Below are 88022 nucleotides of genomic sequence, written 5' to 3' on the forward strand. Positions count from 1 at the left end.
GGGCGGCTGCTGTTTCAGGCCGCGGATGTCCGTGTCGTCGCTGCCGACCACCAGCTGGACAGGAACCGCGCGAAGGGCGACGAGGTCTGGCGATTGCCCGAAGCGTTCGCGCAGGTCGCCGACACCGCCCCACCACGCCTGCTCGTCGTCCAGCAGGGTCACTGCGCCCGGGGCGCCGACGGCGGCCGCGCGCACGCGCTCGGGGTGCAGCATCAGGTAGCGATGGACGAACTGGCCGCCGCCCGAGTAGCCGTGCAGGAAGAAGCGGTCGGTTTCGCAGCCCGTGGCCTCGCCGACCTCTCGCACCATCGCATGCAGCACCTCGTCGTAGCGCAGGCCCTTCTCGGCCAGCAGCTTGTAGCCGTCCGGGTTGTCGTCGCCGAACAGGCCGGGCGGGAACAGGGGTGCCAGCACGACCAGGCCATGTCGCTGGCCGAAGTCACGGAAGGCCGCGAGGTTGCGGTCGTACCAGCGCACGCTGTTGTGCACCGTGACCACCAGGCCGGCAGGCGAAGCGCCGGCGGGCGGGTCGGCCACGGCCAGCGCGTAGCCGAAGCGCCGGTCGAAGCGGGCGGTGACGAAGGCGGCCTTCAATGCGGGGGGACCGACGCCTCCGCGCCACCAGCCTGTTTCAAGGCCTCGGGAGCGGGGTGCTCGTGCAGGCGGGTGTTGAGATCGTCGATGACCATTGCCCAGTCGCTGTCGTCCTTGAGCTTTTCCTTCAGGAAGGCGCGCTGGGCGTCCGACCAGAAGTCGGCCTCGGGCAGATGGGCTTCGCAAGGCAGCGGGCGATGCGACTGCACGAACGAGTCGATGGAGGCTTCGTCGTCCGGCAGGCCGAGCTGAGCGAACAACTCCTGCATGCTGTGGTGGGCTGCGGTGTCCATGGCGGCCTCAGGCGTCCAGCAGGTCGGAAAGCTCGTCGGCGTGCTCCTCCTCCTGCGCCAGCACCCCTTCGAGCAGGCGGCGGGTGGTCGGGTCCTTGTCGCCGATGAGGTTGATCATCTGGCGGTAGGCCTCCACCGCGATGCGCTCGGCCACCAGGTTGGCCCGCACCATGGCCTGGAGGTCGCGCGACTCGTCGTAATCGGCATGGCTTCGCCGCGCCAGGCTGTCGGGCGCGAAGTCCGGTTCGCCGCCGAGCTGCACGATGCGCTCGGCGATCAGGTCGGCATGCGCTTCTTCCTCGTGCGCATGCTCCAGGAATTCCTCGGCTACGCGCGGCGAAGACATGCCGCGGGCGGTGAAGTGGTGGCGCTTGTAGCGCAGGATGCAGACCAGCTCGGTGGCCAGGGCGTCGTTGAGCAGCTGGATGATGCTGTCGCGCCAGGGGCCGAAGCTGGGGGTGACCGCACCTTCGTCGATGTGCTCGCGCGCAGCCCGCAGGGCGGCCATGTCGAGTTGCAGGGACTGTCCATCGGCCCGCGCGGGGCTGCTCGTCTGTAGCATGGGGGGCTCCTTGGGTGGAATGGGCGGGGTGCGCGGCGGGCAACGCCGCCGGGCACCGTGCGTTTGACCTGAGGGGCAGGCTTCGTGCCCGCCAGCGGTCAAGGCGGCTTCACACGCAGGGCGATGTCGTGGCCGGCGTCGTCGACCAGCACGCCCTTTTCCAGGTGGATCACGCGGCGCGCCTTGGCAGCGGCCTTGGGGTCGTGGGTGACCATGACGATGGTCTTGCCGAGCTCCCGCACGAGACGGTCCATCAGCGCGAGCACCTCTTCGCCGGTGTGCCGGTCCAGGTCGCCGGTGGGCTCGTCGGCCACGATGAGGCGCGGGTCGGTCACCAGGGCCCGGGCGATGGCCACCCGCTGCTGCTGGCCGCCAGAGAGCTCGCTGGGCCGGTGGTCCGCCCGGTCGCCCAGGCCCACCAGCGACAGCAAGGCCTCGACCCGCGCGGCCCGCTCGCGCGAGGACAGGCCGGTGAGCAGCAAGGGCAGCTCGACGTTCTCGAAGGCCGTGAGCACCGGCAGCAGGTTGTAGAACTGAAAGATGAAGCCGACGTTCGCTGCCCGCCAGTCGGCCAGCTCGCCCTCGCCGAGGGTGGCGATGTCGACGCCGTCGATCTCGATCGTGCCATGGGTGGGATGGTCGATGCCGGCGATCAGGTTGAGCAGCGTGCTCTTGCCCGATCCGGAAGGGCCCATCAGCGCCACGAACTCGCCGGGCTGGACGTCGAGGTGGATGTCGAGCAGCACCGGGATGTCCTGCCCGCCACGGCGGTAGGCCTTGCTCAGGGAGCGGATGCGGATCAGTGGAGTCGAGTGGGTCACTGGCTCACTTGGCACTCACCGCGACCGCACGCCCGGCCTGCAGTTTGGGATCGGGGTCGACCACGATGCGGTCGCCGCGCTGCAGCGTGCCGGATGCGACCTCGACCACGTCGCCCAGCGTGCGGCCCGGCGTGACGGGCACGGCCTGCAGCTTGTCGTCGGCGTCTATCCGAAACACCAGCTTGCGTCCCTCACGCTCGGTGATGGTCCTGGCGCTGACGGCGAGCACGGCCTTCTGGTCGGCATCGGTCGCCGCCTGCGACAGGAAGCTGACCTTGGCGCTCATCTCCGGCAGCACCCGCGGGTCGAGCTTCTCGAAGCGCACCTTGGTCATCACCGTGGCCTTGGCACGGTCGACGGTCGGCACGATGCGCGAGACGCTGCCGCGAAAGCGCACGTCGGGCAGCGCATCGAGCGTGATCTCCACCGGCTGGTCGGCCCGAACCTTGCCGACGCTGGATTCGGACACGTCGGCCTCGACCTCCAGCGTGGACAGGTCGGCCATGGTGACCACTGCGCCAGAGGTGCCGACCGCATTCGAGAACGGCGTGATGAGGTCGCCCACGTTGGCGTTCTTGACCAGCACCACGCCGTCGAAGGGCGCCCGGATCTCGGTCGAGTCGCGGTTGACCTGCGCCAGGCGCACTTGGGCTCGGGCCTGGCCGACGCCCGCGCGCGCCGTGGCCAGCGCCGCCTGGGCTGCCGCGGTGCCGGCGGCGGCGCTGCGGGCGCGGGTCTGCGCCGCGTCCACCGATTGCGGCGAGACGAAACCTTGTCCAGACAAGCCGAGGACACGGCGCAGTTCGTCGTCGGCGTTGGCCTGCTGCGATTGCGCGAGCTTCAGGTTGGCCTCGGCCTGCTGGAGGGCAGCCTCGCTTTGCCGCAGGCCGGCTTCGCTGACGCCCAGGCTCGCGCTCACGTCGGCGGCGTCGAGCCGGGCCAGCAGCTCGCCCTTGCGCACCAGGCTGCCTTCGCGCACGTTGAGCTCGACGAGCCGGCCGGTGGCCTTGGACGAGACCGCGGCGCGGCGCTGCGCCACCACATAGCCCGAGGCCGCCAGCTGGGTGTATTGCTGCGAGGGGTAGGCCGTCTGCACGCTGGCGGCCTGGACCTCGGTCTTTCGCGGCACGAACGTGGCGGCGGCCGCAGCGATCACGAGGAGCACTGCGGCGACCCAGGGCCAACGCCGGCGCCGCCGGCCGCGGCCGGCGCGCTGGTCCGGGGCCAGGCCCGCCAGGGCCGGGGCGATCGGGTGAGGGTCCGGGGTGCTGCTCGTCGTGTCCGCCATGGCCATGAACGCTCCGCACCCCTGCGGTGCTCCGCGGCAAGGTGCGCAGCATGCCACGGGAGCCTCTTGGCCGCCCGCCCGTCTTGCCAGGCGGGCCGATGCTTGGCATCGTCGTGCCATGCCCACCGACGATCTCCGTTTCACCGTCCGGCCGATGACGCCTTCGCTGCAGGCGGCGTGGCTGGAGTTCTTCGACCACGTCGCGTTTGCCGACAACCCGCGCTGGTCCACCTGCTACTGCCAATTCCCGACAGCGGACCACGAAGCCATCGACTGGAAGACACGGCGTGGCGACGAGAACCGGGCCGGCGCCTGCGATCGCATCGCCTGCGGACGGCAGCAAGGCGTGGTGGCGGTCGACGATGCCGGCAGGGTCGTCGGCTGGTGCAACGCCGGCCCTCGCGCGGCCGTCACCGTGTGGGACGAAGAGCCCGCGAACGACGGACCTGCAGCCGAGCGCCTCGGGGCGATCACCTGCTTCGTCGTGGCCCCGGCCTGGCGCCAGCGCGGGGTCTCGCAAGCCCTGCTGCGCGGCGCCTGCGAGATGCTGGCGGCCCAGGGCTTCGATGCGGTGCAGGCCTGGGCGAAGCCCGGCGAAACCTCGCCCAAGGCCAACCACGCCGGCTCGCACACCCTGTATCAGCGCGCCGGATTCACCACGTGGCGCGAGGACGTCGATGGCGGCGTGCTGCTGCGCAAACCGTTGAACTGAGCCGCCCGCCATGAGATTTCGTTCCGTGAGATTGCCAACCGGCGTCCCTGGCCGCCTGTGGCTGGCCTCCATGCCCGGCCGATGGGAGCCCTGGCAGGACTTCGTCGAAGAGGCCCGGCGTGCCGACCTCGGGCTGATCGTCTGCCTGACCGAAGCCGAAGAGATCGCCTCCGGCTCGCCCCGCTACCGCGCCGCCATCGACCAGGGCGAGCTGCCAGGCCGCTGGCTGCACGTGCCGGTGCGCAATTTCGGCGTGCCGGAGGATGCGGCCGACTTCCGCGCCGTGGTGGACTCGGTGGCCGGGGCGCTGGGCGCCGGAGAGTCGGTGCTGCTGCATTGCGCTGCCGGCCAGGGCCGCACCGGCACCACGGCCGCGTGCGTGCTCAAGCGTCTCGGCTTGCCGGCGGGCGACGCACTGCACCGCGTGCGCGAGGCGGGCTCCAACCCCCAGGGGGCGCTGCAATCGGGCCTGGTCGACTGGTTCTAGTCGATGGCGGGAGGCGAGTGATAGCGATCACTACAATTCCTCCACTTTCCTGAAGCGAACCGCTCCTCATGTCCAAAGCTGCCGGCGCCGCAGCGCCCCGCGCAATGCCCAGACCCGCCTCCGAAGAGGGGCCCGACCTGCGGCCCAAGGCCTTGCCCCGGCAAGGTCGGGCGCTGGAGACCTACGAGCGCATCCTCAGCGTCGCCGCCGACCTGCTCGGCGAGGTCGGGATCGAGCGCCTGTCCACCAACCTCATCTGCGAACGTGCCGGGCTCACCCCGCCCGCGCTTTACCGCTACTTCCCGAACAAGTACGCCGTGCTGCACGCCCTGGGCGAGCGCCTGATGGCCGTGCAGAACGGGCTGCTGCGGGCCTGGGCCACGCCTGCGACCATGGCCCTGCCACGACCTCGCTTCGAGGCCACCGTGGTCGCGCTATTCGGCCAGACGCTGGACATGACGGTGGCCCAGCCGGCGGGCGTGTGGATCACCCGCGCCTTGCGCGCGGTGCCGGCGCTGCAGGAGGTGAGGATCGCCTCCCATCGCCATGTGACCGGCCTCATCGAGGCGGCTTTCATGGCAGCCCATCCGCAGGCCCATCGGCCCGACGTGATGGTGTTCGCCCGCCTGGCGATCGAGGCGGCCTACGCCGCGCAGGAAATGCTGTTCGACGACCCGGCGCTGGATTCGACTGCCGTGGGCCGCATGCTCGCCTCGATGGTGGGGGCCGAGGCCGTCAAGCTGCGCAAGCCCGTGGAGGACTGAGCTTCAGGCCGCGGCAGAGCGAAAGCCCTGGAAACCTTCGTTGCGGTCGGCTGCCTGCGGGCGCTGGCCGGGCGTTTCGCGCTGGCGCGGCGAGGTCGCGAAACTGGCGCCGACGAGCAGCGGCGCGCCGTCCTCGTCCAGCGCCCATTCCCAGACCTGGCCCCAGGCGAAGTCCGGCCGGGCGGCCTGCGCGGCGCGCCACTCGGCCTCGGTCGGAAGCCGCCTGCCGGCCCAGCGGCACCAGGCATCGGCTTCGTGGAAGCTCAGGTGCATGGCGGGTTCATTCAAGTCCAGCGGGATCCAGCGGCCGAAGCGGGCGTGGCGCAGCGGTTCGCCCTCGGGCTCGGCGGCTGCCAGGTGGCGCGGGCGCGTGAGGCTCTGGCGGCGCCGCCACTCCCAGCCCTCGGTGCTCCAGTGATCACGCTGCTCGTAGCCGCCGGCTTCGACAAAGGGCAGGAAGCGCGACCAGGTCAGCGGGGCGGTGTCGAGGCCCGCTTCGCTGCGGCCATCGCCGGCAGGGGCCGGAACATCGGCGAACTCGGCGAGGTCCAGGCCCAGCGTCTGGGCCAGGACCAGCCAGTCCTCGTGCAATTGCTCTTCGGCGTCCAGCGCGCGCACGAAAAGCGCCAGCGCTGGGGGGCGGCGGGCGGCGGCCGGCAGCAGGGCCAGCGAATGCTCGCGCGTCCGGCGGGCGTAGTCGGCCGTGGCGCGCGCGGACGGCAACGGCTGGTGCCAGCGTGCGGAATGACTGACGCGCCGGTCGTCGTACCAGGCATCGGCGTGGGGCAGCCAGGGGGAGGCGGCGCGGGCCGTCGAGACGTTGCGTCCATCGCCGGCCATCAGGCCAGGGTTGCGGCCTATCCAGAACGACTCGGCCCAGGCCAGGTGGCCCAGGTCCCACAGCGGCGGGCTCAGCTCGGGCAGGTATCGCGGCAGCGCGGTGGGACCGCCCAGGGCGGCTTGCAGGCGGTCGAACATGGCGAGGGTTCGTTCGCGGGCCGCGCCCAGCGAGTCGGACAGCCGGGCGGCCGTCGTGGGGGATTCGAGGTCGGTCGTCATGGCAGCAGGCGAAGGGCGCGCATTATCGGCGCCGCCCCGGGCGGCGCGGTTAACCTTGGCGGATGAACGATGTACAGCCGGCGCCCGCCCCGCGCCTGACCTCCTTGTCCCACGGTGGCGGCTGCGGCTGCAAGATCGCCCCGGGCGTCCTGTCCGAAATCCTGCGCGGCACCGCGCGCATGCCGGTGCCGCCGGAGTTGCTGGTCGGCATTGAGACCGCCGACGACGCGGCGGTATGGAAGCTCAACGACGAGCAGGCCCTGGTCGCGACGACCGACTTCTTCATGCCCATCGTCGACGACCCGTACGACTTCGGCCGCATCGCGGCGACCAACGCGATCTCCGACGTCTACGCCATGGGCGGCCGGCCCATCATGGCGCTGGCCATCGTCGGCATGCCGGTGGCGGTGCTCGGCACCGAGGTGATAGGCCGCATCCTGGCCGGCGGCGAGGCGGTGTGCCGCCAGGCCGGCATCCCGATCGCCGGCGGCCACACCATCGATTCGGTCGAGCCGATCTACGGGCTGGTGGCGCTCGGCCTGGTTCATCCTCAGCGGGTGCAGCGCAATGCCGGCGCGCGAGCCGGCGACCGCCTGATCCTCGGCAAGCCCCTCGGTGTAGGGATCTATTCGGCCGCGCTGAAGAAGGACAGGCTGGATGCCGAGGGCTACCGCCGCATGGTCGACACGACCACTCAACTCAACACTCCCGGACCACGACTGGCGGCGCTGCAAGGCGTGCACTCGATCACCGACGTGACGGGTTTCGGGCTCGCCGGCCATGCGCTGGAGATGGCGCGCGGTGCCGGCTGCCGCGTCGTGCTCGACTGGGCGCGCGTGCCCCTGCTGCCGGGGGTGCGGGAGCTGGCGGAGCAAGGCCTGGTCACCGGCGCGAGTGGGCGCAACTGGGCGGCCTACGGCGATCAGGTGACGCAGGCCCCGGCGCTGGCCGTCGCCGACCGGGCCTTGCTGACCGACCCCCAGACGAGCGGTGGCCTGCTGGTGGCCTGCGCGCCCGAAGCGGTGGACGAGGTGCGGGCGATCTTCGCCAGCGAGGGTTTCGCCGGAGCTGCCGAGATCGGCCACGTCGAGGCCGCCGAATCGCCGCGCCTGGAGGTCGTCGCGGGCCGATGATTTCAGCCGGCGGCATGCAGCAAGACCCCGTATCTCCTCCACCCCGGCGGCCGGCGTCATGAGGCGCTGGTGGGGCATCGTCGGCCTGGCCGGCACGATCGCCGTGAGCGCCATCGCCGCCTCTGCACCCGCGAAGGCGGGCGATGCCTGGCGCTCGGCCTTCCTGGTGGCCGAGCAGGATGCGCAAGCGTCGGCGACGAAGGCCGAGGCGGACCGGGCCGAGGCCGTCCGCGCGGGGCAAGCTGCCGCAGAGCTGCAGGCGCTGGTCGCCTTGACGCTGGACTACGATTACCTCGACGAGCTCGATCGCCACCCCGAGCTCGTGCAGCGCGGGGCAGAGCTGGCCGCGCAACTGCACGACGCCGAGGCGGCGTCCTGGTTCGGCGAGCTGCGGGCACGGGCCCTGGCGGACGATGGGCAGCAGGAGCAGGCGCTGGCCGCGTTCGCCCGCCTGGTCGGCGAGGCCGAGCGCGACCATCTGGCTCGGCTGCCCTGGGTCTACGTGGCGCAGGGCGATGCGCTGAGCCATCTCGGGCAGCGCTACCAGGCGCTGCGTTCGCATTCGCGAGCCTACGAGATCTTCGAGGCGGCCGGAGAGCGCCTGGGCATGGCGGCCGCCTTGACCGGCATCGCCGGATCGCATGCCGATGGGTCCGACGCGGCCTCGCAGGTCCTGGCGCACGAGTATGTTGGGCGGGCCCTGGCCCTGGTGGATCCCGAGCGGCACCGGCGCATGGCCACCATCCTGAACCTTCGCCTCGGCGTGACCTTGCAGCGGCGGGAGCGGCTGGACGAGGCGCGCTCGCAGCTCGAGCGAGCGCTGCAGATGGCCCAGGGGCTCGGCCTGTCGCGCTGGGCGGCAGAGGCGCGCTACTTCCTGGCCAAGCTGGAGCTGCAGCAACATCGCCCGGCCGAGGCATTGCAGCAGCTGGACCGTGCGCTGCCGGTGTTTCGCGGCCAGCGGGACAAGACTTTCAACGTCGCTTCGGCGGCCGTGCGCGCGCAGGCGCTTGCAGGGCTGTCTCGCAAGTCCGATGCCCTGGCCTCGCTGGACGAGGGCAGCGACCTGCTGCGCAGGGTCCACAACCCCAGGCTGGAGGCCTTCTTCCGCCTGGCTGCCGCGCAGGTCTATGGCAGCCAGGCAGAGGACCGCCAGGCACTCCAGCAACTGCTCGCATTGCGCGAGATCGAGCGCCAGTTGTCCGACGAGGCCAGCGCGCAGATGGCGCAGGAGCTGAAGGTGAAGTTCGGCGTCGAGCTGCAGCAGCGGGAGAACGCGCTGCTGCGCGCCGAGCAGCAGCAGGCGCAGATCCGTCGCTACGGCTTGCTCGGGGCCCTGGTCCTGAGCATCGCAGCCCTCGGCACGCTGGTGCTGCTGCTGCGCAAGCGCGCCGCGCTGGCCGGCGCCGAAGCGTCGCATCAGGCCGCGCTGGCACGTGCACAGGCCCAGGCCAACCAGGCCAAGAGCGCTTTCCTGGCCCGCATGAGCCACGAGCTGCGAACGCCGCTGAACGCGGTGCTCGGCTATGCGCAGCTGATGCAGTGGGACCGGACCGCCAGTCCCAAGACGCTGGAGGGGCTGCGCATCATCGAGCAAAGCGGGCGCCACTTGCTCAGCCTGATCGACGACACGCTGAACCTGGCTCGCATCGAGGCGGGCCGTCTGGAGCTGTCCCCGGCGCCGCTGGCCCTGGAGCCGTTCCTGCAGGGTGTGGCCGATCTGGTCCGGGTGCGCGCCGAGCACAAGGGCATCGGCTTCGAGCTGGTGCTGCGCGACTTGCCGCCGGCCGTGCAGGCCGACGAGAAGCAGCTGCGCCAGGTGCTCCTGAACCTGTTGGCCAACGCGGTCAAGTTCACCGACCACGGGCGCGTGCTCTTCGAAGTGAGAGCCATCGCCGCCGCCGGCGACGTGACGCCCGGGCAGGCACGGCTGCGATTCGCGGTGTCGGACACCGGTGTCGGCATTTCGCCCGCCGAGCTGCCCGCGCTGTTCCGGCCTTTCCAGCAGGTCGGCGACAGCGAACGGCGCGCCGCGGGCACCGGCCTGGGCCTGGCCATCAGCCAGCAGATCGTGCGGCTGATGGGCGGCGAGATCACGGTGACCAGCACGCCGGGACAGGGCAGTGAATTCAGCTTCGAGCTCGCGCTTGCGCCGGCCGAGGCGCCGGCCGGCGCGCCGGCAAACGTGCGTCACGTCTCGGGCTACGACGGGCCGCGCCGCCAGCTGCTCGTGATCGACGACGTGGCCGCCAATCGCAAGCTGCTGGCCGATGCCCTGCGGCCACTCGGCTTCATCGTGCACGAGGCGGCCGACGGGGACGAGGGCCTGGCCCGCGCCCGGGACCTGAAGCCGGACCTGATCCTCATCGACAACGCGATGCCCGTGATGGACGGGATCGAGGCGACGCGCCGGCTGCGCCAGCTGCCGGGCCTCGCTCAGGTGCCGGTGCTGGCGGTATCGGCCAGCGCCTCGGCGCAGGACCGCGCCGAGGCCTTGGCGGCCGGCGCCAACGACTTTCTTTCCAAGCCGGTCCAGATGGAACGCCTGCTGGCGCTGATCGAGAAACACCTCGGGCTGGTCTTCAGCCCGGCCTGATCCCGGCGGGGCGAGGGCGCTTCAGCGAGGTGTCGCGGCGGCCAGGCCGTTGGCGAAATGCGCTCGCATCAGGCGCGCGGCGGAATCGGGATCGCGCTTTTCCAGCGCCTGCATCACCGCGCGGTGCTCGGCCAGCGATTCGGCGATGCGCCCTTGCTTGAACAGCGAGTGGTGGCGGTTGAGCTTCATCACCTTGCGCAGGTCGCCCACGATCTGACTGCGCCAGCGGTTGCCGGCGACGGCCAGCAGGCGGAGATGGAACTGCTCGTTGGCGGCGAAGAAGGCATCGCGCTGGCGGGTCTGCTTCTCGAGCTTGTCGTGCAGCGTGCGCAGCTCGGCCAGTTCTTCATCGGTGGCTCGCTCGGCGACCTCGGCGGCGGCATCGGCCTCCAGCAGGCCCAGCAGGCGGTAGACCTGCTGCACGTCATCGGCCGACATCTCGGTGACGTAGGCGCCGCGGCGCACCTTCATCGTCACCAGGCCTTCGACGGCCAGCACCTTCAGCGCCTCGCGCAGGGGCGTGCGGCTGATGCCGTACTCGTGGGCGAGCTTGAGCTCGTCTATCCAGCTGCCGGGCTCGAGCTCGCGGCTGAAGATCTGCTCGCGCAGGCGCTCGGCGACCTGCTGGTACAGGGCTCGAGGGGAGAGAAGGGTGTCGGCGTCTGAGGGCATGTTGTATTCATAATTATGCATCATGTATCATGCCGATCAAGCATCTGCCGGCGGCGATCCGGCCCAGGAGTTACCCCGATGAGCACATCGAACGAGTTCAGTCCCGCCACGCTCGCCCAATGGGAGAAAGCGGCCGCCCGGTCGGCCCCGGCCGGCGACGTGGGCGCGCTGAACTGGGTGACGCCGGAGGGCATCAACGTCAAGCCGCTGTACACGGCCGAAGACACCGCGGGCCTGCCCTTCACCAACACGCTGCCCGGCTTCGAGCCCTTCATCCGCGGCCCGCAGGCCACGATGTATGCGGTGCGGCCGTGGACCATCCGCCAGTACGCGGGCTTCTCCACCGCCACCGAGTCGAACGCCTTCTATCGCAAGGCGCTCGCGGCCGGCGCGCAGGGCGTCAGCGTGGCCTTCGACCTGGCCACTCACCGAGGCTATGACTCCGACCATCCCCGGGTGACCGGCGACGTCGGCAAGGCGGGTGTGGCGATCGACTCGGTGGAGGACATGAAGATCCTGTTCGACGGCATCCCGCTCGACAAGGTCAGCGTCTCCATGACGATGAACGGCGCCGTGCTGCCGGTGCTGGCGGGCTACGTGGTGGCGGCGGAAGAGCAGGGCGTACCGCAGGAGAAGCTGAGCGGGACCATCCAGAACGACATCCTCAAGGAGTTCATGGTCCGCAACACCTACATCTTCCCGCCCGAGCCGAGCATGCGGATCATCGGCGACATCATCGAGTACACGGCGAAGAAGATGCCGAAGTTCAACTCGATCTCGATCTCCGGCTACCACATGCAGGAGGCCGGGGCGAACCAGGCGCTGGAGCTGGCCTTCACGCTGGCCGACGGCAAGGAGTACGTGAAGACGGCGATGGCCAAGGGCCTGGATGTGGATGACTTCGCCGGCCGCCTGAGCTTCTTCTGGGCGATCGGGATGAACTTCTACCTCGAGATCGCCAAGATGCGCGCCGCGCGCCTGCTGTGGTGCCGGATCATGAAGGGCTTCGGCGCGAAGAGCCCCAAGAGCCTGATGCTGCGCACCCACTGCCAGACCTCGGGCTGGTCGCTGACCGAGCAGGACCCGTACAACAACGTGGTGCGCACCGCGATCGAGGCGATGGCCGCGGTCTTCGGCGGCACGCAATCGCTGCACACCAATTCCTTCGACGAGGCGATCGCTCTGCCCACCGAGTTCTCTTCGCGCATCGCGCGCAACACGCAGCTGATCATCCAGGAAGAGACCCACATCACCCACGTGGTGGACCCGTGGGCCGGCAGCTACCTGATGGAATCGCTGACCCAGGAGATGGCCGACAAGGCCTGGGCGATCATCGAAGAGGTCGAGGCCATGGGCGGCATGACCAAGGCGGTCGACTCCGGCTGGGCCAAGTTGAAGATCGAGGCGAGTGCCGCCGAGAAGCAGGCTCGCATCGACTCCGGCAAGGACGTGATCGTCGGCGTCAACAAGTACCGCCTGGCCAAGGAGGATCCGGTCGACATCCTCGAGGTGGACAACGTCCGGGTGCGCGAGGAGCAGGTGGCCCGCCTGAAGAAGATCAAGGCGTCGCGCGACGGCGCCAAGGTCCAGGCTGCGCTGCTGGCGCTGACCGAAGCGGCGAAGTCCGGCCAGGGTAACCTGCTGGACCTGGCCATCCAGGCGATCCGCCTGAGGGCGACGGTGGGCGAGGTGAGCGATGCGCTGGAGCAGGTCTACGGCCGCCACCGCGCCGACATCCAGAAGGTGACCGGTGTGTACGCTGCTGCCTACGATTCGGCCGAAGGTTGGGAAAAGCTGCAAGGCGAGGTCGCGGCCTTCGCCGAAGAGGCGGGCCGCCGCCCGCGGGTGATGATCGCCAAGCTCGGCCAGGATGGCCACGACCGCGGCGCCAAGGTGGTGGCCACGGCGTTTGCCGACCTCGGCTTCGACGTCGACATGGGCCCGCTGTTCCAGACCCCCGAGGAATGCGCCCGCCAGGCGATCGAGAACGACGTGCACGCGGTGGGCATCTCCACCCTCGCCGCGGGCCACAAGACCTTGGTGCCGGCGATCATCAATGCACTGAAGCAGCAAGGCGCCGACGACATCATCGTCTTCGTCGGCGGCGTCATCCCGCAGCAGGACTACGGCTTTCTCTACGAAGCCGGCGTCAAGGGCATCTACGGGCCCGGCACGCCCATCCCGGTGAGTGCGAAGGATGTGCTGGAGCAGATCCGCGCCGCGCAGGCCTCGGCCTGAACCGTCACCCGGATCGCTCTTCGAGATGCCGCCATCCGCTTCTTCTTTCGACCGGCCCGACCTTCGCCTGGCGCCGGCCGGCGACGGTGACTTCGAGGCCCTGCTTTCCCTGCGCCTGGCCGCCATGCGCGAGAGCCTGGAGCGGGTCGGCCGTTTCGACCCGCAGCGTGCCCGGGAGCGCCTGTCCCGCGGCTACCAGCCGGCTCACACGCGGCATATCCTGCGCCGCGGCGAGCTGGTCGGCTTCGTGGTCGTGGTGCCGCGCGAGGACGGCTGGCTGATCGACCACCTCTACATCCATCCCAGCGCACAGGGCGAAGGCATAGGCTCGTGGGTCCTCTCGCAGGTGCTGGCCGATGCCGACGCGGCGCACAAGCCCGTCTCCGTGACGGCACTGAAGCACAGCGACGCCAACCGGTTCTACCAGCGCCACGGCTTCGAGCTGCAGGCCGAAGGTGAGTGGGACTGGTACTACCTGCGGGCGGCGCGGTGAAGCCCTTCGTCGTCTACCTGCTGCGGTGCGCTGATGGCACCTACTACGCCGGGCACACCGACGACGTGGATGCCCGCATGCGCCAGCACCAGGACGGGCAGCAGGGCTATACGGCCGAGCGGCGTCCGCTGGAACTGGTCTGGGTCGGAGAGTTCGAGACGCGAGAGCAGGCGCTGGCCTTCGAGCTCCGCGTGAAGGGGTGGTCGCGGGCCAAGAAGGAGGCCTTGATCCGGGGCGACTGGGAGGAGATCCAGCGCCTGGCGAAACCAGGGCTTCGACAGGCTCAGCCCGAACGGACCTCCACCACCGTTCGCCCTGAGCCTGTCGAAGGGCCCGGCGCCACGCCACCCCGGCTTCGACAAGCTCAGCCCGAACGGGGCGGGATGGATCTCGAACGGATCCCCACCACCGTTCGCCCTGAGCCTGTCGAAGGGCCCACGGCGCGACCTGGGCTTCGACAAGCTCAGCCCGAACGGACCTCCACCACCGTTCACCCTGAGCCTGTCGAAGGGCCCGGTGCCACGCCACCCCGGCTTCGACAAGCTCAGCCCGAACGGGGCGGGATGGATCTCGAACGGACCTCCACCACCGTTCACCCTGAGCCTGTCGAAGGGGCTGGTACCACGCCGCCACCCCGGCTTCGCCAAGCTCAGCCCGAACGGGAGGGAGTGGTGCCCGAGCGCAAACCCTTCCCCATTCACCCTGAACCCGCGCAAGACCCGCTTCTCGCCGACCTGCTCGAAGCCACCCCAGCCCGCCGCCGGCGCGCCATCGCCAAGACCATCACGCTGCTCGAATCCACGCGGGCCGACCACCGCGCTCGGGCCGACGACCTGCTCAACGCGCTGCTGCCCTACGCCGGCCGCTCCTTCCGCCTCGGCATCTCCGGCGTGCCGGGCGTCGGCAAGTCGACCTTCATCGAGGTGCTGGGCCTGCACCTGATCGAGCAAGGTCATCGAGTGGCCGTGCTGGCCGTGGACCCGTCGTCCAGCGTTTCCGGCGGCTCCATCCTCGGTGACAAGACGCGGATGGAGAAGCTGTCCGTCCATGAGGCGGCCTACATCCGCCCCAGCCCGTCGAGCGGCACGCTTGGCGGCGTGGCCGAGCGCACACGCGAGAGCCTGCTGGTGTGCGAGGCCGCTGGCTACGACATCGTGATCGTCGAGACGGTGGGGGTCGGCCAGAGCGAGACGGCCGTCGCCGGCATGACCGACATGTTCGTGCTGCTGCAGCTGCCCAACGCCGGCGACGACCTGCAGGCCATCAAGAAGGGCGTGATGGAGCTGGCCGACCTGGTGGTGATCAACAAGGCCGATCTCGATGAAGCGGCAGCCACCCGGGCACGCGCGCAGATCACCTCGGCCCTGCGACTGTTCGGGCCGCACGCCCACCCGGATCACCAGCCACACGACAACAACGCCTGGCACCCCAAGGTCCTGCAGCTGAGTGCGCTGAAGTCCACGGGGGTCGACACCTTCTGGCAGACCGTCGCCGAATACCGTGAACTGCAGACCCGCAGCGGACGCCTCGCGCGCCGTCGACACGCGCAGGACGAGGCCTGGATGTGGGAGCGCATCGATGCCGGCCTGAAGGAACGCTTTCGCGCCCATCCCGCCGTGCGGGAGCACCTGGCCGCCTTGCGCACCGAAGTGCGCGCGGGTGCCGTGGCCGCATCCGTCGCCGCGCGCCGCCTGCTCGACCTCTTTCACTGACTTGCACCGAACCGAACGAACCCGTACCGAGGAGAACGACACATGCACGACATCCTGCAGATGCTCGAGGACAAGCGGGCCAAGGCCAGGCTGGGCGGGGGCGAGAAGCGCATCGCCGCCCAGCATGCCAAGGGCAAGCTCAGCGCGCGCGAGCGGCTGGAGCTGCTGCTCGACGAGGGCACCTTCGAAGAGTGGGACATGTTCGTCGAGCACCGCTGCGCCGACTTCGGCATGGCCGACAACAAGATCCCGGGCGATGGCGTGGTGACCGGCTACGGCATGATCAACGGCCGCCTGGTCTTCGTCTTCAGCCAGGACTTCACCGTCTTCGGCGGCGCGCTCTCCGAAGCGCACGCCGAGAAGATCTGCAAGGTGATGGACCAGGCGATGAAGGTCGGCGCACCGGTCATCGGCCTGAACGATTCCGGCGGCGCGCGCATCCAGGAGGGTGTCGCATCACTCGGGGGTTATGCCGATGTCTTCCAGCGCAATGTGCTGGCCTCCGGCGTGATCCCGCAGATCAGCATGATCATGGGCCCCTGCGCCGGCGGCGCGGTGTATTCGCCGGCCATGACGGACTTCATCTTCATGGTGAAGGATTCGTCGTACATGTTCGTCACCGGCCCCGAGGTGGTGAAGACGGTGACGCACGAGGAAGTGACCGCCGAGGAACTGGGCGGCGCGTCCACCCACACCAGCCGCAGCGGCGTGGCCGACCAGGCTTTCGACAACGACGTCGAGGCGCTGCTGATGCTGCGGCGCTTCTTCAACTACCTGCCGCTCAACAACCGGGACAAGCCTCCGGTGAGGCCCAGCGGCGACCCGGCCACGCGGCTGGACGAGTCGCTCGACACGCTGGTGCCGGACAACCCGAACAAGCCCTACGACATGAAGGAGCTGATCCTGAAGGTCGTGGACGACGGCGACTTCTTCGAGCTGCAGCCGGAGTACGCGAAGAACATCGTCATCGGCTTCGCGCGCATGGAGGGCTCCACGGTCGGCATCGTGGCCAACAACCCGCAGGTGCTGGCCGGTTGCCTGGACATCCGCAGCTCGATCAAGGCCGCGCGCTTCGTCCGCTTCTGCGATGCCTTCAACATCCCGGTCGTCACCTTCGTCGACGTGCCCGGCTTCATGCCCGGCACCTCGCAGGAGTACGGCGGCATCATCAAGCACGGTGCCAAGCTGCTGTACGCCTATGCGGAATGCACGGTGCCCAAGATCACGGTGATCACCCGCAAGGCCTACGGCGGCGCCTACGACGTGATGGCCTCCAAGCACCTGCGCGGCGACGTCAACTTCGCCTGGCCCAACGCCGAGATCGCGGTCATGGGCGCCAAGGGCGCGGTGGAGATCATCTTCCGCGAGGACAAGGGCGACCCGGCCAAGCTGGCCGCCCGCGAGGCCGAGTACAAGGCCCGCTTCGCCAACCCCTTCGTCGCCGGCAGCCGCGGCTACATCGACGACGTGATCCAGCCGCACGAGACGCGCCGCCGCATCTGCCGCTCGCTGGTGATGCTCAAGGACAAGAAGCTCGACAACCCGTGGCGCAAGCACGGCAACATCCCGCTTTGATGCCGTGAAGTCCACCTCCGTCAACGTGGGCCGATGGCTCGGCGCGCTGCTGGGCCTGCTGCTGGTGGGCGACGCCCTGATGCTGATGGCCGACGGCCTGTTCAGCCTCGGCGTCACATTGCCCTTGGCAGCCGGCCTGTGTGCCATCGCCTTGAGCTTCGCCTGGCCGCGCATCCAGCGCTGGCTGGAAAGCCGGCCGCGCCGGCGCAGGCTCTGGCGCGCCGGTTGGACGGCCTTCGGCGCGTGGGCACTCAGCGTAGCGGTGTTCTGGGTCGTGCTGGCCCGAGCGACGGCCGATGTGGTGACCGCGGAAGCGCCTTCTGCCATCGTGGTGCTCGGCGCCGGCGCGCCGAACGGCGTCCCGTCACCGACCTTGCTGACCCGGCTGGACCTGGCCCTGGAGCAGGCCGCGCGCTATCCGCACGTGCCTGTGGTGGTCAGCGGCGGCACCGGCTTCGGCGGGCACCCTAGCGAGGCCCAGGTGATGGGCGACTACCTGCGCGCCCACGGCCTGGCCGCCGGTCGCATCGTGCAGGAAGGGCGCAGCACCAGCACGGACGAGAACCTGCGGTTCAGCCGGCCGCTGCTGGCTGCGCGGGGGATCGGTGTCAGCGCGCCCGTGCGTCTGGTGACCAGCGACTTCCACACCCTGCGCGCCCGCTGGATCGCCCGACATGCCGGCTACACCCGGGTGCAGGCAGTCGGAGCGCCCACGCCGCTTTACGTCCGCTACAACGCCTGGCTTCGCGAGTATTTCGCCTTCGTCAGCGGCTTCGTGTTGCGAGAGTTCTAGGAGAAGAGATGTTCAAGAAGATCCTGATTGCGAATCGCGGAGAGATTGCCTGCCGCGTCATCAAGACCGCAAGGAAGATGGGCATCGCCACGGTCGCGGTGTACTCCGAGGCGGACAAGGACGCGCGCCACGTCGAGCTGGCCGACGAATCCGTGCTGCTCGGGCCCGCGCCCAGCCGCGAAAGCTACCTCGTCGCCGACAAGATCATCGCGGCGGCGAAGCAGACCGGTGCCGAGGCCATCCACCCCGGCTACGGCTTCCTGTCCGAGAACGAGGCGTTCGCGCGCCGCGTGGAGGAAGAAGGCCTGGTCTTCATCGGCCCGAAGCACTACTCCATCGCCGCCATGGGCGACAAGATCGCCTCGAAGAAGCTGGCGAAGGAGGCGAACGTCAGCACCATCCCCGGCCACAACGACGCGATCGAGTCGCCCGAAGCCGCGGTGGAGATCGCCAGGGGCGTCGGCTACCCGGTGATGATCAAGGCCTCGGCCGGCGGCGGCGGCAAGGGCCTGCGGGTCGCCTACAACGACAAGGAGGCCTTCGAGGGCTTCAGCTCCTGCCGCAACGAGGCGCGCAACAGCTTCGGCGACGACCGGGTCTTCATCGAGAAGTTCGTCGAGGAGCCGCGCCACATCGAGATCCAGGTCCTGGGCGATTCGCACGGCAACGTGGTGTACCTCTGGGAGCGCGAGTGCTCCATCCAGCGCCGCCACCAGAAGGTCATCGAGGAGGCACCTTCGCCCTTCATCAGCGAGGCCACCCGCCAGGCCATGGGCGAGCAGGCGGTCGCCCTGGCCAAGGCGGTGAAGTACCAGAGCGCGGGCACGGTGGAGTTCGTGGTCGGCAAGGACCAGGGCTTCTACTTCCTCGAGATGAACACCCGGCTGCAGGTGGAGCATCCGGTCACCGAGTGCATCACCGGCCTGGACCTGGTCGAGCAGATGATCCGCGTGGCCGCGGGCGAGAAGCTGGGCTTCGACCAGGGCGGGATACGGCGCGAGGGCTGGGCCATCGAATGCCGCATCAATGCCGAGGACCCGTTCCGCAACTTCCTGCCTTCCACCGGCCGCCTGGTCAAGTACCGGCCGCCCGCGCAGAACCTGGAGCAGGGCACGCCGACGCTGCAGGGCCATGCGTACCAGGACGGTCGCTTCGGCGGCGTGCGGGTCGACACCGGCGTCTACGAGGGCGGCGAGATCCCGATGTTCTACGACTCGATGATCGCCAAGCTTGTCGTGCACGGCCGCGACCGGAACGACGCGATCGCGAAGATGCGCGAGGCGCTCAACGCCTTCGTCATCCGCGGCATCTCGAGCAACATCCCCTTCCAGGCGGCGCTGCTGGCCCATCCGGGCTTCGTGTCGGGCCAGTTCAACACCGGCTTCATCGCCGAGCACTACAGCCAGGGCTTCCGCGCCGAGGATGTGCCGCACGAAGATCCGCATTTCCTGATCGCGCTGGCGGCTTTCGTTCGGCGCAAGGCACGCGAGCGCGCGGCCGGCATCAGCGGCCAGCTGCCGGGCCATGGCGTGGCGCATGCCCCCGAGCTGGTGGTCGTCGTGATGGGCCCGGGAGGTCAGCACCAGCACCACGCCGTCCGGGTGGCTGGCTTCGATCCGGGCACTGGGCAGGCCGATGTGCACGTGGGCGGGCGCCACTACGCCATCCAGAGTCACACCAGACTCGGTGAGGTCCTGATGACCGGCCGTTGCAACGGGCTGCCCTTCGCGGCTCAGGTCGAGAGCGGGCCGGCGAAGAATCCGCTGGCCATGCGCTTGTCGCACAACGGTACCCAGATCCAGGCCCTGGTGCTGCTGCCGCGCGCGGCGCAGCTGTTGAAGCTCATGCCCTACAAGGCGCCGCCGGACTTGTCCAAGTTCCTGCTCTCGCCCATGCCGGGCCTGCTGGTCGACGTGGCCGTCACCCCGGGGCAGAAGGTGCTGGCCGGCGAGAAGCTGGCGGTGATCGAGGCGATGAAGATGGAGAACATCCTCGTCGCCACCCAGGATGGCGTGGTGGGCGAGCTGCTGGCGAACAAGGGCGAGAGCCTGGCCGTCGACCAGCCCATCATCGCGTTCGCGTGAAGGAGAAGGCCGTGACGAACCACAAGCCGTTCCGCGTGCTGGGCATCCAGCAGATCGCCATCGGCGGGCCGAGCAAGGACAAGCTCAAGGCGCTCTGGGTGGACATGCTCGGGCTGACGGTCAGGAGCAGCTTCGTCAGCGAGCGCGAAAACGTCGACGAGGACATCTGCTCGCTGGGGCGAGGGCCGCATGCGGTCGAGGTCGACCTGATGCAGCCGCTCGATCCTGAGAAGAAGCCGGCCGTGCACACGACGCCGCTGAACCACGTCGGCCTTTGGGTGGACGACCTGCCCCGCGCGGTCGAGTGGATGACCGCCCAGGGCGTTCGCTTTGCCCCCGGCGGCATCCGCAAGGGGGCGGCGGGACACGACATCTGCTTCATTCACCCGAAGGGGAACGAAGAGTTCCCGCTGGGCGGCGAGGGCGTGCTGATCGAGCTGGTGCAGGCGCCGCCGGAGGTGGTGGCAGCGCTCGGTTGAATTGGACTACTGGCTGGGTGGCGTGCCCATGTCCGGCGGGGTGGCGGCCAGCTTGCCGTTGACCGTGCGGCAGATGCCCTGCAGCGTCTTGCCGTCGCGCAGGGTGAAGCTGACGGTGGCGCCCTCGGCTTGCCCCTTGCAGGCCTTGACGGCTTCGGGCGGCGGGCCGGGAGGGTGACCGTGGCCCTTGGGCTGGCCAGCGGGCTGGCCGTTGGTGCCACTGGTGCCGCTGTCCTGGGCCTGGGCAGCGGTGACCATCGCCAGGGCGAGGACCGGCACGAGCCAGGAGCGAAGCGCGGAAGGTATCGACATGGGAAGCCTCGTTGTGGTGCAGGCTCCCATCGTCTTCGCCTGGCGTTGCCGGGCGATTGCAGCATGTTGCTGCGAGGTGCCGGCGCTGCAGGATGCGCCGCCGGCACCCGGGCGTCAGGCCTTGGCCTTGGCGGCTTTCTTCTCGGCCTTTTCGGCGGGCTTGCCCGGCGCGTCCTTCTCGGCCGGCTTGGGCGGCACGAAGACGATGCGGCGATGCGTGGTGGCTTCGGCGCCCTCGCCCTTGGTGACATCGGCCACCTTGAAGCGGCCCAGCATGCCGACGGCCACGTCACCCGGCTCGGACCCGACGACCGTCTCGCGGATCAGCGTCAAGGCGGCCTTCAGGATCTGTTCGGCCTTCTTCTCCGGGATATCGCCCAGCAGGGCGGGTTCCTTGGCCTTCAGTGCGGTGATGATTTCAGCGGGTTTCAAGTCGTGTGCTCCTGGGCATGATCGCCAGTGGATTGACGCCGCGCATGATAAGGGCCCGGCGGCGACAGTAGGCTGTCAGCGAGCAGCGCTGCAATGCCGATGCAGCACCTTTCGAGGAGACAAGCCCCCATGACGAGCTACGCCGACTTCCATCGCCGTTCCATCACCGACCGCGACGCGTTCTGGGCCGAGCAGGCGGCCCTGATCGACTGGCAGACGCCGTTCGAGACGGTCTGCGACTACGACAACCCGCCCTTCGCGAAGTGGTTCGCGGGTGGCCGCACGAACCTGTGCCACAACGCGGTGGACCGGCACCTGGCCGAGCGGGCAGGGCAGAACGCCCTGATCTTCGTCTCCACCGAGACCCAGCAGGAGCGGGTCTACAGCTTCGCCGAACTGCATGCCGAAGTGCAGTGCATGGCGGCGAGCCTGCAGGCGATGGGGGTGAAGAAGGGCGATCGCGTGCTGGTCTACATGCCGATGATCCCGGAGGCCGCCTTTGCCATGCTGGCCTGCGCGCGCATCGGCGCCATCCACTCGGTGGTCTTCGGCGGCTTCGCCAGCGTCAGCCTGGCCAGCCGCATCGACGATGCCGAGCCGACCCTGGTCGTGAGCGCCGACGCCGGCTCGCGCGGCGGCAAGGTGGTGGCCTACAAGCCGCTGCTGGACGAGGCGATCTCGCTGGCCGCGCACAAGCCGGCCAAGGTGCTGATGGTCGACCGCGGCCTGGCGCCTTTCAACCGCGTGCCGGGCCGTGACGAGGACTACACCGCCCTGCGCGAGCGGCATCGCCAGGCGGTGGTGCCCTGCGAATGGGTGGATGCCACCCACCCGAGCTATACCCTCTACACCTCGGGCACCACCGGCAAGCCCAAGGGCGTGCAGCGCGACACCGGCGGCTATGCGGTGGCGCTGGCGGCGAGCATGAAGCACATCTTCTGCGGACAGGCCGGCGAAACCTTCTTCTCCACCAGCGACATCGGCTGGGTCGTCGGCCACAGCTACATCATCTACGGCCCGCTGCTCGCCGGCATGGCCACCATCATGTACGAGGGCCTGCCCATCCGGCCCGATGCGGCCATCTGGTGGAGCCTGGTCGAGAAGTACAAGGTCACGGCCATGTTCAGCGCGCCCACCGCGGTGCGCGTGCTGAAGAAGCATGATCCGGCGGCGCTGTCACGGCACGATCTTTCGTCGCTGCGCGCGCTGTTCCTGGCCGGCGAGCCGCTGGACGAGCCGACCGCCCGCTGGATCGCCGAGAGCCTGGGCAAGCCCATCATCGACAACTACTGGCAGACGGAGACCGGCTGGCCCATCCTCAGCCTGTGCAACGGCATCGAGCAGGCGACCTCCAAGTTCGGCTCGCCCGGCAAGGCGGTGTACGGCTACGACGTCAAGCTTTTCGACGAGGCCACGGGGGAGGAGCTGACGGGCGCCCACCAGAAAGGCGTGGTGGCCATCGAGGGCCCGCTGCCTCCGGGCTGCATGCAGACGGTCTGGCGCGACGACGCCCGCTTCGTGAAGACCTACTGGTCGGGCATCCCGGGGCGGCAGGTGTACTCCACCTTCGACTGGGGCATCCGCGACGAGGACGGCTACTTCTTCATCCTCGGCCGCACGGACGACGTGATCAACGTCGCCGGTCACCGGCTGGGCACGCGGGAGATCGAGGAGAGCATCTCCAGCCACCCGGGCGTCGCGGAGGTGGCGGTGGTCGGGGTGGCCGACCAGCTCAAGGGCCAGGTGGCGATGGCGTTCGCGGTGCTGAAGGACCCGAGTCAGGCCGCCACCGAGGCCGACGCGCTCAAGCTCGAAGGCGCCATCATGAAGCTGGTGGACGAGCAGCTCGGTGCCGTGGCGCGCCCGGCGCGGGTGCGCTTCGTCAGCGTGCTGCCCAAGACCCGCTCCGGCAAGCTGCTGCGCCGCGCGATCCAGGCGGTGTGCGAGGGCCGCGACCCCGGCGACCTGACGACGATCGAGGATCCGACCGCGCTGCAGCAGGTCAAGGCTCTGGTCACGGGGTGATCACGCCGGCGGATCCTTCGCTCGCGTGCGCGACACGGCCATCATGATGCCGATGCCGAGCACGATCAGGCAGGTGATGCCGACGTAGATGGGTGCCAGGCCGAAAGTGCCCATGGCCCAGGCGATGCCGGCCACGAGCAGCAGCAGGCCGATCATGTAGAGCGCGAATGACATGGTGGGCTCCATCGCCCGGACCACCGGGCTCGTGGTCCCACTCTAGGCAATCGCGCCCGGTGGCCCGGCCGGAAGAGGGCGGAGCCCGCTGTAGGCGAGCTCCTACCGCTCGCGGCCGTTGGCGGCCAGCGCCTCGAGCACGCGGCCGATGAAATGGTCCAGCGAGTCCGTCGTGTCGATCCAGCGCACGACCGCGACGAGATCGTGCTCCCAGTCGATGTAGACGATGTTCTGGCCGTTGCCGCGGAAGGTGACGCTGGACTCCGGCGCATGGGGCAGGCTCTTGCGGCCGGTGTTGAGGAACCAGTTGCAGTAGCCGTACTCGGCATTGGCCGCGCCCGGCGTCCGGGCCTTGGCGATCCATTCCGGCGAGACGATCTGCCGGCCGGCCCACCGCCCGTTGCGCAGGAAGAGGTAGCCGAAGCGGGCCAGGTCCCAGGCGTCGATGAACATGCCGCCCCCCCAATGGCCGCCGCCCGAGACGGACTGCATCCGGCGGCCGTCGATGTCGACCCAGGAGTTCTCGTAGCCCGACCAGCGCCAGCGGCTGGAGGCGCCTATCGGGTCCATGACTTCGTCGCGGAGCACGTCCGGCAGCGGGCGCCGCCAGACGTGCAGGGCGGCCAGGGCCAGGACGTTGACGCGGACGTCGTTGTACTTGAAGTGCGTGCCCGGCTCATGCAGCGTGCGTCGCGGCCAGTCCTCGGGCTTCTCCCCCTCCGGTCGGTCGGCCCAGTCGGGCTTGCCCCACAGCGTGCCTTGCCAGTCGCTGGTCTGGCGCAGCAGATGCTCCCAGGTGATCGGGGCGTTGTGCGGCGATGCGAACAGGTCCGCCCCGGCCGGCATGTAGCGGGCCACCCGGTCCTCGGTGCTGCGGATGAGCCCTTTCTGCCACGCCAGGCCCACGACGGTGGACAGGAACGTCTTGGTGACGCTGTGCGCCATGTCGACCTGCTGCGTGTCGCCCCACTCGGCCACCACCCGGCCGCGGTGGATCACCAGGCCGTTGGCCGGCGCGCGCACGCTGGTCGGCCCGATCTGGCCGCCGAAGTACGGCTCGGATCTGCCGAAACTCCGGGCCCATGCCAGCGACTGGTCGCGCGGGGCCGGGTTGTCGTGGGCCAGGGCGAAGGCCACCGCATCGGCGAGTCGGGCGGCGTCGAGGCCAGCTTCCTTCGGTGTTGCGCGCTGCCACTCGTGACGAGGCGGGTAGTACTCGGCTGGCGGGGCTGGCGCCGCCGCAGCGAGTGGACCGGCGATGCAAAGGCAGGCGAGGACGGCTCGGCGGGACAGGGCGGGCACGTTCATCGGCGCATTGTGCGGGTCGTGTATCAGGCGCACTGCCCATGGCTCTGTCCGGGATCGTCCACCGCTTGCAGGAGTATCCCCATGGCCTTCACCAGGCGCGCCGTCGCTGCCACCCTTGCCGCCGCTGCATTCGCCACGCTGGCCCTGCCTTCCGCCCTGGCCGCCGGCAAGGCTTATGCGGTCCGCAACCTCGTCTCCAACGGCGTGGTCGACAGCGACTACATCGACCCCAACATGGTCAATACCTGGGGGGTTTCGTTCAACCCCAACGGCCTGGTCTGGGTGTCCAACAACCGCAGCGGCACGTCCACCCTGTACGACGGCCTCGGCGTGCCCAACGCCCTGGTCGTGAACGTGCCCGCGGCCAATGGCGGCGTCGGCGCCCCGACCGGCATCGTCTTCAGCGGCAGTGCCGATTTCGTCGTCAGCAAGGCCGGCGTCAACGGGCCGAGCCGCTTCATCTTCGCCAACGAGGACGGCCTCATCACCGGCTGGGCGCCGGGGGTGGACCTGCACAACGCCCTGCCCGCCGCGCTTCAGCCAAGCGCTATCTACATGGGCCTGGCGGTGGCGCAGAGCCCGGCCGGTGCGCGGCTGTACGCCACCGACTACCGCAACGCGCGGGTCGACATCTACGACAGCGCCTTCGCCCCGGTGAAGCTGGCGAAGGCCTTCGTCGATCCGAAGATGCCTTCGGGCATGTCGCCGTTTGGCATCCAGGCCATCGGGGAGGCGATCTACGTCACCTTCATCAAGGCGGGGGACTACAACGCCGGCACACGGACCGAAAGTGGTGGCGTCGATGCCGTGATCAGCGTCTTCGACACCAATGGCCGCTTCCTGCGCCGGGCCGTCGCCAACAGCGGCAAGCTGCGCCAGCCTTGGGGCATCGCGATGGCGCCGTCGAACTTCGGCGTCCATTCGAACCGCCTGCTGGTCAGTGATTTCCACGAGGGCACCATCAGCGCCTACGACCCGGTCAGCGGCGCCTCCCTGGGCTACCTGAAGGACCGCAACGGCCAACCGGTGCGCGTGCCCGGCATCTGGGGCATGCAGTTCGGCAACGGGCTGAATAACCAGCCGCTGAACACGCTGTTCTTCGCCGCCGGCCCGAACGGGCAGGGTGGCGGCGTGTACGGGAGCATCAGCGTGGCGCCGTAGCGCTTGGGGGAGCCTCGTGAGCGGCTTATCCTTCGCGTATCGCGAAGTGTCGCTTCACGACTCCCGAGTGCGCCTGGGTCAGCCTTCGTGCAGCATGTGGGCTGCGACCAGCTGCTGGCGGCCGGCTTACCGGTCGGTCCGCCAGTCCCGGCTGCCGGCCCCTACCTGGGCCGAGCGGAGTGGGGAATGCGGCTGTCGCATCCGATTGCCTCGCCCATGCGCTTCGACCTCGTCACCCTCAACCTCGTGCTCGCCATCGCCGAGTCCGGCAACATCACCCGGGCCGCGGAACGCGAGCACCTTGCATTGGCCGCGGCCAGCAAGCGCCTGAAAGACCTGGAAACCCGTCTGGGCGTGCAGCTGTTCGAGCGCCGCGCCCGGGGCGTCGAGCCCACCGAGGCCGGCCGCGCGCTGGTACGCCACATCCGCAGCCTGAACGCCTCGCTGCACGCGCTGGAGAGCGAGGTGGTCGAGTTCAGCCGCGGAATCAAGGGCCACCTGCGCATCGCGGCCAATGCTGCCGCCATCGCCGAGTGCCTGCCGGCGGACCTCGCGGCCTTCTCTCGCGAGCATCCGCAGATCCGCATCAGCCTGGAAGACATGACGAGCGCGGACGTTCAGCTGGCGGTCGCCGACGGCCGTGCCGACGTCGGTGTCTTCGTCCCGCCGTTGACGGACAAGCGCCTGGCCACCTGGCCCTACCGGGCGGGCGAGCTGTCCGTGGTGCTGCCGCAGGGCCATCCGCTCGCTGCGGGCCGTGGCGCACTGAATTTCGATGCCCTGCTGGACTACGACATGGTCGGCCTGCACATGGGCGCCTCGGTGCACGAGCTGATGCTGCAGCGAGCGCTGGAACGCGGCCGCACGCTCAATGCCCGGCTGCAGGTGCGCGGCTTCGACGCCATCGCGCAGCTGGTGAGCGAGGGCCTCGGCGTGGCGGTGCTCCCGGCGGTGGTGGCCGAGCGCTTCGCGCGCCTGTTCGCCCTCGCCGTGCGATCGCTGGACGAACCCTGGGCCCGCCGCCGCTACCTGCTGGCGGCCCAGTCGCAGGAGGTGCTGCCCACCGTCGTCCAGCGCTTCGTCGACACCCTCACCGGCCTGGCCGCGGCCGGTGCGGAGCCTGCCGCCGCGGCACCGAATCCCTGACAATCCCATCCTCGGGGTTCGCGCCCCGTTTGCCTTCGAGAGCGACCGCCATGACCGCACGCACCCTGTACGACAAGCTGTGGGACGAGCACGTCGTCCACACCGAGGAGGACGGCACCGCCACCCTCTACATCGACCGCCACCTGGTGCACGAGGTGACGAGCCCGCAGGCCTTCGAGGGGCTGGACATCGCCGGCCGCAAGGTCTGGCGCCTGTCGGCCAACCTGGCGGTGAGCGACCACAACGTGCCGACCACCGACCGCTCGCACGGCATCGCCGATCCGGTGTCGAAGCTGCAGGTCGACACCCTGGACGCCAACTGCGACCGCTTCGGCATCACCCAGTTCAAGATGACCGACCGCCGCCAGGGCATCGTGCACGTCATCGGGCCGGAGCAGGGGGCCACCCTGCCGGGCATGACGGTGGTCTGCGGCGACAGCCACACCAGCACCCACGGGGCCTTCGGCGCGCTCGCGCACGGCATCGGCACCAGCGAGGTCGAGCACGTGCTCGCCACGCAGACGCTGCTGGCCAAGAAGGCGAAGAACCTGCTCGTCAAGGTCGAGGGCCAGCTGCCCCCGGGCTGCGGCGCCAAGGACGTGGTGCTGGCCATCATCGGAAAGATCGGCACCGCCGGCGGCACCGGCTACACCATCGAGTTCGCCGGCTCCGCCATCCGCGCCCTCAGCATGGAAGGCCGCATGACGGTGTGCAACATGGCCATCGAGGCCGGGGCCCGCGCCGGTCTGGTGGCGGTGGACGACACCACCATCGACTACGTCAAGGGCCGTCCGTTCTCGCCCAAGGGCGTGGAATGGGAGCAGGCCGTGGCCTACTGGCGCACCTTGCAGTCGGATCCAGGCGCTCACTTCGACCACGTGGTCGAGATCGACGCCGCGCAACTGAAGCCGCAGGTCACCTGGGGCACCTCGCCCGAAATGGTGCTTTCCATCGACGACCGCGTGCCGGATCCCGACAAGGAGAAGGACAGCGTCAAGCGCGGCGCCATCGAGCGTGCGCTGCAGTACATGGCGCTGGAGCCGAACAAGGCGATCGGCGACATCCGCATCGACAAGGTCTTCATCGGCTCGTGCACCAACAGCCGGATAGAGGATCTGCGCGAAGCGGCCGCCGTCGTGCGGCGCGTGGGCGGCCGCATCGCCAGCAACGTCAAGCTGGCCCTCGTCGTGCCGGGCTCGGGCCTGGTCAAGGCCCAGGCCGAAGCCGAAGGCCTCGACAAGATCTTCGCCGCCGCCGGCTTCGAGTGGCGCGAGCCGGGCTGCTCGATGTGCCTGGCCATGAACGCCGACCGGCTGGAGCCGGGCGAGCGCTGCGCCTCCACCAGCAACCGCAACTTCGAGGGTCGCCAGGGCGCGGGTGGGCGGACCCACCTGGTCAGCCCCGCCATGGCCGCGGCCGCCGCGATGGCCGGCCATTTCGTAGACGTCCGTCGAGTCGCCTGATCCCTGCGAGCGAGAGCCTCATGCAAGCCTTCACCATCCACCAGGGCCTGGTCGCGCCCATGGACCGCGCCAACGTCGACACCGACGCGATCATCCCCAAGCAGTTCCTCAAGTCGATCAAGCGCAGCGGCTTCGGGCCCAATCTGTTCGACGAGTGGCGCTACCTGGACCACGGCGAGCCCGGCCAGGACCCGGCCAGCCGCCAGCCGAACCCGGATTTCGTGCTGAACCAGCCGCGCTACGCCGGCGCCTCCATCCTGCTGGCGCGCGACAACTTCGGCTGCGGCTCCAGCCGCGAGCACGCGCCCTGGGCGCTGGAGCAATTCGGCTTCCGCGCCCTGATCGCCCCCAGCTTCGCCGACATCTTCTTCAACAACTGCTTCAAGAACGGCGTGCTGCCCATCGTGCTGCCGGAGTCGCAGGTGTCGAAGCTGTTCGACGAGGTGGCCGCCTTCCCCGGCTACCGCCTGACCGTCGACCTACCGCGCCAGGTGGTGGTCAAGCCCGACGGCAGCGAGCTGGCCTTCGACGTCCAGCCCTTCCGCAAGTACTGCCTCGTCAACGGCTTCGACGACATCGGCCTGACGCTGCGCCACGCCGACAAGATCCGCGCCTTCGAGGCCGAGCGCCTGGCTCGCATGCCGTGGCTGAACCAGCGCGTGCTCTGAAACCGGCATCGGCACGGCGCGGCCTGTCCGTGCCGCGCTGGTTCCAGCAGCTGGTGCTCAGCCGGGTATGGCTCAGCTTCATCGTGCTGGGCCTGGCCTTCTTCGTCTTCGGCGCCGGCTCGCTGAACCTCTTCTACCTGCTGCGCGCCAACACCAACCTGGTCTTCGAACATGGCTGGATGGCCCTGATGGATGGCGCCGCCCAGCAGTTGGGAGAACTGCTCGTCACCGGCTACCTCTCCATGGCCGCCTACGTGGTCTTCAAGGCCTGCGAATACCGGCTCGCCCACTGGCTGGCCGATCCGACCGACAGCGACGACGCGATGCCCGATGAAGATTGAGCTGCACCTGGCTGGGCTGACGACCGCCGGCCGAAGATTCGATTCAAACCACTTGCAAGGACATTGACCATGAAGATCGCCATCCTGCCGGGCGACGGCATCGGCACCGAGATCGTCGCCGAGGCCGTTCGCGTGCTGAAGGTGCTCGACCTTTCCTTCGAGATGGAGGAGGCCAAGGTCGGCGGCGCCGCGTACGAAGCCCATGGCCACCCGCTGCCCGAAGCGACCCTGAAGCTGGCCCAGGCGGCCGACGCCGTGCTGTTCGGCGCGGTGGGCGACTGGAAGTTCGACACGCTGGAGCGCTCGCTGCGCCCCGAGCAGGCCATCCTGGGACTGCGCAAGCACCTGGGGCTGTTCGCCAACTTCCGCCCGGCGCTCTGCTATCCCGAGCTGACCCACGCCTCGAGCCTGAAGCCCGAGCTGGTCGCGGGGCTCGACATCCTGATCATCCGCGAGCTGACCGGCGACATCTACTTCGGCCAGCCGCGCGGCCGCCGCACGGCGGTGGACGGCCACTTCCCCGGCGCCGAGGAGGCCTTCGACACCATGCGCTACTCGCGGCCCGAGATCGAGCGCATCGCCCACGTCGCCTTCCAGGCGGCACGCCAGCGCAGCAAGCGGGTCACCAGCGTCGACAAGGCCAACGTGCTGGAGACCTTCCAGTTCTGGAAGGATGTGGTGACCGAGGTGTCGGCCCAGTACCCGGACGTCGCGCTGGACCACATGTACGTCGACAACGCCGCCATGCAGTTGGTCAAGGCGCCGAAGAAGTTCGACGTGGTGGTCACCGGCAACATGTTCGGCGACATCCTTTCGGACGAGGCGGCGATGCTCACCGGCTCCATCGGCATGCTGCCCTCGGCGTCGCTGAATGCCGACAAGCAGGGCCTGTACGAACCCAGCCACGGCAGCGCGCCGGACATCGCTGGTCAGGGAGTTGCAAACCCTCTGGCTACAATCCTGTCCGCTGCCATGATGCTTCGCTTCTCACTCCAACAGCCGCAGGCGGCCGACCGTATCGAGTCGGCCGTGCGTGCCGTGCTGGCAGCGGGTTACCGTACGCCCGACATCTGGAGCGAGGGCACCCACAAGGTGGGAACGCGCGAAATGGGTGATGCCGTGGTCGCGGCCATCACCGGCAAAACGATTACCAAGAGCTGACAGCTCGGTCTCGTCTCGCCCCATCTCTGGACCCCGGCGAACGAGCCGGGAGGCTCAAGGGGTCCAGGATCAACTTCAAAGGTATCTGGAAATGGCACTCGTAGGACTGGTCGGATGGCGCGGCATGGTGGGATCCGTGCTGATGGACCGCATGGTCGCCGAACGCGACTTCGACCTCATCGAACCCCTGTTCTTCTCCACCTCCAACAAGGGCGGCAAGGCCCCGGCGATGGCAAAGAACGAGACCACGCTGCAGGACGCCTTCGACATCGAGGCCCTCAAGCGCTGTGACATCGTCATCACCGCCCAGGGCGGCGACTACACGACCGAGGTCTTCCCCAAGCTTCGCGCAGCGGGCTGGAACGGCCACTGGATCGATGCCGCCTCGAGCCTGCGGATGAAGGACGACGCCGTCATCGTCCTGGACCCGGTCAATCTGCCGGTCATCAAGAACGCCCTGGCCAAGGGCGGCCGCAACTGGATCGGCGGCAACTGCACCGTCAGCTGCATGCTGATGGGCGTGGGGGCGCTCTACAAGGCCGGCCTGGTCGAATGGATGAGCACCCAGACCTACCAGGCGGCGTCCGGCGGCGGCGCGCAGCACATGCGCGAGTTGCTGGCCCAGTTCGGCACGCTCAACCACGAGGTGAAGGACCTGCTGGCCGACCCCATGAGCGCCATCCTCGACATCGACAGGCTCGTGATCGAGAAGCAGCGCACCCTGGAAGACGCCGAGAAGGCCAACTTCGGCGTGCCGCTGGGCGGCTCGCTCATTCCCTGGATCGACAAGGATCTGGGCAACGGGATGAGCCGCGAGGAGTGGAAGGGCATGGCCGAGACCAACAAGATCCTCGGCCAGGGCGAGGGCTTCGGCAGCGCCGCGGTGCCGGTGGATGGCTTCTGCGTGCGCATCGGCGCCATGCGCTGCCACAGCCAGGCCCTGACGTTCAAGCTGAAGAAGGACGTGCCGGTGGCCGACATCGAGGCCATGATCGCCGCCGACAACCAGTGGGTGAAGGTCGTGCCGAACAACCGTGAGGACACGATGCGCGACCTGACGCCGGTGGCCGTCACGGGCACGCTCACCATCCCCGTCGGCCGCATCCGCAAGATGGCGATGGGTCCGGAGTACCTCGGCGCGTTCACGATCGGCGACCAGTTGCTGTGGGGCGCGGCCGAACCGCTGCGCCGCATGTTGCGGATCCTCCTGGACGCCTGATCGGTGCCTAGCACGCGGAAACGCCTGCTTACGACTGCGTTGCCTTCGGGCAACGCGGTTTTTTTATGCAAATCGGTGAAAACGCGAAAACTTCCGAATGTCACGTTTTGGATGAGCATGTAAGCCTATATGCTTGATGCCGTGTTGTTTTCTCGTGTCGGAGCCGGTTGAACCGGGATCGCTTGGGAGAGAACGGTCGTCGACGGCGGGCCTGTGATGCGGGCTCGCCGATCGCGTTTTTGATGACGGCGTTTCGGGAGACGCTTTGAAGAACCCTCCATCCATGGCCAAGGGCGCAATGCTCACCACCGTGGCCACCGCGGCCCTGCTGATGTTGCACCTCGGCAGCGCCCACGCCCTGTCGCTCGGCCGGCTGACCGTCCAGTCCTCCCTTGGTGAGGCGCTGCGCGCCGAGATCGACATCACGAACATGACGCCCGAGGAGGCCGGGTCGTTGAAGACGGCGCTCGCCTCGCCCGACGCGTTCCGTGCCGCGGGTGTCGAGTTCAACCCGGTCCTCACCGGCGCGCAGCTGACGCTGGCCCGCAGGCCCGACGGCCGCGCCTACATCCGCGTGACGGGCGATCGCGCCGTGTCCGAGCCCTTCGTCGATGTCATCATCGATTTCACCTGGGCCAGCGGACGACTGCAGCGCGCGTACACGCTGCTGATCGATCCGCCGCAGACCCGGCCGGCCGCGCCACCGCCGGTCGCGGCGACCACGGCGCCGGCCATTTCCGGCTCTGCGCAGACGCCGCCGGTGGCTGCAGCGCCGCGTCCGGCGGCTTCTCCGCCGGCTTCCAGACCCGCGCCGGCGCCCACGTCGCGGCCCGCTGCCCCGCCGCCGGCGGCCGCGGCTGCCGAAGGCGCCGAGAGCTACCGCGTCCGCGGAGGCGACACGCTGTCGTCGATCGCGTCGTCCCACGGCCGCACCGGCGTGTCGCTGGACCAGATGCTGGTGTCGCTTTACCGCGGCAATCCGCAGGCGTTCATTGACAACAACATGAACCGCCTCAAGGCGGGCGTGGTGCTGAACCTGCCGGATGCGGCCAGCGCGAAGGAAGTCGCTCCCGACGAAGCGCGCCAGGTCATCCAGGCCCACAGCACAGACTTCGCGGCCTTCCGCCAGCGCCTGGCGGGCGCCGCGCCGACGGTCAAGGGCACCGAGCCCGAACGCCAGGCCACCGGCCAGGTCCAGGCCGCCGTCAAGGATCGCAAGGCGGACACGGGTCCGACCTCGCCCGACAAGCTCACGCTTTCCCAGGGCACCGCGAAGCCCGCCGCGCCGGAGGCCAAGCTGTCGAAGGAAAGCGAGCGCAAGGCCAACGAGACGCGCGTGGCCGAGCTGTCGCGCAACCTGCAGGAGCTCAAGCAGCTCAACGAAGCGACCAAGGCCGCGTCTGTTGCGGCCAAGCCGGCACCGGTGGCGCCCATCGCCAGCGCGCCGGCGCCGGCCAAGCCGGGTGTGACGGTGGCCACGGCGCCCACGCCACCGGCCGTCGCCCCGACCAAGCCGGCGGCGCCTCCGCCGGCCCCGGTCGCGCCGCCGCCCGCGCCGGTGGCACCGCCGCCGCCCGTGGCGCCTCCGCCCCCGGCTCCAGCGCCCATCCAGGCTCCCGTGGCCTCTGCGGCTGCGCCGGCGACGGTCGCATCGGCGCCGGCCGTCGAGGCGGCGGCCTCGACACCGGCTGCCGCGGCGCCTGCATCGGTGGCCGCCTCGCGGCCGAAGGCCAAGCGTCCCGCGTCTCCGCCGCCGGAGCCGAGCTTCTTCGAGTCCCTCACGTCCAACCCGTGGGTGCTGCCGGCCGCGGCCGGCCTGATCGCGCTGCTGGCCGGCCTGGGCGTCATGCGCCTGCGTCGTCGCCAACAGGACGGCGCGGCGGAAACCTCGTTCATCGAGAGCAAGCTGCAGCCTGATTCCTTCTTCGGCGTCAGCGGCGGCCAGCGCGTGGACACCCGCGACGGGGCGAGCTCCAGCTCTTCGCTGAGCTATTCCCTGAGCCAGCTGGATGCCATCGGCGATGTCGACCCGGTCGCCGAGGCGGATGTCTACCTGGCCTACGGTCGCGACCTCCAGGCCGAGGAGATCCTGAAGGAAGCGCTGCGCAGCGATGGAGGCCGTGTCGCCATCCGCAGCAAGCTGCTCGAGGTCTACGCCAAGCGCGCCGACACCAAGGCCTTCGAGGCCCAGGCCCGCCAGCTGCAGGAACAGACCGGTGGCGAAGGCGAGGACTGGGAAAAGGCCGTCGAGATGGGTCGCAGCATCGACCCGGCCAACCCGCTGTATGGCGGCGAAGGCCGGGTGATGGCAGTCGACCTCGACACCTCGTCGGATCCTCCGCCCGACATGCGCGAAGAGCCGCCGGCGCGTGTCGAGGACGAGCCCAGCGAAGAGAAGACCCAGCCGCTCGTGGGCGAGGTGCTGCTCGACACCGCGCCGGGCCCGCTGGACATCGACCTCGGGGCACCCACGTCGCTGCAAGGCGTCGAGCCAACCCGCCCGCTGGACACGGCGTCCGGCATGCTGGACCTGGGCACCACGCGGACCGCGCCGCCCCCGCCCGGCCCGCCGCCGGCGCCGATGATGTTCGACGAACTGCCGACGCTGGACCTGCCGACGATTCCGGCGGCACCGTCGCCAGATCCCGGTCCTCCGACGGCACCGTCCACCTTCGATTTCGGCGAGCTGTCGCTCGACCTCGGCGAAACGAAGAGCGACAACACGGTGCGCGGCGGCCTGCCCTCCGATGAGATCGACGACGCCGATCCGCTGGCCCGCAAGCTGGAGCTGGCGGACGAGTTCAGGCGCATTGGTGACATGGAAGGCGCCCGTGACCTTCTCGAAGAAGTGGTGAGCAAGGCCGACGGCGCACTGAAGACGCGCGCCCAGGCCATGCTCGACGACCTCGAGTGACGGGGTGACCGCGCGCGAAGGCCGGATCCGGCGCCTGGCGCTGGGCCTGGCCTACCGCGGCGATCACTACCACGGCTGGCAGAGCCAACCGAGCGGGCGCACCGTCCAGGACAAGGTCGAAGCTGCCCTGGGCGAGTTCGCCGCCATGCCGGTGTCCACGATCTGCGCCGGCCGCACCGACACGGGAGTGCACGGGCTGAACCAGGTGGTGCATGTCGACACCCCGCTGGACAGGCCTGAGTTTTCGTGGGTGCGCGGCACCAACCGCTATCTGCCGCGCGACATCGCGGTGCAATGGTGCCGGCCGGTCGCCGCCGACTTCCACGCCCGCAACAGCGCCCGCGGCCGACGCTATCGCTACCTGCTGCTTGAATCGCCCGTGCGTCCGGCGATCGAGTTCGGCGCCTGCGGCTGGGTCTTTCGCCCGCTCGACGGCGAAGCCATGCGCGAAGCCGCCCGCCGGCTCGTCGGCGAGCACGATTTCAGCTCCTTCCGCTCGTCCGACTGCCAGGCGCTGTCGCCGGTCAAGCACTTGCGCCGGATCGACATCCGTCGCCACGGCGCCTATTGGCGCTTCGACTTCGAGGCCAGCGCCTTCCTGCACCACATGGTCCGCAACATCATGGGCTGCCTGATCGCCGTGGGGCAGGGCAATCGCCCGCCGTCCTGGATGGACGAGGTGCTGGCGGCACGCAGCCGCGATGCAGCCGCGCCCACCTTCGCCCCCGACGGCCTGTACTTCGTCGGCCCGATCTACGATGCGGTCCACGGTCTGCCCGAGTCGACGGCGGCCATGGACTGGCTGCCCTGATGACCACTGCACACCGTACCCGGATCAAGATCTGCGGCCTCACCCGCGAGGGAGATGTCGACCAGGCCGTCGAGGCCGGCGCCGACGCCATCGGCCTGGTGCTGTATCCGAGGAGTCCGCGGTACGTGAGCGCCGAACGGGCCGGCGAACTGGCCCGGCGCCTGCCCCCCTTCGTGACGCCGGTGCTGCTGTTCGTCAACGCCTCGCCGGACGAGATCGCCGCCGGCCTGACGGCCGTGCCCGGTGCCTTGCTCCAGTTCCACGGCGACGAGCTGCCCGAGGCCTGCGCCGCGCCAGGCCGCCCCTACCTGCGCGCCGCCCGGATGACGCCAGGGATCGATTTGCTAGACTTGGCCTACCGCCACCCGGGGGCCGCCGGCCTCCTGCTCGACGCCCATGTCGAGGGCTATGGCGGTGGTGGAAAGGCGTTCGATTGGTCTCTCATTCCCGCCAACGTCCCCTGTCCGGTCGTTTTGTCTGGTGGGTTGAATCCTGCAAGCGTGACCGATGGGGTGCTTCGCGTCCGGCCCTGGGCCGTTGACGTCAGCTCCGGCGTGGAGAGCTCCAAGGGCATCAAGGATGCCGGGCTCATGCGCCGGTTCTGCGAGGCGGTGCGAGAGGCGGATGGCCGGCTGACGGCCTGACGCCGCGGATCGAACGATCCGGCCCGCCTCGCGAGCCATGCAAACGCGAGACATCCCCACATGCAAACGAACTACCAGCAGCCCGATCCCTCGGGCCACTTCGGACCTTACGGCGGCAGCTTCGTCGCCGAGACCCTCGTCCATGCGCTCGACGAGCTCAAGCAGGCCTATGTCCGCTACCGCAGCGATCCGGTCTTCGTTGCCGAGTTCAGGAAGGAACTCAAGCACTTCGTCGGCCGCCCGAGCCCGATCTACCACGCCGACCGCCTGAGCCGGGAGGTGGGCGGCGCCCAGATCTACCTGAAGCGCGAGGACCTCAACCACACCGGCGCCCACAAGATCAACAACGTGATCGGGCAGGCCCTGCTGGCCAAACGCATGGGCAAGCCGCGCGTGATCGCCGAGACGGGCGCCGGCCAGCACGGCGTGGCCACCGCCACCATCTGCGCCCGCTACGGGCTGGAGTGCGTCGTCTACATGGGCTCGGAGGACGTCAAGCGCCAGAGCCCGAACGTCTATCGCATGCACCTGCTGGGCGCGACGGTGGTGCCGGTCGAGTCCGGCAGCAAGACGCTGAAGGACGCGCTGAACGAGGCCCTGCGCGACTGGGTCACCAACGTGGAAAACACGTTCTACATCATCGGCACCGTGGCCGGTCCGGCACCGTATCCGGAGATGGTGCGCGACTTCCAGAGCGTGATCGGCGAGGAGTGCCTGTCGCAGATGCCCGAGATGGCCGGCGGCCAGCCCGACGCGGTGATCGCGTGCGTGGGCGGGGGCAGCAATGCGATGGGCATCTTCTACCCCTACATCCCGCACGAGAAGGTGCGCCTCATCGGCGTGGAGGCGGCGGGGCAGGGCCTCACCACTGGCAAGCACGCCGCCAGCCTGTCCGCGGGCTCCCCCGGCGTGCTGCACGGCAACCGGACCTACCTGCTGCAGGACGACAACGGCCAGATCACAGAGACCCATTCGATCTCCGCCGGCCTGGACTACCCCGGCGTGGGCCCGGAGCACGCGTACCTCAAGGACATCGGCCGGGCCGAGTACGTCGGCATCACCGACGACGAGGCGCTGGCCGCCTTCCACCGCCTGTGCCGCACCGAGGGCATCATCCCGGCCCTCGAATCGAGTCATGCGGTGGCCTACGCGATGAAGCTGGCCGCAACCATGCGACCGGATCAGCACCTGCTCGTGAACCTCTCCGGGCGGGGCGACAAGGACATAGGCACCGTCGCCGACCTGTCCGGTGCGGAGTTCTACTGTCGGCCTTCGTGCCGCGGCCAGACCGTGAAGGGGGCCCAGTCATGAGCACCGCACGGCCGTTCCGAAGGTGCTGGCTCCCCCTCGGGGGGGCCGGCGCGCAGCGCCGAAGGGGGTACCAATGAGCCGCATCGCCGCCACCTTCGCCGAGCTTCAGCGCGCCGGGCGCAAAGCGCTGATTCCCTACGTGACCGCCGGTGATCCGTACGCCGACACCACGGTCGACATCCTGCTGGCCCTCGCCGAAGCGGGCGCCGACGTGATCGAGCTCGGCGTGCCATTTTCCGATCCGATGGCCGACGGCCCGGTGATCCAGAAGGCGTCGGAGCGGGCGCTTGCCAAGGGCATCGGGATGGCCCAGGTGCTGCAGATGGTGCGCGACTTCCGCGCCCGCAACGGCACCACGCCCATCGTGCTGATGGGCTACGCCAACCCGGTGGAGCGCTACGACCAGCGGAACGGCGAACACGCCTTCATCAAGGCGGCATCCGAGGCGGGAGTGGACGGCGTGCTGATCGTCGATTACCCGCCCGAGGAGTGCGAAGCCTTCGCCACTGCACTGAAGGCGAATGGCCTGGACCTGATCTTCCTGCTGGCGCCGACCAGCACCGAGGCCCGCATGGCCCAGGTCGGCGCGCTGGCCAGCGGCTACGTCTACTACGTCTCGCTCAAGGGCGTGACGGGGGCCGGCCACCTGGATGCGTCCGCCGTGGCCGAGGCCGTGCCGCGCATCCGCCGCCATGTGAAGGTGCCGGTGGGCGTGGGCTTCGGCATCCGCGACGCGGGGTCCGCGCAGGCCGTCGGCCGGGTTTCCGACGGGGTGGTGATCGGCTCGCGGCTGATCCAGCTGCTGGAAAATGAAACGCGCGACAATGCGCCTTCGGCGGCGCGTCGCTTCATCGGCGAGATCCGCGCCGCGCTCGATGACCTGTGAGGCCCCCAGGGGCCGGGCTGGGCCAGCCCGCCCCCCGCGGGGATTCAATCAAAGTGGCGAAGCCACATTTGTTTGTGAGCGCTCCCTGCGGGCGCCTGCCAACCCAGAAGAAGGAGCCTTGATCCATGAGCTGGCTTGAAAAACTGCTGCCCCCGAAGATCCAGCAGACGGACCCGAGCGAGCGGCGCTCGGTGCCCGAGGGGCTGTGGATCAAGTGCCCGTCCTGCGAGTCGGTGCTGTACAAGACCGACCTGGAGCAGAACCTCAACGTCTGCCCCAAGTGCGACCACCATCACCGCATCGGCGCCCGCGACCGGCTCAACACCTTCCTCGACGCCGAGGGCCGCTACGAGATCGGGCATGAGGTGCTGCCGGTCGACCCCCTGAAGTTCAAGGACAGCAAGAAGTACCCCGAGCGCCTGAAGGGCGCGCTGGAGTCCACCGGCGAGACCGACGCGCTCGTGGTCATTGGCGGCTCGGTGATGAGCGTTCCCGCCGTCGCCGCCGCGTTCGAGTTCGATTTCATGGGTGGCTCGATGGGCTCGGTGGTCGGCGAACGCTTCGTGCGAGGCGTCGAGGCCGCGATCGAGCAGAAGGTGCCTTTCATCTGCTTCACCGCCACCGGTGGCGCTCGCATGCAGGAGGGTCTGTTCAGCCTGCTGCAGATGGCCAAGACGAATGCCGCCCTGACCCATCTGAGCAAGGCGGGCCTGCCCTACATCAGCGTCCTGACCGACCCGACCATGGGCGGCGTGTCCGCCAGCTTCGCCTTCGTCGGCGACGTGGTCATCGCCGAGCCCAAGGCCCTGATCGGCTTCGCCGGCCAGCGCGTGATCAAGAACACGGTGCGCGAGGACCTGCCCGAAGGGTTCCAGCGCGCCGAGTTCCTGATGCAGAAGGGCGCCCTCGACATGATCATCGACCGCCGCCAGATGCGGCAGACGATCGCCCGGCAACTGGCCATGCTCCAGCGCCAAAGCGCCGACGCCGTCGCCTGATTCCCCTGACCGTCCACGGCCAGGCCCGGCGCCTGGCCGTTTTTGTTTCAAGAGACCCCATGACCCGCACCCTCGAGCAGTGGCTGCAGCACAGCGAAAGCCTGCACCCCAAGACGATGGACTTGTCGCTCGAGCGCGTGCAGCAGGTGCGAGACGCCATGGGGCTGGCCTTCACCGTCCCGGTGATCACGGTGGCGGGCACCAACGGCAAGGGCTCGACCTGCTCGATGATCGAGGCGATCGCGCGCGCCGCGGGCTACCGCGTCGGCCTGTACATCAAGCCGCACCTGCTGCACTTCGAAGAACGCTGCCGCGTCGATGGCTCGCCAGTCGGCGCCGAATCCCTGTGCGAAGACTTCGAGGCGGTGGAGCAGGCGCGCGGAGACACCGCGCTCACCACCTTCGAGTTCAGCACGCTGGCCATCCTGCGCCGCCTTGCGCGCGAGCCGCTGGACCTGGTGATCCTCGAAGTCGGCCTGGGCGGCCGCTACGACGCGGTCAATGCCATCGACGCCGATTGCTCGGTCATCACCAGCATCGACCTGGATCACACCGAATTCCTCGGGCCTGACCGCGAGAGCATCGGCCGAGAGAAGGCCGGGATCCTTCGCACCGGCCGGCCGGGCATCGTGTCGGATCCGATGCCGCCGCAAAGCATCATCGACACTGGCCGCGAGATAGGCGCCGACCTGTGGCTGAACGGCCGTGACTTCAACCACCAGGGTGACCGCCAGCAATGGGGCTGGAGCGGCCGGGGCCGCCGCTATCACGGCCTGGCCTATCCGGCGCTGCGCGGCGCCAACCAGCTGCTCAACGCCTCGGGCGCGATCGCGGCGCTCGAGGCGCTCCGAGAGCGTCTGCCGGTCAACGCGCAGGCGGTGCGCCAGGGCCTCGCTGGCGTCGATCTGCCGGGCCGCTTCCAGATCGTGCCCGGGCAGCCTGCGCTGGTGCTGGATGTCGCCCACAACCCGCAGGCCGTGTCCGCGCTGGCGCTCAACCTGGACCAGATGGGCTTCTTCCCGCGCACCTTTGCCGTCTTCGGCGTGATGCGCGACAAGGACCTGGCGGGTGTGGTCGGGCGGATCGCGCCCTTGATCGACCGCTGGTTCGTGACGGACCTGCCGCTGCCCCGCGCCGCGACGGCAGATGAACTGGCTATCCTGCTGCGCGCACAGCGGCCCGACGGCGTGGCGGTCAGCACCCACTCCGACCCCTCGCAAGCCCTGGCCGCCGCCCTCGCTGCGGCAGACCCCACTGATAGAATCGTGGTCTTCGGCTCGTTCTACACCGTGGGCGGCGTGCTGAAGCAAGGCTTGCCCCGGCTGAACGCGCCGCACCAGGCCTGAAGGCGCCTTGCGCCGGGGTGAGCCCCACCCCTGAACGCCCGGTCGCCACTCGCCGCTCGCATGGGTCTGTTGTCCAAATCGAAGTCCGGCGCCTCGGACGCTCCCCAGCCCCGTTCGGGCGCAGCCAGCCTGGCCGATGCGAATGAGGTCGTCCGCGACGCGCGCTTGCGCGCTCGCCGCCGCCTGATCGGCGCTGCCTTGCTGCTGGGGGTCGGGATCATCGGATTCCCGCTCCTTTTCGAGACCCAGCCTCGCCCCATCGCCGTCGACATCCCGATCGAGATTCCTTCGCGAGAAGGCGCACCGCCGCTGCAGGCTCCCGCGCAGCGCCCGGCTCGCCCCGCGCCCGCTCAGGTGGCGCCGCCGCCCGTGGAGCCTGCCGTCAGGCCGGCCGAGGTCAAGCCCGCCGCCAGGCCGGCCGAGGTCAAGCCCGCCGCCAGGCCCGAGCCGAAGCCGGAAGCCAAGGTCGACAGCAAGCCGGCGGAGCCCCCCAGGCCGGTGGCAGAAGCGGCCAGGCCGGCCGAGTCGGCCAGCAAGGTGGAGGCGGCCAGGAACAGCGAGGCCGCCAAGGATGACGGCCGCTACGTGGTGCAGATCGGCGCCTTCGCCGAGGCGACCGGCGCGCGCGAGGCACGCATGAAGGTCGAGGCCCTCGGACTCAAGACCTACACCCAGGTCATCGAGTCGGCCACTGGCCGGCGCATCCGCGTGCGCGTCGGCCCGTACCCGACCAAGGCCGAAGCCGACAAGGCGGCCGCGCGCATCAAGTCTGGCGGCCTGCAGGCCGCGGTGCTGGTGCTGTGAGGCCGGCGCGATGATCGCTGGCTTCAGCTGGGTCGACTGGTCGCTCGCGGCGGTGCTGGTGGTGTCCACCATCATCGGCCTGTGGCGGGGCCTGGTGTACGAGTTGCTCGCGCTGGTCGGATGGGTCGTCGCCTTCATTGCAGCCCAGCTCTGGGGCGCGACGGTGGCCCATTGGCTGCCGTTCGGTGAGCCCGGTGGACTGATCCGCCTCGGCACGGCCTACGGCCTGGTCTTCGTCGGCACGCTCGTCGCGTGGACGCTGCTGGCCAAGCTGGTGCGGATGATGATTTCGGCCACGCCGCTGACCGTGCTCGACCGCGCGCTGGGCGTGGCCTTCGGATTCGCTCGCGGGCTGCTGATCCTGCTGGTGGTGGCGCTGGTCGTCACCCGCATCCCTCCGGCATCCCGCTCGACGGCCTGGCAGACGTCGCACGGCGCGGCCTGGCTCGGTGCCCTGCTGAACGGGCTCGATCCGCTGTGGCAACGGCACCATTCCACGCAGGCTGCAGGGCGCGCTTGAATCCGCCGCCGCGCCACCCGATATTCTCTTTTTGATCGAACGGACTCCTCCCCATGTGCGGCATCGTCGGCGTGATTTCCAAGCAGCCCGTCAACCAGCTGATCTATGACGCCCTGCTGCTGCTGCAGCACCGCGGCCAGGACGCCGCGGGCATCGTCACGATGCAGGGCACCAAGTGCTTCATGCACAAGGCGCGCGGCATGGTGAAGGATGTGTTCCGCACCCGCAACATGCGTGCCCTGCCGGGCACCGTGGGCCTGGGCCAGGTGCGCTATCCGACGGCCGGCAACGCCTACAGCGAGGAAGAGGCGCAGCCCTTCTACGTCAACGCGCCGTTCGGCATCGTGCTGGTCCACAACGGCAACCTGACCAACGCCCATGCGATGAAGGACGAGCTGTTCGAGATCGACCGCCGTCACATCAACACCGAGAGCGACACCGAGGTGCTGATCAACGTGCTGGCGCACGAACTCGAGCGCGCCGGCCGCGACCTGGCATTGACGCCGCAGCTGGTGTTCAAGGCGGTGAGCGCGGTGCACAAGCGCATCAAGGGCTCCTACGCAGTGGTGGCGCTGATCGCCGGCCACGGCCTGCTGGCCTTCCGCGATCCGTTCGGCATCCGGCCGCTGTGCTTCGGCACGCTGGAGACGCCCGAGGGCCCCGAAGTGATGGTGGCCAGCGAATCCGTGGCCCTCGAAGGCACCGGCCACCACTACGTGCGTGACATCGCGCCAGGCGAAGCGGTCTTCATCGACCTGGCCGGCAAGGTGCACGCGCAGCAATGCGCCGAATCGCCCACGCTCAATCCGTGCATGTTCGAGTTCGTCTACCTCGCCCGGCCGGATTCGGTGATGGACGGCATCTCGGTCTACCAGGCCCGGCTGAACATGGGCGAGACGCTGGCCCAGCGGGTCATCTCCACCATGCCGCCCTCGCAGATCGACGTGGTCATCCCCATCCCCGAATCCAGCCGGCCCAGCGCCATGCAGCTGGCCTCCAAGATCGGCAAGCCCTACCGCGAAGGCTTCGTGAAGAACCGCTACGTCGGCCGCACCTTCATCATGCCGGGGCAGTCGGTGCGCAAGAAGAGCGTGCGGCAGAAGCTCAATGCCATCGGCGTCGAGTTCAAGGGCCGCAACGTGCTGCTGGTCGACGACTCCATCGTGCGTGGCACGACCAGCAAGGAGATCGTGCAGATGGCCCGCGAGGCCGGCGCGAACAAGGTCTACATGGCCTCGGCCGCACCGCCCGTGCGCTATCCGAACGTGTACGGCATCGACATGCCCACGAAGGAAGAACTCATCGCGCACAACCGAAGCATCGAGGAGATCCGCGAGTTCATCGGGGCCGACGCATTGATCTACCAGGACGTGGATGCCATGAAGCGGGTCGTCGGCGCGCTCAACCCGCGTCTGGCCGGCTTCGAGGCCTCCTGCTTCGATGGCCACTACATCACGGGCGATGTCTCGGCGGCCGACTTCGATGCCATGCAGTCGCAGCGCGCCTCGCAGCCCGACGACGAGGATGCGCCCGAGCGCAGCCGGCTGGCGCTGCAAAGCGGCGAGAACGGGGCCTGAGCATGAGCAGTGACCGGCCTCTGCCACAGGGCCTGCGGCCCGAGACGCTGGCGGTGCGTACTGCGCTGCCGCCGAGCCAGCACGGCGAGAACAGCGAAGGCCTGTTCCTGACCACGGCCTTTCTCCAACCCGATGCCGAGACCTCGGCCCGCAAGTTCACCAACTCGGAGGACTTCACCTACGGGCGGACCAGCACGCCGACGGTGCGCAGCTTCGAGGCACGCCTGGCTGCGATGGAGGGCACCGAAGCCTGCGTGGCCACCGCCACCGGCATGAGCGCGATCCTGCTGATGATCATGGGCCTGCTGAAGGCCGGCGACCACGTGGTCTGCTCGCGCTCGGTGTTCGGCTCGACGATCAACCTCTTCGCCAAGGAGTTCGGCAAGTTCGGCGTCGAGACGACGTTTGTCTCCCAGACCGACCTCGGCGAGTGGCGCGCCGCGGTCAAGCCCCAGACCAAACTGTTCTTCGCCGAGACGCCGACCAATCCCCTGCTCGAGGTTTGCGACCTGCGCGCGCTGGCCGACATGGCGCACGAAGCGGGTGCCTTGCTGGCGGTCGACAACACCTTCTGCTCGCCCGCGCTGCAGCGGCCAGCGGAGTTCGGCGCCGACCTCGTCATGCACTCGGGCACCAAGTACCTCGACGGCCAGGGCCGGGTGATGTCCGGTGCGCTGTGTGGCCCGAGCCGCCTCATCAAGGATGTCTTCGGCCCGGTGATCCGCACGGCCGGCATGACGCTCGCGCCGTTCAACGCGTGGGTCGTGCTCAAGGGCATGGAGACGCTCGCGTTGCGCATGAAGGCGCAGAGCGAGAACGCGCTCGCGGTGGCCCGCTGGCTCGAGCAGCGGCCCGAGGTGGCGAAGGTCCACTACCCCAGCCTCGCGTCGCACCCGCAGCACGAGCTGGCCATGCGCCAGCAAGGCGGGCAGGGGGGGGCGGTGCTTTCGTTCGAAGTGAAGTCCGGCAGCAGCCCCGAAGCCGCGCGCCAGGCCGCCTTCCATGTGATCGACAGCACCCGCCTGCTCAGCATCGCGACCAACCTGGGCGACACCAAGTCCATCATCACCCACCCGGGCACCACCTCGCACGGCCGTCTGACCGAGGCGCAGCGCCAGGCCGCCGGCATCGGCCAGGGCCTGATCCGCCTCGCTGTCGGCCTCGAGCATGTCGACGACATCACCGACGACCTGCTGCGCGGCCTTTCCACCTTGAAACCGGCATGACCCAAGCCCCCGTCCGTACCCGCATCGCCCCATCGCCCACCGGCTTCCTCCACCTGGGGACCGCCCGCACCGCGCTGTACTCCTGGGCCTATGCACGGCACCACGGCGGCCAGTTCGTGCTCCGCATCGAGGACACCGACGTCGCCCGCTCGACGCAGGATTCGGTCGACCAGATCCTGCAGTCCATGCATTGGCTGGGGCTGGATTACGACGAAGGTCCGATCTACCAGATGCAGCGGCTGGATCGTTACCAGGACGTCATCGAGGGCATGCTCGCGGCCGGCACCGCCTACCGTTGCTACACGACGCCGGAGGAGCTCGACGCCATGCGCGAGCAGCAGAAGGCTCGCGGCGAGAAGACCGGCTACGACGGTCGCTGGCGCCCCGAGCCGGGCAAGGTGCTGCCGCCTGTTCCTGAAGGCGTGAAGCCGGTGATCCGCCTGAAGAACCCGCGCGAAGGCGAGGTGCGCTGGGCTGACCTGGTCAAGGGCGAGATCGTCATCGCGAACAAGGAGTTCGACGATCTCATCATCCAGCGTGCCGACGGCGTGCCGACATACAACTTCGCCGTGGTCGTCGACGACTGGGACATGGCGATCACACACGTCTTCCGTGGCGACGAGCACATCAACAACACGCCCTGGCAGATCAACATCTACCAGGCGCTGGGCGCGCCGCTGCCCTTGTTCGGCCACCTGCCGGTGATCCTGGGCGAGGACGGCCTGAAGCTCTCCAAGCGGCGCGGGGCGGTGGCAGTGTCCAACTACGAGGAGGGTGGCTACCTGCCCGAGGCGATGCTCAACTACCTCGCTCGCCTGGGCTGGAGCCACGGCGACCACGAGCTGTTCTCGAGCGAGCAGATGGTGTCGTGGTTCGATGGCTCGCACCTGAACAAGAGCCCGGCCCAGTGGGACCCGGCCAAGCTCGCGTGGGTGAATGCGCAGTACCTGAAGCAGGCCGGCGACGACCGCCTGGCCGCGCTGGTGCTGAAGCAGTTGCACAGCCGCGGCGTCCAGATCTCAGGCGACGTTCCGCTGGCCTCGATGTGTGCGCTGTACAAGGATCGCTGCACGACGGTCGTCGAGCTCGCCGACTGGATCGAGATGTACTTCGTGCGCGTGGCGCCGAAGGCCGAGGAAGTCGCTGCGCACGTGACCGATGCGGTGAGGCCTGCGCTGGAAGTCCTTCGCGAGCGATTCGCCGAGATCGAGTGGAACGCCGGCGCAATCCAGCAAGCCATCAAGGAAACGATAGGCGTGCACAAGCTGAAGATGCCGCAGGTCGCGATCCCGCTGCGCCTGCTGGTCTGCGGCCGTGCGCAGACGCCTTCCATCGATGCAGTGCTGTCGCTGTTTTCACGCGACGAAGTTCTCGCCCGCTTGCGAAGCGTCTAAAAGTCGGTATATACTCATGGTCTTCGCTCAACGGCGTACCCGAACAGAGATCGACAAGATATCTGTGACCCGAACGGGGCAAACGGGGGTATAGCTCAGCTGGGAGAGCGCTTGCATGGCATGCAAGAGGTCAGCGGTTCGATCCCGCTTACCTCCACCAAAAAGGTGGCGTCGGTGAGTGAATGGAAAGGACTTGGTCCCCTTCGTCTAGAGGCCTAGGACACGACCCTTTCACGGTTGTAACAGGGGTTCGAATCCCCTAGGGGACGCCAAATACCTTCGGGCGACTGAAGGTCGATGGCACGGGTGGTTGAAACCCGGGGCAGCAGTGCCCAAACTTCAGCACCACGCGGAGTGGTAGTTCAGTTGGTTAGAATACCGGCCTGTCACGCCGGGGGTCGCGGGTTCGAGCCCCGTCCACTCCGCCAAAACATCAACGGCCACAAGCATTGAGCTTGTGGCCGTTTTTCTTTGCGTCGCCGCTGGCGCGATGGGAACGCGGATTGCTGGTTTTTGCGACGCGACCGGCTTTCCCTCTGGGCATACTGCCGGCCCTCCGCTCCGTCGGCCCCCAAACTCCCCATCCGTCATGCCAGCGTTGACCGGCCCTGCTCGTCTCCCCCAGCCGAATCGCCGCGGGCCGGCGCTGGGGGCTGGCTGGTGGGCGGCCGTGGGACTGCTGGTGCTTTCGGGGTGCGCCAGCGAGAGCGGGCTGCAGCGCCGTGGCGCATCAGGGGCTGCAGGCGCCGAAGCGGTGACCGCAAACCCCTCGCCGATGCTCAGGCCGGTGGGTGCCATGGCGCCTCCGGACAGCACATGCCGCGCCCACGATCCCACGCCGCGAGAGCTGGCCAAGCAGCGCGGAGCGATCGATCCGCTGAGAGTGCCTGGGCTGTACACCGAGTTGTTCTACGGCCAGCGCACCGACTCACAGGCCGCCATCGAGGCGGGCGGCATGAGCTTTCGCCGGTTCAGACAATTCGACCATCCCGCCAGCGGCTTGTCGGGGTTCGTCCTGCTGGACGATGCCAGCGGACATGCGCTGATCCTGTTCAAGGGCATGGACCGTCCCTTCTCGGAAAGTGGCGGCTGGAGCGGCGTGTTCACCGACATGGGCGGCGTGCTCGCGGCCAAGTTCGGGACGGGCAACAGCCAGTTTCCCCACGCCGACGACGCCTACACCGAGGCGCTGTGCGAGGACGCCATCCAGTCGATCGAACTGGTGGGCTATTCGATGGGTTCGCAGATCGCCAACTACCTCGCCGTGAAGTACGGTGCGTACGCGGTGGTGTTCGGCGACATGGGTCTGGACGCGACGCTGCTCAAGCGCCACGCCCAGGGCGATCTGAAGGCCGCGCGCGCACGGGCCCGCGAACACGTCGTCTCCTTGTCGCTGGGGGGCGACGTGGTGGTCAGGATGTTTGGCGTGGGCGAGGTGGTGGGCACCGTGGTGCAGTTGCCCGGGACCCTGAGCGGTGTGCTTCACCAGCCTGAGGTTTATGCGCACGCGGCGAACGCAGCCCTCCGCGATCGGGATGGCGAGCGCAACAACGCGCATGCCCCGCTGCTCCCCCGTGCCGGCGTATCGCACCGCGACGCAGACCAGACGCGTCGACAGCACTGAGTGGCCTGCGTGCCTTGCGCGCGTCGGCCAGGTGCACGCCACCTGTTCATTCTGGCAGCCGGCTGTCCGCCGCTATCCAGTTGACCTCCCAGGTGGCGCCGCCATCGGCAGAAAAGGCCTGTTCGAAACGGCAATGGTCCGCATCCACGACATCGATGGTGAATCGCACCAGGATCGGCTTTCCCTGAAACGTGTCCGAGCTGTAGAAGACGCCGTGCGGGCCGCCTTCGAACCCACCGCTCATGGGCACCTCCAGCGTCCCGCTGTTCACGTTGGAATAGTTCAAGGTCCAGCGTTGGCGCTGCGTGTCGAACAGGCGCAGCGAAACCCCTTCGATGCGGCCGTGCGGGCCGGCGACCTCGAGCTCCACCAGATTGGCCCGACCGCCGAGCAAGGGACGGACGGTGCTGGTGCCCGAGTAGTCTGCCCACTGCGACGAACCGCTCAGGGGCTGGAGCAGCCGACGCAACGACGTGCGCCATCGGCCCGTCTCGAAATCGAAATCCCGCGGGGTTCCGGCCGGCGTCGGGCCGAACGTGGGATCCTTCTCCTGGCCCGGGAGCGATGGCACGGCAGTCACTGCGCAGGAAGCGACGCCTGCCATGGCCATCATGACGAAGGCGATGCGCAAAGTGAACGCAGCGAGGTTCGACGACATGCCAGCCAATGTAGCGAGCGTGATCTCCACCACCAAGAAGGCACCCGGAGGTAACCGTCCGGCCGTCGCCCGCGTCAATGCGGTGTCCGGCTGCGCGCTCACATCGGCCCTGGCCGCGATGGGTGGGCGATGGAAGTTGTTCATCGTCTACCGGCTCAGCGACGGTGCCCTGCATTTCGCCGCGCTGCGGCGCAGCCTTCCGGACATGAGTGCCAAGGTGCTGGCGCAGCAACTGCGTGAAATGCAGGCCGACGGACTGGTCGAGCGAAACGCGCGCGGCGCCGTGCCCGCACCGGTGATGTACACGCTGACCCCGCACGGCCGTTCGCTGTTGCCGGTGGCCGAAGCGATCCGTCGCTGGGGAATGGCTCACCAGGAGCTTCATGCCCGATCGGGCAGGCCGGACGTGGCGACGGATGAGCGCGCCGTCTGCGGCCTCGGCCTGGCCGGAGCGTAGCGGCGCCGCGCGAGGCGGCGCAGTCAGGTCCCGGGCAAGTCGGCGGTGTTGATCGCGAGTTGCGCCGCGAAAGCGCGCAGGTAGCCGGGCCGCGCTTCGCCACGAGCCACGTAGGCGGCCAGGCGAGGAAACTCGTCCAGCAGGCCCGAGGGTCTCAGCCGAAGCAGCACCGACACCATCAGCAGGTCGCCTGCGCTGAAGCCGCCGTCCAGCCAGTCGGCGTCGCCGAGCCGGGCTGCGAGCTGGTTCAGCCGGACGCGCAACCGGTCCTCGACGAGAGGCAGGCGCTCCCAGGCAGTCGAGTCAGTGCATTAAAAGGGTTAGCTGCTTCGAGTGCGCGCAGCCGCCTTCCCTGCGTTCATCCCCACGACGATCCTGGGCGGCTGGAATCGACAACCCGTGAAAACGTCTTGGCTGGCCAGGCCGAAGCGCGTATTCGGCGCCACTTCTCGTTCGGATCCAGGCGGGCGGCTGGCAGCGGCAGCCCGAGATGCATCGCATTGACGCAGCCAATGCTGCTGGCTAATATCGCGCCCCTTCACTGCCCAGAGCACGACGACCATGCGGATGTAAGCCTTTCCCGGATGCCGTTCCACGCCCCTTTCCTCGTGGCGTGGCATGTCTTCGTTCGAACGGAAAGCTTGCAATGTCATCGTCCTCGACGGGCCCCATCGCGCCCGGGGCGCCTGCCCCGGCTTCCTCGGATCCTCCCTGCTTCCAGCTGCACGGCGTCCAGTGGCATCTGCCCGACGGAAGGCCGCTGTGGCAAGTGCCGCTGCACCTGTCCATAGGCCGCGAACGGCTCGGACTGGTCGGCCGCAACGGCGTGGGCAAGAGCCTGCTCGCGCAGATCCTGGCGGGCCGAAAGCCCTCGGCCGGCACCGCCTGTCGCAGCGGACGCGTGCACTTCGTGGCGCTGCCGCCGCTGCCGCTGGACCAGCGCACCGTCGCGGAGACGATGGGCCTCGGCCCGGTGCTGGCGGCCATGCAGCGGCTGGCCGCCGGCAGGGCGTCACCGGACGACCTGCTCGTGGCGGACCGCCATTGGGACCTCCCGGCACGAGTGGCCCTGGCCCTGGCCGATGCGGGCCTGCCCGGCCTGGCGCTGGACGACGCAGTGGCCGGCCTGAGCGGCGGCCAGAGGATGCGAGTCGCCCTGGCGGGGGCCATGGTGGCCGACGCCCACAGTGTCATCCTCGACGAGCCCAGCAACCACCTCGATGGCGAGGCCCGCGACTGGCTGCTCGCGTGGTTGCGGGCCTCGAAGCACACCGTCGTGGTGGTGAGCCACGATCGGCAGCTGTTGTGCTGCGTGGACCGCATCGCCGAATTGAGCCCGCGCGGGCTGGCCCTATATGGCGGCGACTATGCGCTGTATCGCGCCCAGCGGGACGGCCACCTGGCTGCCGCCGAGACGGCCCTGCAGCGCGCCCGGTCGGCGCGCGAGGCGGCCCTGGACAGGCAGAAGCGCGACCAGCATGCGCGTGAGCTGCGCCGCGCCCGTGGCCGTCACATGGCTCGCACGGCCAACCTGCCGGCGGTGGCGATCAACCGCCTTCGCGAAACCGCGCAAGCCACTGCTGCGCGCGAGGCACGGCACGATGCGGTCCAGCGACATTCGCTGGACATCGCCGTGCGCGCTGCAGCCCACCGGGCGGAACAGCCACCGCCCCTGTTCCTGGCGCTGCCCTCCAGTCGCGTGCCCGCGGACAAGCCGGTGTTGCAACTGCAGGGGGTGCGCCTGCCGTACGTCGGTGGCCCGCTCATCGACGCGACGCTCGTCGGGCCGGTGCGTGTGGCCGTGAGCGGACCGAACGGCTGCGGCAAGAGCACGCTGCTGCGCGTCCTTGCCGGGACGCTGGCGCCGCAGCAAGGCAGCGCGACCGTGGGCGTCCGGATGGCCGTGCTGGACCAGGATGGGGCGGACGCGCTGCCGCCCCACAGCTCGCTGCTCGAATGCCTGCGCGCCTTCGATCGCCCGCTGCCCGCCAGCGAGCTGAGAAGCCGCCTGGCCCAGCTGCGTCTCGATGCGGCGCGCGTGTCGCTGCCAATGGGACGGCTCAGCGCGGGCGAGCGCCTGAAGGCCGCGCTGGCCTGTGCCCTCTGGCGCCAGGAACCGGCGCGGATGCTGTTGCTCGATGAGCCGACCAATCACCTCGACCTCGACACGACCGAGGTGCTGCTCGAGGCGCTGCAGGGTTTCGATGGGGCGCTCATCGTCGCGACCCACGACGAGGAGTTCATCGACGCGCTGCGGCCGACGCACCGCTGGGAATGGCGGGACGGCCGGCTGGTGATGCGGCAATCCTCGATGGCGCGGGTGGGGCGGTCCGTTCCGGTTCAAGGCGAGGGCTTGGGCTCGAGCCGGAAGTAGCCTCCGCCATCGAACTGCCCGCCACGCCGCACCATGCCGTAGAGGCTGCCGTCCGGCAGCTGCGCCAGCTGGCCGTGGCCGCGGTCCCCTTGCGCGGGATCGGGCAGGCGAGCAGGTTGCCTTGCGAGCCACGCTGCCGGCTGCCAGCGAACAAACCGCACCCGCGCCGGTCATGGCGTGGCCTCGACAAGGCCGAGCTGCGCCGCCGTGGATTCGCGCCCAATGCGGAACCAGGCGGCGTAGAGCGCCGGCACGAAGACGAGGGTGAGCGCCGTGGCCACGACGAGCCCGCCCATGATGGAGATGGCCATCGGTCCCCAGAAGACGCTGCGGGTGAGCGGGATCATCGCCAGCACCGCGGCGGCGGCCGTCAGCACCACCGGGCGCGATCGGCGCACCGTGGCATCGACGATGGCGGCCCAGGGGGCGACGCCGCGTGCAATGTCCTGGTCGATCTGGTCGACCAGGATGATCGAGTTGCGCATGATCATGCCGCCCAGCGCGATGACGCCGAGCAGCGCGACGAAGCCGAACGGCGCCTGGAACAGCAGCAGCGCCGGCACCACGCCTATCAGCGCCAGCGGGCCGGTCATGAACACCATGAACAGCCGCGAGAAGCTCTGCAGCTGGATCATGAGCAGCGTGAGCATCACGGCGAACATGATGGGGAACACCGCGAACAGCGCCTTGTTGGCCTTGTCGCTCTCCTCGATCGCGCCGCCCTCTTCGATGCGGTAGCCCGGGGGCAGGCCGTCGACGATGGGTTGAAGTGAAGGACGGATCTGCGCCGTGGCGTACGGGCCTTGAACGCCATCGACAAGGTCGCTGCGCACCGTGAGGGCCATGTCGCGATTGCGCCGCCACAGCACCGGCTCCTCGAAGCCCGGCTCGACGCGCGCCACCTGGGAAAGCGGCACGGTCACGCCGCTGCGGGTGGACAGCTGCAGGTCGTCCAGCTGGCCGATGCGCTTGCGCTCTTCGGGGCTGGCCCGCACGACGACGTCCACCAGCTCCTCGCCGCGGCGGATCTGCGTCACGGTGGCGCCGTCGAGCGTGGTCTGCACCAGGCCCTGGATGTCGGCGGTGGACAGGCCCAGCAACCGTGCCTTGTCCTGGTCGACGTGGACCTGCAGGGCGCGGACCTGCTCGTTCCAGTCCAGCTGGGTGTCGCGCACCAGGGGGCTTTGGCGCACCACGTCGCGCACCTGGTAGGTGATCTCGCGGACCTTGGCCTTGTCGGGCCCCATGACGCGGAACTGGACCGGGAAGCCCACGGGAGGGCCGAATTCCAGACGCAGCACGCGCGCCTTCACGTCGGGGAAGGCCTCGTCCTTGTCGAAGAGCTCCATCAGGCGGGCGCGCACGCGCTCGCGCTGTTCGATGCCTGCGGTCTTGACGACGAACTGCGCGAAGCCGGGGTTGGGCAGCTCGGGCTGGATCGAAAGGTAGAAGCGCGGCGTGCCGGCGCCGGTGTAGGCGGTGAAGAACTCGATGTCCGGGTCCTTCGCCAACCTGGCCTCGAGCCGCTTCACCTGGCGCTCGGTGGCGGCGAACGACGAGCCCTCGCGCAGCCGCAGCTCGACCAGAAGTTCGGGCCGGGAGGCGGTGGGAAAGAACTGCTGCTGAACCTTGAGCATGCCGGCACCCGCGATGGCGAAGGCCAGCACCGTGAGCGCCAGGACCCACGCCCGGTGCTGCACCGCCCAGTCGACGACGCTTCGCAGCCGGTGGTAGACGGGCCGGTCGTAGACGTCGTGGTGCGCGCCGGCCGCCAGGTTCTTCGGCAGCAGGATCACGCCGAGGTATGGCGTGAAGACGACGGCCACGACCCAGGACAGGATGAGCGCGAGGCCCACCACCCAGAAGATGCCGCCCGCGTACTGGCCGGCGATGGACTTCGCGAAGCCCACCGGCATGAAGCCCGCGGCCGTCACCAGCGTGCCGGTCAGCATGGGAAAAGCGGTGGTCGTGTAGGCGTAGGTGGCGGCACGCAGCCGGTCCCAGCCTTGCTCCAGCTTCACCACCATCATCTCCACCGCGATGATGGCGTCGTCGACGAGCAGGCCCAGCGCGATGATGAGCGCGCCGAGCGAAATGCGGTCGAGGTTCCAGCCTGCCGCATACATGACGGCCGCCACCAGCCCGAGCACCAGCGGCACGGAAGCGGCGACCACGATGCCGGTGCGCCAGCCGAGGAACAGGAAGGACACGGCCAGCACGATGGCCAGCGCTTCCAGGAAGGAGCGCTCGAATTCCCAGACGGATTCCCCCACCACGCGGGGCTGGTCGGCGTACTGCTGGATCTGCACGCCCATCGGCACTTCCTGCCGGACCTGGGCCAGGCGCTCCTCCAGCGCGTGGCCGAAGTCGAGGACGTTGCCATTGGCCTGCATCGTCACGCCCATGGCCAGCACCGGCACCCCGTTGTGCCGGATGGTCAGGCTGGGCGGATCCTCGTAGCCGGCGTGCACGGTGGCGATGTCCGACAGCCGCAGCAAGCGGCCGCCCACTTCGAGCGTCACGTTCGCGACGTCCGCAGCGCTGCGCAAGCCGCCGTCCACCCGAACCTGCACGCGGTCGTGCGTTGCATCGGTCGAACCCGCGGGGGCGACCAGGTTCTGGCGCGCCAGCGCCTCGAACACCACCGTGGGCGGGATGCCGAGCGCGGCCAGCCGCTGCGTCGAAAGTTCGACGTACACCCGCTCGGCCTGCTTGCCCAGCACATCCACCTTCGCGACCCCGGCAACGCCCTGGATGCGCCGCTTCACGTCTTCTGTCACGGCCAGCAGCTCGGCCATCGAGAGCTCGGGTGCGCTCAGGGCGTAGAGCACGCTGTATCGGTCGTTGTACTCGTCGTTGAAGAAGGGGCCGCGCACACCCTCGGGGAACTCCTGCCTGACGTCGCCTATCTTCTTGCGCACCTGGTACCAGGCGTTCTCCAGCTCCTCCTTGGTGCTGCCGCCCTTCATCCAAAGCGTGATCCCGCCGTAGCCCTGGCGGGCGAAGCTGCGCACGGATTCGAAGTGGTCCAGCTCCTGCAGCCGGCGCTCGATCCGGTTGAGCACCTGGTCCTGCACGTCCTGTGCAGTGGCGCCGGGCCACACGACGATGGCCGTCATCTGCGGCACGTCGAAGTTCGGGTCCTCGAGGCGGCCCAGCCGGGCGAAGGACAGGCCGCCGACGATGAGCGTCACGATGATCAGGAACAGCACCATCGGGCGGTGCGTGACCGCCCATTGCGAAAGATTGAAGCGCTTCATGAGGCGGCCCCGGTTTCGGCGGCGCGTTCGATGGCGCGCACCGTGATGCCGGCATCGAGCTTCTGTGCGCCGACGCTCACCACGCGGCTGCCCGCCGCCAGGCCGGTCACGCGCACCGAGGCCTCGTCCATGCCCAGCACCTGGACGGGTTGGAAGACGAGGTGCGAGCCCTTGCTGTCGACCACCCAGACGCCGGCCGATCCGCTGGCCTTGACCAGTGCGGTGACGGGCACCACCGCCGCAGCGGGCCCGTCTGCTTGTCTAGACAGGTTCAGCTGCATGGTGCTGCCCAGAGGCAGGGCGGCCACCTGGGCACGCGATGCCGGGGCCGCGGCATAGCGCACGCGGAAGGTTCGTCCCTGCGCGCTGGCCAGCGGCGAGAGCTCGCGCAGGACCAGCGGCATCGCCGACTTGTCGTCGTGCCAGGGCGTCGCCGTGGCGGCCAGCGTGCGCACGCGGCCCACCCACTCTTCCGGCAGCTCGGCGACGATCTCGCGTTCGCCCTCACGGGCCAGCGAAAGCACCGCCTGCCCCTCGGCCACCACCTGGCCGCGCTCGAAGCGCAGCGCGGTGACGACGCCGGCGTAGGGCGCCACGAGCGTGGTGTAGTCCTGCTTGTTGCGCGCCAGGTCGAGCTGGCGGCGCGCCTGGTCCAGCCGGGCCGCTGCGGCGTCGGCACGCGCCTTCTGGCGTTCATGGTCGGCACTGCCTACCGAGCCGTCGGCGAGCAGGCGGCCGAAGCGCGCCTCGTCCGACGCGGCCTGCTGTGCGTCCACCGACGCTGCCTGCACCTGGTCCGCGGCGGCGCTCACGGCCAGCTGGTAGTCGGCCGGGTCGAGTCGAGCCAGCGCCTGGCCGGCCTTCACGACGTCGCCCACCTCGACGAGCCGTTCCACCACCTTGCCGCCGGTCCGAAAGCCCATGTCCGTCTCGACACGGGCGCGGACCACGGCGTTGAACGAGCGCGTTTGCGAAGAAGTGGACGGCGTCACCGTGGTCACGAAGACCGGCTTGGCGACCGCGGCAGGAGCCGTCGGGTCGCTGCAGGCCGACAGCAGGACGCTGGCCATGGCCAGGGCGGACAGGGTGGGGAGCTTGGTGTTCATCGGGATGTCCTCTCGGCGATCAGAGGGTTGGAAGTGCCGGCCTGGGCGGGCGCAAAGCCGCCGCCGAGGGCCTTGTAGAGCTGCACGTCGGCCAGCACTTGCTGCAGGCGGCTGTCCGACAGGGCGAGTTCGCTGGAGAGCACCGAGCGCTGCACGTCGAGCAGCACCAGCATGTCGATCTGACCTTCGCGCTGCAGGGACTGGGCGCGCTGCAGGGAACGGCGGCGGTGGTCCACGGTGCTGGCCAAGGCGGTGACCCGCTCGGTCTCCTGCGTGCGCACGAGCAGGCTGTCCTCGACCTCCTGCACGGCGACCAGCACGGCCTTCTGCCATGCCAGCAAGGCCTCGTCAGCCCGCGCCGATTGCGCCCGGATGCCGGCGTCGATGCGGCCGGCGTTGAAGACCGGCGCGGCAAAGGCCAGCGCCACGTTGGAGAAGTGGACCGGCGCCAGGTCCAGCGCGTTCAGCCTCAGGTCCTCGCGGCCGACCAGGGCGCTCAGGAAGAGCTTGGGCCACCACTGGGCCCGGGCCTCGGCGGTGCGCAGCGTTTCGGCCGCCACCTGCCCCTCGGCCGCGATCAGGTCAGGACGGCGCCTGAGCAGTTCGCTCGGCTGGCCGGTGCCGATGGCTCGCGAGGCAGGCCATGCAAAGCCCGGGTTCTCGCCGACGACGAGGGCCGACGGGTTGCGGCCCAGCAGCACGGCCAGCCGGGTCTGCGAGACGCCGGCCAGCACCCGCAGCGGAGGCACTTGCGCGGCGAAAGAATCGGCCTCGGCATTCGCCCGGTCCAGGTCGAAGGCGCTGGCTTCGCCTTCGCGCTGGCGGCTGGCCACGCGCCTGGCCGTCTCGCGCTGGGCCGCGGCCAGGGCTTGCACGATGCGCAACCGCTCTTCGGCGCCACGTAGCACGAAGTACTGCCGCGCCACTTCGCTGGCCACCAGCAGCCGGGCGCCTTCGACACCGGCCGCTGAAAAGGCGGCATCCGCTTGAGCTGCGTCGCGCGCCGCATGCACGCCACCGGCGACGTCGATCTCCCAGGCCACGTCGACGCCCGCGCGCAGTGCGCGGGTGTCGGGCATGCCTTGCTTGACCGGTGCGGGCACCCCGCTTTCGCTGCGCGAGGCGGACGCCTGGACCCCGATCGTGGGCCACAGGCGCGAGCCTTGCGCATCGCGGCCGGCACGGGCCTGGGCGACGCGTTGCAGGGCGATCGCCACGTCCTGGTTGGCGCCCAGGGCCTCGTCGATCAGCGCCGTCAGCGTCGTGTCGCCGTAGCCGGCCCACCAGGCGCCGTCCAGGACCTGGCCTTCGGTGGCGGCCGGCGCGGCCTGCGCGAATGCGGCGGACAGCGGAACCGAAGTCGCCGGGGGCTGGACGGGTGGGACCGAGCAGGCTGACAGGATGGCCAGCGCCAGCGCGGCCGGCACCAGCCGGAGGCGATCGGGTCCGCGGCGTGGGGTGCGCGTCATGGATGGCTTCATATACTGTACCTGTAAGTCCAGTAAGTGTAATGGAACATAATGGACTGTCAAGTACAGGAACTAGCCGATGCCCCAGACAGAGGACGAAGCCGCGACGCCGCCGCGTCGCGGACGGCCGCGCGACCCCGAGCGCCTGCGGCGCATCATGGAAGCCGCGCGCAGCCACTTCTATGCGCACGGCCTGGAGCGGGCCAGCGTCGACGCCATCGCGGCCGACGCCGGCGTCTCCAAGATGACCATCTACAGCCACTTCACTTCGAAGGAAGGGCTGTTCGAGGCCGTGGTCCGCGATCGCACGGATCGCGTGGTGGGTGGGCTGGCCGGCGTAGAAGCGCTGGACCCGAATCAGCCCCAGAAGGCGCTGATGACCATCGGCGAACACTTCCTCACCCTGGCGCGAGAGGAGGACACGCTGGGCCACTTTCGCTCTCTCTACGGCGCGGCAGGGACGCAGCGCGAGGCGTGCGAAGCCTTCTACAGGCAGGGGCCCGAGAGGTTGATCGGCGACCTGGCCGCCTATTTGCGCCGGGCCGATGCCGCGGGGTCGCTGAACGTGCGGCACCCGCGCCAGGCCGCCGACCTCTTCCTCGCAATGTTCCTCGGCGATGGCCACATCCGCGGGTTGATGATGCTCGAGCCTCCCGATGCGCGCGAGAACAAGGCGCTGCTGAGAGAAGCCGTGCGGGTCTTCATCGCGGCCTACTCGAAGGCGCCGTGAGGGCCGCCGGCCCTCGCCGCGTGAGGGCGGCTTCGCATTCGCGGCGAGCGTTTCGCACGTGTGCAGCAGAGCCGTCCACGGGCCGTAGATTGCAGGCTGCTGCATGCATCGCCCCACAGAAAGACGCCCGTGCCAAAGATCCATCACATCTCCATGCGGGCTGCCGAGCCGAGGGTGGTCGACCAGACGGGCGTCGGCGCGGGAAGCTCCGCCGCCGGCACGCGTTCGCTCGCGACGCTCGGCGGCTCGGCTGGGCTGACGCCTCTGCGCTCGAAGCGGTCCTCCGTGGCGATGGCCCAGGCGATGTCCGGTCCCGTGCGAAAGAGCATCCTCGTGGCGTCGCCCAAGCCTTCGCCCGGAGTCGATCGACAACGCTCGGTGGCTGCCCACAGCTGGCTCGACCGGGCGGGGCCCGACTTCGATCCGCGCGAGTACGAGCTCAAGATGAAGATGCAGCGCGGCTGGGATTTCAAGTTTCGCTCCGACGAGTACCTGAGCGACAGTGACGCGTCCGACTTCGAGGACTTGCCGGAGGTGGGAGCGGCCGAGCTCGAACCCGCGGCACGAAGCCAGAGATTCCAGGAAGACACGCAAGACCTTCTTGGCCGCAGCGAGGAGATCCTCTCTGCCTCCAGGGAGGTGCCCTTCTTTCAAGGCAACTTCATCGATCAGCTCGGCATTCGAGACCACCCGGGCGTCTGCGTCGGGCTCAGCATCCAATGGCTGCAGTCGGCGCATGCCGATCCGCAGATGGCGTCATCTCAACGGATCGAGTTCCTGACATCTCGCGAGCAGGCCGTCCGAATCCTCAGGATGCAGAGCGACAGCAACAGGCTCCACGAGCAGCTTGCCTTCCACAGCTATCGCCCCCTGCAGGAGCTCAGCCAGATCTCCGAGGAAGTGCGGGGCGTCGAATTCGGCAAGTACCAGTTGTGCAAGGGTGGGCCGGGCGTCAGCGTTTCGGACCTGAGCGAGCAGGTGGCCGCGCGCCTGTTGCACGACAAGGCCTCCACGCACAACCTGATCACGATCACGCCCCGAGGCCACGCCATGACCTGCGAGAGGCTGGACGGTCGTTTGCGGCTGTTCGAACCCAACAGCGGTGTCTACGACGTGGGCGCGGATCAGCTGAGTGGACTTCTCGCGGCCGTGACGATGAGCCATACCGACATGACCCATCGGCTCCACCCGGACCTCTCGATCCACGGACTCGTCGAGCGGACGGAAATTCGCGTCATTCCCGTCCACATCTCGCCCACCTGATTCGGTCACCCGCCCGGGTCAGCTGGCGCAAGCGGTGGCCGCCCTGGCGCGAGCGCACCGCGCGCTCGGCGGCCCCTCATCCCATGAACGCACAGATCGCGTCATGCACCGGCGCCGGGTCCTCGTGGAAGCCGTGCTCCGCACCCGGCACGACGACGAAGCGGGTGCTCGTGAGCGGGCAGCGCTCGCGCGCGAAGCGCTGGGCCGAGGCCAGGCTGATCACCGTGTCGGCGTCGCCGTGAAGGATCAGCACGTGCATGTCCGTGTGCAGTGACACCGCTTGAGGGGCGAGCAGGGCGAGCTCGCTGATCAGGTGCCGGCCGAGGCGGCGTGCCGTGCCATGGACGGCGTGCGAGGGCATGGACCAGAAGGCCGGATCGGTCAGTTGCGGCGCGAAGCCGCGGCCCCAGGCGGTGTCCGCCTCGATGAAGTTGCTGCGGTAGTCGGTGACCGGATTCAGCAGCACCACTCGCTGCGGCCGGGGCAGGCCGGCGGCCTGGCCCAGCAGGAAGACGCTGGCCGAGAAGCTCATGCACACCGGCACGATCTCGGCATGGCGCGCCTGCAGCCAGGCCCAGGCGGCGGCGAGGTCCTGCACCATCGCGGCCACGTTCGTCTGCTCGAAGGGCAGGGGGCTGTCGCCGTGGCCGGGCAGGTCGATGCCGAGCACCGAAACGCCTTGCGCGAGCAGCCTGTCCGCCAGCTGCGTGTACAGGCCAGTCTCCGTCTTCTCGGCGGTGATGCCGTGCATCAGCAAGGCGGCGCGCGGGCCGGCGGCTGGGCTGGCGGAATACAGCGCAGGGATGGCTCGTCCGTCCGCCGAGGTCAAGGTCAAGGCATTCCACACGGTCCGGTCCTCTCGCGGTGTCGACGATGCGCCGCTACGGCGATCGCCGCCAGCTGCCCACGCGCTGCAGCAGGCAGAAGGCGAACAGCAGCGCACCGATGAAGATGCGCGTCCACCACGAACTCAGCGTGCCATCGAAGGAGATGAGCGTCTGCACGAGGCCGAGGGTGAGCACCCCGAACAGCGTGCCGGCGAGGTGGCCCACGCCGCCGCTCAGCGGCGTGCCGCCGATGACCACCGCGGCGATCGCGTCGAGCTCAAGCCCGGTCGCGTGTTGGCCATAGCCCGAGAGCATGTAGAGCGTGAAGATGACCCCGGCAATGGCCGAGCAAAGGCCTGACAACGCATACACGCCGACCAGGGTCCGGCGTACAGGCAAGCCCATCAGGCGCGCGGACTGCTCGCTTCCGCCGATGGCGTAGACCGCGCGGCCGAACGGGGTGCAATGCGCCACGAAGATGCCGGCCAGCAGCACGCCTATGGCGACCACGGCGCCCAGGGACAACGACGAGTCGGCGATCAGGGGCAGACGCCAGCCCGCCATGTCGGAATAGGTTTCATTGGTGATGCTGATCGAGTCGATGCTGATCAGGTAGCACAGGCCGCGGGCGAGGAACATGCCGGCCAGGGTCACGATGAAGGGCTGCAGGCGGAAGCGCTCTATCAGCAGGCCCATGAACGCGCCGAAGCAGGCGCCCAGCGTCAGCACCAGCGGGATCACCGCGCCCGGGCTCCAGCCATGGTGCTCGACGAGCGTCGCCGACACCATCGTCGTCAGGGCGACCACCGACCCCACCGAGAGGTCGATGCCGCCGGTCAGCACGACGAAGCTCATGCCCACCGCGACGACGAGCAGGAAGGCGTTGTCGATCAGCAGGTTCAGCGCGACCTGCGTCGAGAGGAAGCCTTCGTAGCGCAAGGCGCCGAACGTGACCAGCGCGGCGAACAGCGCCAGGGTGGTCAACAGGGCCGCGTGCCGCCGGGCCTGCTGCAGCAGGGGCGAAACGCGAGGAGGCGCCACCTGGGCTCCGGGGAGCGATTGGACACTCATGCGGGACGCCCTCCGCGATCGCCCGTCGGCGCCGGCCGGCGGGCCAGGGCGAGCACGTTCGAACGGAATTCCGGCGACTGCAGCAGCATCACGCCGAACACGACGACGGCCTTGACGACGAGGTTGGTCTCGGGCGGCACGCCGAGCGAATAGATGGCGTAGGTCAGGGTCTGCAGGCTCAGGGCGCCTATCGCGCTGCCGATGAGGCTGAAGCGGCCGCCGGTCAGCGCGTTGCCGCCGAGCGTGACGGCCAGGATCGCGTCGAGCTCGAGCAGCTGGCCCGCGTTGTTGCCATCGGCGCTCCGAACGTTGGAGCTGATCACCAGGCCCGCCAGGCCGGCGAGCAGGCCGCAGGCCGCATAGGCGCCGATGACCAGGCGCCGGGCGTTGATGCCCGCCAGGCGCGCGGCCGCCGGGTTGATGCCAGCCGCCTCGATGAACAGGCCGAGGGCCGTGCGTGTCGTGCCGAAGTGGAGGATGGCCAGCACCGCCAGCACGATGAAGATCGGGAAGGGCAGGCCCAGCAGGTGGCCCGCGCCGATGAAGAAGAAGGGCGGGTGGTAAACGGTCAGGACCTGCCCGTCGGTGATGAGCTGCGCGACGCCGCGGCCCGCCACCATGAGGACCAGCGTCGCGATGACGGGCTGCATGCCCGCGCCGGCGACGAGCACTCCGTTCCAGAGCCCGCAGGCCAGGGCGGCCGCGAGCGCGCCGGCGAGGGCCACCGGCAGCGGGAAGCGCGTCACCGCCGGATCCGACGAGCCTCCGATCATCCAGGCCGCCACGGCGGCCGACAGGGCGACGACCGCGCCGACCGAGATGTCGATGCCGCGAGTGGCCACCACCAGCGTCATGCCCAACGACACGAGGATCAGCGGCGCGGCACGGTTGAGGATGTCGATGAGGCTGCCGTACAGGTGGCCGTCACGCCATTCGATCGCCAGGAAGCCGGGATTCAGCGCGGCCTGCACGCCGAGCAGCAGGGCCAGCGTGAACAGCGGCCAGGCCAGGCGATGCTCGGCCAGGCGTGCCACGCGAGAGCGTTGGGAAGTCATCTCAGTTTCCTTGGCTGGGGCCTCCACATACCAGGGCGTGCGCGGATCCGGCTCTGCCGGTCCGCTGCGCGAGCCCCCTTGGGGGGCAGCCCCCGGCAGGGGGCGTGGGGGCTTCACTTTCATTCGGCCATCAGGTGGCAGACGGCGTCCTCGGTGCTGCCTGCCGGCAGCTCCCCCGCCTTGCGGCGATCGCGCAGGACGACGATGCGGTGCGACACGCGCACCAGCTCGCTGATCTCGGACGAGATGAAGATCACTGCCATGCCGGCTCGTGCGAGGGCCAGGATCTGGTCCATGATTTCCTGCTTGGCGGCGACGTCGATGCCGCGCGTGGGCTCGTCGAGGATGAGAAGGCGTGGCTCCACGGCGAGCCAGCGGGCGATGAGGGCCTTCTGCTGGTTGCCGCCCGACAGCAGCCCGATGGGGGTCTCGGCGCTGTCCGTCTTGATGCCCAGCAGGGCGATGAAGCGCTCGGCCAGGGCGAGCTGCTCGGCACGCGACAGCACGCGCCAGGCGCCCTGGCGCGCCTGCAGCGCCAGCGCGATGTTCTCGCGCACCGACAGCTCGGCCACGATGCCGTCGAGCTTGCGTTCCTCGGGGCACAGCGCGATGCCGCAGGCGATCGCGTCGGCCGGATTCGAGAAGGTCGCCGCCCGGCCCTGCACGAGCAGCGTGCCGCGATCCGGCGTCTCCAGGCCGCAGAGCAGCTTCGCCAGCTCGGTGCGGCCGGCGCCGAGCAGCCCGGCCAGGCCGACGACCTCGCCGGAGCGGATCTGCAGGTCGATGGGCTGCAGGCGCGTCGCCTGCGCCAGGCCACGGGCCTCCAGCAGCGCAGATCCCGACGCGGCGTCCGCAGCGCGGGCGTCTGGTCTGGAAGACTCCGCCGCCATCTCGCGCCCGAGCATGGCCGCGATCAGGGCCTGCTGCGGCAACTCGGCCGCTCGCCACTCGCCGACCCAGCGGCCATTGCGCAGCACGGTGATGCGATCGGACACCGCATAGACCTGGCTCATGAAATGGGTGACGAAGACGATCGCCAGCCCTTCGGATCGCAACTGGCGCAGCACCTCGAAGAGTTTCTGAACCTCGTCGTCGTCCAGGCTCGACGTGGGCTCATCGAGGATGAGCACGCGCGATTGGACGCCGAGGGCCCTCGCGATCGCGACCATCTGCTGGATGGCGACCGGATAGCTCGACAGCAGCCGAGTGACGTCGATCGACAGGCCGATGCGCGCCAGCAGCGCCCGTGCACGGTCGTGGACGGCGGCCCAGTCGATGCGCCACCCCTGGGCCGGCCCGCGGCGCGGGTAGCGCCCGGCGAAGAGGTTCTCCGCCACCGTCAGGTTGGGGCAGAGGTTGACCTCCTGGTAGACCGTGCTGATGCCCGATCGCTGCGCGTCCAGCGGCGTGGCCGGAGCGATCGCCTGGCCGGCCAGCCGCATGTCGCCCGCGTCGGCCGGGAACACCCCGGTGAGCACCTTGATCAGCGTGGATTTGCCCGCGCCGTTCTGGCCCATCAGGGCGTGGATCTCGCCGGGGTAGAGGTTCAGGCGGACATCGCGCAGCACCTCGATGCCCGAGAAGCTCTTGTCTATGCCCGCCAGCGCCAGGACCGGCGAAGCAGCTGTGGTGTCGGTCATGGCCTCGAGGCCCCGGCTTGGTCAGTCCTGGCGGATCAGTACTTGCGCTTGGGCGCCTCGGCGGCGGCCGTCTCCATCGGGAAGATGCCCTCCTCGGTGACGATGCGCTTGGCCACCGGCTTGCCCGCCAGGATGTCCTTCACGGCGGACATCAGCTGCGGGCCGAGCAGCGGGCTGCATTCGACCGAGACGTTCAGCTTGCCGGCCTTCATGGCCTCGAACGCGCCCTTCACCGCATCGATCGAGATGATGATGATGTCAATGCCCGGCTTCATGCCGGCCTCCTCGATCGCCTGGATGGCGCCTATGGCCATGTCGTCGTTGTGCGCGTAGAGCACGTCGATCTTGCGGCCCTCGGCCTTGAGGAAGGCTTCCATCACCTCCTTGCCCTTGGCGCGAGTGAAGTCGCCGGTCTGCGAGCGCACGACCTTGAAACGCGGATCGGCCTGGATGATCTCCTCGAAGCCCTTCTTGCGGTCGATCGCCGGCGCCGAGCCCACGGTGCCCTGCAGCTCGACGATGCGCACCTCGCCGGTCTTGCCCTTCATCTTGTCCGTGAGCCAGCGGCCGGCCTTGCGGCCTTCCTCGACGAAGTCCGAGCCCATGAAGGTGACGTACAGCGAGTCATCCTTGACCTTGACCGCGCGGTCCGTCAGCACCACCGGGATCTTGGCGGCCTTGGCTTCGCGCAGCACCGTCTCCCAGCCCGTCTCGACCACCGGCGAGAAGGCGATCACGTCGACCTTCTGCGCGATGAACGAGCGGATCGCCTTGATCTGGTTTTCCTGCTTCTGCTGGGCGTCGGAGAACTTCAGCTCTATGCCCGCCTGCGCGGCCGCCGACTTGATCGACTCGGTGTTGGCGGTACGCCATTCGCTCTCGGCGCCCACCTGGCTGAAGCCGAGCACGATCTTCTTCTGCGCGAAGGCCGAAGAGGGGCTGAGCACGACGGCAGTGGCCGCGAGGGCGAGGGTGGCAAGGAACCTGCGATGGATCGGCACGTGTGTCTCCTGGTGAATTCGGGCCCGCCCTGAGGCTCAGGCCCAGCCTGCGTCGACGATGAAGTCTTGTCCGGTGCACATGGCGCTGTCGTCCGCGGCGAGGAACAGCGCCATGGCGGCGATGTGGTCCGGCATCAGCGGCTCGGGGATGCACTGGCCGCGTGCGATCTCCTCGCGCGTCTGCTCGGTGACTCGCAGGCGCAGCTGCTTGTCCGTCATGACCCAGCCGGGCGCCAGGGTGTTGACGCGGATGCCGTAGGGGCCGAGGTCGCGCGCCAGCGAGCGGGTCAGGCCCTGCACCGCGGCCTTGGAGGTGGTGTAGGCCGGCATGCCGCCTTGCTTGAGGTACCAGCTGATGGAACCGAAGTTGACGATGCTTCCGGCCTTGGCGCTCTTCATGTCCGGCGTCACCGCCTGGGCGGCGAAGAACTGGTGGCGCAGGTTGACGGCGATGCCCGCATCCCAGCTCTCGGGCGTGACGCTCTCTATCGAATGGCGCTCGTCGTTGGCCGCGTTGTTCAGCAGCACTTGCACCGGGCCGATGAACTCGCGCAGCGAGGCGATCGCGGTGCGCAGTTCGGGGATGTCCGTGAGGTCGGCCGCCGCGAAATGCGGGCCCGTGCCCTCGGTTCCTGCGAGCCGAGCCGCCAGGGCCTGCCCGGCGGTCGCGTCGATGTCGATGAAGCCGACCTTCGCCCCTTGCTCGACGAAGCGCTGGACCAGCGTGGCGCCTATGCCGGTGGCTCCGCCGGTGATGAGCACAGAGCGGCCGGCGAGGCTGGGATAGCGGGCGGACAGGGACATGAGGGGGGAACTCCGGGGCACGGGTGGAGCACCGGTGCCACTAATAAGTATGACTATAAGTTCATGGAAGCCACGGAGTCTTGAGGGTAAGCCCCCATGACCAGGCTATAAAGTCATACTTTAATAAGTGCCTGCCTTCACGCCCACTTCATGACCAAACCGCCCCGCAAGCTCCGATCGGCCGCCTGGTTCGGCACGGCCGACAAGAACGGCTTCATGTACCGCAGCTGGATGAAGAACCAGGGTCTGCCCGACCATGTCTTCGATGGCCGCCCCATCATCGGCATCTGCAACACCTGGTCGGAGCTGACGCCCTGCAACGCCCACTTCCGCGAGCTGGCCGAGCACGTCAAGCGCGGCGTGCTGGAGGCGGGGGGCTTCCCGGTCGAGTTCCCGGTGTTCTCCAACGGCGAGAGCAATCTTCGGCCCACGGCGATGCTGACGCGCAACCTCGCCAGCATGGATGTGGAGGAGTCGATCCGCGGCAACCCGATAGACGGCGTGGTGCTGATGGTGGGCTGCGACAAGACCACGCCCGCCTTGCTGATGGGCGCGGCCAGTGTCGACGTGCCGGCCATCGTGGTCACCGGCGGCCCCATGCTCAACGGCAAGCACGAGGGGCGAGACATAGGCTCCGGCACCGTCGTGTGGAAGCTCCACGAGGAGGTGAAGGCGGGCACGCTGTCGCTCGATGGCTTTCTCGCCGCCGAGGCCGGCATGTCGCGCTCGGCCGGCACCTGCAACACCATGGGCACGGCCTCGACCATGGCCTGCATGGCCGAGGCGCTGGGCACCAGCCTGCCGCACAACGCGGCCATCCCGGCGGTCGATTCACGCCGCCGCGTGCTGGCTCATCTTTCCGGCGCGCGCATCGTCGACATGGTGAAGGAAGACCTCACGCTGTCGAAGGTGCTCACGCGCGCGGCCTTCGAGAACGCGATCCGGGTGAATGCCGCGATCGGCGGCTCCACCAACGCCGTGATCCACCTGAAGGCGATCGCCGGCCGCATCGGCGTCGACCTCGCGCTGGATGACTGGACGCGCCTGGGCGCCGGCACCCCGACGCTGGTGGACCTGCAGCCCTCGGGCCGCTTCCTGATGGAGGAGTTCTACTACGCCGGCGGCCTGCCGGCGGTGCTGCGCCGCCTCGGCGATGCCGGGCTGCTGCCGCACCCCGAGGCGCTGACGGTGAACGGCCGATCGCTGTGGGACAACGTGAAGGACGCGGCCTGCCACAACGCCGAAGTGATCCGCCCGCTGGACCGCCCGCTGGTGGCCGACGGCGGCATCCGCGTGCTGCGCGGCAACCTCGCGCCGCGCGGCGCGGTGCTCAAGCCTTCGGCGGCGAGCGCGCACCTGCTCAAGCACCGCGGCCGCGCCGTCGTGTTCGAGAACCTCGAACACTACAAGGCCCGCATCGACGACCCCGAGCTGGAGGTCGACGCCTCGTCCATCCTGGTCATGAAGAACTGCGGTCCGCGGGGCTACCCCGGCATGGCCGAGGTGGGCAACATGGGCCTGCCGCCAAAACTGCTGGCGCAGGGCGTGAAGGACATGGTGCGCATCTCGGACGCGCGCATGAGCGGCACCGCCTACGGCACGGTCGTGCTGCACGTGGCGCCCGAGGCACGGGCCGGCGGCCCGCTGGCGGTGGTGCGCGACGGTGACTGGATAGAGCTCGACTGCGAGAACAACCGCCTGCACCTGGAGATCTCGGACCAGGAGCTGTCGTCGCGCCTGGCGGCGTGGGCCGCGCAAGCGCAGCACGATCCGGCCGATGACAGCGGCTACCGGCACCTGTATGTGAAGCACGTGCTGCAGGCCGACGAGGGTTGCGACTTCGATTTCCTGCGCGGCTGCCGCGGCTCGGCCGTCCCGCGTCACTCCCATTGACCGCCGCGCAAAGCGGCACGAGCCCATGAATTCCGCTGTCCCACGCCGCTACCGGGGCGTCTTCCCGGTCGTCCCGACCACCTTCCGCGAAGACGGGTCGCTGGATCTCGAAAGCCAGCGCCGCTGCGTCGATTTCATGATCGACGCCGGCTCCAACGGGCTGTGCATCCTGGCCAACTTCTCGGAGCAGTTCGTGCTGTCCGACGAAGAGCGAGAGACGCTCGCCCGGACGATCATCGAGCACGTGGACGGCCGGGTGCCCGTCATCGTCACGACGACCCACTTCAGCACCGACCTCTGCATCGCCCGCAGCCAGCGCGCCCAGGCGCTGGGCGCTGCCATGGTGATGGTGATGCCGCCTTATCACGGTGCCACGATGCGCGTTTCGGAGGCGCAGGTGTTCTCGTTCTTCGAGCGCCTCGGCAGCGCCCTGGCCATCCCCGTGATGATCCAGGACGCGCCCATGGCCGGCACGCCGCTGCCCGTCCCGCTGCTCGTGCGCATGGCGCGCGAGATCGAGGCCATCCGCTACTTCAAGGTCGAGGTGCCCGGGGCGGCCTCGAAGCTGCGCGAGCTGATCGCGCAGGGCGGCGATCTCATCGAGGGGCCGTGGGACGGGGAGGAGGCGATCACGCTGCTGGCCGACCTGGATGCCGGGGCGACGGGTGCCATGACGGGTGGCGCCTATCCCGACGGCATCCGCACCATCGTCGATGCCTACGCGGCGGGCCGGCGCGAGGAGGCCGTCGCGGCCTACGGGCGCTGGCTGCCGCTGATCAACGCCGAGAACCGCCAGGGCGGCTTCCTCAGCGCCAAGGCCCTGATGAAGGAGGGCGGCGTGATCGCCTGCGATGCACCGCGCCATCCCTGGCCCGCCATGCATCCGGCCGTGCGCGAGGGCCTGCTGGACGCGGCCCGGCGGCTGGATCCGCTCGTGCTGCGCTGGGGCCGCTGAGCACAGGGCTGTGGCAGAGTCATCTCGCCGCGATCTGCCGTACGCGCCCATGACCTCGCGCCCCAACACGCTGGCCTACCGCGTCGACCAGGACAGCAAGGGCGGGCTGCACGGCCGGATCGTGCGAGACCTCGGCCTGCGCATCGTCTCCGGCGAGTTGCCACCCGGCGCCAAGCTGCCGCACGAGACCGAGCTGATCGAGAAGTACGAGGTCAGCCGGCCGGTGCTGCGCGAGGCGATTCGCGTGCTGACGGCCAAGGGCCTCGTCGTGTCGCGCCAGCGGGCCGGCGCGACCGTGCGCCCGCGCAACGAGTGGCATCTGCTCGACCCCGACGTGCTGTACTGGCTGATCCAGGCGAAGCCGGCGCCCGAGTTCGTCGGCATGCTCATGGCGGTGCGCCGGGTCTTCGAGCCGGGCGTCGCCGCACTGGCCGCGCGCGTGGCCACGCCCGAGCAACTGCAGGCGATCGAATCGGCCTATGAAGGGATGGCGGCCGCCCGCACGGTCGACGAGCTGCTGGAGCCCGATCTCGCCTTCCATCGGCGGATAGCCGAGGCCACGGGCAACGACCTGCTGGCCTACATCGGCAACATGCTCTCGCTCGCGCTGCGTGAATCGATCCAGCTCAGCAGCCAGCTGCCCAACACGCATGCGCTGTCCCTGCCCCGGCACAAGGCCATCCTCACGGCCCTGCAGAACCGGGATGCGTTCGCCGCCCAGCAGGCCACGCTGGTGCAGCTGGAGGAGACGGTGCAGGACATCTCGGCGGTGATCGAGCCCGGCATCCCGATGAACTGAAGGCCTTCGCGCCGACCAAGGGCCTGACCTTCGAGTTACATGCGCTCACGATGGGATGCGCATTGGCTACAAGCCCAAGCATCGCGCGTCAGCTTCGCATCAAGTTGGGCCGGGACCATGCGGTCGCCGGCATGGCATGCCTCGAAGACAGACCCCATGGCTTTCTCGTCCTCCATTTCCCTCCGGTCCCTGGCCCTGCTCGGCGTGATGGCCGGCGCGCTGACGCTCTGCGCCTGCGGTGGCGGCGGTGACGATTCCGCCGATTCGACCCCGGCCGAAGAGCCGGCGGACGGCCTCACCCAGGCGCAGGCCGCGACAGCGTGGGTGCCGCACGTCACCGACACCTGGCAATGGCAGCTGAGCGGAACGATCAACACCAGCTACGACGTCAAGGTCTACGACATCGACCTGTTCGATGCGCCGGATTCGGTGCTGGCGACGCTGCGCAGCCAGGGCAAGCACATCGTGTGCTACTTCTCTGCCGGCAGCGCCGAGAACTGGCGGCCCGACTACAGCAGGTTCAAGGCCTCGGACAAGGGCAATGCGCTGGACGGCTGGGCGGGCGAACGCTGGGTCGACACGCGGTCCGCCAACGTGCGCAGCATCATGAAAGCGCGGCTGGACAAGGCCAAGGCGCGCGGCTGCGATGGCGTCGAGCCGGACAACGTCGATGCCTACCAGAACAACCCGGGCTTCCCGCTCACCGCCCAGACGCAGCTCTCCTACAACCGCTTCCTTGCCAACGAGGCCCACGCGCGGGGCCTGAAGGTGGGGCTCAAGAACGATGTCGACCAGCTTTCGGCCTTGGCGCCGAGCTTCGACTTCGCCGTCAACGAGCAGTGCAACCAGTACGGCGAGTGCGGCGGCTACACGGTGTTCACCCGCGCCGGCAAGCCGGTGTTCAACGCCGAGTACAAGGCCCAGTGGCGCACCGACGCCAACGCGCGCGCCCAGATGTGCGCCAAGGCTCGCGCCATGAACCTGCGCACCATGGTGCTGCCGCTCAACCTGGACGACGCGTTCCGCTACAGCTGCGACTGACGGCGGCCGGGCACGCCGCCGCGCTCAGGCTGGCGCGGTTTGCGCCAGCCGCCCGATCTCTGCCAGCAGCGCATCGAGGCCGGTTCGCAGCAGCTGCTGTGTCGTCTCGTCGGCGATCCGGCCATCGGCCAGTTTCTTGTCGACGGCCGGGATGGCGAGATGAGGCAGCGACAGCGGGCGCGCCAGTGTGGCGGCGAGCGCCTCGCGGATCTGCGCCTGGGCGCGAGCGCCGCCGAAGAGCCCCGGCGAAGCGGTGATGACCAGCGCCGGCTTGCCTTTGAGAGGCGACTGGAACCCTGGCCGCGAAGCCCAGTCGATGGCGTTCTTCAGCACGCCCGGGATGCCGTAGTTGTATTCGGGCGAGCAGAACACGAGGCCATCCGTGGCCGCGATGGCCTCTTTCAGCAGGCGCACGCTTTCGGGCGGCGCCGCACCGTCGAGGTCGGCGTCGTAGGGCGGGATCTCGTTCAGCGTCATCACGTCGAGCGTGGCGCGGCCGGCGAGCAGGGGCTCGAGTGCGCGCAAGACGGCCGTGCAGTTCGAGCCGCGGCGCAGGCTGCCGGAGATGCCGAGCAGGTGGACTGTCATTGCCTAACCCTCCAGTGATGCTGCATGGAAGCGCGCAGCCCATTGCGGCTGCGGCTCGAAACCAGGGTCGGCACGGCAGGCCGCTTCGGTCTCGGCCCAGATCTCGGCGTCGGCCTTGTCGAGGTCGAGCGGGTCGCCGTGCGGCTGCGGGATGTACCACGGCGTGTCGAGGTAGACCTCGATGGTGTTGCCTTCGGGGTCGCTGAAGTAGATCGACAAGGCATTGCCATGGTTCATGCCGCGCATCTCGCTCGCGCCCTCCTGCAACGCCAGCCGGCGAACACGCCGCAGGTCCTCGATCTCGCCCACCTTGAACGACATCTGCATCACGGTGCTGGGCGCGTCGGCGGCGCGGCCGCCGGCCAGGACCAGCTGGTGGTGTTGCGTGGGCGTGCCGCTCAGAAAGTTCAGCGGGATGCGGAAGTTGCGGCCCACGCCGCGGTCGGTCAGCCTCAGGCCGAAGACCTGGGTGTAGAAGCGTGTCATCGCCTCCATGTCGCGCACGAAGATGCCGAAGTGCGAGAGCTGCGGGATGGTTTCGGTACTCAAGGGGATCTCCTCAGGGATGCAGGACGAGCTTGCCGACGGTGCCCGCGGCATCGAGCAGCTCGTGCGCTCGGCGGGCCTCGGCCAGCGGCAGCACGGTGGCCTCGGGCGCGCGGACGGCACCGCTGGCCATGGCGTCGATGGCGGCGAACATGAGGGCGCGGCGCTTGGCCGGTTGCTCGTCGAAGGTGTGCATCGAAAAGGTCCGCACGCCCAGGCTGCGGCCGAGCAGCGACCTCAACTCGGCGAACACGTCGGCTGCCGGTGGGCCGCTCACGACGTTGTAAGAGACGGCGAGCCCGAGCGGCGCCAGCGAGCGCAGGCAGGCGATGAACAGGGCGCCGCCGATCGGATCGATCGCCAGGTCGACGCCACGGCCGCCGGTCAGCGCCATCACCTGGGCCGGCAGGTCGGCGGCGGCCGGATCGAGCGCTGCCGAGGCGCCGTTGCGCAGCACGAACTCGCGCTTGTCCGGTGTGCTCGCGGTGGCTACCACCTGCAGGCCACGAGCTCGCGCGAGTTGCACCATGGCCGAGGCCACGCCGCCCGCAGCGCCAGTGAGCAGCACCGAGCGAGCTGGGGTGGCGCCGCCACATTCGAACAGCAGCGCCTGGGCGAGCTGGAAGTTCGGCAGGTTGACCGCTGCGTCGAAGCTGATGGCCTCGGGCAGCGGATACAGCGCGTCGGCCGGTGCGCAGACGAACTCCGCATAGCCGCCGCCCCGTTGCGGCAACTCCCGCGAGCTCAGCAGCACGCGATCGCCGAGCGAGACGCCCTGCGCACCCGGGCCCAGCGCATCGACCACGCCGGCCACTTCGTTGCCCGGCACCGCCGGCAGCGGCGGCATCCACTTGTAGCGGCCGGTGCGGATCAGCGCATCCGGCCGGCCCACGCCTATCGCCAGGGCCTTCACGCGGGCCTGGCCCGGGCCCGGCTCCGGCCGGGGCAGGTCGACGAGCTCGAGCGCCTCCGGCCCGCCGGGGGTGTGGACGACGATGGCTTTCATGGCGCTTGAGTCGCTCCACCGCGCCTCACGCGTCCCGCGACGCAGTACACCGACCAAGCCAAGGGATTTGCGCGGATCCGGCTTTGCCGGTCCGCTGCAAAAGCCCCCTCGGGGGGCAGCGACCGGAAGGGAGCGTGGGGGTTCATTTCAGCGCTGGCCATCGTGGACCTTCACCTGGTCCTTGGTCAGCCCGCCGAGCCGCGCGTGGACGCGCCCGCCGTCCGCCATCGCCAGGGCGAAGAAGATCTCGTTCGGCCGCGGGCCATCCTGCACGCCCACCTCCATCGCATTGAAGTGGCTGCGCACATAGGCCGCATGGATGTAGTGCAGCGGCACCATCAGCCGATAGCCGGCCGAGGCCACCGCCTTGGCGGCCGGCACGATGGCCTTGGGCTCGCCCAGCACGGCGCGCATCGCCCAGCCTCCGGCCTCGTGCCAGACCGCGCCGTGTTCCAGCTCGCCGTTGACGCCGACGATCGCCGCCTTGCCATAGGCCTCGACGCGATCCTTGCCGAGCACCCCGGCCGCCTCCTCGGCCAGCTCGCGGCCCAGCTCGCGCAGCTGGGCCATGAAGGGCAGCAGGTCGGCTTCGTAGCGCCCCGCGTAGGGGTTGCGGACGATGGCCCCGGCAGCGGCCATGCGCAGGGGTGTGGCGGCCGGCGGGCCGCCTTCGTGGTGGATGGTCTCGACCTGCAGCACACGCTTGCGGACCTGGATCAGCGACAGCGACATCATGGTTCTCCTGTTCGAAGGGCGGGCGACGGGTTCACAGACGAGGGATCCTGGCGTCGGCGACCACCTGTGTCCAGCGCTGCAGCTCCGCGCTCACCATCGCGGTCATCTCCTGCGGGGTGCTGCCTCGCACTTCGCCGCCCATCTCCTCCAGCCGCGTGCGGACCTGCGGCAGGAGCAGGGCCTTCTGCGTCTCGTCATGCAGCCGGTCCACGATGGCCGGCGGCACGCCGGCCGGCAGCATCCAGCCGGCCCAGGAGCGGACGTCGTAGCCGGCGACTCCGCGCTCGGCGACGGTGGGCACCTCCGGCATCGCCGGCCAGCGCCTGGCGCCGGTGACGGCCAGCACGCGCAGCTTGCCGGCCTTCAACTGGCCCAGCACCGCGGTGGGCGGCACGATGATCACCGGGATTTCGCCGCTCAGCAGGGCGGTCACTGACGCAGCGTCGCCACGGAAGGGCACGTGCAGCAGGTCCAGCCCGGCCATCTTGGCGAACAGCTCGCCGGCCAGATGGTGGGTCGAGCCTATGCCGGCCGTTCCGTAGGCCACGCCGCCCGGGGCGGCCTTGGCCGCGGCGATGAGGTCGGCCAGGTCACGGTACTTGGACGGCTGGGTGGTGACGATCAGGAAGGGGAAGAAGGTGATGGTCGAGACCATCTGGAAGCTGCCGACGGTCTGGTAGGGCAGCTTCTCGTACAGCGCCCCGGCCACCGCGTGGCCGCCGGTGGCCAGCAGCAGCGTGTAGCCGTCGGGCGCGGCGCGGGCCACGGTGGCGGAGGCGAGCGTGCCGCCCGCGCCAGCCACCGCCTCGATCACCAGGGCCGGGCCCAGGCCCTTGCCCACCTCGGTGCCCACGACGCGCGCGATGGTGTCTGCATTGCCGCCTGGGGCGAAGCCCTGGACGACCCGGATCGGCCTGGCCGGCCAGGCCTCGGCCCGAACCTGCGGCAGGCAGGCGGCGGCCAGGGCGCCGGCCGTGAAATGGCGACGTCGCATCCTTTGTCTCCTTGATGTTGTGTCGGGGCGGCGTTCAGGCCTGCATGACCACGGGATTGCGCAGCGTGCCTATGCCCTCGATCTCGACCTCGATCAGGTCGCCCGGCTTCATGAAGCGCTGCGGCTTGCGGCTCCAGCCGACGCCGGCGGGGGTGCCGGTGGCGATCACATCGCCCGGCACGAGGGTGAAGATGGTCGAGGCGTAGGCGATCAGGCGCGGGATCGGGAAGATCATGTGGCCGGTGTGGCTGTCCTGCACCGTCTCGCCGTTCAGGCGCGTGGTCAGGCGCAGCTGCCGTTCGGGGGCGATCTCGTCGGCGGTCACCATCCAGGGGCCGAAGGGCCCGGTGCCCTCGAAGTTCTTGCCCGAGGCGATCTGCTTGGCGTGGAACTGCCACTCGCGAACGCTCACGTCGTTGTAGATCGAGTAGCCGGCCACATGCTCCCAGGCCCGTTCGGCCGGGATGTCGCGGCCCGGCTTGCCGATGATCACGGCGAGCTCGCCCTCCCAGTCCAGCGTCTCGGAGACGCGAGGACGCACGATGGGCTGCTCATGGCCCACCTGCGAGCGCCACACGCGCAGGAAGATCGGCGGCTCCTCCGACAGCTCGCGCTGCATGCCGGCCGCCAGCACTTCCTGGTGGTGGTCCATGTAGTTGCGCACCGCGCAGACGATCTTCTCGGGCCGCGGGATCACCGGCAGGTAGTGCAAGCCGTCGAGCGGCAACTCGGGCCGCAGGCCATGGACGATGTCTTCGCGCCTGGCAAAGCCTTCGCTGCCGAGGAAGTCGGCCAATGATTCGCAGCCGGTGCGCTGCGCGAGCGGCAGCACGCCGTTGTCGACGACGGCGCCCCAGCCTTCGCGGCCGGCATGGAGGTAGGACAGGAGTTTCATGGCATTCCGGACTCGTCGTTTCGTTGTGCACAAGAATACGTTTTGTGCACAAAACATGATTTGGTACAAACCCTGAGGAGAGTCATGGTGGCGGCTGGCGCGCCAGACCTGACAATCGGCCTGCCATGAACACCGACGTGCTGGACTCCAACCTCCCGCTGGCCGAGCGCGCCTATCGCGAGTTGCGCCAGGCCATCGTGCGGGGCGAATTCGAGGCTGGTGCGAGGCTGAGGCTGGAGGAGCTGGCGCAACGCTTCGCGGTCAGCTCGAGCCCGCTGCGCGAGGCCTTGAACCGCCTGTCGCAGCAGGGGCTGGTGCGGGCGCTGGAGAACCGCGGCTTCCGCGTCGCACCCCTCACGGCCGAAGGCGTGAACGATCTGGTCCGGGTGCGCACGCTCATCGAGTGCGAGGCCTTGCGCGACGCGATGGCCCATGGCGGGGACGCGTGGGAGTCCGGCATCGTCGCGGCGGCCCATGCGCTCGCCCTGGTCGAGCGCCGGCTGGGCGACGAGGCGCGCGTGCTCGACGACGACTGGTCGGCGCGCCACCGCGCCTTCCACCTGAGCCTCTACGCGGCCTGCACTTCGCCGCTGCTGCTCGAACTGGCGGATGTGTTGTTCGACAACGCCGAGCGCTACAGGCGCTGGGCCGCGCGCAACCGCCAGGCCCCGCGCCGCAAGCATGACGAGCACCAGCAGCTGATGAAGGTGGTCCTCGCCCGGGACGCCGACGCCGCCACCGCGCTGCTGCGCCAGCATGTCGGCCACACCGGCCAGTTGGTGGCCGCGGCCCTCAAGCTGGCGTCATAGATCCCACGGCGGCACTTCGCCGCCGAAGCGATCGACCAGGTGCTGCACCAGCAGCCTCACCGCCAGGGGCTGGTGCTGGCGCGAGAGGAAGATCGCGTGGATGCCCAGGGGCTCAGGCTCCAGCGCCGGCAGCACGCGCACGAGCTGGCCTTGCTTCAGCAGGTCGCCCACGAAGTAGGTCGGCAGGATTCCTATCCCGCCCCCGTCCAGCACGGCGCGCCTGAGCACGGCCGTGTCGTTGGTCGAGAAGCAATCCTCCAGCGGTACTTCGACCGCTTCCTGGCCCTGCCTGAAGCGGAACTGCGCGGCGTTGACGATGGAGTGGGTCAGGCAGCGGTGCGACTGCAGTTGCTCGGCCGTCTTCGGCTCGCCGTGTTCAGCGAGATAGCTGCGCGCCGCACAGAGCACCGAGCGGCAGGTCGTCAAACGCCGCGCGATCAGCGCGGGCTCCAGCGAGTTCGTGATGCGCACGGCCAGGTCGATCCGCTCGGCCGTCAGGTCCACGCTGCGGTCGGCGGCCAGCAGCGAGATGCTCACCTGCGGGTGCTGGCGCTGGAACTCGACCAGGGCTGGTGCCAACTGGGCCTCGGCGAAGGAGGCGGAGCTGGTGATGCGCAGCTTGCCCGAAGGGATGCGGCTGCTAGCGCCGGCCTGGTGGCTGAGGTCCTCGGCCAGCTCCAGCAGCTGGCGGCACGGCTCGAGCGCGGACTGCCCGGCCTCCGTCAGGCTGATGCGCCTCGTCGTCCGGTGCAGGAGCCTGGCACCGACCCACTCCTCCATCGCCGCCAGGTAGCGGCTCACCATGGCGGTGGACATGTCCAGCCGCTCCGACGCCTGCGTCAGGCTGCCGTGCTCCACGACGGTCACGAACACCTTGGTGGCGGTCAACCGGTCCATGCATCCCTCAACTCGTATTGCGACGAATGATGCAATGGAAATTCAATCGAAGCGCTGTTTCTCAAAGGAAGTGGTGTCAATACAGTCACGTCCATTCCACAACCCCTTCCCAAGGAAACCGGCATGTCGCTCTCTTTCAAGTTCACGCGCCTGGTGCTGCCCACGCTGCTGTTCGGCGTCGTGGCTGCCGACCAGGCCGCTGCGCAGACCGCTGCCGCCCCGCTGTCGGTCAAGGTCTACAACGCCGATGCCGGCAGCTTCCACGTCAATGCGGTGGTCGTCAGCGGCAAGACCGAAGCGGTCGTGATCGACTCCGGCTTCACCCGCGCCGACGCCCTGCGCGTGGCCGCCAACGTGCTCGACAGCGGCAAGACGCTCAAGACCATCTTCATCAGCAACGCCGACCCGGACTTCTACTTCGGCGCCGAGGTGCTGCACGAGATGTTCCCCCAGGCCAAGGTGCTGACGACGCCGGCCGTGCGCGAGAAGATCCAGGCCAAGCTGGCCGGCAAGCTCGCGTTCTGGGGGCCCAAGATGGGCGCCAATGCGCCCAAGCAGCCGGTCGTCCCCGAGGCCCTCGGCGGCAACACGCTGACCGTCGACGGCGAAACCGTCGAGATCCGCGGGACGACCGGCGAGCTGGCGGCGCGTCCGTACGTGTGGATCCCTTCGATCAAGGCCATCGTGGGCAACATCGCGGTCTTCGGCAACCTGCATGTCTGGACCGCCGACACGCAGAAGCCCAGCGAGCGCCAGGCCTGGCTGGCCCAGCTCGACGAGATGCAGGCGCTCAAGCCCGCGCTGGTGGTGCCCGGCCACATGACCGCCGGTACGGTGCTGGACGAAAGCGCCATCGCCTACACCCGCGATTACCTGAAGCGCTTCGAGGCCGAACTGCCCAAGGCCCAGAACGGCGCCGAGCTGATCGCCAACATGCAGAAGGCCTATCCGAAGGCCGGTCTCGGGATGGCGCTCGACATCGGCGCCAAGGTCAACAAGGGCGAGATGAAGTGGTGAGCGCCATGCACGAGCCCGTCCTGCACTACCTCTACGACCCGCTGTGCGGCTGGTGCTACGGTGCGGCACCGCTCGTGCAGGCCGCGCGCCGCGTGATGCCCGTCCAGGCCCACGCCGGCGGCATGATGGCCGGCTCGCGCCGGCAGCGGGTCAGCCCGCAACTGCGCGACTACGTCATGCCGCACGACAGGCGGATCGGCCAGCTCACGGGCCAGCCCTTCGGCGCCGGCTACACCGATGGCCTGCTGCGTGACACGTCTGCCGTCTTCGACTCCGAGCCGCCGATCGCCGCGGTGCTGGCGGCCGAGCGGATCGCCGGCCGAGGGCTGGACATGCTGTCGCGCCTGCAGGCAGCGCACTACGTCGAGGGGCGCCGCATCGCCGACAAAGGGGTGCTGGTGGAGCAGGCCGCAGCCATCGGCCTGGATCCCGAGGCCTTCGCGGCCACCTTCGCCGAGACCGAAGGGCAGACCGTGCAGGGCCACATCGCGCAATCGCGATCGCTGATGCAACGCGTGGGGGCGTCCGGCTTCCCGAGCTTCGTCCTCGAGCAGGGCGGCCGGTTCACGCCGGTGGATGCGGGCTCGTTCTTCGGGCGGCCCGAGGAGTTCGCCGATGAGCTGCGCCGACAGGCGCCAGCCTCGGCGGCTGCCCGCCCGGCAGGCGGGGCGGGGTGCGACGAGGGCCTCTGCGCGCTCTGAACGCCGGTCGCTGCCTCGCGATTCAGGCGGTGCAGCCGAAAGTGTGCACCGTGGTGCTGGCGTAGGTATCGCCCGGCATCAGCACGGTCGACGGCCACTGCGGCCGGTTCGGCGAATCGGGCGCGTGCTGCGTCTCCAGGCACAGGCCGTCGCCCTGGCGCAGCATGCGGCCCGACGCCTCCTCGAGCGAGCCATCGAGGAAGTTGCCGGAGTAGAACTGCAAGCCCGGCTCGGTGGTGTGGATCTCCATCACGCGGCCGCTGGCAGGGTCCTCGAGCCGGGCCGCCAACGCCAGGCCGGCCGCCGGGCGATCGATGTCGAAGTGGTGGTCATAGCCCAGGCCGTGGCGGATCTGTTCATGAGGGGTGCGAATGCCTTCGTCGATGCAGGCGCCGGACCGGAAGTCGAAAGGCGTGCCCTCCACGGCCGCCAGCCCCAGCGGTATCAGGCCTTCGTCGACCGCGGCGTAGCGGCTGCAGGGCAGGGTGAGACGGTGGCCGAGCGCACTTCCTCGGCCTGCGAGGTTCCAGTAGGCGTGGTGGGTGAGGTTGACCACCGTCGGCCTGTCGGTCGTCGCGCGGTAGTCGATGCGCCAATCGCCGCGCGGCGTGAGCGTGTAGCGCACTGTCGCCGTGAGCCGGCCCGGGAAGCCCTGGTCGCCGTGCTCGCTCACCAGGCTGAGCTCGATCGCCACGCTGCCATCGGCCTGCACAGGCAGCGGCGTGACGTTCCACACGCGGCTGCAGAAGCCGTCCACGCCGCCGTGCAGGCAGTGGCGCTGACCCGGCTCGCGGCTGATCTCGACGCGCTCGCCCGCCAGCGTGAACCGGCCTTCTGCGATGCGGTTCCCGTAGCGTCCGATGAGGCCGCCGAAGTTCCTGTTGCGGGTCAGGTGATCTTCGACCGAGGCCAGCGCGAGCACGACGTTGCCGACCTGGCCATGACGATCCGGGCACCGCAGCGCCGTGACGATGCCGCCCAGGTTGAGGAAGCTCAAGGTGACCGGGCCGCCGGCGTCGAGCGTGTACTCGACGAGCTCGCGCCCATCGGAAAGTCGGCCCAGCGGGCGAGAAAGGAGGCGGGTTTCGGCAGGATTCATGGGGTCCGGTCTCGATCAGGTGCGGGCCTGGAAGGGCGTCCGCCGACGAACGTGCAGTTCAGGCGCAGCGTACCAACCGCGCTCCGTGCGCCGGCACGAGCAACTGGCGCGTGCGCGCCGGCAGATCGGCCTGCGCCCAGCAATCGCGCCGCGCGTCGGGCATCCAGCCGGGCAGCTCTGCAGCCCATGGCGCCTCGGAGGTGTTGAGCCACGCGACCCAGGTGCCTTCGGGGCCGGTGCAGGCGAAACGATGGCCTTGCGCGCCCGAGTGCCACTCGCGCAAGCCAGGCACCCGCTGCAGGGCGAGCACTTCGCGGTTGGTGACCAGGCGGTAGGTCCAGTCGTCGAGCCGGCGCAGGTCGTTGCCGAGGATCAGCGGCGAGCGCGCGCACGTCCAGGCGGTGAGCATCAGGATCTGCTCGTCGCGGCTCAAGCCGCAATCCCTCTCGGCATCGCCGCTGCGCAGCCCGATCTTGCCGACCGGCAGCATGTCGGCATCCGGCCACGCGCCCGAACGGGCATGCGGTGCCCACCTGACGAGATTGACCAGGTTGTCGCGCAAGTTCGGCCAGTTGTCCCAGAAGTCGTCGCACACCCGCCATTGGTTGGCATGGGCCTGCAGGTGCGGCGCCTGGTCGAGGTGGGAGGGCCCGGGCGACAGGCTGAGCACGATGGGGCGGCCGGTGGCATCGATGGCGCGGCGGATCAGCTCCACCTCGCGGGCGTGGTAGGTCGGCGCCGCTATGTCGTCGACCTTCAGGAAATCGACGCCCCAGCCGGCCAGCTGGCCTATCCAGGCGCGGTACCAGTCGAAGGCGCCGGGATGGTCGGCATTGACGCCGCACATGTCGGTGTTCCAGGCGCAGACGGAATCGATCTTCGCCACCTCGTCGCAACGCCAGCGGCTGCCCTCGATCGGCAGGGCCTGGCCGACCGCCTGGCGCGGGATGCCGCGCATGATGTGAACGCCGAAGCGCAAGCCCATGCCATGCACCTGCTCCGCCAGAGCAGCGAAGCCCCGGCCGCCGGCCGCACTGGGGAAGCGGTTCGGCGCCGGCTGCGGCCGGCCGTGGGCATCCAGGCACAAGGTGGCGAACGGCCGGTATTGCGCCGACCGGGCTCCGGGCTCGTACCACTGGATGTCGACGGTGGACAGGTCGTAGCCGAAGGGCTTGAACCGCTCGGCGAGGATGCGGGAGTTGTCGAGGTACTCGGCTTCGGTGACGCTCGCGCCGAAGCTGTCCCAGCTGTTCCAGCCCATGGGCGGCGTCGCGGCCCAGGCATGGAAGGGCTTCGACGGGGTCGATGCGTCCGCACCAGGAGTTTCGGGTCCCGAGCGACGTGCAGGCGTCGCGGCAGCCGCGACCCCGGATGCCGCCGCCAGGCTCCCTCCGATGGCGGCGCGGACGAAATGCCGGCGGTCCACGCCCAGGCTCTTGGTGCTCACGAATGCAATCCTCTGTCGGCCGGGCGCAGGTGCCCGCATCGGTCACCTAGTTTGTACGGCGACCGAACAAATGCAAACGGTGCAAGCCCCTATTGCCTGGCAGGCGGAGTGCTTCCGGCAGCGGGTGGATCGGGCGCGTACTTGTCGCCGACCTGTTCGCGCAGCGGATGGGTGTCGTAGACGATGCGCATGTCCAGGATGCGCGAGCTGCCCGGGCGGAAGCTGAAGACGTCGACGCAGGTGAAGTCCACCATGCGTCCATCGTTCAGCGTCCAGTCATAGCGAAAGTAGGCCGCCACGCGCACCACCTCGGTCCTTGGTTCCACCGAGGCGAAGAGGTCGATCAGCGTGATCACGCTGCCGCTGGAGGCCTGCGCAAGCTTCGTGAAGAACGCCCGCGCGTCCATGGTGCCGAGGAACGGGGAGTGGACCACTCCGTCGGCCTCGAAGGTGGAGATCAATCCGGCGGTATCGCCGGCGTGCAGGGCCCGCAGGTAGGCGCGGACGGTGTCGATGGGCGTGGGCGTCATGGAGCGGCAGCTTCACAGAAGACGCACGGCCCGACAAGCCACAATGCCGCCAAAAACATCAACGCTGTTTATGTATCTGCGCCACCTGGAGTACCTGCGGCTCGTCGTCGAACACGGCTCCTTTGCCGCGGCGGCGCAGGCTGCGGGGGTGACACAGCCGGCCATCAGCCACGGCATGAAGCAGTTGCAGTCGCAATTCGGCACCGCGTTGTTCGTTCGGTCCGGCCGTCGCCTGCTGCCCACCGAGCTCGCCCTGCAGGTCGCCAGGCAAGGGGCATCGCTGGCCGAGCAGGTCGGTGCCTGGGCGGGAACTTCGTCGCGCCGATCCGACCCCGCGCTGCTACGCGTGGGGCTCACGCCTTCTGCTGCGCTGGTCTGCGGGCCGGTGTTGCTCGAAAGCTGGAGCCAGGGACATGCGCGCCGCAGGCTGCAGCTCGTCAGCGCGGACGAGGGACGGCTGCTGGCAGGCCTGCAACGGCGGGAGTTCGACCTCGTCATCTCGCCGCGCCCGCGCGGCTTCCAGGGCAAGGGCCTGGCGTGCGAGGCGCTCTACCAGCTGCAGCCGCAGGTCTATGCGCGGCGGCTTCATCCCCTGGCCCGTGCACAGGCCCTGGAGCAGTTGCAGGACGCGGCCTGGGCATCGGTCGGCCCCAGCGTCCGCGGACCGGTGGACGTGCTGACGGAGGCGTTCGAGGTCCGCCGGATGCCCCCTGCACGCGTGGTCGTGAGTTGCCCCGACTACGCGAGCATGCTGAACCTGATGGCCCATGAGGACCTACTCGCCGTGATCCCGCATCCGGCCTTGCTGGCCGGTGAATCGATCAGGGGGCTCGTGCCATTGCGCCTTCGCGAGACCCTGCCTCTGTACGAGATGTGGCTCTTCCACCCGGCGGTTTCCCGCCGGGCGGTGCGGTCGCTCATCCCGCGGCTGCTGCAGCGCCTGAAGGATGGCTCCTGACCCAGCCGCCCCATTCGAGCCGCCGGCCTTCTCGATTGGCCTGCCGAGCCGTGGACACCAGCTGGATCAACGGCGGCGCCGGTGGCCGGCAAGCCATCGTCATCCGTTGACGTTCACCGACCCGGGCCGACCCACCGGCCTGGCCAGGCGCCGGAGTCGACCATCCGGCGAAGCTCCTCGGTGACCAGCGCATGCACCGCAGCGCTGGCGGTGGTAGCCGGCCGGGTGACGCTGGTGGCGAGGACGACTCGCCGCAGCATGCTCGCCTCGGTGAAGGGCGCGGCGGCGAGCCGCCCGTCGGCGACCTCCTGGGCCACCGAAGCCAGCGGCAGGATGGTGCTGCCTACGCCCGACTCGACCGCACGCTTGACGTTGGGCAGGGATTCGATCTCGGCGATCACGTCGAGCTCGATGCCGGCTCCTTCGCAGGCTTCGTCGACGATGCGCCGCAGGCCGTGCTCCCGGCCTGGCAGCACGAACTGCTGCCCCGCGGCCCGGGCCAGGCGAACGCGCGACGGCAGCCGCACCTCCGGCCCTGCCACCCACGCCAGCTGCTCGTCGAGCAAGGGCCGCTTCACCAGCGCGGCATCGGCGTTGTCGCCGTAGAGGATGGCCAGGTCCAGGCGGCCGGCCTGCAGCCATTCGCGCAGGAAGCCGCTGTAGGCTTCGACGACGCGCAGGCGCACCTGGGGCAGGCGCGCCCGGCAGGCCTGCACGATGGGCACGGTGGCGGCCAGCGCCACGGTCGTGGTGAGCCCCAGGGTCACCTCGCCTCGTGGCACCGAAGCCAGGTCGCGCACGGCGCCCTTGGCCCGCTCCACGTCCGCCAGCACCACTCTCGCATGCTCCAGGAACGTGCGGCCCGCCTCGGTGAGCGCCATGCCGCGCGAGCTGCGCTCGAACAGGCGCGCGCCCAGCTCGTCCTCCAGCGAGGCGATCTGCTGGCCCAGCGCAGGCTGGGCCACGTGCAGGCTGGCGGAAGCCTTGAGCAGGCTGCCAGCTTCGGCCACGCCGATGAAGTAGCGCAGTTGCCTCAGTTCCATGGCTAGCTGTTTGAGATATAGCGCATAGCCCGATTAAGTATTTCACAAATAGCGTCTCGGTCACCAGAATGACCGCCATGGACATCGACATCGGGCACCTGCAAACCTGGATCGGCCAGACGGAAGTGGCGCACGACACGGTCACGCCCGTCCCTCTGCGGGCCCTGACGGCCACCTTGGACCGTGACGACGCGCCCATCGCGCCGGGCGCGCCCATCCCGCCGTGCTGGCACTGGCTGTACTTCCTGCCGCTGCACCGGCAATCCGCGATCGGCGCCGACGGCCACCCGCCCCGCGGCGGCTTCCTGCCTCCGGTGCCGCTGCCGCGCCGCATGTGGGCCGGCAGCCGCATCGACTTCCTCGCGCCGGTCACGGCAGGCCAGGCCCTGGCGCGCACCTCGCGCATCGAAGACGTTCGCCTGAAGGACGGCCGCACCGGCCCGCTCGTGTTCGTCAAGGTGCGACACGAGATCCAGGCCGACGGGCGGCTCGCCATCGTCGACCGGCACGACATCGTCTACCGCGGCATGCCGGCGGCCGGCGAGCCCGTGCCCGCCGGCGTGATGCCGCCGGCGGATGCCCAGTGGACGCGCCGCATCGTGCCCGACGACGTGCTGCTCTTTCGCTACTCGGCGCTCACCTTCAACGGCCACCGCATCCACTACGACCGCCGCTACGTCACGACCGTGGAGGGCTACCCCGGCCTGGTGGTGCACGGCCCGCTGATCGCCACCCTGCTGCTGGACCTGTTGCGCCGCGAGCGGCCGGACGCGCGGGTGACCCGCTTCGCCTTCAAGGCCGTCAAGCCCATCTTCGACATCGCGCCCTTCGAGGTCTGCGGCCGTGCCATCGGCCACAGCGAAGCGCAACTCTGGGCCCGCACGCCCGAAGGCCACCTGGCCATGGAAGCCAGCGCCACGCTGGCCTGAAAGAGGACGACACGACCATGTTCCACCAGACCGACCAGCACCAGGAGATCCGCGATGCCGTGCGGCAACTGTGCAAGCAGTTCCCGGACGAGTACTTCCGCAAGATCGACGAGGAGCGCGGCTACCCCGTGGCCTTCGTCGACGCGCTCACCCAGGCGGGCTGGCTCGCCGCGCTGATCCCGCAGGAGTACGGCGGCCCGGGCCTGTCGATGGCCGAGGCCTCGGTCATCATGGAAGAGATCAACCGCAGCGGCGGCAACGCCGGCGCCTGCCACGGGCAGATGTACGTGATGAACGCCATCACCCGCCGCGGCACGCGGGAGCAGAAGGACAAGTACCTGCCCAAGATCGCCGCCGGCGAGTTGCGCGTGCAGTCCATGGGCGTGACCGAGCCGACCACCGGCAGCGATACCACCCAGCTCAAGACCACCGCCGTGAAGAAGGACGGACGCTGGGTCGTCAACGGCCAGAAGGTGTGGATCTCGCGCGTGCAGCACAGCGACCTGATGATCGTGCTGGCCCGCACGACGCCGCTGGCGCAGGTGCAGAAAAAGAGCGCCGGGCTGTCGTGCTTCATCGTCGACCTGCACCAGGCCGTGGGCCACGGGCTGACCGTGCGGCCCATCCCGAACATGGTCAACCACGAGACGAACGAGCTGTTCTTCGACAACCTCGAGATCCCCGACGAGAACCTGCTCGGGCCCGAAGGCGAGGGCTTCAAGGTCATCTTCGAGGGGCTGAATGCCGAGCGCACGCTGATCGCGGCCGAGTGCATCGGCGACGGTTACTGGTTCCTGGACCGCGCCACGCGCTATGCCAACGAGCGCAGCGTCTTCGGCCGCAAGATCGGCCAGAACCAGGGCATCCAGTTCCCCTTGGCCGAGGCGCTGATCGAGATCGAGGCCGCGAGCCTCATGCGCTGGCGCGCCTGCGAGAAGATCGATGCACATCAGAACGCCGGCACCGAGGCCAACATGGCCAAGTACCTGGCCGCCAAGGCCTCGTGGGAGGCGGCCAACGCCTGCCTGCAGACGCACGGTGGCTTCGGCTTCGCCTGCGAATACGACGTGGAGCGCAAGTTCCGCGAGACGCGGCTGTACCAGGTGGCGCCCATTTCCACCAACATGATCCTGTCGTACATGGCCGAGCACGTGCTGGGCCTGCCGCGCTCGTTCTGACGCTCCTCCCGAAAGGCACTCCCATGGTTCGCCCCCTGGACGGCGTCACCGTCGTCACGCTCGAACACGCCATCGCCGCACCGTTCTGCACCCGCCAGCTCGCCGACCTTGGTGCCCGCGTCATCAAGGTCGAGCGCCCCGGCACCGGCGACTTCGCCCGTGACTACGACGAGCGGGTCAAGGGCATGGCTTCGCACTTCGTGTGGAGCAACCGCTCGAAGGAGAGCCTGACGCTGGACGTGAAGCACGCGGCCGCGAAGGCGGTGCTGGCGAAGCTGCTCGAAGGCGCGGACGTGCTGGTGCAGAACCTCGCTCCCGGCGCCGCGGCCCGGCTGGGCTTGTCATGGGAGGCGCTGCACGAGCGCCACCCCGGCCTCATCGTCTGCGACATCTCGGGCTACGGCGACGACGGCCCCTACCGCGACAAGAAGGCCTACGACCTGCTGATCCAGAGCGAATCAGGCTTCCTCTCGGTGACCGGCACGGCGGACGAGCCGGCGAAGGCGGGCAACTCGATCGCCGACATCGCCGCCGGCATGTACGCCTACTCCAGCATCCTGGCCGCCCTGCTGCAACGCGGGAAGACGGGGCAGGGCAGCCGCATCGACGTCTCCATGCTCGAAAGCATGGTCGAGTGGATGAGCTATCCGCTGTACTACGCCTTCGATGGCGCGACGCCGCCGCCCCGGGCGGGCGCGGCTCACGCCACCATCTACCCCTACGGGCCGTTCCCGGCAGGCGATGGCCACACGGTGATGCTGGGCCTGCAGAACGAGCGTGAGTGGGGGGCCTTCTGCCAGCGCGTGCTATGCCAGCCGCAGCTCGCCAGCGACGAACGCTTCTCGTCGAACTCGCGGCGGGCGGCGAACCGCGACGCCCTGCGCCAGCTGATCGTCGAGAGCTTCTCGGCCTTGAGCGTCGACCAGGTTGTCGAGCGGCTGGAGCAGGCGCAGATCGCCAACGCCCGGGTCAACGACATGCACGACGTGTGGCGGCATCCGCAGCTGCGGGCCCGTGGGCGCTGGACCGAGGTGAGCACGCCGGGCGGCCCCATCCCCGCGCTGTTGCCGCCTGGCCGCACTGACGCCTACGCCCCGCGCATGGACGCCGTGCCCGGCCTCGGCCAGCACACCGAGGCGATTCTTCGCGAACTGGGCTGGACCGGAGGCGATATCGCCCGGCTTCACGCCGAGCACGCCATCTGACAACGACTCCCGGAGACAAGACCATGAAGTCATTCAAGCGCCTTCGCATCGCGGCGCCTGCCGCCCTGGGGGCCGCCGTGCTCTCGCTGGCGCTGAGCGCGCCGGCCTGGGCCCAGGGCTACCCGGCCCGGCCGGTGACGCTGGTGGTGCCCTTCGCGGCCGGCGGGCCGACCGACGTGGTCGCGCGACTGCTGGGCGCGGCCATGATGAAGCCGCTGGGCCAGACGGTCGTCATCGAGAACAAGACCGGCGCCGGCGGCACCATCGCCGCCGCCGCGGTGGCGCGGGCGGCACCGGATGGCTACACCTTCCTCATCCACCACAACGGCATGGGCACGGCGCCCGCGCTGTACCGCAAGCTCAGCTACAACCCGCTGGCGGATTTCGAGTACGTGAGCCAGGTCGTGGACGTGCCGATGACGCTGGTGGGCCGCAAGGATCTGCCGGCCAAGGATTTCCGCGAGCTGCAGGCCTACGTCAAGGCCAACGGCGACAAGGTCAACCTCGCCCATGCCGGCCTGGGCGCTGTCTCGCACCTGTGCGGCATGCTGTTGCGCCAGGCGATAGGTGCCGAGGTGACGACCGTGCCGTACCAGGGCACCGGCCCCGCGATGAACGCGCTGCTGGGCGGGCAGGTCGACCTGCTGTGCGACCAGACCACGTCCACCACGCCCTTCATCAAGGCCGGCTCGGTCAAGCTCTACGGCGTGACCACGTCGCAGCGCCTGAAGACGCTGCCCGACACGCCGACGCTGGCCGAGCAGGGCTTGGCCGGCTTCCAGGTGGTGGTGTGGCACGGCATCTACGCGCCCAAGGGGACGCCCAAGGAGGCCATCGACAAGTTCGGCGCCGCCTTGCGCACGGCACTGAAGGATCCGGCGGTGGTGGCTCGCCTGGCCGAGCTGGGCGCCATCATCCCGCCGGACGACAAGCTCACGCCAGCGGGCCTGCAGGGCTGGCTGCAGCAGGAGACGCAGCGCTATGCGCCCGTCATCAAGGCCGCCGGCCAGTTTGCGGATTGAGGGGCACGGCATGAAGGTCCTGGTCGCGGTGAAGCGCGTGGTCGACTACAACGTGAAGGTGCGCGTGAAGAGCGATAGCACGGGGGTGGACATTGCGAACGTCAAGATGAGCATGAACCCCTTCGACGAGATCGCCATCGAAGAGGCGGTGCGGTTGAAAGAGAAGGGTGCTGTCACCGAGGTGATCGCGGTGTCCTGCG

The 88022-nt window shown here is 69.3% G+C and carries 81 protein-coding genes, 3 tRNA genes and 3 pseudogenes (1 of these 87 only partly in view); 54 read left to right on the top strand and 33 right to left on the bottom strand.

Annotated features, from left to right (window positions below; all coding sequences use genetic code 11):
• From ACS5PM_RS29270 to ACS5PM_RS29290, 5 genes are all read right to left on the bottom strand, one after another.
• Positions 1-594, bottom strand: the 5' portion of a protein-coding gene (locus ACS5PM_RS29270; protein ID WP_439391510.1) for an alpha/beta hydrolase family protein. Its footprint begins 198 nt before the window's first position; only the first 594 of its 792 coding nucleotides appear in the window; it begins with the start codon at positions 592-594; its stop codon lies off the left edge, out of view.
• Positions 591-887: a DUF2789 domain-containing protein gene (locus ACS5PM_RS29275; RefSeq protein ID WP_439391512.1), complete on the bottom strand. Its 297-nt coding sequence runs from the start codon at positions 885-887 to the stop codon at positions 591-593. Before ACS5PM_RS29275 ends, ACS5PM_RS29270 begins: the two co-directional genes overlap by 4 nt.
• 7 nt (positions 888-894) lie before the next feature.
• Entirely contained in the window at positions 895-1449 is a 555-nt protein-coding gene (locus tag ACS5PM_RS29280; RefSeq protein ID WP_439391513.1) for a ferritin-like domain-containing protein, read from the bottom strand.
• 98 nt (positions 1450-1547) lie between these two features.
• Positions 1548-2270 carry an ABC transporter ATP-binding protein gene (locus ACS5PM_RS29285; protein WP_439391514.1) on the bottom strand — a complete coding sequence of 241 codons (723 nt, stop codon included), beginning with the start codon at positions 2268-2270 and terminating at the stop codon, positions 1548-1550.
• Between the two features lie 4 nt (positions 2271-2274).
• Positions 2275-3564: an efflux RND transporter periplasmic adaptor subunit gene (locus ACS5PM_RS29290; protein ID WP_439391515.1), complete on the bottom strand. Its 1290-nt coding sequence runs from the start codon at positions 3562-3564 to the stop codon at positions 2275-2277.
• Between the two features lie 112 nt (positions 3565-3676).
• Between ACS5PM_RS29290 and ACS5PM_RS29295 the strand changes: the two genes are divergently transcribed.
• From ACS5PM_RS29295 to ACS5PM_RS29305, 3 genes are all read left to right on the top strand, one after another.
• Positions 3677-4270: a GNAT family N-acetyltransferase gene (locus tag ACS5PM_RS29295; RefSeq protein WP_439391516.1), complete on the top strand. Its 594-nt coding sequence runs from the start codon at positions 3677-3679 to the stop codon at positions 4268-4270.
• 25 nt (positions 4271-4295) lie between these two features.
• Positions 4296-4757, top strand: coding sequence for a protein-tyrosine phosphatase family protein (locus ACS5PM_RS29300; protein WP_439391518.1), 462 nt, complete (start codon positions 4296-4298; stop codon positions 4755-4757).
• 104 nt (positions 4758-4861) lie between these two features.
• Positions 4862-5521: a TetR/AcrR family transcriptional regulator gene (locus ACS5PM_RS29305; RefSeq protein WP_439391519.1), complete on the top strand. Its 660-nt coding sequence runs from the start codon at positions 4862-4864 to the stop codon at positions 5519-5521.
• Positions 5522-5524: 3 nt separating this feature from the next.
• Here the strand turns inward: ACS5PM_RS29305 and ACS5PM_RS29310 are convergent, their stop codons facing one another.
• Complete coding sequence (locus ACS5PM_RS29310; RefSeq protein ID WP_439391520.1) at positions 5525-6580, bottom strand: SUMF1/EgtB/PvdO family nonheme iron enzyme; 1056 nt, start codon at positions 6578-6580, stop codon at positions 5525-5527.
• A 62-nt stretch (positions 6581-6642) separates the two neighbouring features.
• Here ACS5PM_RS29310 and selD point away from each other — a divergent pair, with 62 nt between their 5' ends.
• Both selD and ACS5PM_RS29320 read left to right on the top strand, forming a co-directional pair.
• Positions 6643-7713, top strand: a complete 1071-nt coding sequence (gene selD, locus ACS5PM_RS29315; RefSeq protein ID WP_439391522.1) for a selenide, water dikinase SelD — start codon at positions 6643-6645, stop codon at positions 7711-7713.
• Positions 7714-7771: 58 nt separating this feature from the next.
• The gene (locus tag ACS5PM_RS29320; RefSeq protein WP_439391524.1) at positions 7772-10309 is read left to right on the top strand and encodes an ATP-binding response regulator; all 2538 of its coding nucleotides are present in this window, start codon (positions 7772-7774) and stop codon (positions 10307-10309) included.
• A gap of 21 nt (positions 10310-10330) precedes the next feature.
• On the opposite strand, the gene ACS5PM_RS29325 is transcribed toward ACS5PM_RS29320, so the two are convergent.
• Entirely contained in the window at positions 10331-10981 is a 651-nt protein-coding gene (locus ACS5PM_RS29325) for a GntR family transcriptional regulator (protein WP_439391526.1), read from the bottom strand.
• Positions 10982-11059: 78 nt separating this feature from the next.
• On the opposite strand from ACS5PM_RS29325, the gene scpA reads away from it, so the two are divergent.
• The 8 genes and pseudogenes from scpA to ACS5PM_RS29365 all read left to right on the top strand — a co-directional run bounded on the left by scpA (position 11060) and on the right by ACS5PM_RS29365 (position 20355).
• Positions 11060-13219, top strand: coding sequence for a methylmalonyl-CoA mutase (scpA, locus tag ACS5PM_RS29330; protein WP_439391527.1), 2160 nt, complete (start codon positions 11060-11062; stop codon positions 13217-13219).
• Between the two features lie 25 nt (positions 13220-13244).
• Positions 13245-13712 (top strand): GNAT family N-acetyltransferase, encoded by a 468-nt coding sequence (locus tag ACS5PM_RS29335; protein ID WP_439391528.1) that lies wholly within the window; start codon positions 13245-13247, stop codon positions 13710-13712.
• Positions 13709-13918: pseudogene (locus ACS5PM_RS29340) on the top strand (GIY-YIG nuclease family protein); the annotation flags it as partial. The gene ACS5PM_RS29335 and the pseudogene ACS5PM_RS29340, both read left to right, overlap by 4 nt.
• A gap of 528 nt (positions 13919-14446) precedes the next feature.
• Positions 14447-15424 (top strand): methylmalonyl Co-A mutase-associated GTPase MeaB, encoded by a 978-nt coding sequence (gene meaB, locus ACS5PM_RS29345; RefSeq protein WP_439391609.1) that lies wholly within the window; start codon positions 14447-14449, stop codon positions 15422-15424.
• 42 nt (positions 15425-15466) lie between these two features.
• Positions 15467-16999 (top strand): acyl-CoA carboxylase subunit beta, encoded by a 1533-nt coding sequence (locus ACS5PM_RS29350; RefSeq protein WP_439391529.1) that lies wholly within the window; start codon positions 15467-15469, stop codon positions 16997-16999.
• A gap of 4 nt (positions 17000-17003) precedes the next feature.
• Positions 17004-17792 (top strand): YdcF family protein, encoded by a 789-nt coding sequence (locus tag ACS5PM_RS29355; protein WP_439391530.1) that lies wholly within the window; start codon positions 17004-17006, stop codon positions 17790-17792.
• A gap of 8 nt (positions 17793-17800) precedes the next feature.
• Complete coding sequence (locus ACS5PM_RS29360; protein WP_439391531.1) at positions 17801-19876, top strand: acetyl-CoA carboxylase biotin carboxylase subunit; 2076 nt, start codon at positions 17801-17803, stop codon at positions 19874-19876.
• 11 nt (positions 19877-19887) lie between these two features.
• Positions 19888-20355 carry a VOC family protein gene (locus ACS5PM_RS29365; protein ID WP_439391532.1) on the top strand — a complete coding sequence of 156 codons (468 nt, stop codon included), beginning with the start codon at positions 19888-19890 and terminating at the stop codon, positions 20353-20355.
• Between the two features lie 6 nt (positions 20356-20361).
• Here the strand turns inward: ACS5PM_RS29365 and ACS5PM_RS29370 are convergent, their stop codons facing one another.
• The gene (locus tag ACS5PM_RS29370) at positions 20362-20667 is read right to left on the bottom strand and encodes a hypothetical protein (RefSeq protein WP_439391533.1); all 306 of its coding nucleotides are present in this window, start codon (positions 20665-20667) and stop codon (positions 20362-20364) included.
• A 114-nt stretch (positions 20668-20781) separates the two neighbouring features.
• On the bottom strand, positions 20782-21099 hold the full coding sequence (locus ACS5PM_RS29375; RefSeq protein ID WP_439391534.1) for a hypothetical protein: 318 nt from the start codon (positions 21097-21099) through the stop codon (positions 20782-20784).
• A 99-nt stretch (positions 21100-21198) separates the two neighbouring features.
• On the opposite strand from ACS5PM_RS29375, the gene ACS5PM_RS29380 reads away from it, so the two are divergent.
• Positions 21199-23124, top strand: a complete 1926-nt coding sequence (locus ACS5PM_RS29380; RefSeq protein WP_439391535.1) for a propionate--CoA ligase — start codon at positions 21199-21201, stop codon at positions 23122-23124.
• Here the strand turns inward: ACS5PM_RS29380 and ACS5PM_RS29385 are convergent, their stop codons facing one another.
• On the bottom strand, positions 23125-23298 hold the full coding sequence (locus ACS5PM_RS29385) for a hypothetical protein (RefSeq protein WP_439391536.1): 174 nt from the start codon (positions 23296-23298) through the stop codon (positions 23125-23127).
• A gap of 102 nt (positions 23299-23400) precedes the next feature.
• The gene (locus ACS5PM_RS29390; RefSeq protein ID WP_439391537.1) at positions 23401-24606 is read right to left on the bottom strand and encodes a serine hydrolase domain-containing protein; all 1206 of its coding nucleotides are present in this window, start codon (positions 24604-24606) and stop codon (positions 23401-23403) included.
• Between the two features lie 81 nt (positions 24607-24687).
• On the opposite strand from ACS5PM_RS29390, the gene ACS5PM_RS29395 reads away from it, so the two are divergent.
• The 23 genes from ACS5PM_RS29395 to ACS5PM_RS29505 all read left to right on the top strand — a co-directional run bounded on the left by ACS5PM_RS29395 (position 24688) and on the right by ACS5PM_RS29505 (position 47820).
• Positions 24688-25767 carry a TIGR03118 family protein gene (locus ACS5PM_RS29395; protein ID WP_439391538.1) on the top strand — a complete coding sequence of 360 codons (1080 nt, stop codon included), beginning with the start codon at positions 24688-24690 and terminating at the stop codon, positions 25765-25767.
• A gap of 186 nt (positions 25768-25953) precedes the next feature.
• Complete coding sequence (locus ACS5PM_RS29400) at positions 25954-26913, top strand: LysR family transcriptional regulator (RefSeq protein WP_439391539.1); 960 nt, start codon at positions 25954-25956, stop codon at positions 26911-26913.
• A 50-nt stretch (positions 26914-26963) separates the two neighbouring features.
• The gene (gene leuC / locus ACS5PM_RS29405) at positions 26964-28376 is read left to right on the top strand and encodes a 3-isopropylmalate dehydratase large subunit (protein WP_439391540.1); all 1413 of its coding nucleotides are present in this window, start codon (positions 26964-26966) and stop codon (positions 28374-28376) included.
• Positions 28377-28396: 20 nt separating this feature from the next.
• Positions 28397-29044, top strand: a complete 648-nt coding sequence (leuD, locus tag ACS5PM_RS29410; RefSeq protein WP_439391542.1) for a 3-isopropylmalate dehydratase small subunit — start codon at positions 28397-28399, stop codon at positions 29042-29044.
• 29 nt (positions 29045-29073) lie between these two features.
• On the top strand, positions 29074-29385 hold the full coding sequence (locus ACS5PM_RS29415; RefSeq protein ID WP_439391543.1) for a hypothetical protein: 312 nt from the start codon (positions 29074-29076) through the stop codon (positions 29383-29385).
• A gap of 69 nt (positions 29386-29454) precedes the next feature.
• Entirely contained in the window at positions 29455-30546 is a 1092-nt protein-coding gene (leuB, locus tag ACS5PM_RS29420; protein WP_439391544.1) for a 3-isopropylmalate dehydrogenase, read from the top strand.
• A 91-nt stretch (positions 30547-30637) separates the two neighbouring features.
• Positions 30638-31765: an aspartate-semialdehyde dehydrogenase gene (gene asd / locus ACS5PM_RS29425; protein ID WP_439391545.1), complete on the top strand. Its 1128-nt coding sequence runs from the start codon at positions 30638-30640 to the stop codon at positions 31763-31765.
• Positions 31766-32048: 283 nt separating this feature from the next.
• Positions 32049-34679, top strand: coding sequence for a motility hub landmark protein FimV (locus ACS5PM_RS29430; protein ID WP_439391546.1), 2631 nt, complete (start codon positions 32049-32051; stop codon positions 34677-34679).
• A 25-nt stretch (positions 34680-34704) separates the two neighbouring features.
• Positions 34705-35490, top strand: coding sequence for a tRNA pseudouridine(38-40) synthase TruA (truA, locus tag ACS5PM_RS29435; RefSeq protein ID WP_439391610.1), 786 nt, complete (start codon positions 34705-34707; stop codon positions 35488-35490).
• Complete coding sequence (locus tag ACS5PM_RS29440) at positions 35490-36134, top strand: phosphoribosylanthranilate isomerase (RefSeq protein WP_439391547.1); 645 nt, start codon at positions 35490-35492, stop codon at positions 36132-36134. Before truA ends, ACS5PM_RS29440 begins: the two co-directional genes overlap by 1 nt.
• A gap of 60 nt (positions 36135-36194) precedes the next feature.
• Positions 36195-37445, top strand: coding sequence for a tryptophan synthase subunit beta (gene trpB, locus ACS5PM_RS29445; protein ID WP_439391548.1), 1251 nt, complete (start codon positions 36195-36197; stop codon positions 37443-37445).
• A gap of 73 nt (positions 37446-37518) precedes the next feature.
• Complete coding sequence (gene trpA / locus ACS5PM_RS29450; protein WP_439391550.1) at positions 37519-38331, top strand: tryptophan synthase subunit alpha; 813 nt, start codon at positions 37519-37521, stop codon at positions 38329-38331.
• 125 nt (positions 38332-38456) lie between these two features.
• On the top strand, positions 38457-39329 hold the full coding sequence (gene accD, locus ACS5PM_RS29455; protein ID WP_439391551.1) for an acetyl-CoA carboxylase, carboxyltransferase subunit beta: 873 nt from the start codon (positions 38457-38459) through the stop codon (positions 39327-39329).
• 59 nt (positions 39330-39388) lie between these two features.
• Positions 39389-40675: a bifunctional tetrahydrofolate synthase/dihydrofolate synthase gene (gene folC, locus ACS5PM_RS29460; RefSeq protein ID WP_439391552.1), complete on the top strand. Its 1287-nt coding sequence runs from the start codon at positions 39389-39391 to the stop codon at positions 40673-40675.
• 69 nt (positions 40676-40744) lie between these two features.
• Positions 40745-41479, top strand: coding sequence for an SPOR domain-containing protein (locus ACS5PM_RS29465; protein ID WP_439391553.1), 735 nt, complete (start codon positions 40745-40747; stop codon positions 41477-41479).
• 10 nt (positions 41480-41489) lie between these two features.
• Positions 41490-41999 carry a CvpA family protein gene (locus ACS5PM_RS29470; protein WP_439391554.1) on the top strand — a complete coding sequence of 170 codons (510 nt, stop codon included), beginning with the start codon at positions 41490-41492 and terminating at the stop codon, positions 41997-41999.
• A 53-nt stretch (positions 42000-42052) separates the two neighbouring features.
• Positions 42053-43576 (top strand): amidophosphoribosyltransferase, encoded by a 1524-nt coding sequence (gene purF / locus ACS5PM_RS29475; protein WP_439391555.1) that lies wholly within the window; start codon positions 42053-42055, stop codon positions 43574-43576.
• Between the two features lie 2 nt (positions 43577-43578).
• Positions 43579-44802 (top strand): O-succinylhomoserine sulfhydrylase, encoded by a 1224-nt coding sequence (locus ACS5PM_RS29480; protein WP_439391556.1) that lies wholly within the window; start codon positions 43579-43581, stop codon positions 44800-44802.
• Positions 44799-46196, top strand: a complete 1398-nt coding sequence (gltX, locus tag ACS5PM_RS29485; RefSeq protein WP_439391558.1) for a glutamate--tRNA ligase — start codon at positions 44799-44801, stop codon at positions 46194-46196. The genes ACS5PM_RS29480 and gltX overlap by 4 nt, the downstream gene beginning before the upstream one ends.
• 84 nt (positions 46197-46280) lie before the next feature.
• Positions 46281-46356, top strand: a tRNA-Ala gene (locus tag ACS5PM_RS29490).
• 36 nt (positions 46357-46392) lie between these two features.
• Positions 46393-46468, top strand: a tRNA-Glu gene (locus ACS5PM_RS29495).
• A 79-nt stretch (positions 46469-46547) separates the two neighbouring features.
• A tRNA-Asp gene (locus ACS5PM_RS29500) sits at positions 46548-46624 on the top strand.
• Between the two features lie 326 nt (positions 46625-46950).
• Complete coding sequence (locus ACS5PM_RS29505; RefSeq protein WP_439391559.1) at positions 46951-47820, top strand: hypothetical protein; 870 nt, start codon at positions 46951-46953, stop codon at positions 47818-47820.
• A 46-nt stretch (positions 47821-47866) separates the two neighbouring features.
• Here the strand turns inward: ACS5PM_RS29505 and ACS5PM_RS29510 are convergent, their stop codons facing one another.
• A complete protein-coding gene (locus ACS5PM_RS29510) occupies positions 47867-48451 on the bottom strand; it encodes a DUF1579 domain-containing protein (protein WP_439391560.1) in 585 nt (194 codons plus the stop codon).
• On the opposite strand from ACS5PM_RS29510, the gene ACS5PM_RS29515 reads away from it, so the two are divergent.
• Positions 48423-48935, top strand: coding sequence for a winged helix-turn-helix transcriptional regulator (locus ACS5PM_RS29515; RefSeq protein ID WP_439391561.1), 513 nt, complete (start codon positions 48423-48425; stop codon positions 48933-48935). The two genes, ACS5PM_RS29510 and ACS5PM_RS29515, sit on opposite strands and share 29 nt — an antisense overlap.
• Before the next feature lie 23 nt (positions 48936-48958).
• Here ACS5PM_RS29515 and ACS5PM_RS29520 read toward each other — a convergent pair.
• A pseudogene (locus ACS5PM_RS29520) lies at positions 48959-49225 on the bottom strand (glutathione S-transferase family protein); the annotation flags it as partial.
• A gap of 356 nt (positions 49226-49581) precedes the next feature.
• On the opposite strand from ACS5PM_RS29520, the gene ACS5PM_RS29525 reads away from it, so the two are divergent.
• Complete coding sequence (locus ACS5PM_RS29525) at positions 49582-51309, top strand: ABC-F family ATP-binding cassette domain-containing protein (protein WP_439391562.1); 1728 nt, start codon at positions 49582-49584, stop codon at positions 51307-51309.
• Between the two features lie 170 nt (positions 51310-51479).
• Here ACS5PM_RS29525 and ACS5PM_RS29530 read toward each other — a convergent pair whose 3' ends face one another.
• From ACS5PM_RS29530 to ACS5PM_RS29540, 3 genes are read right to left on the bottom strand one after another with little or no spacing between them, the layout of a single operon-like run.
• Positions 51480-54569: an efflux RND transporter permease subunit gene (locus ACS5PM_RS29530; protein WP_439391564.1), complete on the bottom strand. Its 3090-nt coding sequence runs from the start codon at positions 54567-54569 to the stop codon at positions 51480-51482.
• Entirely contained in the window at positions 54566-55675 is a 1110-nt protein-coding gene (locus ACS5PM_RS29535) for an efflux RND transporter periplasmic adaptor subunit (protein ID WP_439391566.1), read from the bottom strand. Before ACS5PM_RS29535 ends, ACS5PM_RS29530 begins: the two co-directional genes overlap by 4 nt.
• Entirely contained in the window at positions 55672-57144 is a 1473-nt protein-coding gene (locus ACS5PM_RS29540; RefSeq protein ID WP_439391567.1) for an efflux transporter outer membrane subunit, read from the bottom strand. The genes ACS5PM_RS29535 and ACS5PM_RS29540 overlap by 4 nt, the downstream gene beginning before the upstream one ends.
• Before the next feature lie 79 nt (positions 57145-57223).
• Here ACS5PM_RS29540 and ACS5PM_RS29545 point away from each other — a divergent pair, with 79 nt between their 5' ends.
• Together ACS5PM_RS29545 and ACS5PM_RS29550 are read left to right on the top strand one after the other, a co-directional pair.
• Positions 57224-57874 carry a TetR/AcrR family transcriptional regulator gene (locus ACS5PM_RS29545; protein WP_439391568.1) on the top strand — a complete coding sequence of 217 codons (651 nt, stop codon included), beginning with the start codon at positions 57224-57226 and terminating at the stop codon, positions 57872-57874.
• A 60-nt stretch (positions 57875-57934) separates the two neighbouring features.
• The gene (locus ACS5PM_RS29550) at positions 57935-59137 is read left to right on the top strand and encodes a YopT-type cysteine protease domain-containing protein (RefSeq protein WP_439391569.1); all 1203 of its coding nucleotides are present in this window, start codon (positions 57935-57937) and stop codon (positions 59135-59137) included.
• 76 nt (positions 59138-59213) lie between these two features.
• Here the strand turns inward: ACS5PM_RS29550 and ACS5PM_RS29555 are convergent, their stop codons facing one another.
• From ACS5PM_RS29555 to ACS5PM_RS29580, 6 genes are all read right to left on the bottom strand, one after another.
• Positions 59214-59984: an alpha/beta hydrolase gene (locus ACS5PM_RS29555; protein ID WP_439391570.1), complete on the bottom strand. Its 771-nt coding sequence runs from the start codon at positions 59982-59984 to the stop codon at positions 59214-59216.
• Between the two features lie 34 nt (positions 59985-60018).
• Positions 60019-61035 (bottom strand): galactofuranose ABC transporter, permease protein YjfF, encoded by a 1017-nt coding sequence (gene yjfF / locus ACS5PM_RS29560; protein ID WP_439391571.1) that lies wholly within the window; start codon positions 61033-61035, stop codon positions 60019-60021.
• Positions 61032-62090, bottom strand: a complete 1059-nt coding sequence (locus tag ACS5PM_RS29565; protein ID WP_439391572.1) for an ABC transporter permease — start codon at positions 62088-62090, stop codon at positions 61032-61034. Before ACS5PM_RS29565 ends, yjfF begins: the two co-directional genes overlap by 4 nt.
• A gap of 119 nt (positions 62091-62209) precedes the next feature.
• Positions 62210-63730: a sugar ABC transporter ATP-binding protein gene (locus ACS5PM_RS29570; protein ID WP_439391573.1), complete on the bottom strand. Its 1521-nt coding sequence runs from the start codon at positions 63728-63730 to the stop codon at positions 62210-62212.
• A gap of 35 nt (positions 63731-63765) precedes the next feature.
• On the bottom strand, positions 63766-64677 hold the full coding sequence (locus ACS5PM_RS29575; protein ID WP_439391611.1) for an ABC transporter substrate-binding protein: 912 nt from the start codon (positions 64675-64677) through the stop codon (positions 63766-63768).
• Between the two features lie 90 nt (positions 64678-64767).
• Positions 64768-65535 carry an SDR family NAD(P)-dependent oxidoreductase gene (locus tag ACS5PM_RS29580; RefSeq protein WP_439391574.1) on the bottom strand — a complete coding sequence of 256 codons (768 nt, stop codon included), beginning with the start codon at positions 65533-65535 and terminating at the stop codon, positions 64768-64770.
• A 150-nt stretch (positions 65536-65685) separates the two neighbouring features.
• Here ACS5PM_RS29580 and ACS5PM_RS29585 point away from each other — a divergent pair, with 150 nt between their 5' ends.
• From ACS5PM_RS29585 to ACS5PM_RS29600, 4 genes are all read left to right on the top strand, one after another.
• Positions 65686-67428: an IlvD/Edd family dehydratase gene (locus ACS5PM_RS29585; RefSeq protein ID WP_439391576.1), complete on the top strand. Its 1743-nt coding sequence runs from the start codon at positions 65686-65688 to the stop codon at positions 67426-67428.
• 25 nt (positions 67429-67453) lie between these two features.
• Positions 67454-68383, top strand: a complete 930-nt coding sequence (locus tag ACS5PM_RS29590) for a dihydrodipicolinate synthase family protein (protein ID WP_439391577.1) — start codon at positions 67454-67456, stop codon at positions 68381-68383.
• Positions 68384-68432: 49 nt separating this feature from the next.
• The gene (locus ACS5PM_RS29595) at positions 68433-69182 is read left to right on the top strand and encodes a FadR/GntR family transcriptional regulator (protein ID WP_439391578.1); all 750 of its coding nucleotides are present in this window, start codon (positions 68433-68435) and stop codon (positions 69180-69182) included.
• A 156-nt stretch (positions 69183-69338) separates the two neighbouring features.
• Complete coding sequence (locus ACS5PM_RS29600; RefSeq protein ID WP_439391579.1) at positions 69339-70223, top strand: endo alpha-1,4 polygalactosaminidase; 885 nt, start codon at positions 69339-69341, stop codon at positions 70221-70223.
• Between the two features lie 24 nt (positions 70224-70247).
• On the opposite strand, the gene ACS5PM_RS29605 is transcribed toward ACS5PM_RS29600, so the two are convergent.
• The 6 genes from ACS5PM_RS29605 to ACS5PM_RS29630 form a co-directional block, all read right to left on the bottom strand.
• Positions 70248-70811 (bottom strand): NADPH-dependent FMN reductase, encoded by a 564-nt coding sequence (locus ACS5PM_RS29605; protein ID WP_439391580.1) that lies wholly within the window; start codon positions 70809-70811, stop codon positions 70248-70250.
• Between the two features lie 3 nt (positions 70812-70814).
• A complete protein-coding gene (locus tag ACS5PM_RS29610; protein ID WP_439391581.1) occupies positions 70815-71360 on the bottom strand; it encodes a VOC family protein in 546 nt (181 codons plus the stop codon).
• 10 nt (positions 71361-71370) lie between these two features.
• Entirely contained in the window at positions 71371-72363 is a 993-nt protein-coding gene (locus ACS5PM_RS29615) for a zinc-dependent alcohol dehydrogenase family protein (protein ID WP_439391582.1), read from the bottom strand.
• Between the two features lie 147 nt (positions 72364-72510).
• Positions 72511-73089 (bottom strand): amino acid synthesis family protein, encoded by a 579-nt coding sequence (locus ACS5PM_RS29620; RefSeq protein WP_439391612.1) that lies wholly within the window; start codon positions 73087-73089, stop codon positions 72511-72513.
• Positions 73090-73129: 40 nt separating this feature from the next.
• Positions 73130-74092 carry a tripartite tricarboxylate transporter substrate binding protein gene (locus ACS5PM_RS29625; protein WP_439391583.1) on the bottom strand — a complete coding sequence of 321 codons (963 nt, stop codon included), beginning with the start codon at positions 74090-74092 and terminating at the stop codon, positions 73130-73132.
• Between the two features lie 34 nt (positions 74093-74126).
• Entirely contained in the window at positions 74127-74987 is an 861-nt protein-coding gene (locus ACS5PM_RS29630) for a fumarylacetoacetate hydrolase family protein (RefSeq protein WP_439391584.1), read from the bottom strand.
• Positions 74988-75112: 125 nt separating this feature from the next.
• Between ACS5PM_RS29630 and ACS5PM_RS29635 the strand changes: the two genes are divergently transcribed.
• Entirely contained in the window at positions 75113-75796 is a 684-nt protein-coding gene (locus ACS5PM_RS29635; protein ID WP_439391585.1) for a GntR family transcriptional regulator, read from the top strand.
• On the opposite strand, the gene ACS5PM_RS29640 is transcribed toward ACS5PM_RS29635, so the two are convergent.
• Positions 75791-76693: a LysR family transcriptional regulator gene (locus ACS5PM_RS29640; protein ID WP_439391587.1), complete on the bottom strand. Its 903-nt coding sequence runs from the start codon at positions 76691-76693 to the stop codon at positions 75791-75793. The genes ACS5PM_RS29635 and ACS5PM_RS29640 overlap by 6 nt on opposite strands.
• A gap of 123 nt (positions 76694-76816) precedes the next feature.
• Between ACS5PM_RS29640 and ACS5PM_RS29645 the strand changes: the two genes are divergently transcribed.
• Together ACS5PM_RS29645 and ACS5PM_RS29650 are read left to right on the top strand one after the other, a co-directional pair.
• A complete protein-coding gene (locus ACS5PM_RS29645; RefSeq protein WP_439391588.1) occupies positions 76817-77710 on the top strand; it encodes an MBL fold metallo-hydrolase in 894 nt (297 codons plus the stop codon).
• Positions 77711-77715: 5 nt separating this feature from the next.
• A complete protein-coding gene (locus ACS5PM_RS29650; protein WP_439391590.1) occupies positions 77716-78411 on the top strand; it encodes a DsbA family protein in 696 nt (231 codons plus the stop codon).
• A gap of 22 nt (positions 78412-78433) precedes the next feature.
• Here ACS5PM_RS29650 and ACS5PM_RS29655 read toward each other — a convergent pair whose 3' ends face one another.
• The 3 genes from ACS5PM_RS29655 to ACS5PM_RS29665 all read right to left on the bottom strand — a co-directional run bounded on the left by ACS5PM_RS29655 (position 78434) and on the right by ACS5PM_RS29665 (position 81487).
• Positions 78434-79510 (bottom strand): aldose epimerase family protein, encoded by a 1077-nt coding sequence (locus ACS5PM_RS29655; RefSeq protein WP_439391591.1) that lies wholly within the window; start codon positions 79508-79510, stop codon positions 78434-78436.
• Between the two features lie 58 nt (positions 79511-79568).
• Positions 79569-80957, bottom strand: coding sequence for a glycoside hydrolase family 27 protein (locus tag ACS5PM_RS29660; RefSeq protein WP_439391592.1), 1389 nt, complete (start codon positions 80955-80957; stop codon positions 79569-79571).
• Positions 80958-81046: 89 nt separating this feature from the next.
• Positions 81047-81487, bottom strand: coding sequence for a nuclear transport factor 2 family protein (locus ACS5PM_RS29665; protein WP_439391593.1), 441 nt, complete (start codon positions 81485-81487; stop codon positions 81047-81049).
• 70 nt (positions 81488-81557) lie between these two features.
• Here ACS5PM_RS29665 and ACS5PM_RS29670 point away from each other — a divergent pair, with 70 nt between their 5' ends.
• Positions 81558-82445, top strand: a complete 888-nt coding sequence (locus ACS5PM_RS29670) for a LysR family transcriptional regulator (RefSeq protein ID WP_439391594.1) — start codon at positions 81558-81560, stop codon at positions 82443-82445.
• Positions 82446-82558: 113 nt separating this feature from the next.
• Here the strand turns inward: ACS5PM_RS29670 and ACS5PM_RS29675 are convergent, their stop codons facing one another.
• Positions 82559-83488 carry a LysR family transcriptional regulator gene (locus tag ACS5PM_RS29675; protein WP_439391595.1) on the bottom strand — a complete coding sequence of 310 codons (930 nt, stop codon included), beginning with the start codon at positions 83486-83488 and terminating at the stop codon, positions 82559-82561.
• A gap of 68 nt (positions 83489-83556) precedes the next feature.
• Here ACS5PM_RS29675 and ACS5PM_RS29680 point away from each other — a divergent pair, with 68 nt between their 5' ends.
• The 5 genes and pseudogenes from ACS5PM_RS29680 to ACS5PM_RS29700 form a co-directional block, all read left to right on the top strand.
• Positions 83557-84417 carry an HTD2 family dehydratase gene (locus ACS5PM_RS29680; RefSeq protein ID WP_439391596.1) on the top strand — a complete coding sequence of 287 codons (861 nt, stop codon included), beginning with the start codon at positions 83557-83559 and terminating at the stop codon, positions 84415-84417.
• Between the two features lie 17 nt (positions 84418-84434).
• Entirely contained in the window at positions 84435-85595 is a 1161-nt protein-coding gene (locus ACS5PM_RS29685) for an acyl-CoA dehydrogenase family protein (protein ID WP_439391597.1), read from the top strand.
• A gap of 23 nt (positions 85596-85618) precedes the next feature.
• The gene (locus ACS5PM_RS29690) at positions 85619-86800 is read left to right on the top strand and encodes a CaiB/BaiF CoA transferase family protein (RefSeq protein ID WP_439391599.1); all 1182 of its coding nucleotides are present in this window, start codon (positions 85619-85621) and stop codon (positions 86798-86800) included.
• A 23-nt stretch (positions 86801-86823) separates the two neighbouring features.
• Positions 86824-87822, top strand: coding sequence for a tripartite tricarboxylate transporter substrate-binding protein (locus ACS5PM_RS29695; protein ID WP_439391600.1), 999 nt, complete (start codon positions 86824-86826; stop codon positions 87820-87822).
• A gap of 10 nt (positions 87823-87832) precedes the next feature.
• Positions 87833-88022, top strand: a pseudogene (locus ACS5PM_RS29700) (electron transfer flavoprotein subunit beta/FixA family protein); the annotation flags it as partial.

Source organism: Ideonella flava (assembly GCF_051857595.1).
Classification (GTDB): Bacteria; Pseudomonadota; Gammaproteobacteria; order Burkholderiales; family Burkholderiaceae_C; genus Ideonella.

Bases quoted from the DNA above. Each gene is read 5' to 3' on its own strand.
- ACS5PM_RS29395 (WP_439391538.1), top strand. From the start codon at position 24,688: ATGGCCTTCACCAGGCGCGCCGTCGCTGCCACCCTTGCCGCCGCTGCA.
- trpA (WP_439391550.1), top strand. From the start codon at position 37,519: ATGAGCCGCATCGCCGCCACCTTCGCCGAGCTTCAGCGCGCCGGGCGC.
- ACS5PM_RS29540 (WP_439391567.1), bottom strand. From the start codon at position 57,144: ATGACGCGCACCCCACGCCGCGGACCCGATCGCCTCCGGCTGGTGCCG.
- ACS5PM_RS29615 (WP_439391582.1), bottom strand. From the start codon at position 72,363: ATGAAAGCCATCGTCGTCCACACCCCCGGCGGGCCGGAGGCGCTCGAG.
- ACS5PM_RS29650 (WP_439391590.1), top strand. From the start codon at position 77,716: ATGCACGAGCCCGTCCTGCACTACCTCTACGACCCGCTGTGCGGCTGG.
- leuB (WP_439391544.1), top strand. From the start codon at position 29,455: ATGAAGATCGCCATCCTGCCGGGCGACGGCATCGGCACCGAGATCGTC.
- ACS5PM_RS29625 (WP_439391583.1), bottom strand. From the start codon at position 74,092: ATGCGACGTCGCCATTTCACGGCCGGCGCCCTGGCCGCCGCCTGCCTG.
- ACS5PM_RS29640 (WP_439391587.1), bottom strand. From the start codon at position 76,693: ATGGACCGGTTGACCGCCACCAAGGTGTTCGTGACCGTCGTGGAGCAC.
- ACS5PM_RS29680 (WP_439391596.1), top strand. From the start codon at position 83,557: ATGACCGCCATGGACATCGACATCGGGCACCTGCAAACCTGGATCGGC.
- ACS5PM_RS29580 (WP_439391574.1), bottom strand. From the start codon at position 65,535: ATGTCCCTGTCCGCCCGCTATCCCAGCCTCGCCGGCCGCTCTGTGCTC.
- ACS5PM_RS29305 (WP_439391519.1), top strand. From the start codon at position 4,862: ATGCCCAGACCCGCCTCCGAAGAGGGGCCCGACCTGCGGCCCAAGGCC.
- ACS5PM_RS29350 (WP_439391529.1), top strand. From the start codon at position 15,467: ATGCACGACATCCTGCAGATGCTCGAGGACAAGCGGGCCAAGGCCAGG.
- purF (WP_439391555.1), top strand. From the start codon at position 42,053: ATGTGCGGCATCGTCGGCGTGATTTCCAAGCAGCCCGTCAACCAGCTG.
- ACS5PM_RS29635 (WP_439391585.1), top strand. From the start codon at position 75,113: ATGAACACCGACGTGCTGGACTCCAACCTCCCGCTGGCCGAGCGCGCC.
- ACS5PM_RS29685 (WP_439391597.1), top strand. From the start codon at position 84,435: ATGTTCCACCAGACCGACCAGCACCAGGAGATCCGCGATGCCGTGCGG.
- asd (WP_439391545.1), top strand. From the start codon at position 30,638: ATGGCACTCGTAGGACTGGTCGGATGGCGCGGCATGGTGGGATCCGTG.
- ACS5PM_RS29515 (WP_439391561.1), top strand. From the start codon at position 48,423: ATGGCCATCATGACGAAGGCGATGCGCAAAGTGAACGCAGCGAGGTTC.
- ACS5PM_RS29670 (WP_439391594.1), top strand. From the start codon at position 81,558: ATGTATCTGCGCCACCTGGAGTACCTGCGGCTCGTCGTCGAACACGGC.
- ACS5PM_RS29530 (WP_439391564.1), bottom strand. From the start codon at position 54,569: ATGAAGCGCTTCAATCTTTCGCAATGGGCGGTCACGCACCGCCCGATG.
- ACS5PM_RS29320 (WP_439391524.1), top strand. From the start codon at position 7,772: ATGAGGCGCTGGTGGGGCATCGTCGGCCTGGCCGGCACGATCGCCGTG.
- selD (WP_439391522.1), top strand. From the start codon at position 6,643: ATGAACGATGTACAGCCGGCGCCCGCCCCGCGCCTGACCTCCTTGTCC.
- ACS5PM_RS29385 (WP_439391536.1), bottom strand. From the start codon at position 23,298: ATGTCATTCGCGCTCTACATGATCGGCCTGCTGCTGCTCGTGGCCGGC.
- ACS5PM_RS29275 (WP_439391512.1), bottom strand. From the start codon at position 887: ATGGACACCGCAGCCCACCACAGCATGCAGGAGTTGTTCGCTCAGCTC.
- ACS5PM_RS29600 (WP_439391579.1), top strand. From the start codon at position 69,339: ATGGCTTTCTCGTCCTCCATTTCCCTCCGGTCCCTGGCCCTGCTCGGC.
- ACS5PM_RS29655 (WP_439391591.1), bottom strand. From the start codon at position 79,510: ATGAATCCTGCCGAAACCCGCCTCCTTTCTCGCCCGCTGGGCCGACTT.
- ACS5PM_RS29325 (WP_439391526.1), bottom strand. From the start codon at position 10,981: ATGCCCTCAGACGCCGACACCCTTCTCTCCCCTCGAGCCCTGTACCAG.
- ACS5PM_RS29480 (WP_439391556.1), top strand. From the start codon at position 43,579: ATGAGCAGTGACCGGCCTCTGCCACAGGGCCTGCGGCCCGAGACGCTG.
- ACS5PM_RS29360 (WP_439391531.1), top strand. From the start codon at position 17,801: ATGTTCAAGAAGATCCTGATTGCGAATCGCGGAGAGATTGCCTGCCGC.
- ACS5PM_RS29590 (WP_439391577.1), top strand. From the start codon at position 67,454: ATGAATTCCGCTGTCCCACGCCGCTACCGGGGCGTCTTCCCGGTCGTC.
- ACS5PM_RS29380 (WP_439391535.1), top strand. From the start codon at position 21,199: ATGCAGCACCTTTCGAGGAGACAAGCCCCCATGACGAGCTACGCCGAC.
- folC (WP_439391552.1), top strand. From the start codon at position 39,389: ATGACCCGCACCCTCGAGCAGTGGCTGCAGCACAGCGAAAGCCTGCAC.
- ACS5PM_RS29585 (WP_439391576.1), top strand. From the start codon at position 65,686: ATGACCAAACCGCCCCGCAAGCTCCGATCGGCCGCCTGGTTCGGCACG.
- gltX (WP_439391558.1), top strand. From the start codon at position 44,799: ATGACCCAAGCCCCCGTCCGTACCCGCATCGCCCCATCGCCCACCGGC.
- ACS5PM_RS29665 (WP_439391593.1), bottom strand. From the start codon at position 81,487: ATGACGCCCACGCCCATCGACACCGTCCGCGCCTACCTGCGGGCCCTG.
- ACS5PM_RS29400 (WP_439391539.1), top strand. From the start codon at position 25,954: ATGCGGCTGTCGCATCCGATTGCCTCGCCCATGCGCTTCGACCTCGTC.
- ACS5PM_RS29470 (WP_439391554.1), top strand. From the start codon at position 41,490: ATGATCGCTGGCTTCAGCTGGGTCGACTGGTCGCTCGCGGCGGTGCTG.
- ACS5PM_RS29675 (WP_439391595.1), bottom strand. From the start codon at position 83,488: ATGGAACTGAGGCAACTGCGCTACTTCATCGGCGTGGCCGAAGCTGGC.
- ACS5PM_RS29605 (WP_439391580.1), bottom strand. From the start codon at position 70,811: ATGACAGTCCACCTGCTCGGCATCTCCGGCAGCCTGCGCCGCGGCTCG.
- ACS5PM_RS29535 (WP_439391566.1), bottom strand. From the start codon at position 55,675: ATGAACACCAAGCTCCCCACCCTGTCCGCCCTGGCCATGGCCAGCGTC.
- ACS5PM_RS29545 (WP_439391568.1), top strand. From the start codon at position 57,224: ATGCCCCAGACAGAGGACGAAGCCGCGACGCCGCCGCGTCGCGGACGG.
- ACS5PM_RS29570 (WP_439391573.1), bottom strand. From the start codon at position 63,730: ATGACCGACACCACAGCTGCTTCGCCGGTCCTGGCGCTGGCGGGCATA.
- leuD (WP_439391542.1), top strand. From the start codon at position 28,397: ATGCAAGCCTTCACCATCCACCAGGGCCTGGTCGCGCCCATGGACCGC.
- accD (WP_439391551.1), top strand. From the start codon at position 38,457: ATGAGCTGGCTTGAAAAACTGCTGCCCCCGAAGATCCAGCAGACGGAC.
- ACS5PM_RS29370 (WP_439391533.1), bottom strand. From the start codon at position 20,667: ATGTCGATACCTTCCGCGCTTCGCTCCTGGCTCGTGCCGGTCCTCGCC.
- ACS5PM_RS29525 (WP_439391562.1), top strand. From the start codon at position 49,582: ATGTCATCGTCCTCGACGGGCCCCATCGCGCCCGGGGCGCCTGCCCCG.
- ACS5PM_RS29290 (WP_439391515.1), bottom strand. From the start codon at position 3,564: ATGGCCATGGCGGACACGACGAGCAGCACCCCGGACCCTCACCCGATC.
- ACS5PM_RS29390 (WP_439391537.1), bottom strand. From the start codon at position 24,606: ATGAACGTGCCCGCCCTGTCCCGCCGAGCCGTCCTCGCCTGCCTTTGC.
- ACS5PM_RS29630 (WP_439391584.1), bottom strand. From the start codon at position 74,987: ATGAAACTCCTGTCCTACCTCCATGCCGGCCGCGAAGGCTGGGGCGCC.
- ACS5PM_RS29440 (WP_439391547.1), top strand. From the start codon at position 35,490: ATGACCACTGCACACCGTACCCGGATCAAGATCTGCGGCCTCACCCGC.
- yjfF (WP_439391571.1), bottom strand. From the start codon at position 61,035: ATGAGTGTCCAATCGCTCCCCGGAGCCCAGGTGGCGCCTCCTCGCGTT.
- scpA (WP_439391527.1), top strand. From the start codon at position 11,060: ATGAGCACATCGAACGAGTTCAGTCCCGCCACGCTCGCCCAATGGGAG.
- ACS5PM_RS29565 (WP_439391572.1), bottom strand. From the start codon at position 62,090: ATGACTTCCCAACGCTCTCGCGTGGCACGCCTGGCCGAGCATCGCCTG.
- ACS5PM_RS29295 (WP_439391516.1), top strand. From the start codon at position 3,677: ATGCCCACCGACGATCTCCGTTTCACCGTCCGGCCGATGACGCCTTCG.
- leuC (WP_439391540.1), top strand. From the start codon at position 26,964: ATGACCGCACGCACCCTGTACGACAAGCTGTGGGACGAGCACGTCGTC.
- ACS5PM_RS29695 (WP_439391600.1), top strand. From the start codon at position 86,824: ATGAAGTCATTCAAGCGCCTTCGCATCGCGGCGCCTGCCGCCCTGGGG.
- ACS5PM_RS29310 (WP_439391520.1), bottom strand. From the start codon at position 6,580: ATGACGACCGACCTCGAATCCCCCACGACGGCCGCCCGGCTGTCCGAC.
- ACS5PM_RS29645 (WP_439391588.1), top strand. From the start codon at position 76,817: ATGTCGCTCTCTTTCAAGTTCACGCGCCTGGTGCTGCCCACGCTGCTG.
- ACS5PM_RS29335 (WP_439391528.1), top strand. From the start codon at position 13,245: ATGCCGCCATCCGCTTCTTCTTTCGACCGGCCCGACCTTCGCCTGGCG.
- ACS5PM_RS29690 (WP_439391599.1), top strand. From the start codon at position 85,619: ATGGTTCGCCCCCTGGACGGCGTCACCGTCGTCACGCTCGAACACGCC.
- ACS5PM_RS29430 (WP_439391546.1), top strand. From the start codon at position 32,049: ATGGCCAAGGGCGCAATGCTCACCACCGTGGCCACCGCGGCCCTGCTG.
- ACS5PM_RS29595 (WP_439391578.1), top strand. From the start codon at position 68,433: ATGACCTCGCGCCCCAACACGCTGGCCTACCGCGTCGACCAGGACAGC.
- ACS5PM_RS29280 (WP_439391513.1), bottom strand. From the start codon at position 1,449: ATGCTACAGACGAGCAGCCCCGCGCGGGCCGATGGACAGTCCCTGCAA.
- trpB (WP_439391548.1), top strand. From the start codon at position 36,195: ATGCAAACGAACTACCAGCAGCCCGATCCCTCGGGCCACTTCGGACCT.